Origin of the sequence: Shewanella waksmanii (genome assembly GCF_043643685.1) — a bacterium.
GTDB classification, from domain to species: domain Bacteria; phylum Pseudomonadota; class Gammaproteobacteria; order Enterobacterales; family Shewanellaceae; genus Shewanella; species Shewanella waksmanii_A.
The window spans coordinates 129,916-245,258 of the sequence record NZ_JBHZSN010000004.1 but is presented as its reverse complement, the minus strand read 5'-3'; the positions used below and the strand labels follow the sequence as shown (position 1 = coordinate 245,258).

95 protein-coding genes, 2 tRNA genes, 2 pseudogenes and 1 other annotated feature (2 of these 100 only partly in view) are annotated in these 115,343 nt (G+C 44.0%); of the genes and pseudogenes, 53 read left to right on the top strand and 46 right to left on the bottom strand.

Annotated features, from left to right (window positions below):
- Together hisD and hisG are read right to left on the bottom strand one after the other, a co-directional pair.
- Positions 1–448 carry the start of a histidinol dehydrogenase gene (gene hisD, locus ACHUFW_RS07985; RefSeq protein WP_394202267.1) on the bottom strand. It extends 854 nt beyond the left edge of the window, so 448 of the gene's 1,302 nt are visible here — the first part of the coding sequence; the start codon lies at positions 446–448; the stop codon falls past the left edge of the window.
- A 19-nt stretch (positions 449–467) separates the two neighbouring features.
- Positions 468–1,367 (bottom strand): ATP phosphoribosyltransferase, encoded by a 900-nt coding sequence (gene hisG / locus ACHUFW_RS07980; RefSeq protein WP_394202031.1) that lies wholly within the window; start codon positions 1,365–1,367, stop codon positions 468–470.
- Positions 1,368–1,436: 69 nt separating this feature from the next.
- Positions 1,437–1,556: a sequence feature (His leader region), on the bottom strand.
- Between the two features lie 280 nt (positions 1,557–1,836).
- Here hisG and ACHUFW_RS07975 point away from each other — a divergent pair.
- The gene (locus ACHUFW_RS07975; protein ID WP_394202030.1) at positions 1,837–3,762 is read left to right on the top strand and encodes an ATP-dependent DNA helicase; all 1,926 of its coding nucleotides are present in this window, start codon (positions 1,837–1,839) and stop codon (positions 3,760–3,762) included.
- 169 nt (positions 3,763–3,931) lie between these two features.
- Here the strand turns inward: ACHUFW_RS07975 and ACHUFW_RS07970 are convergent, their stop codons facing one another.
- A complete protein-coding gene (locus tag ACHUFW_RS07970; RefSeq protein WP_394202029.1) occupies positions 3,932–5,275 on the bottom strand; it encodes an NAD(P)/FAD-dependent oxidoreductase in 1,344 nt (447 codons plus the stop codon).
- A gap of 473 nt (positions 5,276–5,748) precedes the next feature.
- Here ACHUFW_RS07970 and tsaB point away from each other — a divergent pair, with 473 nt between their 5' ends.
- The 7 genes from tsaB to rnd all read left to right on the top strand — a co-directional run bounded on the left by tsaB (position 5,749) and on the right by rnd (position 12,588).
- Complete coding sequence (tsaB, locus tag ACHUFW_RS07965; protein ID WP_394202028.1) at positions 5,749–6,468, top strand: tRNA (adenosine(37)-N6)-threonylcarbamoyltransferase complex dimerization subunit type 1 TsaB; 720 nt, start codon at positions 5,749–5,751, stop codon at positions 6,466–6,468.
- A 223-nt stretch (positions 6,469–6,691) separates the two neighbouring features.
- The gene (locus tag ACHUFW_RS07960; protein WP_394202027.1) at positions 6,692–7,006 is read left to right on the top strand and encodes a hypothetical protein; all 315 of its coding nucleotides are present in this window, start codon (positions 6,692–6,694) and stop codon (positions 7,004–7,006) included.
- Positions 6,999–7,721 carry a M50 family metallopeptidase gene (locus ACHUFW_RS07955; protein WP_394202026.1) on the top strand — a complete coding sequence of 241 codons (723 nt, stop codon included), beginning with the start codon at positions 6,999–7,001 and terminating at the stop codon, positions 7,719–7,721. The genes ACHUFW_RS07960 and ACHUFW_RS07955 overlap by 8 nt, the downstream gene beginning before the upstream one ends.
- 77 nt (positions 7,722–7,798) lie before the next feature.
- Complete coding sequence (locus ACHUFW_RS07950) at positions 7,799–8,602, top strand: class I SAM-dependent methyltransferase (protein WP_394202025.1); 804 nt, start codon at positions 7,799–7,801, stop codon at positions 8,600–8,602.
- 28 nt (positions 8,603–8,630) lie between these two features.
- The gene (locus ACHUFW_RS07945) at positions 8,631–9,500 is read left to right on the top strand and encodes an alpha/beta fold hydrolase (RefSeq protein ID WP_394202023.1); all 870 of its coding nucleotides are present in this window, start codon (positions 8,631–8,633) and stop codon (positions 9,498–9,500) included.
- Positions 9,501–9,695: 195 nt separating this feature from the next.
- Positions 9,696–11,369 (top strand): long-chain-fatty-acid--CoA ligase FadD, encoded by a 1,674-nt coding sequence (fadD, locus tag ACHUFW_RS07940; protein WP_394202021.1) that lies wholly within the window; start codon positions 9,696–9,698, stop codon positions 11,367–11,369.
- A gap of 106 nt (positions 11,370–11,475) precedes the next feature.
- A complete protein-coding gene (gene rnd, locus ACHUFW_RS07935) occupies positions 11,476–12,588 on the top strand; it encodes a ribonuclease D (RefSeq protein WP_394202019.1) in 1,113 nt (370 codons plus the stop codon).
- A 50-nt stretch (positions 12,589–12,638) separates the two neighbouring features.
- Here rnd and minE read toward each other — a convergent pair whose 3' ends face one another.
- The 3 genes from minE to minC are packed head-to-tail and all read right to left on the bottom strand — an operon-like array spanning position 12,639 to position 14,406.
- Positions 12,639–12,899: a cell division topological specificity factor MinE gene (minE, locus tag ACHUFW_RS07930; RefSeq protein WP_028774242.1), complete on the bottom strand. Its 261-nt coding sequence runs from the start codon at positions 12,897–12,899 to the stop codon at positions 12,639–12,641.
- Between the two features lie 2 nt (positions 12,900–12,901).
- Positions 12,902–13,711, bottom strand: coding sequence for a septum site-determining protein MinD (gene minD, locus ACHUFW_RS07925; protein ID WP_394202017.1), 810 nt, complete (start codon positions 13,709–13,711; stop codon positions 12,902–12,904).
- 29 nt (positions 13,712–13,740) lie between these two features.
- Positions 13,741–14,406: a septum site-determining protein MinC gene (gene minC / locus ACHUFW_RS07920; protein ID WP_394202016.1), complete on the bottom strand. Its 666-nt coding sequence runs from the start codon at positions 14,404–14,406 to the stop codon at positions 13,741–13,743.
- 136 nt (positions 14,407–14,542) lie between these two features.
- Between minC and ACHUFW_RS07915 the strand changes: the two genes are divergently transcribed.
- The 3 genes from ACHUFW_RS07915 (at position 14,543) to ACHUFW_RS07905 (ending at position 16,351) form a co-directional block, all read left to right on the top strand.
- Entirely contained in the window at positions 14,543–14,824 is a 282-nt protein-coding gene (locus ACHUFW_RS07915) for a YcgL domain-containing protein (protein WP_394202266.1), read from the top strand.
- A 21-nt stretch (positions 14,825–14,845) separates the two neighbouring features.
- On the top strand, positions 14,846–15,844 hold the full coding sequence (locus ACHUFW_RS07910; RefSeq protein ID WP_394202015.1) for a lytic murein transglycosylase: 999 nt from the start codon (positions 14,846–14,848) through the stop codon (positions 15,842–15,844).
- A gap of 66 nt (positions 15,845–15,910) precedes the next feature.
- Positions 15,911–16,351 (top strand): YcgN family cysteine cluster protein, encoded by a 441-nt coding sequence (locus tag ACHUFW_RS07905; protein WP_394202013.1) that lies wholly within the window; start codon positions 15,911–15,913, stop codon positions 16,349–16,351.
- Positions 16,352–16,440: 89 nt separating this feature from the next.
- Here ACHUFW_RS07905 and dsbB read toward each other — a convergent pair whose 3' ends face one another.
- Both dsbB and nhaB read right to left on the bottom strand, forming a co-directional pair.
- Positions 16,441–16,959, bottom strand: a complete 519-nt coding sequence (dsbB, locus tag ACHUFW_RS07900; protein WP_394202011.1) for a disulfide bond formation protein DsbB — start codon at positions 16,957–16,959, stop codon at positions 16,441–16,443.
- 101 nt (positions 16,960–17,060) lie between these two features.
- Positions 17,061–18,656, bottom strand: coding sequence for a sodium/proton antiporter NhaB (nhaB, locus tag ACHUFW_RS07895; protein WP_394202009.1), 1,596 nt, complete (start codon positions 18,654–18,656; stop codon positions 17,061–17,063).
- Positions 18,657–18,957: 301 nt separating this feature from the next.
- Between nhaB and fadR the strand changes: the two genes are divergently transcribed.
- Positions 18,958–19,704 (top strand): fatty acid metabolism transcriptional regulator FadR, encoded by a 747-nt coding sequence (fadR, locus tag ACHUFW_RS07890; RefSeq protein WP_394202007.1) that lies wholly within the window; start codon positions 18,958–18,960, stop codon positions 19,702–19,704.
- 100 nt (positions 19,705–19,804) lie between these two features.
- Here the strand turns inward: fadR and ACHUFW_RS07885 are convergent, their stop codons facing one another.
- Both ACHUFW_RS07885 and ACHUFW_RS07880 read right to left on the bottom strand, forming a co-directional pair.
- Positions 19,805–23,908, bottom strand: a complete 4,104-nt coding sequence (locus ACHUFW_RS07885; protein WP_394202005.1) for a translocation/assembly module TamB domain-containing protein — start codon at positions 23,906–23,908, stop codon at positions 19,805–19,807.
- Positions 23,905–25,749, bottom strand: coding sequence for an autotransporter assembly complex protein TamA (locus tag ACHUFW_RS07880; protein ID WP_463602307.1), 1,845 nt, complete (start codon positions 25,747–25,749; stop codon positions 23,905–23,907). Before ACHUFW_RS07880 ends, ACHUFW_RS07885 begins: the two co-directional genes overlap by 4 nt.
- Before the next feature lie 179 nt (positions 25,750–25,928).
- On the opposite strand from ACHUFW_RS07880, the gene ACHUFW_RS07875 reads away from it, so the two are divergent.
- Positions 25,929–26,921 (top strand): isoaspartyl peptidase/L-asparaginase family protein, encoded by a 993-nt coding sequence (locus ACHUFW_RS07875; protein WP_394202262.1) that lies wholly within the window; start codon positions 25,929–25,931, stop codon positions 26,919–26,921.
- 71 nt (positions 26,922–26,992) lie between these two features.
- On the opposite strand, the gene ACHUFW_RS07870 is transcribed toward ACHUFW_RS07875, so the two are convergent.
- The 12 genes from ACHUFW_RS07870 to hyaA form a co-directional block, all read right to left on the bottom strand.
- Positions 26,993–28,078 (bottom strand): acyltransferase family protein, encoded by a 1,086-nt coding sequence (locus ACHUFW_RS07870; protein ID WP_394202004.1) that lies wholly within the window; start codon positions 28,076–28,078, stop codon positions 26,993–26,995.
- A gap of 328 nt (positions 28,079–28,406) precedes the next feature.
- Positions 28,407–28,571 carry a hypothetical protein gene (locus ACHUFW_RS07865; RefSeq protein WP_394202002.1) on the bottom strand — a complete coding sequence of 55 codons (165 nt, stop codon included), beginning with the start codon at positions 28,569–28,571 and terminating at the stop codon, positions 28,407–28,409.
- A gap of 57 nt (positions 28,572–28,628) precedes the next feature.
- Positions 28,629–28,976: a hydrogenase maturation nickel metallochaperone HypA gene (gene hypA, locus ACHUFW_RS07860; protein ID WP_394202001.1), complete on the bottom strand. Its 348-nt coding sequence runs from the start codon at positions 28,974–28,976 to the stop codon at positions 28,629–28,631.
- The gene (gene hypE, locus ACHUFW_RS07855) at positions 28,976–29,986 is read right to left on the bottom strand and encodes a hydrogenase expression/formation protein HypE (protein ID WP_394201999.1); all 1,011 of its coding nucleotides are present in this window, start codon (positions 29,984–29,986) and stop codon (positions 28,976–28,978) included. The genes hypA and hypE overlap by 1 nt, the downstream gene beginning before the upstream one ends.
- A gap of 2 nt (positions 29,987–29,988) precedes the next feature.
- Positions 29,989–31,104, bottom strand: a complete 1,116-nt coding sequence (gene hypD / locus ACHUFW_RS07850; RefSeq protein WP_394201998.1) for a hydrogenase formation protein HypD — start codon at positions 31,102–31,104, stop codon at positions 29,989–29,991.
- Positions 31,091–31,351 (bottom strand): HypC/HybG/HupF family hydrogenase formation chaperone, encoded by a 261-nt coding sequence (locus ACHUFW_RS07845; protein WP_394201997.1) that lies wholly within the window; start codon positions 31,349–31,351, stop codon positions 31,091–31,093. Before ACHUFW_RS07845 ends, hypD begins: the two co-directional genes overlap by 14 nt.
- 2 nt (positions 31,352–31,353) lie before the next feature.
- On the bottom strand, positions 31,354–32,148 hold the full coding sequence (gene hypB, locus ACHUFW_RS07840; protein WP_394201995.1) for a hydrogenase nickel incorporation protein HypB: 795 nt from the start codon (positions 32,146–32,148) through the stop codon (positions 31,354–31,356).
- Between the two features lie 108 nt (positions 32,149–32,256).
- Positions 32,257–34,011 carry a Kae1-like domain-containing protein gene (locus ACHUFW_RS07835; RefSeq protein ID WP_394201994.1) on the bottom strand — a complete coding sequence of 585 codons (1,755 nt, stop codon included), beginning with the start codon at positions 34,009–34,011 and terminating at the stop codon, positions 32,257–32,259.
- The gene (locus ACHUFW_RS07830; RefSeq protein WP_394201992.1) at positions 33,998–34,555 is read right to left on the bottom strand and encodes a HyaD/HybD family hydrogenase maturation endopeptidase; all 558 of its coding nucleotides are present in this window, start codon (positions 34,553–34,555) and stop codon (positions 33,998–34,000) included. Before ACHUFW_RS07830 ends, ACHUFW_RS07835 begins: the two co-directional genes overlap by 14 nt.
- 12 nt (positions 34,556–34,567) lie before the next feature.
- On the bottom strand, positions 34,568–35,239 hold the full coding sequence (gene cybH / locus ACHUFW_RS07825; protein ID WP_394201991.1) for a Ni/Fe-hydrogenase, b-type cytochrome subunit: 672 nt from the start codon (positions 35,237–35,239) through the stop codon (positions 34,568–34,570).
- A 10-nt stretch (positions 35,240–35,249) separates the two neighbouring features.
- The gene (hyaB, locus tag ACHUFW_RS07820; RefSeq protein ID WP_394201989.1) at positions 35,250–36,956 is read right to left on the bottom strand and encodes a nickel-dependent hydrogenase large subunit; all 1,707 of its coding nucleotides are present in this window, start codon (positions 36,954–36,956) and stop codon (positions 35,250–35,252) included.
- A 4-nt stretch (positions 36,957–36,960) separates the two neighbouring features.
- Positions 36,961–38,097 carry a nickel-dependent hydrogenase small subunit gene (gene hyaA, locus ACHUFW_RS07815; RefSeq protein WP_394201988.1) on the bottom strand — a complete coding sequence of 379 codons (1,137 nt, stop codon included), beginning with the start codon at positions 38,095–38,097 and terminating at the stop codon, positions 36,961–36,963.
- 359 nt (positions 38,098–38,456) lie between these two features.
- On the opposite strand from hyaA, the gene ACHUFW_RS07810 reads away from it, so the two are divergent.
- From ACHUFW_RS07810 to ACHUFW_RS07770, 9 genes are all read left to right on the top strand, one after another.
- Positions 38,457–38,873, top strand: coding sequence for a CBS domain-containing protein (locus ACHUFW_RS07810; protein ID WP_394201986.1), 417 nt, complete (start codon positions 38,457–38,459; stop codon positions 38,871–38,873).
- Between the two features lie 141 nt (positions 38,874–39,014).
- A complete protein-coding gene (gene hrpA / locus ACHUFW_RS07805; protein ID WP_394201984.1) occupies positions 39,015–42,896 on the top strand; it encodes an ATP-dependent RNA helicase HrpA in 3,882 nt (1,293 codons plus the stop codon).
- 410 nt (positions 42,897–43,306) lie between these two features.
- The gene (locus tag ACHUFW_RS07800) at positions 43,307–43,465 is read left to right on the top strand and encodes a periplasmic nitrate reductase, NapE protein (protein ID WP_394201982.1); all 159 of its coding nucleotides are present in this window, start codon (positions 43,307–43,309) and stop codon (positions 43,463–43,465) included.
- A gap of 36 nt (positions 43,466–43,501) precedes the next feature.
- Positions 43,502–43,759, top strand: coding sequence for a chaperone NapD (locus ACHUFW_RS07795; RefSeq protein WP_394201980.1), 258 nt, complete (start codon positions 43,502–43,504; stop codon positions 43,757–43,759).
- Between the two features lie 2 nt (positions 43,760–43,761).
- Positions 43,762–46,251, top strand: coding sequence for a nitrate reductase catalytic subunit NapA (napA, locus tag ACHUFW_RS07790; protein WP_394202261.1), 2,490 nt, complete (start codon positions 43,762–43,764; stop codon positions 46,249–46,251).
- 11 nt (positions 46,252–46,262) lie between these two features.
- Complete coding sequence (locus ACHUFW_RS07785) at positions 46,263–46,742, top strand: nitrate reductase cytochrome c-type subunit (RefSeq protein WP_394201979.1); 480 nt, start codon at positions 46,263–46,265, stop codon at positions 46,740–46,742.
- Positions 46,743–46,752: 10 nt separating this feature from the next.
- Positions 46,753–47,340, top strand: coding sequence for a cytochrome c3 family protein (locus tag ACHUFW_RS07780; protein WP_394201977.1), 588 nt, complete (start codon positions 46,753–46,755; stop codon positions 47,338–47,340).
- Between the two features lie 353 nt (positions 47,341–47,693).
- Positions 47,694–49,397 carry an ABC transporter substrate-binding protein gene (locus tag ACHUFW_RS07775; protein ID WP_394201975.1) on the top strand — a complete coding sequence of 568 codons (1,704 nt, stop codon included), beginning with the start codon at positions 47,694–47,696 and terminating at the stop codon, positions 49,395–49,397.
- Positions 49,384–50,127 carry a substrate-binding periplasmic protein gene (locus ACHUFW_RS07770; protein ID WP_394201974.1) on the top strand — a complete coding sequence of 248 codons (744 nt, stop codon included), beginning with the start codon at positions 49,384–49,386 and terminating at the stop codon, positions 50,125–50,127. The genes ACHUFW_RS07775 and ACHUFW_RS07770 overlap by 14 nt, the downstream gene beginning before the upstream one ends.
- Positions 50,128–50,222: 95 nt before the next feature.
- Here the strand turns inward: ACHUFW_RS07770 and ACHUFW_RS07765 are convergent, their stop codons facing one another.
- The 3 genes from ACHUFW_RS07765 to ACHUFW_RS07755 form a co-directional block, all read right to left on the bottom strand.
- Positions 50,223–51,314, bottom strand: a complete 1,092-nt coding sequence (locus ACHUFW_RS07765; protein WP_394201972.1) for a PQQ-dependent sugar dehydrogenase — start codon at positions 51,312–51,314, stop codon at positions 50,223–50,225.
- A 16-nt stretch (positions 51,315–51,330) separates the two neighbouring features.
- The gene (locus ACHUFW_RS07760; protein ID WP_394201971.1) at positions 51,331–53,466 is read right to left on the bottom strand and encodes a TonB-dependent receptor family protein; all 2,136 of its coding nucleotides are present in this window, start codon (positions 53,464–53,466) and stop codon (positions 51,331–51,333) included.
- Between the two features lie 337 nt (positions 53,467–53,803).
- Entirely contained in the window at positions 53,804–54,817 is a 1,014-nt protein-coding gene (locus ACHUFW_RS07755) for a D-alanine--D-alanine ligase (RefSeq protein ID WP_394201969.1), read from the bottom strand.
- Positions 54,818–55,401: 584 nt separating this feature from the next.
- On the opposite strand from ACHUFW_RS07755, the gene ACHUFW_RS07750 reads away from it, so the two are divergent.
- The 10 genes from ACHUFW_RS07750 to ACHUFW_RS07705 all read left to right on the top strand — a co-directional run bounded on the left by ACHUFW_RS07750 (position 55,402) and on the right by ACHUFW_RS07705 (position 63,682).
- Entirely contained in the window at positions 55,402–56,541 is a 1,140-nt protein-coding gene (locus tag ACHUFW_RS07750) for a Shedu immune nuclease family protein (RefSeq protein WP_394201968.1), read from the top strand.
- A gap of 108 nt (positions 56,542–56,649) precedes the next feature.
- Complete coding sequence (locus ACHUFW_RS07745) at positions 56,650–57,480, top strand: DUF2971 domain-containing protein (protein WP_394201967.1); 831 nt, start codon at positions 56,650–56,652, stop codon at positions 57,478–57,480.
- 93 nt (positions 57,481–57,573) lie between these two features.
- Positions 57,574–58,107 (top strand): hypothetical protein, encoded by a 534-nt coding sequence (locus ACHUFW_RS07740; RefSeq protein WP_394201965.1) that lies wholly within the window; start codon positions 57,574–57,576, stop codon positions 58,105–58,107.
- A 420-nt stretch (positions 58,108–58,527) separates the two neighbouring features.
- Entirely contained in the window at positions 58,528–59,109 is a 582-nt protein-coding gene (locus tag ACHUFW_RS07735) for a DUF7010 family protein (protein ID WP_394201963.1), read from the top strand.
- Between the two features lie 239 nt (positions 59,110–59,348).
- Entirely contained in the window at positions 59,349–59,585 is a 237-nt protein-coding gene (locus ACHUFW_RS07730) for a hypothetical protein (protein ID WP_394201961.1), read from the top strand.
- A gap of 346 nt (positions 59,586–59,931) precedes the next feature.
- Entirely contained in the window at positions 59,932–60,357 is a 426-nt protein-coding gene (locus tag ACHUFW_RS07725; RefSeq protein ID WP_394201959.1) for a hypothetical protein, read from the top strand.
- A gap of 217 nt (positions 60,358–60,574) precedes the next feature.
- Positions 60,575–61,033 carry a GNAT family N-acetyltransferase gene (locus ACHUFW_RS07720; protein WP_394201958.1) on the top strand — a complete coding sequence of 153 codons (459 nt, stop codon included), beginning with the start codon at positions 60,575–60,577 and terminating at the stop codon, positions 61,031–61,033.
- A gap of 132 nt (positions 61,034–61,165) precedes the next feature.
- Positions 61,166–61,645, top strand: a complete 480-nt coding sequence (locus tag ACHUFW_RS07715) for a hypothetical protein (protein WP_394201957.1) — start codon at positions 61,166–61,168, stop codon at positions 61,643–61,645.
- Between the two features lie 61 nt (positions 61,646–61,706).
- A complete protein-coding gene (locus tag ACHUFW_RS07710; RefSeq protein ID WP_394201955.1) occupies positions 61,707–62,402 on the top strand; it encodes an aspartate/glutamate racemase family protein in 696 nt (231 codons plus the stop codon).
- A gap of 215 nt (positions 62,403–62,617) precedes the next feature.
- Positions 62,618–63,682: a bifunctional transcriptional activator/DNA repair enzyme AdaA gene (locus ACHUFW_RS07705; RefSeq protein ID WP_394201954.1), complete on the top strand. Its 1,065-nt coding sequence runs from the start codon at positions 62,618–62,620 to the stop codon at positions 63,680–63,682.
- 255 nt (positions 63,683–63,937) lie between these two features.
- Here ACHUFW_RS07705 and recD read toward each other — a convergent pair whose 3' ends face one another.
- The 9 genes from recD to rmuC all read right to left on the bottom strand — a co-directional run bounded on the left by recD (position 63,938) and on the right by rmuC (position 81,954).
- Complete coding sequence (gene recD / locus ACHUFW_RS07700; protein ID WP_394201952.1) at positions 63,938–65,896, bottom strand: exodeoxyribonuclease V subunit alpha; 1,959 nt, start codon at positions 65,894–65,896, stop codon at positions 63,938–63,940.
- Positions 65,893–69,603, bottom strand: a complete 3,711-nt coding sequence (recB, locus tag ACHUFW_RS07695; protein WP_394201951.1) for an exodeoxyribonuclease V subunit beta — start codon at positions 69,601–69,603, stop codon at positions 65,893–65,895. Before recB ends, recD begins: the two co-directional genes overlap by 4 nt.
- The gene (recC, locus tag ACHUFW_RS07690) at positions 69,600–73,217 is read right to left on the bottom strand and encodes an exodeoxyribonuclease V subunit gamma (protein ID WP_394201950.1); all 3,618 of its coding nucleotides are present in this window, start codon (positions 73,215–73,217) and stop codon (positions 69,600–69,602) included. Before recC ends, recB begins: the two co-directional genes overlap by 4 nt.
- A gap of 167 nt (positions 73,218–73,384) precedes the next feature.
- Positions 73,385–75,409, bottom strand: coding sequence for a transglutaminase TgpA family protein (locus tag ACHUFW_RS07685; protein ID WP_394201949.1), 2,025 nt, complete (start codon positions 75,407–75,409; stop codon positions 73,385–73,387).
- Positions 75,406–76,398, bottom strand: coding sequence for a DUF58 domain-containing protein (locus tag ACHUFW_RS07680; RefSeq protein ID WP_394201947.1), 993 nt, complete (start codon positions 76,396–76,398; stop codon positions 75,406–75,408). The genes ACHUFW_RS07685 and ACHUFW_RS07680 overlap by 4 nt, the downstream gene beginning before the upstream one ends.
- A gap of 8 nt (positions 76,399–76,406) precedes the next feature.
- Positions 76,407–77,318, bottom strand: a complete 912-nt coding sequence (locus ACHUFW_RS07675; RefSeq protein ID WP_394201946.1) for an AAA family ATPase — start codon at positions 77,316–77,318, stop codon at positions 76,407–76,409.
- A 178-nt stretch (positions 77,319–77,496) separates the two neighbouring features.
- A complete protein-coding gene (locus tag ACHUFW_RS07670; protein WP_394201944.1) occupies positions 77,497–78,252 on the bottom strand; it encodes an EAL domain-containing protein in 756 nt (251 codons plus the stop codon).
- Positions 78,253–78,451: 199 nt separating this feature from the next.
- A complete protein-coding gene (locus ACHUFW_RS07665) occupies positions 78,452–80,362 on the bottom strand; it encodes a transglycosylase SLT domain-containing protein (RefSeq protein WP_394201942.1) in 1,911 nt (636 codons plus the stop codon).
- A gap of 77 nt (positions 80,363–80,439) precedes the next feature.
- Complete coding sequence (rmuC, locus tag ACHUFW_RS07660) at positions 80,440–81,954, bottom strand: DNA recombination protein RmuC (RefSeq protein WP_394202259.1); 1,515 nt, start codon at positions 81,952–81,954, stop codon at positions 80,440–80,442.
- A gap of 174 nt (positions 81,955–82,128) precedes the next feature.
- Here rmuC and msrP point away from each other — a divergent pair, with 174 nt between their 5' ends.
- Positions 82,129–83,163, top strand: coding sequence for a protein-methionine-sulfoxide reductase catalytic subunit MsrP (msrP, locus tag ACHUFW_RS07655; protein WP_394201940.1), 1,035 nt, complete (start codon positions 82,129–82,131; stop codon positions 83,161–83,163).
- 11 nt (positions 83,164–83,174) lie between these two features.
- The gene (gene msrQ / locus ACHUFW_RS07650; protein ID WP_394202258.1) at positions 83,175–83,804 is read left to right on the top strand and encodes a protein-methionine-sulfoxide reductase heme-binding subunit MsrQ; all 630 of its coding nucleotides are present in this window, start codon (positions 83,175–83,177) and stop codon (positions 83,802–83,804) included.
- On the opposite strand, the gene ACHUFW_RS07645 is transcribed toward msrQ, so the two are convergent.
- Both ACHUFW_RS07645 and ACHUFW_RS07640 read right to left on the bottom strand, forming a co-directional pair.
- The gene (locus ACHUFW_RS07645) at positions 83,801–85,222 is read right to left on the bottom strand and encodes a diguanylate cyclase (RefSeq protein ID WP_394201938.1); all 1,422 of its coding nucleotides are present in this window, start codon (positions 85,220–85,222) and stop codon (positions 83,801–83,803) included. The two genes, msrQ and ACHUFW_RS07645, sit on opposite strands and share 4 nt — an antisense overlap.
- Before the next feature lie 3 nt (positions 85,223–85,225).
- The gene (locus ACHUFW_RS07640) at positions 85,226–86,224 is read right to left on the bottom strand and encodes an ABC transporter substrate-binding protein (protein WP_394201936.1); all 999 of its coding nucleotides are present in this window, start codon (positions 86,222–86,224) and stop codon (positions 85,226–85,228) included.
- A 184-nt stretch (positions 86,225–86,408) separates the two neighbouring features.
- Between ACHUFW_RS07640 and ACHUFW_RS07635 the strand changes: the two genes are divergently transcribed.
- A complete protein-coding gene (locus tag ACHUFW_RS07635; RefSeq protein WP_394201934.1) occupies positions 86,409–88,055 on the top strand; it encodes a methyl-accepting chemotaxis protein in 1,647 nt (548 codons plus the stop codon).
- A gap of 22 nt (positions 88,056–88,077) precedes the next feature.
- Here ACHUFW_RS07635 and ACHUFW_RS07630 read toward each other — a convergent pair whose 3' ends face one another.
- Entirely contained in the window at positions 88,078–88,398 is a 321-nt protein-coding gene (locus tag ACHUFW_RS07630; RefSeq protein ID WP_394201932.1) for a hypothetical protein, read from the bottom strand.
- A 443-nt stretch (positions 88,399–88,841) separates the two neighbouring features.
- Here ACHUFW_RS07630 and ACHUFW_RS07625 point away from each other — a divergent pair, with 443 nt between their 5' ends.
- Positions 88,842–90,674, top strand: a complete 1,833-nt coding sequence (locus tag ACHUFW_RS07625; RefSeq protein WP_394201931.1) for an AsmA family protein — start codon at positions 88,842–88,844, stop codon at positions 90,672–90,674.
- A 162-nt stretch (positions 90,675–90,836) separates the two neighbouring features.
- Here ACHUFW_RS07625 and ACHUFW_RS07620 read toward each other — a convergent pair whose 3' ends face one another.
- Positions 90,837–92,375, bottom strand: coding sequence for a lytic transglycosylase (locus ACHUFW_RS07620; protein ID WP_394201930.1), 1,539 nt, complete (start codon positions 92,373–92,375; stop codon positions 90,837–90,839).
- An 87-nt stretch (positions 92,376–92,462) separates the two neighbouring features.
- On the bottom strand, positions 92,463–93,239 hold the full coding sequence (gene gloB, locus ACHUFW_RS07615) for a hydroxyacylglutathione hydrolase (protein ID WP_394201928.1): 777 nt from the start codon (positions 93,237–93,239) through the stop codon (positions 92,463–92,465).
- A 133-nt stretch (positions 93,240–93,372) separates the two neighbouring features.
- On the opposite strand from gloB, the gene ACHUFW_RS07610 reads away from it, so the two are divergent.
- Both ACHUFW_RS07610 and ACHUFW_RS07605 read left to right on the top strand, forming a co-directional pair.
- Positions 93,373–94,101, top strand: coding sequence for a class I SAM-dependent methyltransferase (locus ACHUFW_RS07610; protein WP_394201926.1), 729 nt, complete (start codon positions 93,373–93,375; stop codon positions 94,099–94,101).
- Positions 94,102–94,109: 8 nt separating this feature from the next.
- Entirely contained in the window at positions 94,110–95,012 is a 903-nt protein-coding gene (locus ACHUFW_RS07605) for a LysR substrate-binding domain-containing protein (protein ID WP_394201924.1), read from the top strand.
- Here the strand turns inward: ACHUFW_RS07605 and rnhA are convergent.
- The gene (rnhA, locus tag ACHUFW_RS07600; protein WP_394201922.1) at positions 95,009–95,485 is read right to left on the bottom strand and encodes a ribonuclease HI; all 477 of its coding nucleotides are present in this window, start codon (positions 95,483–95,485) and stop codon (positions 95,009–95,011) included. The two genes, ACHUFW_RS07605 and rnhA, sit on opposite strands and share 4 nt — an antisense overlap.
- Before the next feature lie 66 nt (positions 95,486–95,551).
- Between rnhA and dnaQ the strand changes: the two genes are divergently transcribed.
- From dnaQ to ACHUFW_RS07575, 5 genes are all read left to right on the top strand, one after another.
- Positions 95,552–96,280: a DNA polymerase III subunit epsilon gene (gene dnaQ / locus ACHUFW_RS07595; RefSeq protein WP_394201921.1), complete on the top strand. Its 729-nt coding sequence runs from the start codon at positions 95,552–95,554 to the stop codon at positions 96,278–96,280.
- A gap of 11 nt (positions 96,281–96,291) precedes the next feature.
- Positions 96,292–97,608 carry a TIGR03503 family protein gene (locus tag ACHUFW_RS07590; RefSeq protein WP_394201919.1) on the top strand — a complete coding sequence of 439 codons (1,317 nt, stop codon included), beginning with the start codon at positions 96,292–96,294 and terminating at the stop codon, positions 97,606–97,608.
- A gap of 219 nt (positions 97,609–97,827) precedes the next feature.
- Positions 97,828–97,904 (top strand) — tRNA-Asp (locus tag ACHUFW_RS07585).
- 57 nt (positions 97,905–97,961) lie between these two features.
- Positions 97,962–98,038 (top strand) — tRNA-Asp (locus ACHUFW_RS07580).
- A gap of 448 nt (positions 98,039–98,486) precedes the next feature.
- A complete protein-coding gene (locus ACHUFW_RS07575; protein WP_394201918.1) occupies positions 98,487–100,328 on the top strand; it encodes a cation:proton antiporter in 1,842 nt (613 codons plus the stop codon).
- 150 nt (positions 100,329–100,478) lie between these two features.
- On the opposite strand, the gene fadE is transcribed toward ACHUFW_RS07575, so the two are convergent.
- Positions 100,479–102,926, bottom strand: coding sequence for an acyl-CoA dehydrogenase FadE (gene fadE, locus ACHUFW_RS07570; protein ID WP_394201916.1), 2,448 nt, complete (start codon positions 102,924–102,926; stop codon positions 100,479–100,481).
- A 247-nt stretch (positions 102,927–103,173) separates the two neighbouring features.
- On the opposite strand from fadE, the gene ACHUFW_RS07565 reads away from it, so the two are divergent.
- A complete protein-coding gene (locus ACHUFW_RS07565; RefSeq protein WP_394201915.1) occupies positions 103,174–103,992 on the top strand; it encodes a class II glutamine amidotransferase in 819 nt (272 codons plus the stop codon).
- Here ACHUFW_RS07565 and ACHUFW_RS07560 read toward each other — a convergent pair.
- Together ACHUFW_RS07560 and ACHUFW_RS07555 are read right to left on the bottom strand one after the other, a co-directional pair.
- Positions 103,958–104,866: a LysR family transcriptional regulator gene (locus ACHUFW_RS07560; RefSeq protein ID WP_394201913.1), complete on the bottom strand. Its 909-nt coding sequence runs from the start codon at positions 104,864–104,866 to the stop codon at positions 103,958–103,960. The genes ACHUFW_RS07565 and ACHUFW_RS07560 overlap by 35 nt on opposite strands.
- 190 nt (positions 104,867–105,056) lie before the next feature.
- Positions 105,057–105,956 carry a LysR family transcriptional regulator gene (locus ACHUFW_RS07555; RefSeq protein ID WP_394201911.1) on the bottom strand — a complete coding sequence of 300 codons (900 nt, stop codon included), beginning with the start codon at positions 105,954–105,956 and terminating at the stop codon, positions 105,057–105,059.
- A gap of 142 nt (positions 105,957–106,098) precedes the next feature.
- On the opposite strand from ACHUFW_RS07555, the gene ACHUFW_RS07550 reads away from it, so the two are divergent.
- A complete protein-coding gene (locus ACHUFW_RS07550) occupies positions 106,099–107,493 on the top strand; it encodes a serine hydrolase domain-containing protein (RefSeq protein ID WP_394201909.1) in 1,395 nt (464 codons plus the stop codon).
- Between the two features lie 259 nt (positions 107,494–107,752).
- Here ACHUFW_RS07550 and ACHUFW_RS07545 read toward each other — a convergent pair.
- Positions 107,753–107,888, bottom strand: a pseudogene (locus ACHUFW_RS07545) (glyoxalase); the annotation flags it as partial.
- Positions 107,889–108,050: 162 nt separating this feature from the next.
- Complete coding sequence (locus tag ACHUFW_RS07540; protein WP_394201908.1) at positions 108,051–108,788, bottom strand: phospholipase A; 738 nt, start codon at positions 108,786–108,788, stop codon at positions 108,051–108,053.
- Between the two features lie 269 nt (positions 108,789–109,057).
- Here ACHUFW_RS07540 and ACHUFW_RS07535 point away from each other — a divergent pair.
- The 8 genes and pseudogenes from ACHUFW_RS07535 to ACHUFW_RS07500 form a co-directional block, all read left to right on the top strand.
- A pseudogene (locus tag ACHUFW_RS07535) lies at positions 109,058–109,318 on the top strand (transposase); the annotation flags it as partial.
- 110 nt (positions 109,319–109,428) lie between these two features.
- A complete protein-coding gene (locus tag ACHUFW_RS07530) occupies positions 109,429–110,406 on the top strand; it encodes a transposase (RefSeq protein ID WP_394201907.1) in 978 nt (325 codons plus the stop codon).
- 464 nt (positions 110,407–110,870) lie between these two features.
- Positions 110,871–112,754 (top strand): hypothetical protein, encoded by a 1,884-nt coding sequence (locus tag ACHUFW_RS07525; protein WP_394201906.1) that lies wholly within the window; start codon positions 110,871–110,873, stop codon positions 112,752–112,754.
- Between the two features lie 28 nt (positions 112,755–112,782).
- Positions 112,783–113,064: a hypothetical protein gene (locus ACHUFW_RS07520; RefSeq protein WP_394201905.1), complete on the top strand. Its 282-nt coding sequence runs from the start codon at positions 112,783–112,785 to the stop codon at positions 113,062–113,064.
- Positions 113,065–113,227: 163 nt separating this feature from the next.
- Positions 113,228–113,788 carry a hypothetical protein gene (locus tag ACHUFW_RS07515; protein WP_394201904.1) on the top strand — a complete coding sequence of 187 codons (561 nt, stop codon included), beginning with the start codon at positions 113,228–113,230 and terminating at the stop codon, positions 113,786–113,788.
- 187 nt (positions 113,789–113,975) lie between these two features.
- Positions 113,976–114,110: a hypothetical protein gene (locus ACHUFW_RS07510; RefSeq protein WP_394201902.1), complete on the top strand. Its 135-nt coding sequence runs from the start codon at positions 113,976–113,978 to the stop codon at positions 114,108–114,110.
- Between the two features lie 343 nt (positions 114,111–114,453).
- A complete protein-coding gene (locus ACHUFW_RS07505; protein WP_394201900.1) occupies positions 114,454–114,729 on the top strand; it encodes a hypothetical protein in 276 nt (91 codons plus the stop codon).
- Between the two features lie 50 nt (positions 114,730–114,779).
- Positions 114,780–115,193, top strand: coding sequence for a GNAT family N-acetyltransferase (locus ACHUFW_RS07500; RefSeq protein WP_394201898.1), 414 nt, complete (start codon positions 114,780–114,782; stop codon positions 115,191–115,193).
- A 130-nt stretch (positions 115,194–115,323) separates the two neighbouring features.
- Here the strand turns inward: ACHUFW_RS07500 and ACHUFW_RS07495 are convergent, their stop codons facing one another.
- Positions 115,324–115,343, bottom strand: the end of a protein-coding gene (locus ACHUFW_RS07495; RefSeq protein WP_394201896.1) for a DUF3108 domain-containing protein. The gene runs 820 nt beyond the window's last position; 20 of the gene's 840 nt are visible here — the last part of the coding sequence; its start codon lies beyond the right edge, outside the window — the gene reads right to left on this strand; its stop codon occupies positions 115,324–115,326.

Genomic DNA, 115,343 nt, shown 5'->3' with positions numbered 1-115,343 from the left:
CAGCAATTTTTGCTGGCAGCGCTAACATTAACACGGTTGATATTAGCGGCGCTGTGCCACCTGGGATATATAACCCTACTTTTTCAATCGCTTCGCTACGTAGCTCACAACGAATACCTGGCTGAGTCTGCACGTCAACCCCACGGAACTGTTGCGCGCTGTGGAAGCGTTCTATATTGTCCATTGCCTGGCTAATTGCTTGCTTGATTTCAGCGCTAACCCGTTCACATGCAGTATCTATTTCATCATTAGAAAGGGCTATGTCATCAAGCGTTATGCCATCAAATTGCGCTGAATATTGCTTTAGCGCCTCATCACCTTGATCTGCTACTGTGTTGATAATCTGTTTAACACTTTGTTCAAGTCCCGCATCGCCAACAAGAGGAGAGCGCCTTAATGCTTGTGCTTGCTGCTTAGGGTCTAACTGAGACCAAATAAGCTGAGTGATTGTTGATTGCGCCATAGTGTTAACCCATCATCTTTTCTATTGGCATAACCAAGATGGAGCTCGCACCCAGCTTCGTGAGCTCTTCCATGGTGTCCCAAAATAGATCTTCAGTACTGACGGCGTGGATGGCAACGCGATTAGTGTCATCATTGAGCGGCAATACGGTAGGGTTTTCAGCACCTGGTAGCAAGGCGACGATTTGATCTAAGGTCTCAGTGGGTGCGTGGAGCAAAATGTACTTACTCTCTTTGGCGCGTACAACACCATTGATACGAGACAGGATTTTATTGATGAGGGCTTGTTTATCATCTGTTTGTTGCTGTACTGACTGAATAATACAAGCCGTTGAGCGGTAGATGACTTCTGTTTCATATAAGCCATTGGCTTCTAACGTTGCACCGGTCGAGACCAGATCACAAATGCCATCGGCAAGGCCCGCACGAGGCGCAACTTCGACGGAGCCTTTTAACATGCAATCGCGATATGTAATGCCTTTTTCCTGCATATAACGACGCAGTAAGTTTGGATAGGATGTGGCGATACGCAACCCTTCCAAGGAGCTGGCATCTTGATAACTAAATTCATTGGGTACAGCTAATGATAACCGGCATGCACCGAAATCAAGGTCGCGCAGTTTTACACATTCGGCTGGCTTACCTAATGTTTGGCGTTCAATTTGTTCCTCTTCAAGAACATTCTCACCGATGATACCAAGGTCAACAACACCATCCATAACTAGACCCGGAATATCATCATCTCTGACTCTTAATAGGTCGATAGGCATATTGTCAGCGTGAGCGATAAGGCGTTGCTCGTTAACATTAAATTTCACTCCGCAGCTTTTGAGTAGTTTCTGCGATTCCTTTGAAAGGCGACCAGATTTCTGAATGGCGATACGTAATCTGTTTGACTCTGACATAGCTATTTCCTTAATGATTGATTCAATAAACTTAAAATTTTTCTTTAAAAACAATTCTTTAAGCCGGAAACTAAAAAACCCCTGGAATTCCTTCCAAGGGTTTTATGATATTCTTGAATCAACCACCGGAAGGAAATAGTCCTCCGGCAGTAAGCTTCCGAAGGCTACCGCATATGGTGATGATGATGGATAGTATTCGTAAGCTTTAGCATATTCTGTATCTCTATAAATTGAGTTGGGCGCCATCTTGAGCGCGATTGACATTTAAATTAATCAACTTAGCCAATGATTGCAAGTGTTAAATTTCTTGAATGAATAAACTTCATCAAAATGTCACTTTGTTCATTAAATGAAACAATCTACATTCCAAGTCAAATGATGTTATTTTGCTTGCTATCCCTAGATCAACACTTGTGGATATGGCTATGACAGGCATAATGCTGTCATTAGCCACCATCGTCCAACCATAGTGACCAGTCGTTTAACCAAAGAAGTTCATCGTGTATTTGCCGAAGATGGCACGCTTGCTCGCCAGGTTAAGGGTTATAGCCCAAGGCCGCAACAGCTTCAAATGGCAACACGTGTCAGTGAACACTTAGATAAAAAGGGCGCCTTAGTCGTTGAGGCTGGTACCGGTGTGGGTAAAACCTATGCTTATTTGATCCCGGCGCTGTTAAGTGGCAAGCAGGTGATAGTGAGCACGGGCAGTAAAAACTTGCAGGAGCAGTTGTTTTACAAAGACCTGCCAGCGCTGCTATCAATGTTAGACATTGAACCTAAAATTGCACTGCTTAAAGGGCGAAATAACTATCTTTGTCAGCATCACATGGCACAGCAGGTGCAAGGTGCGACCTCGATGGATAGCCAAGTACTTGATGATCTATTGCGGATTAACCATTGGGCAGGGCAAAGCTTAGATGGTGATATCGGTGGACTTACATCGGTTTCAGAGCAATCGCCGGCTTTGCCTTATGTGGTGAGCACTAAAGAAACTTGTTTAGGTAAGCGCTGTGATTTTTATGATGAGTGTTTTACCCGTAAGGCGCGGATCCGTGCGATGGATGCCAAGATAATAGTGGTTAATCACCATCTATTTTTTGCCGATCGAATTTTAAAAGAAACCGGCTTTGCTGAGTTACTTCCAGATAGTGACGCAGTGGTATTTGATGAGGCGCACTTATTGCCCGATATTGCGGTGACTTATTTTGGCCAGCAATTAAATCTTGGTACTTTGGCAAAAGCGCTTGCGGCTATGGAGAAGCTGTACCGCCAACAGTTAGCAGACTCGCCCCAAATTGGCGTGTTAAGTAGTCGCTGTTTATCACAATTGCTTGACTGGCAAGATAAACTTTACTCCACAGATCAAAGCGATTGGCGTCGGCTACTTGCTGATAAAACCTTGATGCAAGGTGCATGGCAATTACTTGAAGAGTTCACATCGCTTGCCAATGTACTGTTGGGGTATATCGGCAGATTACCGGCTTTAGATGATTTAATCGAAAAGTGGCAAAGCTTGATTGATAAGCTGAAGGTATTTTTCCAATGTGACGATCAGCACGCTGCCTACAGCATTGATTTTGGCGAACGTTATGCGACGTTGCGCATTTCTCCTATTGATGTCGCCAAACAGTGCCGGGAATTGTTTGCAGACAATATTAGTTGGTTATTTACTTCGGCAACTTTACAGATTGATCGCGATCTAAGTTTATTTCAGTCAGCACTTGGCTTAAAACAAAGTGAAAGCTTGCTGCTTGATAGTCCGTTTAACTACCCAAAACAAGCGCTGTTTTGCGTGCCGCGACATTTGGGCAGAGTGAGTCAGCAAACCTCGGCTGCAAATCAATTGGCAGATGTGGCTGTTAAAGCCATTAATGCTGCCAAAGGTCGGACGTTTATCTTGTTTACTAGCCACTACATGATGAATCAAGTTGCACAAAGGCTGAGTGGCAGAGTTAGCTACCCTTTATTAATTCAAGGCCAAGCGAGTAAACAAGTATTGTTAAAAAAATACCGACAACTCGGCAATGCCGTTTTACTCGGTACTGGTGCGTTTTGGGAAGGGGTTGATGTGCGAGGTCGGCTGCTAAGCTGCGTGATTATTGATAAGCTGCCGTTTATGTCGCCCGATGATCATCTTTACAAAGCCCGTGCCGAAGGCATAACACGTAGCGGTCAAGATCCGTTTGCGGCGCTATCATTACCGCAAGCAGTGATTGCGTTAAATCAGGGAGTAGGGCGATTAATTCGCGATGAAAAAGATCGCGGCGTATTAATATTATGCGATAACCGCATCGTTAATCGCCCCTATGGGCAGGCATTTCTCAACTCTTTACCGCCCATGTCTAGAACCAGAGCTCTAGATAAGGCGCTGCAATTTCTCAAACAGATTGATTAGGGCGTGTTGCTCTTTCACGGTCAATTTTTGTTCGAGATATAAGCGTTTTAATCGCGACGAGCAGTTTGCCGTCTAGCATGCTAAGCAAAATACTGCTCAACAAACAGTAAAACGCTTGCAGCCGAACCCACAAACTGCTGCAAAAATCATTTTGAAAGGTCAACATGCCCTAGTGCAGCTTCATTCGCGGCCGCACTACGCGCATCATTTTCTCAGTGAGCCACAACCCAAAGGTTTTCAAACCACCATGAATTGATTTTTGATGCATACGGTATAGTGATATGTACATGAAACGGGCAATTTTACCCTCCACAAACATACTACTTTTGGTTAAATTCCCCATCAAACTGCCGACCGTGCTAAAGCGGGACAGGTTAACTAGCGAACCATAGTCCACATATTGATAATCTTGCAGTGGTTGCCCATCGAGCAGTTTTATTAAATTCTGCTCAACACATTCAGCCATCTGATGCGCAGATTGAGCACGAGGAGGCACTAATTTACCGTCAGCTTGGGTACAGGCACAGCAGTCACCAATCACAAAAATATTGTCGTCAACACTACTTTGTAGGCTGGGTTTTACCACGATTTGATTATTGCGGTTAAGTTCGAACCCACCGAGGTTAGCGATAAAATCTGGGGCTTTAACGCCCGCTGCCCATAACATTAAATTGGCAGCGATCAGTTCGCCTTTATCGGTCACAAATCCTTGGCTAGTCGCTTCAGCAATACGGGTATTTTCGCGTACATTAACACCGAGTTTGCTAAGCTCTCTGCGCGCAGATGCACTGATGCGCTCGGGCAGTGCCGGTAAGATTCGCGGGCCAGCTTCAATTAAATCAATGCTCAATTTGTCTGCGGTCATTTTACTTAAGCCATAGACTTTAAGCATTTCGGTGACATGGTACAGTTCTGCGGAAAGCTCAACTCCAGTTGCCCCGGCCCCGACAATGGCAATATTTAACTGTTGTTGCTGACCATCATCTTGTTGAATGGGTTGCTCATGGGCTTGATGCACTCGGGTAAAGCTGTCTAGTAGATGGTCGTGAAAGCGATTAGCTTGCTCATGGGAGTCGAGAAAGAAGCAGTGATCTTTGACGCCTGGAGTACCAAAGTCATTGCTTACGCTGCCAATCGCGATGACGAGCTTATCGTAACTGAGTTGGCGTTGTGGCAGTAGCACTTTGCCCTTGGCATCAGTGATAGCCGCTAATGTTACTTGTTTGGCCGCAGAATCAAGCTGCTCAAATGTACCTAACTGAAAGTGATATCCATGCTTGACGGCGTGGGCAGAATAGACAACGCCATCGAGATCTGCATCTAACGAGCCGGTTGCAACTTCATGTAATAATGGCTTCCATATATGGGTACGATTTTTATCGACAAGAATAATTTCAGCGCGCTGGCGTCGTCCCAATTTATGTCCGAGTTGCGTCGCTAAACCAAGACCGCCGGCCCCCCCTCCAATAATAACGATTCTTGGTATTGAAGATGTAGACGAATGTGCTGCCATAAGGACTCCCGGCTCGATTGCTTGCCTATTACAAATTGATTGATACCGCTTTGATTCGGCGCAAGTTTAACGTGATAGTGACCCGATGATTTGTGATCTATGTCTCGTTATTGGGATGTTTGCTCTAAGGGTCACTTAGCCTTGTTGGCCATTTGTGCTGATTATTTGGGCGTCTTGCTGGTTGTTAAAGTAAGGCATTGCTTTAGATAGGCGGTGCTTTAGATAGGTAGTGATTTAATATGAGAGCTAACATTAACGACGTAGCCAACTTTGTTGGCATATCACCAATCTTATGATGACCGTGCCCAGCTTTGCTGCGTTTAAAAAATGACCAGTTGTTGCACTGTTGGTAAGTTTTTAAACGGCGGTGCATAGGGTTAAGGTGAATTTACGTTATAATCGCTACAGTTTTACATGAAGCTCTTGCATTGTAGAGCTTTAAATTAACCGGTAATAAAAGATAGAGAACTTACATGCTTGAAAAGCTAATGGCAGATACAGACGCTCGAATTTTGGCACTTGATACCTGCACTGAGTCGTGCTCGGTTGCCTTATTTCATCAAGGACAAGTGATTGCGGAGCAAGCTGACGCGCCAAGAGAACATAGTCAACGTTTATTACCTATGGTTGACAGCGTATTGTCACAAGCTTGTTTGTCATTAGCTGATATCGATTTTATTGCATATGGTCGTGGCCCCGGCAGTTTTACTGGCATTCGCATTTGTACCTCGATGACCCAAGGGTTGGCATTGGGTCAAGATATTAAGGTCGTTGGCGTGTCAACGCTGCAGGCCATGGCACAAGCCGCCATTACTGAGCATGGTGCCAAGCACGTGCTCACAGCCATTGATGCTCGCATGGGTGAAGTGTATTGGGCACAGTTTGTTAATCAACAAGGCTTCGCAGTATTAGAGGGTAAAGAGGCGGTGTGCGCGCCGGAGGCTGTGAGTTATCAACTCGCACCTGAAGATGAGGTTTATCTTTGCGGTACTGGGTTTGAAGCATATCCTCAACTCCAAAACGCGTTTGCCCGAGGTGTTATCACTGATTCGGCCAAGTTGCCGGAAGCGAAATATATGCTGCCTTTGGCGTTAACAGATATAGCAAAAGGGCTTGCAACCGATGTTGATGATTTGGCACCGGTTTATTTGCGCGATACCGTAACATGGAAAAAATTACCCGGTCGTGAGTAAAATAGGGTAATCTGACGGTAATGTGACAAAGTATTTTGATAAGCCTGCTTGATTCAATTTAAGCTGGGCTTATTAGATTAGAAAACATTAGATTCGAAAACATTAGATTCGAAAACAGTAGACTCAAAAACATTAGACCGCTTTTTTGTAGCTTATTGATAATAGATTATTGAGACACCAATAAATGATCACGCCTTTACAACCTAGCCATCAAGGACCCACGGTGACTCGCATTCAAAATGCGAATACCACACCTATGGTCGATAGCCTGTCTCAAGTGGTAACCGGCAATGATGTGGTTGAAGGCATTGATAATCGTGCTCCGCTCAAGCAAACCAATACCTTTGAGCACGAGCCGCAGCAACAATCACAGTCAGATCTTGTCCCCGCTGAGCTAGAAGCAAAACAGCAAGCGCATATTGAATATGATCAAAATGCTTCATCTCACCAAGGTGCTATCGGTATTTATCTCGCCAATCAACATGCTGAGCAACGAGAGTCGATATCACAAATGGTAGGTATTGATACCTATGCCTAATGCACCATTAGGCAACCCCAAAATTTCCAGTTCAAATGCACATTTTGCGATGCCAAGTAAAAGCCGTTTTGTCATCGAGCTGCTTGTCGCCATCATTGTTATCCGTATCCCAATTATTAGCGTGCCATTTAAGTGGCTAGAAAGCTATTTCCATGAAGTTTCTCACGGCTTTGCGACCGTGCTTACCGCAGGTTCGGTGAGTCATATTCAACTGTTTCCTAATGGCGCCGGCCTATGTTATAGCCAAGGCGGTTGGCCCATTATTATCGCTTTTTGTGGCTATTTTGGTGCGGCATTGTGGGGATTTCTCATTTTTAACTTAGCCACTTGGCAGCGGGGCATTAAAGTCAGTTTTGCTTGTCTCGCGGCGTTGGTGATGGCCACGACTTTATTGTGGGCACGGGATTTATTGACTTTTGCAATACTGTGTTCGCTGACCATTTTATTACTCTTGCCGCTAAAATTGACCCATATCACCGTATTAGCCAGTGGTTTGAGAGTCATAGCGTTAATGATTATGCTCAATGCCTTGGCAAGTCCTATGGTGTTGCTTGGTTTAAGCGGCCGCGGTGATGCGGTGGCATTAGCGCAGATGACTTGGATTCCTGCGTGGATTTGGGTCATGGTCTGGCTCGCCTTTTCATTGTGGATGCTGTATTTGTCATGGCAAAGAGTGGTAAATCATGCGCGAAAAACAACATCGCCAAAATTGTAAGCTAGTGTTTGTTTTGTTGAATGTTTAATACAACTGCTGTTAGGTTAATCCTGATTTAATTACTCAGGAATACAATAATGACAAAACGTACCCTAGTGTCGGCAATCCTCGCTGGCATGTTACTGAGCCCGCTAGCAAATGCTGGTGATTTAGACAGCGCAGTCAGCAACGAGCTTCGTACCGAGAAAAATGTTCAACGTGATGATGCTCGTCATCCTAAAGAAACCTTAGCGTTTTTTGGTATTCAACCTAACCATACTGTTATCGAGCTTTGGCCAGGCGGGCGCTGGTATGCAGAGATTTTAGCACCTTATTTAGCCAAAGAAGGCCATTACATTGGGGCAAATTTTGATGCTAACCCACCTGCAGACGTTAAGTCGCCAGGTTATCGAATCCGCTTGGGTAAAGCGCTAGATGAGTGGATTAGTACCCATCAATCTGATCTAGGTAAAGCGAGCAGTTTCGCATTCGAGCCGCCTCGTTTATCTTCTCTTGGTGAAGACAATAGTGCTGATATGGTACTGACATTCAGAAATTTACATAACTGGGCGATGAATGATCAGTTAGAAACTGTGTTTGAATCGGCTTATAAAGTGCTAAAACCCGGTGGTGTTTTTGGTGTTGTTGAACACCGCGGCAAGCCTGGTATGGATGCAAAATCAGGCTACATGGAACAACAAGCAACCATTGATTTGGCGAAGAAAGTCGGCTTTATTTTAGCTGCCAGCTCTGAAGTTAATGCCAACCCGAAAGATACAAAAGATCACCCTAAAGGGGTGTGGACGCTACCTCCGCGTTTAGCATTAGGTGATCAAGATAAGGCGAAATATCAAGCGATAGGTGAGAGTGATCGCATGACGCTTAAATTTATTAAAAACTAACGTAATTTTCACTGACAGTAGAGGTTATATGTGGCAATCTTGCCCCGCAAATAATGAGGTAGTCATAACACTGCCGCATATTGAACTCACAGGTAGGGTTTGGGGAGCAGATGATAAACCTCTGCTGTTAGCGTTACACGGTTGGTTAGACAATGCCAATAGCTTTGAGCCATTGGTGGAGCATCTAACTGGTGACTATCAAGTTCTGGCTATTGATTGGCCTGGACATGGTGGGTCACAGCATCGCTCTGGTGGTTATGCTTTGCATTGGATCGATTATTTGTTTGATCTTGATGGGTTGATAACGCATATAACCGCCGAACGTCCGCTATTTGCAATTATTGGTCACTCTTTAGGTGGGTTGATTGCATCTACTTATGCGGCAAATTTCCCTGATCGTGTTGCAAAACTGGTGCTGATTGAAGCACTTGTCCCCCTTAGTGAACCTGCTGATAAAGCGCGTGGTCGTTTGATTAAAAGTATTGAGCAGCATCGGCAACCAACGACCAAGTTAGCAAAACCTGTTTGTATAGATGCAGCGGTAAAAGCGCGCGTGACATTAACTGGATTAGCTGCGCCATGGAGTCAGCTAATTTTGTCACGTAATTTGCGTTTTGACGGAGAAAGCGCTTATTGGCGCAGTGATCCGCGCTTAAAGTTGGACTCAGCAACACGATTATCATCGCAGCAGGTTGAAGGCTTGATAAATCGTCATACCTGTCCAACGTTACTGATAGTCGGCGACAAAGGCTATCGGCCTATGACAAGACTGCAGCAAGATATACAGCATTGGTTTGAATCTTTGACCTTAGTGGAGTTACCTGGCGATCACCATCTTCATATGGGGAATGCTGTTGATGTAGCTCAACATGTTCTTGACTACTTAATGCCAGAATAGGCTTTTAACGATAGTTGAAAATTGGGACTAGGATTTTTACTCTATTTGTGTGATGATGATCAAAATTAAAACGCTTGTATGATTTTTTTAAAGCGTTACTAAGAATAATTAATTCAGTGATTTTAGCCTATTATTTCAGGCTTTTAAGCAGAATAAAGCTTATAACCACTGTTTGTGGGGATTCAGGAGATACTCGTGGAACAACTTTGGATTAACAATTTACCAGAAGATGTGCCAGCCGAAATTGATGCTGAGCAATATAGCTCGCTCGTCGATTTATTTGAAAGTTCAGTGAGCAAATACGCTGACCAACCAGCATTTGTCAATATGGGTGCGACGCTGACCTATCGTAAACTAGAAGAGCGTAGTCGTGCATTTGCCGCTTACTTGCAAAATGAACTTAAGTTGGAAAAGGGCGATCGTGTAGCGATTATGATGCCCAACTTATTGCAGTATCCCATTGCATTATTTGGTGTTTTGCGTGCCGGCATGGTGGTTGTTAATGTTAACCCTTTATACACTCCACGAGAGTTAAAACATCAGCTAAATGATTCTGGCGCTAAAGCCATTGTGGTAGTGTCAAACTTCGCCCATACGTTAGAAGAAGTTGTCGATCAAACACCGGTAGAAAGTGTTATTTTGACTGGTCTTGGTGACTTATTGAGTGCGCCTAAACGTACTTTAGTTAACTTTGTAGTGAAATATATCAAGAAGATGGTGCCTAAATATCATCTTCCCCAAGCAATTTCGATGCGACGTGCGTTATCTAAAGGGCGCAGAATGCAGTACGTCAAACCTGTATTGACCAATGATGATCTGTCATTTTTACAATATACAGGGGGTACAACTGGGGTATCGAAAGGTGCAATGCTTACCCATGGCAATATTGTCAGCAACCTTTTACAAGCCGACGCGGCTTATTCACCGTTGTTGAGTAACGGCAAAGAGTTTGTGGTTACTGCCTTGCCCCTGTACCACATTTTTGCGCTTACCGTGAATTGCTTGCTGTTTTTGCACAAAGGCGCGAACAACCTATTGATCACCAATCCTCGTGATATTCCTGCTTTTATTGCGGAGTTGCGCAAACATCCTTTTACGGCATTAACCGGCGTCAACACCTTGTTCAATGCGCTAATTAATTCGGATGAGTTTGCTTCACTTGATTTTAGTCAGCTCAAGTTATCCATCGGTGGCGGCATGGCTGTGCAGCGCGGCGTTGCCGATAAATGGCAATCGATCACCCAAACTCGATTACTAGAAGGCTACGGCTTAACCGAGGCTTCACCGCTAGTTACCTGCTGTCCTTATAATCTAGATGGTTACAATGGCTCCATCGGTTTCCCTGTTGCTAATACCGATATGCAGGTACGTGATGAAGACGGCAAAGTGTTAGCGCAAGGTGAGACAGGTGAGCTTTATGCCAAAGGCCCGCAAGTCATGAAAGGCTATTGGCAACGACCTGAAGAAACAGGTAAAGTAATTGATAAAGACGGATATCTTGCTACTGGGGATATCGGTTATATGGATGAACAAGGCTTCTTTTTTATTGTTGACCGTAAAAAAGACATGATCTTGGTCAGCGGGTTTAACGTGTTCCCTAACGAAATTGAAGAAGTGGTGGCGTTGCATCCTAAAGTGGTCGAAGTGGCTGCGGTGGGGGTGCCTCATGAGGTTTCAGGCGAACTGGTTAAGGTTTTTGTAGTAGCCGCTGATAGATCTTTAACCGAAGAACAAGTGATTAGTCATTGCCGACATCATTTGACGGGATATAAAGTTCCGAAACTGGTAGAATTTAGGGACGAGTTGCCAAAAACCAACGTAGGTAAAATCCTACGTCGTGAATTGCGCGATGAGGCGAAATCGGCGTAATTGACCCAGGTTGATTGATTTATACCTAAATCGAGGAAAGCCGGCTGATATGCTGGCTTTTTTTATGGCTTTATGCCGATTGGTATTATGTTCAAGGGAGAAGAGTTTGTTAACGTTTGACTATATTGAAGACGATGCCAGTTTGGCTAAGTTGGTACAGCAATACCAAAGTGCAGATTTATTGGTGTTAGATACTGAGTTTGTTCGTACTCGCACCTATTACGCCCGTCTAGGACTGATTCAGGTTTATGATGGCACTACTTTGGCGTTGATTGACCCAGTCGCGGTAACAGATTTAAGTGAGTTTTGGGCGCTATTGACTGACACCAATCGTTTGGTGGTATTGCATTCTTGCAGTGAAGATCTAGAGGTGATTGCACGCTACGGGCAATGTCAACCCGCTAACTTGTTCGACAGCCAAATAGCGGCGTCTTTGTGTGGGATGGGGCACGGTGTAGGCTACGCTAAGTTGGTCGAGCAATGCCTAGAAGTCAATTTAGATAAAGGTGAGTCACGTACTGACTGGTTAAAGCGCCCTTTAACACAAGCTCAGTTAAATTACGCAGCTAATGATGTCTACTATCTGTATAATTTGTTGCCGCAGTTGCAGCAGAAATTGGCTGAGTTAGGCCGTACTGAGTGGTTAGCAGAAGAAAGCCAGCGTATGACAGAAGGGCGGTTAACTGCGCCCGATCCTGAAAGCGCTTACCTTAAAGTGAAAAATGCATTTCAATTAAGCCCCAGGCAGTTAGCTCATTTAAAAGTGCTTGCCAGCTGGCGCTTAACTCGCGCGCTAGAAAAAGATCTGGCTTTAGGCTTTGTGCTTAAAGATCATGCCATGATTGGTCTAGCGAAGAAGCAGCCGAAAAGCGTGGCTGATATTTATAAAATGGTTGAGCTCACTGAGCAAGAGAAGCGCATCAATGCCAAAGCGATTATCAGTGTCATGGCGCAAGCAGATTTGGACAACCCACCTCAGCCAATTGATGTTATTGCGCTTAAACCTGGTTATAAATCTGCGTTTAAAGCATTAAAAAATTGCCTTGTTGCTTTAGCCGAGCAGCATGATGTAGCCATTGAACTATTGGGATCAAAACGTCATATTCATGAATATTTACAGTGGCGCTGGCAGGGGAAATCGCAAACAAAGCAGCCGTTATTGATGCAGGGCTGGCGTGCAGAGATTGTCGCAGACAGTTTGACTGCCATTGACGTTTAGTAACAATAAAAAAGCCAATGCAATGCATTGGCTTTTTTTGATGGGGCTGATTATGGCTTTTCCGGCAAAGTCACATTCAGCTCTAGTACCGATAAATGGTCATCTTTTTGATCTAACTGTACCGATACTTGGTCATTTTCTACTTGCACGTATTTGCGGATAACCTCAAGAATTTCCTGCTTCATGGCAGGAAAATAGTCCGGTGCATCACGTTCACCGCGTTGGTGAGCAACAATAATTTGCAACCGTTCTTTGGCCGTCGCAGCGGTGCTAGGTTTTTTCTTAGTTTTAAAATAATCGAGTAAAGACATAATTAGCTACCAAATATCCGTTTTAGGAATCCTTTTTTCTCCTCAGTGACGAAGCGCAAAGGCAGTTCCTCACCCGTTAGTCGTGCTACTGCGTCGCTATAGGCTTGGCCTGCATCACTTTCTTGGTCAATGATAACAGGTACACCAGAGTTAGACGCTTTAAGTACTGCTTGTGATTCTGGAATCACGCCAATTAAAGGAATCGCGAGGATCTCTTCAACATCAGCGACACTGAGCATTTCGCCTGTGGTGACGCGAGCAGGGGAGTAACGTGTCAGCAGCAGGTATTCTTTAACCGGCTCTAAGCCTTCTTCCGCACGCTTTGATTTACTTTGTAGCATACCAAGAATACGATCAGAGTCGCGTACTGAACTCACTTCCGGGTTGGTCGTCACGATGGCAATATCTGCAAAATACAAAGACATCATCGCGCCCGTCTCGATGCCAGCAGGTGAGTCACAAATGATATATTCAAAATCCTTTGCCAGATCTTCAAGCACGCGGCCCACACCTTCTTTGGTTAACGCGTCTTTATCTCTTGTCTGTGAGGCAGGTAAAACGAATAACTTGTCACAACGTTTATCTTTAATTAACGCTTGGTTCAAATTGGCTTCGCCATTAATGACGTTAACGAAATCATAAACAACGCGGCGCTCACAACCCATGATAAGATCTAAGTTTCGTAGACCGATATCAAAATCAACCACAACCGTCTTATGACCTTTAAGCGCTAAACCCGTTGCAATCGCTGCACTGGATGTGGTTTTACCTACGCCGCCTTTTCCTGATGTGACAACAATAATTTGTGCCATGATGTTCTGTATCCTTTTTAATACTTATTTTAAAGTGCTAACGGTTCAACGCTTAATGAATCGCCATCAAGCCTAATGCAGCCACTTTGAGTTGTACTGTGCTCAGTTAAATTTTCGGTTAACCAATACTGTCCAGCAATTGAAACCAGTTCAGCATCCAATGATTTAGCAATAATTACCGCATTTTTATCACCCGACGCACCAGCCATGGCTTTACCCCTAAGGCTACCATATATGTGGATGCTGCCATCGGCAATCACTTCTGCACCATTCCCTACGGCACCAATGACAATCAAATCGCCATTCTTGGCATAGATTTGCTGCCCAGAGCGCACATTTTGTTTCACTATTTTGGTGGTTTTGGGAAGCTGAGGTTGGTTGTCTGACTGCTTACCTGATTTAATGATGGCTAAACCGAGGTCTTTTGCTTGAGCTGCAATAGCCGATGGGGCTGCGGTAATACCGACGATGACCAACTGGCGTGATACTAACAGATCTTTTAGACCGGCTAGGCTGTAGTCACCATTGGTTATTGCGCTAAGGTTAACAACCAATGGCGCACCCAGAAAAAACTGGGGAGCGATAGCAAGTTTGCTATCAAGTTCTTGGGCAACCTTTTCTAAATCTTGGTGCTTAATATGAAGCACAGAAAGTGTAAATGATGAGCCTTTTAACTCTAGGCTAGGTGTCTGCATTCCTGTATTTGCTCTTGTTATAATAAACTGCGTAAAAACGAGGCTTTCGTCGTTACCATTATAATAATCCTGAGTTGCCATGTTATAGTGTGGGCAATAAGCTGGCAAGTTGAATAGTTTGGAAATTGAGTTAGATATGATCTGTGCTGTATACAAGAGTCTTCGTAAGCTAGACACTTATTTGTTTGTAGAAAAACGTGATCAGTTTGAGCGTGTGCCTGAGCCGCTTTTAGAAATGTTCGGCGCACCACAATTGGTGATGATGTTACCACTTGAAAAGCGAAGCCATTTAGCATTTGCTGACATAGATAAAGTAAAAGTTGAACTTAAAGAGAAGGGGTATTATCTTCAATTACCACCACCTAAAGTGAATCTGCTTGAAGAGTATAAAATTGCTAACGGAATTGTCACCGACTAGTTATGATAAAAGGGAGCGGCTATGCATAACAGATTAACTGGTTTTTGTATTGCCGTTTCACTCGGGTTCGCCATCGTCGCTACCCCTAGTATTGCTGACGATTTTGGCAATTACTTATCCACCTTGAAAGACAAAGCCACCAATAGCGGCGTCTCTTCCCAATCTCTTGATGCACATTTTAGCAAAATAAAGCCATTTCACCGTGCCAAAGTAAACACAGACAAAACGGCTGCAGCGCTTAACACCTCAAGTGAGTTAAATCTTGAAACCTATTTACCTGCCACAGTGCCTGAGTCTCTGGTTCAGCAGGCAAGAGCATTGGTTAAAATTCATGGTGCATTATTAGAAGAAATCGGTCAGCGTTACCAGGTACAGCCAAGGTTTATCGTCGCGCTGTGGGGCATCAACAGTCATTTTAGTGAGCGTCAAGGTGGACTGCCTGCGTTGAGTGTCTTGGCAACGAAAGCCTATGAACAAACCAGTGCCGACAGCGAGCAGCTGGTATTTGATGGCTTTAAAGTCATCAAGCAGTTCGGATTACAATATAGTCAATTATTGAGCAACGCTGAAGGCAAGCTCGGTGGTCCCGGTTTCACTACTTCGCAGTATTTGCAGTATGGCAAGGATGGGGACAAAGATGGTCAAGTGGATATCTGGCACACACAGGCAGATGTATTTGCTTCTATTGCGTACTTTTTACAGCAACATGGTTGGAAAGAGGCTGAGACTTGGGGGCGACAGGTTAAAGCGCCAGCAGATATCGATGTGACCCAAACTGGGATTGATAGCCGCCGTAGTTTTGAGCAGTGGCAAGGAATGGGAGTCCGTCGATTTGATGGCAGTGATTTACCTAAACGCGCAGATATGCAAATCAGTTTAATTATGCCCGAGGGCGTCACAGGCCGTCATTACCTCATCTATGACAATTACCGAGCACTGCTTAACTGGCATAACGATGATTACTTTGCGCTAGCCGTGGCCTATTTGTCTGAACGTATCAAATACCCCGCAATTAAATGATCCTTGCGCGATAAAACTGGTGTAAAATATTGCCCCAGAAATAATAGCAGTAGATTCAGTGTTAGTATGGCGTTTTGGAAGCAAAAATCATTAGAGCAGCTCACGACGGTTGAGTGGGAGCAACTTTGCGACGGTTGTGGCAAGTGTTGCTTGAACAAGTTAATCGATGATGAAACCGAAGAGCTTTACTATACCAACGCCGCATGTAAATTGCTCGATAGCGATTCCTGTGGCTGTGTCCACTATATTCAACGTTTTGATTTTGTTCCTACCTGCACTAAGGTCACTATTGACAATATTGCTGAATTAACCTGGTTACCCGAAAGTTGTGCCTACCGCCGACTTTACATGGGCCGTGACTTACCCTCGTGGCATCCACTGATTGTTGGCGATAAGCAACAGATGCACGCTAAGGGGATGTCGGTAAAAGGCAAGGTGGTCAATGAAACTAAGGTGAGAGATATAGAAGATCACATCGTTCTGTGGCCATTACGAGATTGTGACTAAATCTTGAGTGTGTAAACGGTTTAGATATATTAACGCCAGAGCCTATCAGCGCTGGCGTTGTTGTATCTGGTTGCGGTTAACGTTTGTATCTAGTTGCGGCTAACGGTCTTTGCTAAGGCTGGGATAATAAATACCAGTAGTGCTAACAAGTACACACTAAATGCTAGAATCATCCACTGTCCCATGGTGACACCAAACATTTCCCAAGGAATATCTGAGCACATACCAGTCGGCATAAAGACCGACGGCAACCATTCATGCAGTGGCATCCAGCTTGGAAACTCCGGCAAAAATGAGCAGGTAGAGAAGGGTGATGGATTGGTTTGCATGTCGACTAACTCAATCGCGATCTTCAAGCCCCAGCTGGCACTCGCGCCCCAGAGCAATACCGCAATAAAACGTACAAAGCGATTACTGTGTCCAATGACGCCGATAATGGCAGCAAGTAATATGCCGACTAAGGCTACACGCTGGTAGATGCACATCACACAAGGGTCAAGCAGCATGACATACTGGAAAAAGAGCGCACATGCTTCTAGGCCTAACGCGGTGATTAATAGAATTGACCAGGCCAAACGAGATTGGGCAAATTGGGTTAACGCATTCAAGTGTAAAACTCCCTTAGAAAAAAAGCGCCCCTACCTAGGGGCGCTTTTTAAGACTGTATTAAACCATGAAAGTTCAGTCAATGCTGATATGTAACCATTAATTAATGGCTAGCAGCGCCGACAGCTTTCATTGCTTCTGCAGCACTGTGATGGATCAATAGATGTGAGTCATAAAATGATTGCGTCATATCAACTAAGAACCCACTTTCAATGGCTACCACACCAATGATTGATAATACGATGGTATAAGGCAGTGCCATCCACACCATACGGCCATAAGACAGGCGAATTAACGGCGCGATAGCAGAAGTAAGTAAGAACAAGAAAGCCGCTTGTCCATTAGGTGTTGCAACAGAAGGCAAGTTAGTACCGGTATTAATCGCCACAGCCAATAAATCAAATTGATCGCGAGTAATCTGCCCATCTAACAGTGCAGCTTTGACTTCGTTAATGTACACAGTACCGACGAATACGTTATCACTTACCATAGACAACAAGCCATTAGCAATATAGAAAATCACTAATTGCGTGTTGCCTTCATAGCTTAGTGCCCAGTGGATCACTGGAGCAAACAAATGCTGGTCGATGATGACGCCCACAATGGCAAAGAAAACTGCCAGCAGGGCAGTGAAAGGCAGGGCCTCTTCAAATGCTTTACCTAGCGCATGCTCATTGGTCACACCGTTAAATGCGGTAGTTAGGATGATAACCGATAGACCGATCAGGCCTACAGACGCTAAATGGAAAGCGAGACCGATAATCAGCCAGATCCCGACAAGCGCTTGAATGACCAATTTCACTTTATCGTGCTTGGTGCGGCGCGCATCTTCATGGGCGGCATAGTCTGATAGAATTTTATGTACAGCATCGGGTAACTGTTGTCCGTATCCAAACCAGCGGAATTTCTCAACGATAAAACAAGTTGCGATACCGGCGATAAATACAGGCACAGTCACTGGTGACATACGAATCGCAAATTCAGCAAACTGCCAATTTGCTTGAGCGGCAATAATAAGGTTTTGAGGTTCACCTACCATGGTACATACACCGCCTAATGCAGTACCAACACCGGCATGCATAAGTAGGTTACGCAAAAAGCCACGGAACGCTTCGAGCTCTTCTTCACAAAGTTGTTGGCCACTGGCACCGTCTGAGGTGTGGTCATGGTCGTCAGCAAAATTCTTTCCTGATGCGACTTTATGATAAATCGAGTAGAAGCCGACTGCGACCGCGATAATGACCGCGATAACCGTCAGAGCGTCTAAGAATGCGGATAAGAAAGCAGACGCACCACAAAACATTAAGGAGACGACTACTTTAGAGCGCACTTTAGTGATCATCTTGGTGAATACAAACAGTAAAAGCTGCTTCATAAAGTAGATACCCGCTACCATAAAGATCAGTAGCAGCAGTACCTCAAGGTTAGCTTCTATTTCATGGAGTACCTGACTGGGGGAGGTCATACCGATTATCACGGCTTCGATTGCCAGTAGGCCACCCGGTTGTAGCGGATAGCACTTCAGTGCCATTGCTAAAGTAAAGATAAATTCAACCACTAATAACCAACCCGCAACAAACGGATTGAGATAAAAGATAATTGGATTTAGTACTAGAAAGCTTAATATTGCGATCTTGAACCACTTAGGAGAATTTCCTAAGAAGTTATCAATAAACGCCCGACTCATAGTCACAGGCATGGTACCCTCTCAAATGTATAATTGCTTTTAATAAATGATTTACATCACACTTGCTTGATCGGCGTAAGTTTATCTTAATGAATGTTAGAATTTAATACTCCAAAGCGCTCTAACGTTCAAAATTTCGGCGTTTTTGGTATTTTTTAAGATAAATTTAATGTTCAGCGGGTAATTTTTACCAGTTTGCCTGAGTGAAACATTGATCTTAACCAGTAATATTGTAGATAAGGTTTTCATTTCGCCACGCTCTGGTATGATCAGTTCCCAAAATAACTCGAACTAAATCTGGAAAAGTGGCCTGATGACAACTGCCCCCAAATCACCAGCAATGCCAAAAGATAAAGACATCATTGAAGCAAAAGGCCCTGCAAGCTTTGCTGAGAAATATATCGTACGTTCAATTTGGGAAGAGAAATTCCCACCCGGCTCAATTTTGCCTGCAGAGCGTGAGCTTTCTGAACTTATCGGGGTCACCCGTACAACCTTACGCGAAGTACTGCAACGTCTCGCTCGCGATGGCTGGTTAACCATTCAACATGGTAAGCCGACGCGAGTGAACGATATTTGGGAGACATCCGGTCTAAACGTACTTGAAACGATTGCCGACCTTAACCCTGACGGTGAGCCAGTATTGCTAGAGCAGTTGCTGTCAGCCCGTACCAATATTAGTGCTATTTATTTTAAGGGAGCGGTACGCCATAACCCAGATAAAGTACTGGAAGCCTTAGCTCAGCTCGATACCTTAGAAGACTGTGCTAAAACCTATGTTGAGTTTGATTACCATCTACATCATACCTTGGCGTACAACTCTGGTAATCCACTGTATGTTTTGATTCTAAATGGCTTTAAAGGGCTTTATAGTCGCGTGGGTGAAGAGTATTTTGAAATCGATAAAGCTCGCGAATTAGCGTTAGATTTTTATCAAGCCCTTGCGGCACTCGCCAAGCAAGGCAATCATCATGATATCCCATCATTGATGCGCAGTTACGGTATTAATAGCGGTAAAGTGTGGCAGCGCTATCGTAACAGTTTAAAATCTGCAAACTAAAATCTTTAGACTAACCCATAAAAAACGGTGCGAAGTACCGTTTTTTATGGGTTCATGCTAACAGCTTGTCATTGGGTGCGGTCCCTTATTCAGTAGGCTGCTAATCAATATCAAAGTTGTAGTATACGTCTAAGGTTTGTTCTACATTACCAGATACCGTTTCAAGGTAGAGCTGTGACATTAGGTAGTAACGTACTGTCATCTCGTAGCCAGTATTAAATACCCCAATGCCGTATTTCACCATTAAGTTGTCACCTATATAGCCACTTATCGCGACTTTACCATCATCATTGGCATCAAGTTGTACATTGGAAAAACCAATTTTTTCAATGATACCGGTGGCATTGCTGCCAACATTATTGACTGCACCGTTACCAAATTGATTACCTAATGTCAGCGCGACGCTCATCATCAAGGCGTTGTTTTGTCCTTCGCTGTTATTGCCCATGCCTGTGCCTTTGAGGATATAAGATAGGATTTCAGCTTGTTCTTTAGCCGGTGTTGAAAATAAGGTGACAATGGGTTGCCGTGGGGTACCGGTGATCCGCACGCCCGCCGTAACGTCTTCATCTTTAATTTCCCTTAGCGCTTCGATATTAAGGTTTGGCAGCGTCATTGGACCGATAAATTGCACTTCACCAGCACGGATTTGCAGGGTTTGCCCCATAAAGCGGTAGTTACCATTAACCACTTTAATGTCGCCATAAATCAGCGGTGGTCTGTCTGGCTCCTGACGAAAATCTAGGGTACCAACCAATTTTCCTCTCAGGCCCATGCCTTTAATATTGAGCTGATCGCCGACGTTAACTTTAACATCGGTCGAGATAGCGTAGGGAGATTGTGCCCGTTGTTGCTGGGCGATACTGTCGTTAAAGACCACATCACTGGACTCTGCCACGCCACCTTCAGGCAGTTGCACAATGGTGATATCGCCCGAAGGAATAGAGACTTCGCCTTTAATATCTAAGCTATCGTTGTCAAATACCAGCTGCAAGTCAGGTGATAGATCCACCAACGCCAATGGCGGCTGAATAATCGATAACTTCTCGCCTTTGACTTTAATGTCCCCTTTAATTCCTTTGTTACGCCAATCAAGCTCGCCGCTGAGGTTGGCTTCGCCATCTCCCATTTTCCATGTGCCGGCGACGAGTGCTTGTTGCTGATCTAACATGAGTTCAACGTTGATATCTTCAATTAACGTCGGATTGGCTGCGGCCATGAATTGGCCTTGCTTCAAGCTGATCACGCCTTCTACATCAGGATCATTTAAGCTACCGCCAATCGTGAGTGCTGTGGAGATATGGCCCCGTAGGGTCTCTAACTGCGGGGCAAGCTCAGAAAGTGCATCAAGATTGACCTCATTAATATTCAGGTAGCCATCGAGCGCGCGGTCGGGATCGACGCCAATACTGAGTCGACTATTAATAGTGGCTATATCTTGAGAGTCAAAACTCAACTGACTGGCAAGAGTTTGTTCATCAAGCACGACCGACAAATCGAGAGCTTTGTAGAGAATATCGACATTACGACCATTTTGATTGTGCAGTATCAGCTCGCCTGGGGTTAAGTTTAATGCCAGTTTTCCTTGAGGTTTTACATCTTCTGCCCAAGATAGTGAGGCTTGCGCGTTTGCTGGACCTTGCCAGTTGAGTGTCGTCGGCATTATTGGGTCAATGAGCGCGCCAATATCCCCGTCAAAGGCGACATTGAGTTCACCTTGGTTTGCCAATTGTGTTGGTGAGGTTAAGCATAACTTTGCATCTTGGTGCTGCCAACAAAATGGTGAAATCTCGCCTTGCTGCTGGATGTTATTCCATTTGATAGCTACGGCTTTATCGAGGCGCCAAAGACCAAGCTTAGAGTCCAGATTAGCTCTTAAAAGTTGCACATCTATGGTTTGCTTGTCTAAATCAGAAGTTGATTTTGCAGTGATATCTAGCTTGAGATCACCAAAGCTTTGTAAGGTCGCCTTTTGTTTAGCTTGGTCGCCTTTGGTGCCAAAAGTTAATGAGCTGAGCTTGATATCGCCATATTTAATGGCGGACGACTTTAGTGATAGGGCATAACGGTGGTCGTCAAAAGGACTATAAAATCCTTTTAGTTTTGATTTTTCGATGTAGAGCGTATCAACATTAACATCGACAACATCTGCATTGACGGCAATATCGGGATTGTCGTTATCACCAGAAACAAAAATATCGGCAGAAATAGCGCCGCCAGCATTGGCATGCCACATGCTCATATCTGGTACATCTAGGTGAGCGTTAAGCGTCCAGTTATCATCGACCTTGCCAGAAATATGCAAAGTGGATTGCAAGGCATTAAGGTTAAGATCATTGGCGTTAATGTGCCAGTTATCATTAATGCTCACATCTCCATTTAGGGTAAATGGATAGCCATCAATATCGCCTTGAAGGTCAGATTGTTCTATGGCGACTTGCCAATGTTTATCCTCAATGCCGCCACGGCTGCGTAGGGTTCCGGTGATCTGTGATTGAGGCAGGTTAGTTTCCGGATTTAAAGTCAGCTGCGATAAATCCAATGATTGAGTAGATAACTCGCTCTGCCAGCGCCAATCTTGACCATAGTTAACGCTTCCCACCCCGTTTAGTGAGCCTATGTCGCCGCGTATCATTAAGTGGCTAACATCGATATTTTTTTCATTACCGTCGTGGGTAAATTGGCTAACAATATCAACCGGTGAGTGGTAAGGGCTGATAACGTGTCCCGCGATATCAACCTGTTGTTTACTGAGGCTACCTTGACTCATTAAACTGGTTTTATTCGCTTGGTATAGCGGTTGTTGTAGTGGCCAAAACAACGTATTGCTTTTTAAGTCCAGTTGATAGTCTAGGCTGGGTTTTGCAAGCTTAATACTGCCTGATAGTTGAAAATCTAACTGGTTTTTCGCATTGAGGTCGACGGTTAATTGATTAAAGCCGCCGGTTAAGGTGAGTTCAACGTGTTGATCTTTTAGTCCCGGCACTTCGGTAACCTGAGCCAGTTGACTGGTTAGGTTTACTTCCATGGGGTAGTCATCTTTAAGTGCAATATTACCGATAACATTGGCATTGCCGTAGTCGTGGCGAACATCTAATTTGGTAACATTAATCAAATAACTATGGTAACTACCACTGAGCTTTACTTGCTGAAAGTTATCTTGTCGCTGGCCGAGCTTTAACAGGCTATCAGTCAGGGTAGAGCGCTCAACAAAAACAGGGATTGGCATAAATACCGCTGGTAGATTTGCCATCGCCCATTGCTCGAGTTCCTCAGAATCAGCCTTATTGGTTGAATTCGTCTTGTTGGTTGAGTCCGTTTTATTGGTTGAGTCCGTTTTGTTGGTTAAGTCAGTACTATCCTTTGGCGCAACATCAGTGTTGCTTGCAGCTTGGTGGCTTTTGCCTGTGTTAGCTGTTGGTGCTGTTTGTGCCTCATCACTGCCCAATGGGATATCGACATACAGACCTTGGCTGGTTAGTTCATTGACGCGTATGCCAGTCTGTTGCCATTGTGCAGCTAACGTGAGGTTATCTGCATTGAAATGCATGTCATTAACACGAACTGTAACCTGGCTTAAATCGCCATCAAGTAGCACTATGCCAAATGGCAGGGTAATTTCTGTTTCGTCATCGGCTAAACCGTCAGCCGGTTTGTCGGTTGCTGAATTGTTTGCTAGCGCGTTATCAATCGCCGAGTCGTTGTCGTTGCTAGTGGCATCACTACGACTATTAACGGGGCGGTGGCTAACGGGATGACTAATGTCGTCAATGGGCTCATCTTCAAATGCTGCGGTATCTACTTCGACATTAACCTTACCCGTATGTAATGAGTTAACACATAGCTGCTTTTGCAAAAGACACACAGGTCGCCACTCAAGCAGTAACTGGTCAACCTCGACAATTACCCCATCCATTTGCCAAGCTGCATAATTGAGTTTGAGCCGCTTGTTTAACATGCCCGATTCGTACTCAAGCTGCAGATCGGGTACAAACTGGTTAGCGAGCATCACCCCAATTCGAGTGCCAAACGGGGTGCCGATAACCAGTGCGATAATCACGAGCAACGCGATGGGCAGATACAGTAAAATCCGCACAAGATTTTTACAGGTGGTAATAATTGGGCGCCTTTTACGTGACACCGCTGTTGTGTTTGCAGCATCACCGTCTGCAGCTGTTTGTTGTATATCAGAGGGACTATTCATATCTCAGCCCCCATGGTGACATGTATGCGCCATGAACGATCGACCGTATCGGTTTCTTTTAGACCGACCCCTAAATCTAGCTTAATGGGGCCAATGGGGGAGATCCAGTGGATGCCGCCACCCACAGAGACAATAGGCTCTATTTGATCCACATCGAAGGCATTACCGGCATCGATGAAGGTGCCAACTCGCCAGGTGGGCGTGAGATAATATTGATATTCTAAGCTGCCGACCAGTAAATAGCGGCCACCGACCACTTCACGAGCCAGTTGGCCTTCATCATTGATGTATTCAATGTAAGGGCCCAGTTCTTGGTAACTGTAACCCCTGATACTTTGGTCACCGCCGGCAAAGTAGCGTAAAGAGGGTGGCACGAATGGCAGGTCTTCTTCAGCAACGATATTGGCTGCCATGTCGAGGCGGCTAACAATGCGGTGTTTTTCAAAAAATGTTTCAACCACTTTAAAATTGGCGGCTAGTCGCGTTAGCCTGACAGAAGAAGACACGGCTGGATCGGCGTATTCAATGCTGTATTGTTGGAAAAAGCCTGATTTGGGGTCTAAGGTATTATCGCCACGTTTGGTCTTTGACAAGCTAGTGCCAATCAGTAAAAAACGTGGATCGTATTTAGTGTCAGATTGGGTGTAGCTTTCATTAATTGCTTCTAACGAGTAACTCCACAGCCAATTACTTGCTAAACGCTGTTGGCGAATAACCCCTAAGGTTCCTTTTGTCGACTCTAACTCTCCGGTTTTGGTGTAATCACGTTTATCAGGGTCGTAAACTTGAGTGACACCGTATTTGTCTCGTAATAAGCCCACTCGCAGTTTTAACTGATCATCTAGTGGATGAGTCAGCGGGATGGTGTAGGTGGTGAGGAATTTTGGCCTATCTGGTGACCACTCGATACTGGATTCTTGTGAGTGACCATAACGATTGATTTGTGGTGTGCGTAAATTGACTTTAACCCGTGGCTCAATGCCATCATCAGATGTATTACCAATTTCAGCACCTAAACCTAATTCCAGTGAGTGACTGGGACGATTTTGAAGCTCAACTTTTACCGGTACATCGACGCCATTTATTTTATCTAGTTGTGGTAATACCTTGATACTTGAAAAGTAGTTGGTATCAAGTAGCTCGCGGTTTAGCTCCCCAAGTTTGGCGGTACTGTAGGCCGTTTGACTTTCAAACGGGATCAGCGCTTCTAAAATATTGTCATTCAGGGTGTGTCCCTCAAACGAAACAGCACCGATATGGTAGCGAATCCCTGAATTATAATGCAGAGAAATTTGCGCCACTTTGCGGTCTCTATTAATCACGATATTGGACTGACTGTATTCACCATCAAAGTAGCCACGGGCTAGCGCCAATGTTACTAGTTGTGATTTGATGTTTTCGTAAGTGCCGTGGTTGAGTACATCGCCAGGTTTAATACTCAGTTGATTTAGCCAGTTATTGGCAAATTCATCGTTAAGAATTTCCCCTCTTAACTGGATATCGATCCATTCAATGACGGTGGGATCGCCTGGGTCAATTTCCAGTGTTAACTGCCACGGGCCTTTGTCTGGACGCGCAATATCTTGTTTAACTTTAGCGTGGTAATAACCCATTGAATGCAGCGCTGAGCGGATATTGTCTTCGGCATTAAAGATAAAAGCACGACGTTGATTATTGGAATTGGGTAATTCGCCCAAATGGGCATTGATATTTCGAGTTAACGCACTATTGGCACCGGTGATCGATACTTTGAGATAGTCATTTGCGAGTGCTGGCAAAGAGACTAGCATGATGCTTACTAGTAAAAAGGCCAACATGATAATGCGTAAAAACGAGTTCAAAAATAATGCTCTATCTTATTATATTTTCTGGGCTTGGTTATTGTCGCAGATAATCAATCACGTGCAAGAAGATGATTGTAATTATAGGTGAAAATGGTTACAAAGAGAGCAAGTGCTAGCATTAAGGATTGAATGTGAATCTAAACTTTACAAAATTAGCTTATCTTCTCGCAACCAGCATGTTGTTTTCTTCAACAGTACAGGCCAACGACAAACCGTTTAGCATCGCGATTCATGGTGGTGCAGGTACCATATCTAAAGCCAAATTGACCGATGAGCAACAGCAAGCTTATCGCGATAAACTTAAGCAAGCGGTGGATGCCGGCTATAAAGTATTAAAGCAAGGCGGTGACAGCATTGCCGCAGTGACCACTGCTATTAATATTCTAGAAGACAGCCCGCTATTTAACGCGGGTAAAGGTGCGGTATATACCTTTGATGGTGGCCATGAGCTTGATGCATCGATCATGGATGGTAAAACCATGAATGCCGGTGCGGTTAGTGGGGTTAAGCACATCAAGAACCCCATTGATTTAGCCCGAGCTGTGATGGACAAGTCTGTGCATGTGATGTTGTCAGGTTCTGGTGCAGAAGAGTTTGCATTAAATCAAGGGTTTACTCTGGTACCAAATCAATATTTTGATACCAATGCACGTTACCAGCAACTGCTCGACGCTAAAGCTAAAATTCACAGTCAGCAGCAAAAAGGCTTGGACTATCAGGCCTCTCATCAACAGCTCGATGCCAACTATAAGTTTGGTACCGTCGGCGCGGTGGCACTGGATAAGTCCGGCAACCTAGCAGCGGGAACATCAACCGGTGGAATGACGGCGAAGCGTTTTGGTCGCATAGGCGACTCACCAGTGATAGGTGCTGGTAATTATGCAGAAAACGGTGTGTGCGCTGTTTCTGCAACAGGACATGGCGAGTACTTTATTCGCTATCATGTTGCTGGCGATATTTGTGCTAGGGCCAAGTATGGCCAAAAATCGTTATTACAAGCAGCCGATGAAGTCATCAATCAACGACTTATCACCGCTGGCGGCACAGGTGGGGTGATTGCCGTTGATCATTTGGGTAATATCGCCACGCCGTTTAATACCGGTGGTATGTATCGAGCAACACGTAAAAGTGGCGAAGAAGCGCAGGTAATGATTTGGCGCGATAACTAACAGAGTATAATTTTAAGCAGATAAAAGGCAGCGATTTCGCTGCCTTTTTTGTGCCAGATGTGAGGTATTTACTAGCGATCTCTTAACTGTTTTGCTCGCTGAATATAGCTAGCGCTATCAGTTAAAAGTTGTAGGCATGATTGTTTAAATAATGGTGCTAAATTCTTTTCAATGAGCCGATGGATAGCATAAGCAATAACTAGCATCAGCAGTATTGTGCCGCAGACTACCAAGCCGATATTTTCTGGGGTGCCGATGAAATTAAACATCATATAGCCGATGTGTTGATGAATAAGGTAAAGCGGGTAAGTCAGAATACCTAAGTAATAACAGATGCGCAGACGCAGTGGGTGCTGAGCGCAAAGTGCAGTAATACAAAAACTGAAGAAAAATACGCTGTTAAGCACAGCAAGCACGACGTCGCTAAACGCTATGTTAAACCACTGCGCCATGAGTGAGCCAAACAGTGTTGATTGTTTAATAACAAATACATAGCCGAGTAACAGTAAACCTGCGGTGAATCGATTAATGCCATCACGTTTAATCATAAAAAATAAACAGCCAAGGGCAAAATAGCCGCTCCAATGGGGGAAGATTAATTGCCACATGTTGACGTTAGCGGCCCATTGGCTGAACAGCGATGCCGTTGATGTGATTAGGGTGATGGCAATAATGGCCAGAAAATATCGGCTCAACTTTAATTGTATGATTAATAGCACTAAACAATAAAATTGCAGTTCGATAAACAGTGTCCAATAGGCACTATCGATAGGGTTTTGGCCGAAGAGTGGGTTAACCATGGTGATATTGGCAAAAAATTGGGTCACCGTTACCGAGAAGGTGTCTGCGCCTATTAATAAAGTCACTAGCGTAGTTAGCCAAAGTGCAAACCAATAGGCTGGGAATAATCGGCTAAAGCGTGAGGCGATGAATCGTTTAGGGTTATTGTCGGCAATGGTCATGAAGATTACAAAGCCACTAATAATAAAGAAAAAATTAATCCCTACATAAGCGTACTTTGTCAGCTCTCTTAGTTGTGGAAAATCGGCTACAGGGGCAAATCCTTCCATAAAGCCTGTGTAGGTATAGTGAAAAATAACCACGGCCAATGCAGACAAAAACCGTAAAATATCTATTTCGTAAAACCGTGTATCCATACCCTAAAAAATCCATATTTATCAAACTAAATCAATGCAATATGTTTTAACATGGCGCAGTTTTGTTATCTATGCGACTAATGACCGAGTTTATTTATGAAAGTTTCAATTTGAAATATTGAGTTTAAAAATCGAAATTTACTAGGTAAAACTGATGGTTTTTACAATGTGACCAGTTAAATATCATGGTAATGAAAGGCAGAAAAATGTGTTTGCTATTTGGAACTGTTAGCAAGGTAAGTTATTGAAAGCAGGTTTATAACTAAATTTAAGCCTAGACCTAACAAGTAGGCCTAGACGTGTTAAATCGGCAGGTGTTACCTATCGATTAATGATACTTTTTCCACAACATATAACCGCCGACAATGATCACCGCCAGTACGATAGGCAGAATATCTTGCATGTGATGAAACAGTCCGACACCGTCGTGGCCTGGGTGCGCCACAGCAGCACTAGAAAACATCGCGGCAACAATAAGGGATAACTTCTTCATTATTAACTCCATTTTTATCAATTATTTTCAATTAAACTTGCTTGTTTGTTGGTTAATTCAATCTTGTTCCATTTCTAACTGCATCAATAACATCTCTTCGCCAGCAATAATGTGGGTATTAAAGCTGTTACAGTGTGGGCATTTCACTGACCGCTCGGCAACTTGCTGCTCTTGATGGCACTGAACGCAGCGAACAATAATCGGTTGCTGCTCTATCACCAGCTCAGCATCATAGGTGCAACCTTCGAGTTTGAATGTCTCGAATGCGGTAGCAAATAAGCTGGTTTCAACGCCACTGAGCACACCAATTTTTACCACCACTTTGGTAATTTTGGTGGCTTGATTCTCAACAGCATGTTGGTGGCACTGTTCAAGTAGCGCCGACACGATAGAGTATTCGTGCATCAGCAAATCCTCGGCAGCAGCTCACCCTGTGGCAGATCGATAAACCGAGCGCTGCCCCAAGGCGTTTTAAGGACGACTTTGCCGGGATGGCTATCATTGACGTAACCGATAATCGCGGCTTGTTCACAATGGCCATAGCGTTGAATGATTTCTAAAATTCCGGCAGCTTGAGCTTGTGGAACCGCTAACACAAAGGTGCCTTCATTGGCTAAATCGTGGGGCTCAAACCCATATAATTCACATAAACCTTTAACTTCATCACTAATCGGCACAGCTTGTTCTTCAATTTCAATACTGACGTTAGATGCACTGGCCCATTCATTTAATACCGCTGCTAGCCCTCCGCGAGTAGCATCGCGCATGGCATGAATTGGGACATTAGAGGCAATAAGCTGCTCGACCACAGGCCATAAATTGGCGCAATCACTGACTAAATCAGACTCTAGGGTTAACCCCTCTCTCGCCATTAAAATTGCTGCGCCATGGCGGCCGATGTCCCCTGAAACGATAATCGCGTCACCCGATTTGATATTTTTAACTGAAATGTCAGGGTAGAGGATGCGTCCAACTCCGGTGGTGTTGATAAACACACCATCTGCACACCCTTTAGGAACGACTTTAGTGTCGCCACACACTATACGGGTGGCGCTTTTGTGTAGCTCGTCAGCCATGGTGGTGGCAATGCGCTTTAAATCATCCAGCGGGTAGCCTTCCTCAATAATAAAGCTGCAGCTTAAATATTGCGGTTCTGCCCCCATCATCGCCAAGTCATTAACGGTGCCGGCAATGGCCAATTTGCCAATATTGCCGCCTGCGAAAAAATGTGGCGCCACAGTAAAGGAGTCTGTGGTAAAGGCACAGTTGCCAGATAAGTTTATTGCTGCGGCATCTTCTTCTTGGCGTAAAATGGGATTATCAAAGGCTCGGTAAAATACCTCTTTGATTAAACGGTTCATCTCTTTGCCGCCACCGCCGTGGGCTAATTGCACCGTGTTATTTAATTTTGCCATCGTTAAACTCCGTTGTAGCGGTAATAGGCATTGCAGGCGCCTTCTGAACTCACCATACAGCTCCCCAAAGGGGTTTCAGGTGAGCAGCCTCGACCAAAGACTTTGCAATCTTTCGGCTTGGCTAAACCGCGTAGAATATCACCGCACTGACAGGCCTTATGATCGTCAATATCGGCAACAGCAAGTAGGTCTTGGTAAACGACTTCTGCGTCTAAGTGGGCATATTCAGGTTTTAGTTGCAGTGCTGAGTCGGTTAGTGGCCCTAAGCCTCGCCAGCGGAAACTCGGACGTACTTGCATGAATTTGTTGACCAAGTTTTGGGCGCTCAGGTTACCTTGCTCTGTAACCGCTCGGCTGTATTGCACATCAACCTCAGCTATGCCGTCGGCCCGTTGCTGTACTATGCGTAAAATTGATTCCATGACATCAACGGGTTCGAAGCCCGATACCACTACTGGCGTATGATATTGCTCTGCAGCCGGGCGATAAATTTTAGCGCCACTGATCACACTGACATGAGCTGGGCCGATAAACGCATTGACCTTGGTTTGCTTGTCAGCCATGACCGCATCTATGGCTGGCGGTACCAGCACATGGTTAACATGAAAAAGTAAGTTGTCGAGCCCTTGGACAATGGATTGCTCAATGAGTACGGCCGTCATCGGTGTCGAGGTTTCAAAGCCAATGGCAAAGAAAATGACCTGCTTGTCAGGGTTTTGTTTCGCGATATTTAAGGTGTCTAGCGGATCATATATTGGCCTGATATCACAGCCTTGGGACCGAAACTGCGCCAAGCTACCTTTTGACCCTGGCACACGTATCATATCGCCTAATGTTACGAGAATGACATTAGGCTGCTGGGCGAGTAACGCAGCATGATCAATACGCTCCTTAGGCATAATGCATACCGGACAGCCCGGGCCATGAACAAACTCGATATTGTCCGGAAGCAATTGATTTAAGCCATACTTCATGATGGTATGAGTATGACCACCACAGACTTCCATGACATAGATTTTTTCGTTAAGGCGTTTAGCGGTTGTTGCAATCTGCTGTGCAAGGTTAGCTATGGTTTCTGGGTCTCTAAACCCTTGATATAAGTCTTTAAGTTTTAGCATGATCAACTGATTCCGTTTGATTCATCTTGTCGACTATCTCTTGGTATAGCGCTAAGCTTTGTTCGGCATCTTTTGGATCAATTTTATTCATCACAAACCCGATATGGATTAAGACATAGTCACCAATAGCTAAAGGTTCAGCCATTAGGTGGCTGCTGACTTTACGTCTAACCCCCATGGTTTCCACTGTGACGGCTTGCTCTTGCTCATGTAATTCAACAATTTGCGATGGAATAGACAGGCACATAGCTAGCTCCTACAGTGGTTATTCAACCAGTTTGCAAACTCGCGCATGCTGTGACTATCTTTCACAGATAGAGTAAGAACTTGCGCATCTGGGTTGAGCTTCTTCACCTGTTGTTTAGCTTCTTCAACACTAAAATCAAAATGCGGTAAAAGATCGGCTTTGGTGATCAGTACCACATCAGCTTTTCTGAACATGACCGGATACTTTTCAATTTTGTCATCACCCTCAGGGACTGATACCAATACAATGTTGAGGTGAGTGCCGACATCATAGGAAGCGGGACAGACAAGATTACCGACATTTTCCACAAAACAGATATCAAGGGGTTTTAAATCAACATGATGCAGGGCGCTGTGTACCATGAATGCATCTAAATGACAGGCTGAGCCAGTTTGAATTTGGTAAGCAGCAATGCCTTTTGCCTTTAATCGGTCAGCATCACGGGAAGTTTCTAGATCGCCTTCAATCACCGCATAGTTCAGTTCAGTGTACTCTTTCAAGTGTTCCAGTAGGGTGGTTTTGCCGCTGCCTGGACTACTCATAAGATTAAAGGCGGTAACATTTTCACTTTCAAAATGTTGGCGGTTATGGGCGGCTTCATGATCGTTTTTATCGAGGATCTTGTGGATCACTGATAAGGTTTTCTTATCGTTTAGCTGGGGATTAGCATGAAGGTTGTCATGGCTGTGATCATGACTATGCCCGTGGCTGTGACCATGGTTGTGCTCATGGCTGTGACTGTGCTCATGACCTATGCTGTGAGGCCGAGGAATAGAGCAACCGCAATCTTTACACATAGTAAAACTCCGTTTTGCTATCAGTTATGTCTAATATGACCTAGCAGTGAATAACGCGTATTGATACGGGTCATTTTTAAGGCAATTGATAGCAATTAATTGATGATGTTACAGACGTCTTTTGTTCAACCTAAGGGCACCGATGGCATAATTGTTACCATCAATATCGAGTCGTTGGTTGGTGATGATCTTGAAGTTCTTACCGACCCTAAGTTGTACCCGCTGCGTTAAGGCGCTGTTTTGCCATTCATCGCCAAGTAGGGCAACGGCTTTAACCCCCACATTCTGATCTAAATGTTCAATCCAATTTGCCAAATAATCTGCGAAGGAGTCATGGATGCCAAAGGCCAATCTTTGCTGACAATTAGGGGTATCATCGGCAAGGCGAAAACTCATTAAGCTGCCTAGCATACGGCACCAATTCAAACTGCGGTGAGCTTCGCCTCGGGTTAAGGTAAAGTCCACCCGTGGCGCATTACTGCCGCGGTGGGCGAGGGCATTGGCAACCAGTGCATCACTGAGTTGGTCCACAGACAGCTGGGGCGTTTCTATGCCAAGAATAAGGGCGGCAACAGCGTGTAAACAGCGTAAGTTTTGGCGATTATCTGGCAGTTTTAAGTCAAGCAAACGCAAATAATCGTGGGGAAACTGCTGTTTAAATTTTAATAGCACTGTTTGTTGTGGGCTTTGCTCTAGTTGATGAAAAATCTCATACCCTGACTGTGGAAGTTTGGGCAAGGTGAAAAACAGTTGCTGCTGCTTTTTGCCATCTAGCGTCTGTATTTGTCCACCATGGTGCTCGCTAAAAAACACCATTGCTGCATGCTTCTCTATCTGATGTTCAATTAGCACGCTATTAAACGCGCAGCGTCCCATTTCGATATCACCTAAATTTTGTGTCTCCAGCGGCTTAGGTTGCTGCTCAACACTGACTTGATAGCGCTGTTGATGATGTTGACCTCGGTAAACGTAGCCACCGTGGCTGATAAGGCTGTTTTCATGTAATGCATCTAGTGAACTGGTGATGCTTAACGGGCTAAGATCAGAGTTAGGGTTACCTTGATTAACCGAGACCCATGCACCATTGATATAGGCCATGGGAGCCGGGCGCTGAGGTTCTATAATGTATACCCAGTCAATGCCTTGCTGCCTTAATAATTCAGCGATGATCACCAGTATGCGACTATTGGCAAAGCAAAGGTCATACAGGGGGAGATCAAGGCTAGGGTGGCGCTCAATGGCTCTGGCGGTAATATAAGGTTTCTCTATGCTTGATAGCGCCAAAACCTGCCTATCGTTCAGATGGAACTGGGCATTGATGGTATTGGGGTTGCACACCAGCAAGCTTGGCCGTGCGGTGACAGAGCTGGGTTTGAGTGACAAAACGATATCTTTGCCAAGGGTCAACTTGCCATGGGTGATTAGATGCTTAGCCATTGCCCTAAGATCGCTGGCACTGGCTGCAAGCGTGTCGCTATTAAGTCGCTTTTCGCCTTGGCAATGGGGACAGGGTAACGCTATGTTAGCAAAATCTGCATGTTGATTATCACCAAAGCGTGGCATGCACTCTTGGCAAAAAGCCAGCGCCATTGGCTCTACAGGTAACGGTGTTTTACTGCCTAGGCGCTGCTCAATCAGAGTGATACTTGAATCAACCAGCCAGGCCGATACTAAAAAGCGCTCAGCAATGTCGTCTGCCAGTTGCTCTAATTGTGCTTGCTCACCACTGGCTTCAATGAGGTAGCAGTTGTCGGTAAAAGAAACGGTGATGTCGACTTGTTTGGAGGTTAAATAGTGATTGCACAAATGTGCGTAAAGCGGCACTGGCCGCGAACAAACAAATTCAAACTTAACGATATTCATCAGCGGTGACTCCGCGCTTATAAGAACTTGGAATTAATGAATCAATGCTGATTTGATTCACGCGCTTATTATCAAAACCTAACGATGCAAGGTGGTTTAACAGTGTCTGCTCCATCAGAGGTACAGCTTTGGATACCCGCTCTGTTAAACCCAGTGTCATCGGTTCTAACACTGTTGGCGTACAACCAAGTACAAAAGTTTGTGGCCGATCGCCAACCAGTTCCATCATCATCAAGGTTTGCAGCATCTCCACTTCGTGGGCGCTACCTTGCCAATCGATTTCACTTGGGGCTTTGTCAAAATCAAAAAAATAAACTTCTCCTGGCTCAACGCCATGGGCGTTAACTGTGTCGACAACGATTAAATAGTCATATTGGCAAATAATAGGGATAAGCCCTTGGGCAAGGGTACCGCCATCCATCATGGTAAGCTGATGCTCTGGATGGCTAAAACGATAATTTTCATTGAGGTAATTAACAAAATGTACGCCGATACCTTCATCGGCGTACAAAACATTACCAATACCTAGTAACAGTATCTTCATGTGGACCTTTTATTAGTGCTTTTTTGGGTGGTAATCGTAGCCAGACACAATCGAATCAACCGAATTGTGCTTGAAGCGAATACCCGTCCAAACCGCCATATACACGTGGATAACCACGAAAATGATAAACACCCAAGTAAAGTAGTGGTGCCAAAGTCTAACTTGCGCCAAGCCACCCATTTGTGCGGTTATCCATGCCGCGCTGTTCCACAGCATGCCGCCAAGACCTTCGTGATATACATTGGCATAAAGCACTAAGCCTGTAATGCAGATTAGTGCAGCAATGACTGAAATCGCAAAGTAAGTCACGAACTGCAGTGGTCCATAGACGCCTTTTTTGTCTAAATGTCCCATCCACATGTAAGACTTAAGCTGAGTGATCCAGCTATTTATGTTGGTGACATCTTGAAAAGAGCGGCGTTCAATGTCGCTTTTGCTAAAAAAGAACAGGTAAGCTCTGGCTAAAGTAATGGCGCAGAGCAAGAAACCAAATACTTGATGAGCAAAGCGAATCCAACCCTGGACCAGCACATCTGAATTGCTAGGTGCCACTAAAAACGGCCAAGCAATGTAGAAGCCAGTCACCACTAATACCAATATGGCCAGTGCCCTTAGCCAATGGAAAATCCGGATCGCAGCACTGAAAATAAAGGCTCTCTCATAGGGTACATGTTGAGTATCCATGAGTTACTCCTTAACTGTTGCCGTTAGGGTCAATCTTAAATTCACTCAAAGACGCTCCTTTGTAATCCATCACATGTACCGAGCAGGCCATACAAGGATCAAATGAGTGAATGATACGAATGACTTCAAGCGGTTTAGTGGGATCTTCGAGCTTCAAACCCACTAATGAGGCTTCATAGGGCCCGACCTTGCCAGCATTGTCTACTGGACCGGCGTTCCAAGTGGTTGGTACCACGGCTTGGTAGTTCTCTACTTTACCGTTTTTGATACGGATCCAATGGCTTAGCATGCCTCGCGGTGCTTCAATCATCGCGTGGCCTACGTATTCGCGGTCAGGATCTAAATTGGGCGTGATATAAGTGCTGTCATCGACTTGGATGTTAGCAATCAAGGCGTCAAAGGTTTTTAGTCCTTCTTCTGCCACAATCACAGTTTGCAACATCCGCGCAGCGGTTCTGCCTAAGGTTGTGAATAGGGCTGCGACAGGTAAGCCAGTGACTGATAATAGCTCGTTAACCGCGTCAACCACCACCTTGTTACCTCTTGCGTAGCTAACAAGCAGACTAGACAGCGGGCCCACTTCAACGGGTTCACCGTTATAACGCGGGGATTTCACCCATGAGTACTTACCATCACCGTCTAAGGTTGGTAATTTGCCGTACACTGTATCGCGCTCAACAAAGCCGGTGTAGTTAGGTACTGTTGTACCATCATAGGGGTGTTGTGGGCCTTCGGCGTCATACCATGCATGGCTGACATCTTCTTTGATAAACTCCGGATTAAGATCAGCCACCTTGCTAAGATCGCCATCCATAATCACACCTTGGTCAAACATGTACTGACCGTCAGCTAGCACGAAATCATTGGTCGCTAGGAAGTTTTTAACGTTGACACCGCCTAAGACACTAGGCTCATTGCCATAGGCTTCAGCAGCCATAATAATGTCGGCTTTGTACGCTCGGTGAATAAAGTCGGTGACGATAGCGTGTTTTTGTTTCCACTCTTGCAACCTAGCCGGACTTAACATGTCACGTACTGATGTCACCCCGCCAACAACGAGCGATTGTGGATGGGGTTGTTTGCCACCAAAAATGGCTAACATTTCCGCTGCAACACGTTGTACTTCAAGGGCTTTAAGGTAGTGCGATAAAGCGATTAAGTTTTGCTCTGGTGTGAATTTGTAGGTACCGTTGCCCCAATATGCATTGGCAAATGGGCCTAATTTACCGGTTTCAACAAAGCCTTTAACGCGCTCTTGTACGGCTCTAAGTTCACCTTCGCCAGCGGCGATAGGGGTATCGCTATAACGCATAGCAACTTGTGCGGCCGCTGCTGGGTCAGCACTTAATGCTGATACTACATCTACCCAATCTAGGCCATGTAGATGATAGAAATGCACAATATGGTCATGCATGTACAGCGAAGTTTGCATCAGCGATCTGAGGTATTTGGCATTAAGTGGAATATCTATACCTAGGGCATTTTCCACCGCCTCTGTACCACAACGGTAATGGGAATAAGTACAAACACCACAAATACGTTGCACGATAAGGCCAACATCCATGGGCGTTCTGCCTTTTAGGATCACCTCGATACCACGCCAAAGCGTTGAAGAGGACCAAGCTTTTTGAATAACATTGTTATCATCAACTTCGACTTCAACACGCAAATGGCCTTCAATTCGGGTGATAGGATCGATTACGACACGTTTGCTCATTGACTTAGTTCTCCTCTGATTTAGCAAATACGCTAGCGACAGCATGGGCACCAATACCAATGGCGGTAGCCCCTAAAATGACAGCACCTATGGTGTCTGCCGTGGCATCAAGTCCATGAAGCAGCTGTCTGCCCAAAGGTTTTTCAAAGTCAGCCATATCATCCCAGAAGTTAGGCTCAGAGCAGCCCATACAGCCGTGACCGGCTAATACTGGCCAACTGGTGTGGTGATTAAAGCGTTCGGTTGGACAATTGTTGTAGGTATAAGGGCCTTTACAGCCCACTTTATAAAGGCAATAGCCTTCTTTGGCGCCATGGTCGCCAAAGGTTTCGACAAATTCGCCCGCATCAAAGCGACCACGACGTTCACAGTTGTCATGAACTCGTGCGCCATAAGCCCACTTAGGACGATTGAACATATCAAGGGCAGGTAATTTGCCAAACATAATGTAGTACATCAGGGTACCGACGATATTTTTCTCGCTTGGAGGGCAGCCACCAAGGTTAATCACGGTTTTGTTGACGACTTCAGCAACGCCTTTGGCCTCGGTTGGGTTAGGTGCTGCAGCTTGTACACCACCAAAAGAGGCGCAAGTACCAACGGAAATAATTGCAGCAGCACCATCAGCGGCGTGCTTGACGATTTCAAGTCCGGTGTGGCCTTTACAGCCCACGGTTAAAAAGGCGCCGTTGTTTGCGGTTGGAATCGCACCTTCTACCGCAAGCAAATAATTACCTTTGTAAGCTTCTAGTGCGTGCTCAAGGTTTTCTTCTGCCTGCCAACCGGAAGCGGCCATCAAGGTTTCGTGGTATTCCAGCGACACATGATCAAAGATCAGTGTGTCTAGATTAGGCGTATCCGCCCGTACTAATGATTCAGAACACCCAGTACACTCAGCCATATGTAGCCAGATGAGCGGAACTCGGTCGGCTAGCTCAGCAGCTTCGGCAACTAAGGTGCTAAAAGGGAGGGGGAGCGCAAGCATCGATGTGACGGCGGCGCTCCATTTCATAAAGTCACGACGTGAAATGCCATGTTGTTCCATTTTATCTTTAAGCGAATCAACATGACGTGGTTTCAAGCTACGCAGTTTCGCCAGGCGTGCTTGTCCCTGTTGGTATAGGGCTGCATGTGTGTCCATGGTTAAGCCTTTGTTATTTTATTGTTCAGAATTTGTTTTACTGCTCCACGTTTTAAAGTTTAAGCTCCAACTTCTGCGAGATTATTGACGTATATCAAGCTTTACAGCGCTTGTTATTTCGTACGGAATCTAACCACTATCAACATGAGCTAGATCATATTTTTTGAGCCAACTGAGACAAAATGTCGCAAATGCCACAAAAATGTTGCGCCAGATCACGTTAATGCGAGGGGCTAACTGGCTTAGACGATTAAAGTAATCGGATAAACTCTGTAGCAAATGTTAAAACTTGGTTTACACTCAAATAACAGAGGTTAAAAAATTAAACCTTTATAGAAGGTTATTGGGGAGGGTTTGCCATGGAATCGATTAAAGTAGTTGAACATATGGATCGTCATCCAGTGTTACTTGAAGCGAATATGAGCCTAGCGACAGCGGTAGATAAGTTGCTGCAAAACAAAAAACTCGGTGCACCAGTGATTGATAGCAGCGGGGCATTAGTTGGCTTTTTATCTCAGCAAGATTGCTTAGCCGTAATGCTAAAAAGTAGTTACCACTGTGATTTAGTGGCAACCGTCAGTGATTGTATGAAAACCGAAGTACTGACGGTGACCGTCGATGAAAGTGTGCTGCAATTAGCTGAGCAGATGTTGCAGAACAAGCCGAAGATTTATCCGGTATTAGACGGTCAAAAAGTGGTGGGCACTATCGACCGCACTGCAGTGCTGCAAGCCATTAATGTCTCGATGCAAGAGTGCTATTTAGCGCCAGTCTAGTTTCGACACTAGCCTAGCGATGAGGTAAGCGGTGTTGTATGTCGCTGGCGCTATACAGTTTGGCTGGCATTTGCTCAATTTGTCGTATCAAAAAACGCTGTTCCTTGGTAGGATCGGCGTTTTCGTTTTATTACCTGGGAAATGGATTTGAGTTCGCAACAGCATCCCCTCTCTAGAGCTTTCTTACACCAATGTTTTCAAGCCGATGCCTCTAGAATTCGCAGGCGTTTATATCGACTAAATAAACAGCCTGATAGTGAAGAAAAAACAGCGGCATTAGCAAAGCTGGCAGAGCAAGCCGTGCAATCGAAACAAAAGGTTGCGTTGCGGCATCAAAACCGTCCTCAAATTAGCTATCCTGAAGCATTACCTATTTCACAAAAGCGTGACGAAATCGCTGCAGCAATTGCCGCCAATCAGGTCGTGATTGTGGCTGGTGAAACCGGCTCAGGTAAAACCACTCAGTTACCTAAGATCTGTTTAGAGTTGGGCTTAGGTACACGTGGACTGATTGGTCATACACAACCAAGACGACTTGCCGCGAGAAGTGTGGCAACACGGGTGGCCGAAGAGCTTAATTCACCACTGGGTGAGGCGGTGGGCTTTAAAGTTCGTTTCGCCGATGCCATCAAACCTGAGTCATACATCAAGTTGATGACTGACGGGATCCTGTTGGCAGAGCTGACCTCAGATAAATTTCTCGACCAATATGACACCATTATTATCGATGAGGCCCACGAGCGTAGCCTAAACATCGATTTCATATTGGGTTATTTAAAAAATGTACTGAAAAAACGACCTGATTTAAAAGTCATTATTACCTCTGCGACCATCGATTTAGCCCGTTTCTCGAAGCATTTTAATGATGCACCGGTCATCGAGGTCAGTGGCCGTACCTATCCGGTTGAAACCCGCTATCGCCCATTAATGCGCGAAGAAGATGAAGACCTAGATCTAACCGAAGGTATCTTTGCCGCGGTTGAAGAGCTGATGGCGGAAGGCCCAGGCGACATTCTTATTTTCATGAATGGTGAGCGGGAAATTCGTGATGTGGCCGAGCAACTCAATAGACAACAATATCGTGATACCGAGGTATTACCTTTGTATGCGCGCCTGTCTTATGGTGAGCAGTCTAAGGTATTTAAATCCCATCGTGGTCGGCGGATTGTGTTGGCAACTAACGTTGCAGAAACCTCATTAACCGTGCCCGGCATTCGCTATGTGATTGATCCCGGTACCGCTAGGATCAGCCGATATAGTTACCGCACTAAGGTGCAACGCTTGCCGATAGAGCCAGTTTCTCAGGCCAGTGCTAATCAGCGTCAAGGACGTTGTGGCCGTGTGGGTCCGGGGATCTGTATTCGCCTGTACGCAGAAGATGATTTTAATAGCCGTCCAGAATTTACCGATCCTGAGATCCTGCGTACAAACTTAGCCTCAGTCATTTTGCAGATGTTATCGATTGGGCTGGGTGATATTGCTGCGTTTCCGTTTATCCAGCCACCCGATCAGCGTTATATCAAAGATGGTTTTTTACTGCTCGAAGAGCTGCAATCGGTACAAAAAAATAAGGGCCGCTTGCAGCTAACTCCTATGGGGCGACAGCTCGCCAGTATCCCAGTGGATCCGCGATTGGCGCGAATGGTGATTCAAGCCCACGAATATGGCTGCTTGCATGAAGTGCTAGTTATTGTGGCTGGTTTATCTATTCAAGATCCCCGCGAACGTCCGATGGACAAGAAGCAGGCCAGTGATGAAGCCCATAAGCGCTTTGTCGATAAGCACTCTGACTTTTTGTCGTGGGTTAACTTGTGGGAGCACATCAAAGCCAGTCAAAAGCAGCATAGTGCCAGCCAGTTTAGAAAGTTGTGTAAAAAAGAGTTCCTTGCTTATTTACGAGTAAGAGAGTGGCAAGATTTATATATGCAGCTCAAGCAAGCAGTGCACGATCTAAAATGGAAGCTTAACAGTGAACCCGCTGACTATGAATTGTTACATAAGTCATTGTTAACTGGATTGTTAAGCCATATTGGTTTTAAAGATAAAGACAATGAGTATTTAGGTGCAAGAAACCGCCGTTTTTACGTGTTTCCAGGCTCACCGTTAGCTAAAAAAGGCCCTAAGTGGATCATGGCGGCGGAGCTAACCGAAACCTCACGCTTGTTTGCGCGCTATTGTGCCAAAATCCAGCCTGAATGGATTGAGCCCATGGCACAACACTTGGTGAAACGCAGCTACGCTGAGCCTCATTTTGAAGCAAAACAGGGCAGTGTTGTGGCGTTGGAAAATCAAGTGCTTTATGGCCTTACTGTGGTGAATCGTCGCCGAGTGCAATATGGCCCTATTGATGCGCAAGAAGCGCGTAGTATCTTTATTCGCAGCGCACTCGCTGTGGGTGAATTACGCACCAATGAAGCCTTTTTTGTAAACAATCGAAAACTGGTTGAAGATATTGAAGCGCTAGAGCACAAATCCCGCCGCCGCGATATTCTGGTTGATGAACAAGCGCTGGTGGATTTTTATGAACCACGCATTCCCGAGGGGATTTATAACGCGCCCAAGTTGATGAGTTGGTGGAAAAAGACCAAACGCAAGCAACCCAACTTATTAGATTTTGATCGCGAGACCTTGATGCAGCGCGGGGATGAGCACATCTCGGCGTTGGATTTTCCTGATAATTGGCACCAAGGAAATTTGGTGTTGCCGGTAAGCTATCATTTTGAGCCGGGCAGTGATGATGACGGGGTGTCGGTGCATTTACCGGTCGCTTTGTTAAATCAGGTTGATAATCAAGGTTTCGATTGGTTAGTGCCGGGGCTACGGGAAGAAAAATGCATCGCGTTAATTAAATCATTGCCGAAAACGTTACGACGTAACTTTGTCCCAGCGCCAGATTACGCTAAAGCCTGTTTACAAGCGATGAACGATCAAAGTGTGCCGATGCTTGATGCGATGTGTAAGCAGCTATTACGCATGAGTGGAGTGCGGATCAGTAGTGAAGATTTTGATACCAGCCAACTGACACAACATTTAAAGATTAATTTTAAAGTTGAGAACGACAAAGGCAAGCTACTTGGGCAATCGCGAGATCTTGATTACTTGAAAGATACCCTACAAGGCCAAGTGACCCAAGCGATTCGTAATGTTGCCAAGACCGGTATTGAGCAAGAGCAAATTACCGAATGGAGTTTTGGCGATTTACCAAGCCAATATGAGCAACGTAAAGGCCAATTTGAAGTCAAAGCATTCCCTGCCTTGGTGGACAATAAAACCAGCGTGGCGATTAAGCTGTTTGATGATCAAAATGAAGCAAAACGGGTGCACCGTGCCGGATTACAACGATTATTACTGATTAATATTCCCTCGCCAGTGAAGCATTTGCAGCAATCGTTGCCCAACAAAGCAAAGTTGGCGATGTACTTTAACCCGTTTGGACAAATCAACGTACTTATCGATGATATTCTGTCCGCAGCGGTGCAACAGCTACTTGATGAGAAACAGTTGGATGTGAGAAACGAAGCGCAGTTTATTGAAGCTAAAGACTGGGTGCGTCAGGAGTTGAACCCGACAGCTGCAAACATAGCGCTTAAAGTTGAAGCTATATTGACCTTATACCAAAAGGTGAAAAAGCGCCTTAAGGGTAAGATCAGTTTAGATATCGCTTTTGCCATGAGCGATATTCAAACGCAATTAGATAACTTGGTATTTAAAGGCTTCGTTGAAGCCTGTGGCTGGCAACGACTGGATGATCTTAAACGTTATCTAACGGCGATTGACACCCGTTTAGATAAATTACCTATCGATCCTAATCGCGATAGGTTGCACATGCACAGCATCAATAACGTGCAAACTTTGCTGGATAATCAGTTAGCTAAAATACCTCGAACTGCGACGATTCCAACGGCACTGTTAGATGCGCGCTGGATGATAGAAGAGTATCGGGTATCTTGCTTTGCCCAAGTACTAGGGACTGCTTATCCTATCTCAGAAAAACGCATTATTAATCGTATGCAAGAAGCCTAAATGGATTGATGATGTTATTTGCATACCTCTTTTTAGGAGGTATGCAAATTTTGCCCTCTACCTCTAACGGTATATTTTACCCATCCCTGCTTGTCTGTTGTTCAAAAATCCACCTATATTTGACAGTAATTTAGTTAATCATGAATAGCTAAATTATTAATCTTGTTTAGTTCTTAATCGTCTATTATGGTTTATATGGGTGATCTAGATATAAATCGTTGAAAAAGCATGATCTGGATCAACCGAATATTAGGATTACCGATTTTGGGGTATACATAATGTTAACAGTCCGTTGATATCATATTGTCAAAGGATAAGCCTTGGCTAATTTAGTGCGCATTTCTTAGCTGAGGTTCTCACGGGATTTATCACAACACATTGAAACTATTGCTCGACTCGCTGGAGGATGCATGAGTTCAACATCAAACGAAGAGAAAAGTCTGGAGTTAAAAATTTTCATATTTTTAACGGTTTTTCTTGCGCCATTGCTGTCGGCACTTTTGGTATCAGGTTTAGGGTTTGCTATTTGGTTTAGCCAAATCTTAACTGGACCACCAGGTGCCGGATAATACAGATAAATAACTAATAATTAGAGTAAATAAATAATGAGCAATGAACTTCACGTAACCAGTCTAGTGGTGCAAGTCCAGCCTGAGCAGATGGCTCAAGTGCGACAGGCAATCATGAAAATGGAAAAAGCAGACTTATCAGTGAATAACGAAGTCAAATTGGTGGTGGTGTTAGAGGGAAGCAGCCAAAAAGAGTTAATGGATGGAATTGAAACCATTAATCGTCTGCCGGGTGTGCTTTCAGCAGCCATGGTTTACCACCAAAGTGAAGTGCTTGAAGAGGGTGAAATATGAAGATGAACAGACGTGAGTTTATGAAAGCCAATGCTGCGATGACAGCAGCATCGGTTGCTGGCCTAGCGCTTCCAGCGACAGCAAGCAATCTAATCACAAGCTCTGAAGAAACAAAACTTGAGTGGAACAAAGCGCCTTGTCGATTCTGTGGTACTGGTTGTTCAGTCATTGTGGCCACCCGTGATGGCAAAGTGGTCGCAACTCACGGCGATGCTGAAAGTGAAGTTAACAAAGGTCTTAACTGTATTAAGGGCTACTTCCTTTCAAAAATTATGTACGGTAAAGACCGTCTGCAAACACCTATGCTGCGTATGACCAATGGTAAATATGACAAGCACGGTGAATTCACCCCCATTAGCTGGGATCAAGCTTTTGATACCATGGCTGAAAAATGGAAAAAAACCATTAAGGCGAAAGGGCCTACCGCTATCGGTATGTTTGGTTCAGGGCAATGGACCGTGTGGGAAGGTTACGCTGCATCAAAATTAATGAAAGCTGGTTTTGGTTCAAACAACATTGACCCTAACGCACGTCACTGTATGGCGTCCGCCGTGGGTGGCTTTATGCGTACCTTTGGTATTGATGAGCCAATGGGTTGTTATGACGATATGGAAGCCGCTGATGCATTTGTGCTTTGGGGCTCAAACATGGCCGAGATGCATCCAATTCTGTGGACCCGTGTTACTGACCGTCGTCTTAGTGCACCGCATGTTCGCGTTAACGTATTATCGACCTTCGAACATCGCTCATTTGACCTTGCTGATTCGGGCATGATTTTCACGCCAAATACCGATTTAGCCATTCTAAACTTCATCGCCAATTACATTATTGCCAATGACAAAGTGAATTGGGATTTCGTTAACAAGCATGTCAATTTCCGCCGTGGTGAGACCGATATCGGTTATGGTTTGCGTCCAAGCCATCCATTGCAAAAGAAAGCCAAACACGTCGATACTGCCGGCAAGTCTTATCCGATGGAGTTTGAAGAGTTTAAGAAGTTTGTGGCTGATTATGATGTTGAATCGGTCAGTAAGCTTTCAGGTGTGCCAGAAGATAAGCTAATTGCTCTGGCTGAAACCTATGCTAACCCAGAAACAAAAGTGACTTCTTTCTGGACCATGGGGGTTAACCAGCATACCCGTGGTGTGTGGTGTAACAACCTGATTTATAACATCCATCTACTAACTGGTAAGATTTCAACACCGGGTAACAGTCCATTCTCGCTAACGGGTCAGCCATCAGCATGTGGTACGGCACGTGAGGTAGGGACTTTTGCACACCGACTACCGGCAGATATGGTGGTGGCTAATCCGAAGCATCGTGCTAAAGCTGAGAAAATCTGGAAGATTCCTGCAGGTGTGATCCCGCCAAAGCCTGGTTACCATGCTGTTGAACAAAACCGTCGTTTGAAAGATGGTGATATTAACGCCTATTGGGTGCAGGTGAATAACAACATGCAAGCTGCGCCAAACATGAACGAAGAAGGATTACCAGGTTACCGTAACCCCGATAACTTCATTGTGGTGTCAGATGCTTACCCAACAGTGACCACTCAAGCCGCTGACTTGATTCTGCCAACAGCAATGTGGGTAGAAAAAGAGGGCGCTTACGGTAATGCTGAGCGACGTACTCAGTTCTGGCACCAGATGGTCAAAGCGCCAGGTGAGTCAAAATCTGACTTATGGCAGTTGATGGAATTCTCTAAGCGTTTCACCACCGATGAGGTTTGGCCAAAAGAAGTGCTTGCGGCTAACCCACAGTATAAGGGTAAGACCTTGTTTGAAGTGCTGTATGAAAATGGCAACGTTAATCAATTCCCATTATCTGACATGGATGAGCAATACATGAATGACGAGGCCAACCATTATGGCTTCTATATTCAGAAGGGCTTATTTGAAGAGTATGCGGCATTTGGTCGAGGTAAAGCGCATGATTTAGCGCCGTTTGATACCTATCATGAAGTGCACGGTCTGCGCTGGCCTGTCGTAGACGGTAAAGAAACCAAGTGGCGTTACCGTGAAGGTGCTGACCCGTATGTGAAACCAGGTAAAGGTTTCGAGTTTTACGGTAAGCCAGATGGCCGTGCAATTATCTTTGCCTTGCCTTATGAAGCACCACCTGAGTCGCCAGATGAAGAATACGATATGTGGCTATCAACGGGCCGCGTCCTTGAGCATTGGCATTCAGGTTCAATGACTCAACGTGTGCCAGAGCTTTATAAGGCCTTCCCAGATGCGGTGTGTTTTATGCACCCAGAAGATGCCAAGAAGCGTGGCTTACGCCGTGGTGATGAAGTGAAAGTGATTTCTCGCCGTGGTGAAATTAAAACCCGTGTAGAAACCCGTGGTCGTAATAAACCACCGGTGGGTCTAGTCTTTGTGCCTTGGTTTGACGCGAGTCAGTTAATTAACAAAGTGACACTGGATGCAACTGATCCATTGTCAAAGCAAACTGACTTTAAGAAGTGCGCCATCAAAGTGGTTAAGGCATAAGGGGAATGACTATGAATATCGCTAAACTCGTTTCACTGGCTGCTGTGTTAGGTCTAAGCCTAGTTACTACATTAACCGCCCAAGCCGAGCCTGTGTCAGATGTGAAGATCGCGACGTTAAGGGAAGCGCCACTTAACGTGGAGCCGACGCCGCCTGTGATGCAAAAGGTAATGAATACTGACATCAAAGAGGTACGTAATTACCCAATGCAGCCACCGATTATTCCACACAAAATTGATGGCTATCAGGTTGATTTAAAAGTTAATAAGTGTATGTCTTGTCACGCTCGTAAGCGTACTGGTGACTCACAAGCACCTATGGTCAGTGTGACCCATTATATGGATAGAGAAAATAACTTCTTGGCCGATCTTTCGCCTCGTCGTTACTTCTGTACTCAATGTCATGTGCCACAGTTGGACGCAAAGATTTTGGTTGAAAATGACTTCGTTGATATCGACCATTTAATCAAAGTTAAGTCTGAACAGCACTAGGAGTTAACCTATGTTAGATAAGTTAAAAAAGATCTGGCAGGTCCTAAGAAAGCCCAGTGTTCATTTTAGTTTAGGCTTTCTGACGTTAGGTGGGTTTGTGGCTGGGGTTATCTTCTGGGGTGGATTTAACACCGCCCTAGAAGTGACCAACCAAGAGGCGTTTTGTATTGGTTGCCATGAAATGGAAAACAACGTTTATGAAGAAATGAAGTCTACCATTCACTTTACTAACCGCAGTGGCGTGCGTGCAACCTGTCCAGATTGTCACGTACCGCACAACTGGACCGATAAGATTGCCCGTAAAATGCAGGCATCTAAAGAGGTTTGGGGGAAAGTATTTGGCACGATTAACACCCGTGAGAAGTTTGAAGCTAAACGTCGTGAGTTAGCGGAGCATGAATGGGCACGGCTTAAAGCCAATGACTCATTAGAGTGCCGCAACTGCCACAACTTTGACTACATGGACTTTACTCGCCAGTCTACTCGCGCAGCGAAAATGCACTCAACCTCGCTCGCAAGTGGTGAAAAAACGTGTATTGATTGTCATAAAGGGATTGCTCACCAATTACCTGATATGGCCGGAGTTGAAGGCTTCTAACCTTACACTCTAATTTGGCTGGCCGCTGGTCTGCCACATCTCCACCCGGCGCCGATGCTCTCCACATCGGCGCTTTTTATTGGCTAACTTTACGGGGTTTTGATTGGCTTGTGTGCACAGCGCTACCCAAAAGTTACCCTTGGATAACCGTGGTAAATCATCGCAGTTATCGGCAACGGTCATTGCAATGTTCTAGCAGGTCTGCTCTGTGGCGATAAAGCCTTAATTGTTACCACTATCATTGCTATTAGCTGTGGTAAATGCTATTGATACTAACTGGCGTAAGCCGTTGTTTTATACCATAGTTAGCTGTAGTCCATTATCTTTGCTGTTGTCATGTTCGAGGGAGCGAATTGCGAACAACTAGTTTGGGCAAAAGCGCCCTTATCATACTCGTATCTGCCGCATTATCTAAAACTTGCGTTAGCGAAACCGCAAGCGCTCAGTGGTGGTTGAAAAATGAGTTAACGCCTTCCACCTTAAGCTACCAGCAACAGCTCGAAGAGATGCAGTGGTTCATCAACGCCGCGACGCCTTATAAAGGGATGGAGATCAGGGTGGTGTCGGAGCGCATTGCTACCCATCAATATGAAGCGACCGTATTAGCTAAAGCGTTTTATGAGATAACCGGAATTCATGTCGTTCATGAGCTGACCGGCGAAGATGACGTCATCAAAAAGCTTTCAGCGCAGATCATGACCGGGCAAAACCTTTATGATGCCTATATTAATGACAGCGACTTAATAGGTACCCATTTTCGTTCTGGTGATGTGGTGGCCTTGTCGGACTTTATGCAAAAGCAGGGTAAGGATGTCACGTTACCTAGCCTAGATTTAGCTGATTTTATTGGCATAAAGTTCACTACCGCGCCCGACGGCAAGTTATATCAACTGCCGGATCAGCAATTTGCAAATTTGTATTGGTATCGCCACGACTGGTTCTCAACCCCCAAGTATCAACAAGACTTTAAGCGCTTGTATGGATATGAACTTGCCGTACCGCAAAATTGGCAAGCCTATGAGGATATTGCTGAGTTTTTCTCTGAGCACGTAAAACGTATTGATGGCCAACGAATCTATGGCCATATGGATTACGCAAAAACCGACCCTTCATTAGGCTGGCGAATGTCCGATGCATGGTTATCGATGGCTGGCGTGGGCGATAAAGGCTTGCCCAATGGATTACCCGTTGATGAATGGGGCATACGCGTCGAGGAATGTCGCCCAGTTGGTGCGTCGGTCAGCCGCGGTGGTGCGTTAAACGGACCCGCTGCAGTGTATGCGATTGATAAATACGTTGAGTGGTTAAATCGTTTCGCGCCGCCTGAGTCAAAACAGCTTAACTTTACCCAAGCGGGAGAGTGGCCTGGAAAAGGGGTCATCGCCCAGCAAATATTTTGGTACACCGCCTTTGTTGCTGATTTAACCAAACCTAACCTGTCAGTTATGAATAGCGACGGCACGCCAAAGTGGCGTATTGCGCCATCACCCGTAGGCAAGTATTGGCAAGTCGGAATGAAGTCTGGTTATCAAGATACTGGAGCTTGGACACTGCTACACAACACGCCCATCGACCGCCAAAAAGCGGCTTGGTTATATGCTCAATTTGTAGTGTCTAAAACCGTGTCATTGAAAAAGACCTTAGTTGGGCTAACCCCCATAAGAAAGTCAGATATCGACTCCCAAGCAATGACCCAAAGGGCACCTTATCTAGGTGGTTTGGTAGAGTTTTATCGAAGCCGAGGCCGCGATGTGTGGACACCAACCGGTACCAATGTACCTGACTATCCGCATCTTGCTAAATACTGGTGGCAGCATATTTCCCGTATTGTTGAAGGACAAATATCTACCCAGCAGGGACTGGATGAATTTGCTGAAAAAGTAGATCAACACTTAATGCGGTTAAGTGCCAATAATCACCCTTGTAGTCCGCGCTTAAATGCGCAAAAGCCTGATGAGTATTGGCTTAATCAAGCGGGCGCGCCTAAGCCGAGTAATACTGCGCCGGTGTCTGGGCGAACGTTGCCCTATGATGAGGCTATCAATGTTTGGCGTTAATCAGTGGCTTAAGCTGCTGAAACCGGCGCGAGCGATGGTGCTTTGGGCGATGCTTGTTGTGCCAAGCCACGCCATTGATATTGAGCTTTACACCTATGAGGTGGCGCCGTTTGCTATGTATGAGCAAGGCCAAGCCACTGGCTTGCTTGTTGAAGTGTTAGATGAACTGTTTGAACGGGCAAACTTAAGTTATCAATTGCAATTTGTACCGCTCAAGCGGGCGCTAATTACCGTTAAACGTCAACCCAACAAATGTGTGTTGCCAGTGACTCGTAGTCAGGAGCGCGAAGCGCAATTTCAATGGGTTAGTCCGGTAGCTATTTATCGATTCGGCTTTTTCAGTAAGCCGTCACAATCCTATGATTTAACAACGCTTATCGATGCTAAACCTTATCGTATCGGCAGTTTTTTGGGCAGTGGTATAGGTGAGTATTTGCAAAGCTTAGGGTTTACGGTTGAGCTCAGTAGTACCACCCAGCAGAATTTTGCCAAGTTAAACCGCGATCGCATTGATTTGTGGGCTGCAGAACTCATTAGCGCTAAACATATCGCCAGTGCCAATGGTGTGGCAATGGAGCCACAAATGGTGTTTTACACCGCATTAGGTGCCATGGCCTGTAATGATAAGCTCAATCCTGCGCATTTATCGTTATTGCAATCAACGTTAAATGGTATGTATCAAGATGGCTTTATGGGGCGCATTTATCATCGCTATGGTGTGGATATTTAGACGATAGCAAAAATACTCAGCTACAACAGTGCTCGGCTGCAATAATGCTCGGGGGAATAGTGCCCGGCAGCAATCTAGCTACCGGGCATAACAGGCTATTTGTGGACGATTTTAAACACGCCGCGGCCGTCGATACCAATGTACAAATAGTTATCTCGGCCTTGATGTAAGCTTCGTACTCGCCCAAGGTTTTCCATTAGATCGACTTCTTTGCTAATGGTTTCACCGTCTAAACTTAGGCTGACTAATTTAGCAAATTTAAGTGAGCCAATGAGCAATTGCTTTTCAAGCTCTGGATAGCGGGGACTGGTGACAAACACCATGGCTGATGGCGCGATGGAAGGCACCCAATAAGTGATCGGCTGGGTCATGCCTTGTTTTTCAGTTAAATCGGTAAAACTGGTGCCACTGTAGTTCACCCCATAGCTAATCACTGGCCAGCCATAGTTATCGCCTTTTTTAATGATATTTAACTCATCACCGCCTTTAGGGCCATGCTCATGGGCCCAGATCTGCTTGGTGTGTGGGTTAAAAGCCATACCTTGGGGGTTACGATGGCCATAACTGTATATGGCAGTTTTGGCGCCTTTGGTGTCGACAAACGGGTTGTCTTTGGGGATTGAACCGTCATCGTTAAGGCGATAAATTTTACCAGAATCGCGACTGAGATCTTGCGGATTGACATCACGCATGCCTCTATCGCCAATTGAGAAGAACATCATGCCGTTGTCATCAAACGCGATACGGCTGCCATAGTGGACAGCGCCGCTGGCATAGGCGTCAGCCATATACAGAATATCGGTATGGCTTAGGCGCAGGGTATCGCCTTGTTTATCCAATTTTGCCCGCATGATTGCCGTGTTTGATGCATCTTCACTACCCGCGCTGTAGCTAAGGTAGATCCAACCGTTTTTTTCATAGTCTGGGTGCAGCACCACATCAAGTAATCCCCCTTGACGCTGCACAACGATATTCGGCAATCCACTGACTTGGGTCGATTTACCGCTGCTATCGATATGGTGCAGGCTACCTTGTCTGTCCGTCACTAACAGGGCATTGTCTGGCAGCTGGGTGATCCCCCAAGGAATAGTGATTTGGTCATTAACCTGTACCAATTCATAGGTCGCGGCCTGCAGTGGCAAGCTGACCGTTAAATAGGTTAGGGCACCAATGAGTACTCTCAACATAATTATCGTTCCTTATTTAAAGTGTGGCGGCAAGGGTAAACATAAACAGCCTTTCAGGGCCTGGCTCATAATAGCGACCACCAAAAGCGTTAATTCTAATATTGTCATCATAGTATTGATTGAACAGATTGTTGACTGTTAACGATAACGACAAATCGATGGGTTCAAATTGGATAGCCTGACTGATCCCAGCGTTGGTCAACCAATAACTGTCGGCAGACTCGGTATTACTATTATTGGTGTAGCGATCGCCTACATAGATCAGTCCGAGGTTTACCGATAAATCATTGTTGTTTTGATAAACCAACTGGCTAGCGCCTTTGTGTTTGGCAATACCCGGTTGGGTTTTACCGCTAAAGTCACCTTGAGGCGTATCGAATTCATCATAAGTAAAGTCAGAATAACTGTATTGATTTTTCCAGCTGAGATTGTCGAGCAATTGATGCATGGTCGTGGCTTCGATACCGCGGCGACTCGCTTTGCCTGCATTACGATAATAGGTGATTTCATCATCACTGCCGGGCTTTTCATAAGGGCTGATGGCATCGGTAATATCGATATAAAACAGCGCTAAATCAAAACGGTGTTGTGGGTTAAACTCGCCGCGATAACCCAGCTCATAGTTAATGGCAGTTTCAGGATCTAAATCAGGATTAAAACCACCTGCCAGTTGACCAGCAAGGTTGTTGCTAGGATTGGCCAACTCTGTGGTGGTCGGGATTTGAAAAGATTGGCTAATCGTGCCGTACAAGATATGTGCATCAGTAAACTGGTAACTGGTGCCGATATTGACGCTACTGTTATGCCAGTTTGATTGGCCCGATTGGTCACCATCAATTAAGAAGTTATCGTTAACCTCTACCTGATTATGTTCATAGCGCAAGCCCACATCCACAAGCCATTGGTTGCTCAGCTCGGCAGATAGCTGTCCATAAAGGGCTGCGGAGTCGATAAGCTCTTGTTGCGCGAGTGCGAGATCGCCTCGGGTGCCGCTAAGGTTGTCATAACGGCGTCGATTGTCATCCTGTTGTTGCCAATTGGCCCCTAAGATAAGTTGGCCTTGATAATCTGATAAAAAGTGCGCGGTCGCATACTGCAAGTTGGCACCATAAAACTTGCGTGCTAATTCAACTTGGCCGCCAGCTTCAAAAGGTAAGCGGTTGTTAAAGTCCTTATCGAAGTAATATAGCTGCGCGTTTAGCTGACTTAAGTCATCAACTTGATAGCGACTGGCGAGGGTATGTTTATGCTGGCTTACGGCTTCACCGGCGTTAAAGCTGACATTTCTGTCTCTGGCGGAGCTGGGATCGGTTTGAGCTTGAATGCGAGTTAGCCCGCCAGCGTCATTGGCAACTGGGCTGTCGATGTATTGGCTATTGACGCGTAACAACCAATTGGGCAACACTTGCCAGTCAACATGGCCATTAAAGGCGCTTTTCTCGTATTCACTGTGGTCGCGATAACCTTGTTTGTCCAAGTGGCTGATGCTGACACCGACATTGACGTTATCAAGGTGCTTGTTGGCATACAAGTAGGCTTGCTCGGTGTCATAGCTACCTTTGGTCAGTTTTACGGCAACTTGATCGGTATTGGGGACCTTAGTGCTGATTTTAATGACGCCGCCAGCACTGTTGCCGTACAAGGCTGATTGCGGGCCCCTTAGCACCTCAATACTGGCTATATTTTGTAGCGAAAGTCCATCAAGCTGGCTTTGACCATCTGGTAGGGTATGGGGCACATCATCAACCAAGATTTGAATGCCACGAATACCAAAACTGGATTGCGCACCAAAACCCCGAATAGCAATACGCTCATCCTGTGAGAAATTTTGGCTAGCTTGCACATAAACACTTGGCAGCTGGTTTAGGTATTCACTGAGGGTTAACGGCGCTGCAATGAGTTGTAGTTGTTGCTCATCAAGGTAACTATGGGCGCTAGGTCGCCGATTAGCGGCATAAGGTAAGACTTGTCCAAATACACTAATGCGCTCAATAGCTTGGCTATCGTTGCTTAAAGTGCTTGCAGTGCTATCAATACTGTTTGTTTCAGCCAATGCCAAGCTTGGCGCCATGGCGATAGCTATCCAGTAACTATGATCTAATAACGATTTTGACCGCTCCTTTTTGACCTCAAAACCAATGCTTCTCAACACTAAACCAACCCTTTGATAACAGTTACGTTGGCTAAGCATTATGCCGAGCCATAGATTAAGTGCAATTGCTAATACGTTAATGGCTTAAGTAACACCTTTACGTTACCGCGAAAGACCACCTAGAAATAGCAGCAAAAAATAGGGTATGGCGCTGCAAAGTCGTGCTGGCACGCTTGTTTATAGGGGGATTGGGTCGGGATTTAGATAATTTGACGAGATCCTCGAAGAGCCAGTGCTCCTCGAGAATTTAGTAACAGTTTATGACTGCTTATTTATAACTGCTTATCTATGTCTGCTTATTTACGTCTGCTTATTATGATTGGCAGTTGATGAAGTGCTATTTAGATGTGTGTTTTAACCCGTCTTGGATCGCTTGGTCAAGATACTCTGCAAAACTGTCGCCGTGGTTTGCCAACATCTTAGGGAACATAGATATCGGTGTTAAGCCTGGAAACGTATTAATTTCATTGAGTAATATTTCGCCATCATCGGTAAGGAAGAAGTCAATGCGCGACAAATGACGCAGCTTCATACCATCAAACACTTTGATCGCATACTCACGAATACTCTCACTAACGGCTAGTGACACATCGGCTACCACCTCTGTGGTGGCTTGGCTGTCAGCGGCATATTTTTCATCAAAAGTGTAAAAATTGTTTGATGAACAAATGACCTCACCGGGCACAGTGGCCACTGTCTTACCATTAAACTGATATACCGCCACTTCCAGTTCACGGGCGCGAATGGTCTTTTCTACCACTACATAGGGTGAGTACTGAAATGCTTGCTTGAGTATGTCGGCTACTTCATCGGCGCTGTCGACACGATAACAGCCTACCGATGAGCCTTGAGAAGCGGCTTTCACAAATACTGAGCCCCAGTTTTGCAGTGCTTGCTGGGTTCTCTCGATGGCGTCTTGATTTAGCTCACTTAAAAACAGGTAAGGGGTATTGGGGATCCCAAGTGCAGTAAACCACATTTTAGCGGTGATCTTATTAAAACAATTGCTAGAGCTTTCAGAATCGCAGCCGAAATAGGGCAGGTTAATCAGTTCAAACATTGACTGAATATCGCCAGTTTCACCGGGATAACCGTGGATGCAAGGGATGGCATAATCTACTGGCCAGTTTTCACGGCTGCTATCGTTAAAGCGGATCTCGCGCTGATTGGTTAGCTCACAACGTACTCCGTCTTGGGTGTGATATTGACCATTGGCATCAAGTTCTACTTTTAGCACATTAAGGTGCGGTAAGGTTTGTAACGTAGACTCAAAGTACTTAGCCGACATCAGTGAAATGTCGTGTTCATCGGCGCCACCACCACAAATCAACAGTAGATTAGTTTGGCTCATTATTACTCCATTTAAACTGGGTGTTTCTGCATGCGTCTCCACTATGCCTTACCGATGAGATTATGCAACTGCATAATGGTGAGATTATGACGAGATCATGGCTAACTGCAGATTTTATCTCCAGTGTTAAGGGCTTGGGGCTTGGAGCTGTTAGAGGCAACGACTGCTGTTTATGAACGAGGTTTAGTGCTTGGGTTTACGACTGTGGTTTAGTGGCTGGGTTTAGGGTTGTGGTTTAGTGCAGGTATAACAAATCAAATGTGCTTGTTTGGTTTTGTGGCAGATTTATCGCTGCATAAATTCTAAGAAATGGCATCGATAAATTTGAGAGCTCTTAAATAAGTTCAACTTTTCAATAAGTTGACATTTTTAGTTTGACTTTCATTGGACCTGATAAATGTGCTTGTTCAGTTTTGCGGTTGGTATAAAAGTAAAAATTACAGTGATTGAAAAATTAGTCGCTTTACATCAATAAGTTACATTGATATGTTGAGCGTAAATTAACATTAAAGCAGGGATTTATCCGAGACGCAGGATAATAAGCTGTTAGCTTCTTAAGCGTTTCATCATAGAGTGGAGTCAATATGAACGATTTTACCCCGCCCCCATTAACTGATGAGGACGTGATTTTTAATTCTAAATTAGAACACTTGTATAATCATGAGTTTGGCGACGGTCGCTTTTTTCAAGTTATCTTTTCTGATGAAAATGAGACCCACATTAAGTTAGCTGCAAGAACTTGTCTTAAGGTCGTTTACCTCAAAGAAAAAGATGATATTGAGGGATTTGAAATAATAAAAGTTGTTTCAAATAAAGAAAAAGAGCGAGTGAAATTATCTAAATTCAATTTAGAGCAACTAACTTGTTTTTTAGAGTTTATCAAAGAGTTAGATTTCAAAGATGTAACTAAGCGGCGTATTTCTTTAGCAGATGATGAATTGAGTGTTCTAGATTCTGAAACCAAAGCTAAAATAGCGACTCTATTATCTGGCGATGATGGAAGTGACGTGGTTTATGAGTTGCTGGATAAAGGATTAATCACGAACCAAGACCTCGTCAATACTGGTTATAGAAAACACCAATTAGAATTATTCGAAACACTATTATACAAAGGTGGCCTGCCAAATTATAAAACTCAAATAGGCTATCCAAACACAAAGGACGAGACTGCTTGGCAGCATTTTTTCCAATCTAATGAATGGATATTTGGTTACGGCCTGGATTATAGATTTCAAGGAATTCTCCAAAAGGAGTTTCATGCATCAGCATCTAATGCTGCTGGCAAAGAGGAAGTCATTGCCGACTTCTTATTAGGCGACAAAAAATTTACTACATTTGTTGAGCTAAAGTTACCAACAACTGAGCTTTTTAATAAATCGAAGAACAGGTCAAACTGTTGGAGTTTATCAAACAGCCTTATCGATGCCTTTTCTCAAATATTAGAGCAAAAGGCTAGTGGTCAAATAAAAATTGAAACAACCAAAGATCTAATAGACGATAACTATGAAGCGATAAATCAACGCTCTTATGATTCTAAAACAATTCTAATTATGGGTAGTTGGGATCAGATTAATAATGATCCTATTGGTATTAAACGAATTAAAGAGAAAACGTTAGAATTGTTCCGCAGAGATTCTAGAAATGTAGAATTGGTCACTTATGATGAACTTTATGAAAGAGCTAGATTTATCGTACATAATGAGAAACATTCAAAACGAAGCTAACAAGTCAATTCAACAGGACAAAAAACAGTTGGTTTTGCTCCTGCGTCGCTAATTATAACCAACTATTTTTTGCCTCTGATTGAGGCGTTGTATTTTTTCTGGATCTGCATGTCGAATTTTAAAAATATTTATAAATTTAGATCAATGAATATAAACTCATTGTCTACGCTTGCGAACAATACTATTTGGTTTTCTAGTAAGGAAAAGCTAAATGATCCGTTTGAGGGAATTGTGAAAATTAATGAGCCTCATTCACAAACAGATAAAGTAAGTAAATATCTAGAGTTTGGTAAGAAAATAGTTCAAAAAAAGTCTGGCTTATCAACAGAGCAATCACACGATGTAGTAAATAGCAGGTATTTGGAAAACCCCAATGACTTTTTAAATTTTGTCGATACCTGCTTGAGTAATTACAAGTCAGATTTAAGTGCACAAGCGGAAAGTCTTGGTGTTTTTTCTACTGCATCAGATATTCCTAATGACCCACGGATTCAAGTTTCGAACATGCTACTTTGGGCTCACTACGCTGATGAGTTTAAAGGATTTTGTGTAAAGTATGATCTAGATATTCTAAAAAAATCATTAGTGAAACTAAACCCTGATGTTAACTTTGCTTGGACCGCAGTTAATTATGTTAATGAACCACACACTATAAATTTATTAGACGATGTAAATAAAAGTGCATTAGAGTACTTTAAGAGTATTCAATGTAAGCATGAACAATGGAGTTATGAGTGTGAAATTAGATTTGTTGCAACTAAAACAGGGATAATGTCGTTTTCACCCGAGGCTATAAAGGCGGTTTATATTGGTGAAAAAATGAGTCAAGATCAGCAGGCATTATTGATTGGTGTTATCAAATATAATTTACCTAAAGCTGATATTTATAAAGTATCAACTAATAAAGACCAATACGAAATTGTAACCCAAAAAATATAACAAGTTGCTCAAACGGACACAAACAGCTGGCTGTGCTCGCTCCTCGCTATCATAATCAGCCATTTTTAGCCGCTTAGAAAGGCGTTACATGCTATGAAAGTATCTGAGCTTCAAGAAAAGTTTATAGGTGAGTTAGACAAGCTGCTTCCCGAGTGGAAATTTGTGAAGAGAGAGCGTCACTTCAAGCTAAAACGTGAAGATGTTGTGTGGTTTTTCCATATTTCATTCATCAACCACGAATCAGATTTCGATGCAGTTGGTAATGTGGCTGTAGAATATCTCTCGGGTAAAGAACGAGTGTGTATTATCGGTGCCGAACTTGGAAATATTGAGGGTTCCGGCCAAACAAGGTTCCCAGTTTCATCTCTAAATGAGGCCACTAGCTCTTCAAGGTGCATTTATGACCTCTTCGTTAAAGTTGGCCAGCCGTTCTTACTCAAGTTTAGTAATCCAAATGAGGTTGTATCAACACTTAAGCGCGGTGGCAAAGAGGCTATGCAAATAAGCCCATTAATCAACCAGCATGAAACACAAATTAATCGCTTGTGCCAAGAATACAGCATCGGCATGCAACAAGCGGCTACACCGGAAAAATTTCAGGAAAAACATATAGACACCCATAATTAATGGCGTAAATGACAACCTCCTTTCTGGAAACCTTAAATCATATACCGTGTTCCACATGCCACTGTTGTTTCCCGAATTCCTCCCATCACAAACACTCCATAACGAATAACTCGCAATTCGCTTTGGACAATTGCCTATTGCGCGCCAACAATGACAACCTAACCCTGATTATTCGCTTGAGTTTTGTGGTTGAGTGTTTTCGCTTAAGTTTTCCCTATTGAGTTTACACGCTTGTTTTTCCTATTGAATTTTCCCGTTTCAGATCAGTGAGTTTAGTACTGAAAAATTAGCTAAGTGACAATTGTCATAGGCTATTGATGACTTTTGTCTCTGACGTTTATTTGCCTTTACATCAATAATATCTCCACACATTAAACACTAGACACTAAACATCAGGCATTAAACAAGGGACAAATGGACATGGCCAAATCACTAGAGCAGTATCGCGAAGAGTATAAACAAAAGAAGTTAATCACTATGCCCATTGCAGGGGCGATTGTTTGGTTACTATTAGGGATAACCGCGTTAGTGGTACCAGCTAAGAATATGGTGTTACCTGTGTATATCGGCACGGGTTGTATCTTTTATCTAGCACTTTTTATTTCTCGTTTTACCGGTGAAAAATTACTGGTTAAAAAAGCGCAGCGCAATCCATTTGATACGTTATTTTTGTATACCCTTGGTATGTCATGGTGCGCGTTTGCAGTCGCTATACCATTTGGGTTAGAGAACTATACGGCAGTGCCAATGGCCATTGGTATTGTGTCAGGGCTGATGTGGTTACCCATTTCTTGGTCGTTAGAGCACAACGTTGGCATTATTCATACTGTGCTGCGTACCGTACTTATCGTCATCGCCTGGTATGTGTTTCCTGAGCAGCGATTTATAGTGATTCCATTTGTTATCGTGTTTGTTTACGCCATTAGCTTGTATCAACTGCTCAGCCGTTATCAGCAAGTCAAGGTGCAGTCTATATCTACTATGCGGGCCCAAAGTGTCTAGTGCTGACAACTAAATTCATTATGTATAGAGCACTTAGCACTTAGCACTTAGCACTTAGCACTTAGCACTTAGAATCTAACATCTAGCATCTAGTACAAGCTTTTCACTATTGAGATGAAATTTGTTCAATTAACCCATTTCATCTCGATGTTACTTTCAAATACCGTTAATCTGGTTATTGCTTGATAGAGCCCGCTAAAGTAGGGAAGTAAAAAGGGCGAGAGAAAGGGAAAGAAAAAGTGAAAGAAAAGGAAAGCGAAGCAATCATGGATGATAAATATAGACAACCACTTTGGTATGCTAAGTTTGTACTGGCAACACTACTGTATACCCATATAATACTGTTTTTACTTGGTATATTATCAACGTCAATAATAGGAACTAGCCTCTCAAACCTCATTTTTGCAAACTATGAATTACAATTGATTATTGGTAGTTTTTGCACTGCACCTTATGTGTTCAAACGTTTGGCGTGATCGATTGGCGCTGGTGCTATTATAGCCACTATTCATGTACACCAGTGGATGCTGAGCGAAATCACCGTTATTTTGATAACTAAATAAGTAAAGCTTTTACTAGCATTAGCGCTGGTTGTTTTTAGCTCTACTGTGATGATGTTCTCATCGCTATTCCATTTTATTACTTTTAAATCAATATTATAGTGGTGATCGGTTTACACGGATTTTTTTAAAGATCAATTACTTTTAGTAATAGTGATTATTCACTAAAAGGCAAGCATTTTGGTTGACTGAGTTTATGCTGTAGATGATAAGATCTACGCTAACGTATTATGGTTAACATTTAAGCATGAGGAGAACGACTTTGAGAACATTGATAGTATTGGTCTGTAGTCTATTACTGCTGTTGCCTCAAGCGGTGGTAGCCAAAGAAGATTGGATTAAATTGGCTGAAAAGACGGTCGATTATAAAGCTGAAGTGGATACTGTTCAGCCACGATTTGCAGAAAAGAACATTACCAGCATCAAGCTCAAATGTATTCAGGGCTCAGTCAATCTGAAGCAGATTGTGATCACCATGGGAGATGGTGAGGTTAAAACCGTTGATAACCTAGGGATATTAACTAAAGGTTTGTCATCGCGGTCAATTTCAATACCGAAAGGCGACAGTAAGATTAAGACCATTGAGCTGAGCTATGACAGCATTGGTAATCAAACCCTCGGCCTTGCAGGCTTATCTAAAAAGGGTAAGGTTGAGGTCTTAGGCCGAAAAAGCAAGCAATCTGAATAACATCAATAAAAGCGCCTAAGGCGCTTTTTTTATGTTTCTGTGGCTGTCAATGATGAACTATCGGTCAAGAGGTTTGTTGGCGTTTTCTTCAAGGCTTCTATGCTAACTGATGAATCTGGTTGCTTATCTATGAAACACATAGCAACTGTGCATCGCCCTTCATAGTTGATCTAGCTGATAACGTATTATCACTTAGATATTTCATTAGGAGTGGCTTTTGCGTAAATCAATTCAGTTTCGGCACTTTCACTGCCAAGATAAGCCCGCCTGTTTGCAGATTTTCGATTTAAACTGTCCAACCTATTTTGCGCCTAACGAGCGCAATGATTTTAATGCATTCTTTGATAGCCACGTCAGCACTAACCAAGGGTATGAAGTTTGCCTAGTCAATAATCATATCGTTGGTGCATGTGGCTTACTGGGGGATTCATTAAAGGTTAAATCGATTAATTGGATTTTGATTGCACCAGAGCAGCAAGGCCTCGGTATTGGCGCTCCGATGATGGAAGGCGCGTTAATGCTTAGCAAGCAGCAACAGCTTTCACACATTAATATTGCCGCCAGTCATTTATCAGCGCCATTTTTTGCCAAGTATGGAGCACAAGTCGTCAGTGAAACCACAGATGGCTGGGGCGCGGGGATGCACCGAGTCGACATGGTGCTGGCTTGTCAATAATAGTGAGTGACTCACGGAAAATCAGTATGTTATCTTTTCCCTATAAGGTTTGTTAAACAGGTAATTAAACAAACTTTTGTTTTCTGTGTATTAATGAGGCCAAAGTGCAATGCTACGTAAAAGGAGTTTAATGTGGCTTTTAAAATGATGGAACCTTATGTTCCACAAGATCAGCAATTATTAGCTAATTTGGGTGAGCTTATTCTTCGCGCTGAGCATTTGAATTATATGAAAACGATGCTTTTAAAGACGTTGCATGAAGTTTCTCCGAAAGAGGCGATGGAAATGAGTCGCAAAAAAGGTGCAGCTCAATTACGAAAAGAAGTAAAAAAATCATCGCGAGAATTGCAATGCCAGCAAGCAATCACAAAGATAAATAGTTTTATGGAAAGAGCTGAAACCCTTACCAATGAGAGAAATCAGCTTACTCATGGTGTATGGGCACAAGTAGAAGGAAGTCAGCCTAGTATCCAAGTCAAAGACCAAGGTTCTCAACCCATTCCTAGTGTAGCGGAACTTAGAAGGATTTCTGACGCAATTGACTCTTTATATAAAGAGATTAATCATGAGCGACTACACGGTTGTATAAAGCAAGCGATGGAGAACAACTAAGAAAAGTTACCCTTGAGGTGGTAGAGTAACTAAAACACCACGCTAAACTGTAGGAGTCTTGATGCGCACCATTGGCCTTATCGGGGGGATGAGTTGGGAATCAACACAGCTATATTATCGAATTATCAACCAACAGGTTAAGCAGCGTTTGGGCGGCTTACACAGTGCAAAGGTGAATCTTGTCAGCGTTGATTTTGCCACTATTGCGCAGCTGCAACATGATAACGATTGGGACGGTGCGGCAGCAGAGCTAAGTAAAGCTGCTATTGCACTAGAGTCTAGCGGTGCTGAAGCGCTAATGATTTGTACTAATACCATGCACAAAGTGGCAGATACCGTGACCCAACAGGTATCGATTCCTTTATTGCACATTGCCGATGCGACAGCAAAGCAGTTATTGGCGGATGGTGTTAAGCAAGTGGGGTTATTGGGTACCCGCTTCACCATGGAGCAAGATTTCTATAAAGCTAGACTGACAGACCACCACGGCATTGATGTGATAATCCCTAGTTCTGCGCAGCGAGAGCTTGTCCATAGCGTGATATACGATTCATTGTGTCAGGGGCAGGTTAAGCAACAAGATCGTGAGCAATACCTAGAGGTCATTAATGACTTGGCGAGCCAGGGGGCGCAAGCGATTATTTTAGGTTGTACTGAAATTGGCATGCTAATCACGCCAAAAGATACCGATATTCCTTTGTATGACACTACAGAAATACATGCTAAAAGCGCGGTAGATTGGGCGTTAAGTGGCTAGATTAAACAGCTAACTTAAATGGCGTTGGCTAAATTGTGGAATTGATTTACACATTAAGAATCAAGCAAGGCTACATACCGAGTCGAATAGCTTGAATTGAGTATGGTTAATTCATTGAAATTAAACAATAAAAAATACTTGTTCAGTTTTCGGTTGGCAGTATCTTTAGCTTCAATATACCGTAATGAAGAGTCACAACTTTAACGGCAAAATCTATGCTCATTACAGAACAGCAAACTATAGCAACCTATTATAACGCCCTTGTTAATCGTGAGCCCAGTTACGTGGGCACATTCTATGTTGGGGTGAAAACCACCTCGATCTTTTGTATCGCGACTTGTCGTGCACGTAAGCCAAAGCGTGAGAATGTCGAGTTTTACAGCGAATTTAAAGATGCCTTAGATGCTGGTTATCGACCATGCAAAATTTGTAAGCCAACTGAAAATGCTCAAGCAGCGCCTAAGCAGGTTGAACAGGCGATTGAATTAGTTAAGGCAGACTTAAAACAAAAGGTGACCGATCAGCATTTACGCGAGCAAGGAATTGCGCCCGAATTTGTTAGGCGTTGGTTTAAACAGCACTACGGCATGACCTTTCAGACTTATCAGCGCATGTTTCGGATTAATAGCGCTTTTGAGGAGTTAAAGAAGGGCAACACTGCCACCGATACTGCATTTAATGCCGGTTTTAACTCGTTAAGTGGCTTTGGTTATACCTATAAACAGGTGGTGGGCCATTCACCCAAAACTCAAGCGGATAAACAGATCATTTTGATCAGCCGCCTAACCACGCCAATCGGGCCGATGTTTGTGTGTGCCACGGAAAAAGGTATCTGCTTACTGGAGTTTGTTGATCGGCGTATGTTGGAAACTGAATTTAAAGACCTGCAAAAACGACTTAAGGCACAAATTTTGATGGGAGAAAATGCCCACATTAAAGCGTTAAAGCAGCAACTTGAAAGTTATTTCAACGGAAATTTAACGCACTTTACGGTGCCGCTTGATACACCAGGCACCGACTTTCAGCAGCAAGTTTGGCAATGTTTGCAAACCATAGATTATGGCGAAACGGCATCTTATCAGCAGCAAGCCCAAAAGATTAATAACCCTAAAGCGGTGAGGGCAGTGGCCTCAGCTAATGGTTTTAATCGGGTAGCCATCGTGATCCCCTGTCATCGTGTGATTGGCAAAGATGGCTCGCTTACTGGCTATGGAGGTGGGCTTGCACGTAAGAAGTGGCTACTGGAGCATGAGCAGCGTCACCGAGTGGCAAATCAGTAGACTTATGCCGATTGGTATTAGCTAAGTTGGTTTAGCCGTTAGCGGGAAAATTTGGATTAAACAGTGAATAAAGGTCGCCACTTAATATGCATGAGGTGGCGACTTTTTGTTACTGATAGTGAATCAGTTTTTATTAAAACAATGAATCAAAGTAATGAATTAACTCAATGAATTAACGCAATGAATCAAAGTAATAAACCAAAGCTGTAAACCAAAGTAGCTAGCGATTGTTGTCAGTCAACATAGCTAATCCTATCACCACAGACGCATGGCTAGCCCGGAAGCACGCTTAGTGGCCTGCAAACATGCACGTTCAAACACCGCTTGACTGCCTAAACAACTAAAGTGCTGTTTTGCACGAGTGATAGCGGTGTAGATAAGCTCTTTTGACAGCAAAGTTTGCTGTGCCACACTGGGTTTAGGTGGTAGTACTAGGGCAACTTGCTCAAATTCACTGCCTTGGCTTTTATGCACTGTCATAGCAAAGCAAGTATCGTGTTTGGGTAACCGTGCAGGCAGTACTTTTAACAAACTGCCATCGGCTTGAACAAAGTGTGCCATTAACCGCTGTTGCTGATGATCTCTGTCGGCGAGTATTAAGCCAATGTCGCCGTTAAATAAACCAAGGTTGTAATCGTTGCTTTGGATGATAACCGGCCTGCCAGCATAGAACTCTTGGCTTGGTTCAATTAGCCCTGCTTGCTTTAGGGCGTTGCTGATGGTTTGGTTAATGCCTTCAACGCCATACTCTCCCACGCGCATGGCGCACAGTAGTCGGTAACGGTTATAACTGTCGATAATATCGGCCACTGAAATACTGATATCATCCATAGCGGCAGCCATTTGCTTGAGGTACTGCCCATATTGGGTGACCGCTTGAGTTTTAATGTCATTTAGGCCGGTATTAGTATCTTGGTTAAAGGTGTGCTCGAACCACTGCAACTCGTCATAGCCACGTTGCCATACGGCCAATATTGAGGCTAAGTCAGATTGATTCACCGCGCCGGCCAATTGACCAATGCCCGCATCGCCTTTAAAACGATGGCTGTGCATAAGCATACATAAGCTGTCACCCAGTTTAGGCTGCGGGTGGGTAAAATGGGTTAGCTGAGTTTCGGTCACGGTTGATAAATACTGGGCCTGCTGCTCGCTGTAACGCATTTGCCAATAGGTCGAAGCTTGGCCTTGTTGGTCGAATTGTTGATGTTTAAGTCCGGCACAAATATCGGCTAATACTGCGCCAGCTTCAACCGAGGCAAGCTGATCCTGATCGCCCAGTAATATCAGTCTGGCGTGTTCAGGTAGCGCTTGTAAAATCTTGTGCATCATCGGTAAATCAACCATTGACGCTTCATCTATCACCAGCAAATCGAGCCGTAATGGATTATCTTTGTGGTGGCGGTAGCGATGAGAGTTGGGGATCACCCCCAACAAGCGATGTAAAGTCGATGCATCTTCTGGTACCGCACTGATATTGTCTAACTCAAATAGGTGCCCAAAGCTGGCGAGCTCGGTCATCAGTCGCGCTTTTGATGCCTTAATTGACTCACTGAGTCTGGCGGCTGCTTTACCCGTAGGCGCAACCAATTTGATATTGATTTGCTGGTGCTGAGCCAACAGAAATAGCAACTTAGTCACTGTTGTGGTTTTACCGGTACCAGGCCCGCCAGTGATCACCGCCAATTGACGGTTAAAAGCAGTTGCTGTAGCAATTTTTTGCCAATCGTATTGTTGCTGATTGTCAGGGAATAACAATGCCAATTGAGTGCGTAATTGCGACGGGTTTTCCACCGCGACCGGTGTTAACGCCAGCCGGTTCAATGTATGACTCACATCGAGCTCAAATTGGTAATAGCGCTGCAGATAGAGAAACTCACCATCCAGTATTAACGGGGTTTTGGTGTTGTCTTGCGCTCGGCTGATCGCTTGGTAATTGGCTAAATGGGCACTTAACTCACTAATATCAGCAGTGATCTGGCATTGACTCCGTTGTTCTGCAAACGGATTTAATCGGTCTATGTGTGCTAGCGGTAGACAGGTATGTTGTTGTGATAACTGACGACTAAGCAAGGCACAGATTATTTCAAATAATGGGTCACTATCTTGATGTAGTGCGCGCATCTGTAGGGCAAAATGACGATCGAGTGGGGTGATTAATCGCTCTGATTGCCACTGGATTAATAACTCCTCGACAGGAGCTTGTAACTGGATCATAGTGGTAGCTCCATTTGTGGTAACCCGGGTTCGTCAACATCTGGCGCTGGTTGAGATTGCGAGCTACCCAGTTCAAACAGTTTATCAATCGCATCAATTAGGCCAAATTCGGGTTTATCGAAGAAAACACCAGCCTCAGGTTGATTAACAGACATGCCGCGTAAAAACAGATAGTAACAGCCACCGATATGTTGCTCATACTGGTAGTTGGGTATACGCAACTTCAGCCAGCGATGTAGCGCGACGGTATAGATAATGTATTGTAAATCATATCGATGCGATCTAATCGCTGCGTCAAGGTTAGGCGAATAATAATGGCCAAAGTGATTGCCTAAATGGTTAGACTTATAGTCGGCAATAAAGAACTGGCCATTATATTCAAAGGTTAAATCGATAAAGCCTTTTAACATGCCACGTAAATCGTCAAAATTGAGCTGTTCACTATAACCGTATTGTTGCAGCAATTGGTTTAGGGCTGGTGCGGTAAGCTGGGTTAGAGGTAGATAAAACTCCATCTCAACAATACGCTGTTGCTCACCAATATCAGCCAGCCTCGGGCTAACAGCGGATTTAGGGCTAATGAGCGGCGTCGCGATGATATCGTGATACCACTCAAGCAATACGGTTGACCATTGCTCGTCGATACCATAGCGCTGCATGGCAATGGGTAGCTGCTCGGCAAGTTGGCTATCTGCTTGCGTAAAATCAATCAGTTCAAGCACTAGATGCATAAAGCTACCGGCATTGGCGCCACGCTCAAAACTAAACCTGTCCAGTTGATCTGATGGTTGATCTTCAATTTGTTCAGCCTCTGGGAACTGCTCATCACCCGCGCCCACACTAATATGTTCATGGGGCAGGTGTTTGACTAAACCAGAATAGCTGCCAACTCGCCAGGGCATATCGGTTTGGTAGGTTACAGGCAAGGGGACAAATTGACTGGTTGCTACCTGAGCAGTTGCTAACACCGTGGGGGATGCAAAGGCATCACCCATGCTGAGTTCATTGACGCTGATATCTGCGCTAGCGAGTGCTTTTGCTGCTGTACTCATTTGTAGACCATCACAGCTTTTATCAACCACACCTAAAAGATAACCGATTGCGGTTTCATGCAGTTGGCTATTGATACCTGAGCGTTTGGTCATGCGGCTATGGTTGGCAATGTACAGGTAGCAGGCCAATACCGGGCGAGTTAGCGCCACATATAGCAAGCGCAGATCTTCAGCGAGGTTTTCTTGTTTATTTAGCGCCCAGCCATCATCACTTTGTTCAATGTCCCAAATCAGCTGATTATCACGGTGATACAACATCGGAGCAGGCTTTTTGCGGTTGTCTCGACTGAGGCTGACAAATGGCACAAAGCACACTGGGTATTCAAGGCCCTTACTTTTATGAATGGTGACGATTTGCACTAGGTTTTGTTCGCTTTCCAAGCGCAGTTGTGCTTCTTCGCTGCCATTGTTTTCTAGCAGTGCTTGTTCATACCAGTTGACTAAGGCGCTGATGCCATCTATTTCGGTGGACTTTTGCTGCAATAACTCGCCTAAATGGCGAAAATCGGTCAGACGTCGTTCGCCATCGGTTGTCGGCAAAATTCGTTCAATTAACTTGGTGATGTTGGCCATGCTTAATAGCGCGGGCATGACACCGCGTTTTAACCATAATTGGTGCAGTTCGTTAAATTGGGTGAGTAGGGTCTGACGAACTTCTTCATCTTGATTGAAATGATGAATGGCTTCAGCATCGTATCCCAGTAATGAGGTTGCTAAAGCACTGCGCAGTGCGCGCTCATCTTTCGGATTAGCGATAGCCACTAAAATCAACGCTAGTTCTCTGGCTTCAAGGGTGTCAAACACGCTGTCACGACTTAAAAATACTGAGCCGATATTACGCTGGCGCAGGGCATCGCCTATGACCTTGGCTTCATGACGATCGCGTACTAATACCGCAATATCTTTGGCAACTAATGGCCGCGGCTCGGCTGTTGAAGCTTGTCCATGGTAGCAATCGCCATCTTGTGCTTCATTGAGCAAGCGGGTGATCTCATCGGCAGCATCATTGGCGATATGGGCTCTTGCGGTAGTTTTGTTAAGTCCAAGTTCTTCATCTTCATGAAGAAGCCTGACTCTGAGCGCACTGGTATCACCGCTGCTGTCGGTTAAGCATTTTTTATCGGCATTGGGTGCCGATTTCACTGCATCAAAGGGGATAGATTGGCTGATAAATGGGTCTTGGTGATGGCCAAACAACTGATTTACCGCTTGCACCATCGCAGCACTTGAACGGTAGTTAGTGTCTAAGCTGTAGCGCGCCGGTGTTTGCTCGCGCGCATTGATATAGGTATGAATGTCGGCACCACGAAAAGCGTAAATAGCTTGCTTTGGATCGCCAATCATCAACAAACTCAACGCATGCGTAGCCGCTGACTCACTTGGGTGCTCAGAATCGCAACCGGCGCTATAAATGCGACTAAATATATTAAATTGCAGTGGATCGGTATCTTGGAATTCATCAATCAAGGCGACGGGAAAACGCTTGGCAATACTGGTTGCGAGACGATTTTCGCCTTGTTGGCTATCTAATGCCTCAGATAAAGTCAGCAACAAGTCATCGGGCGACATGAGATTGCGTAGTTGCTTTTCAGCATAGAAACGTTGGCTGATCCCTTGGCGAGCCGCGTACAAAAAACTTGGAATAAGCGTGTTGATATGGCCAAGTAGTGTTTCAATGTGTGCGAGTAATGGCGCATCTTGCGCGCTTGGGATCTCGCCACCTTTGTTAAGCTTGAGCTCAGATAAAGCCAGTGCTTCAAGGGTTTTACTTGGTGGCATACTCAGCTCGCCACTTCGTTGGCTATTGGCTACCCAGTTGTCCATGGAGTCCAACATGGCAGCCAGTTTAGGGTAGTTGTCGGCTTTTTTACCAAAGCGAGTGCCGTTAAGGGGCAGGGTATGCAGCAAGGCTTTTGTGCGCTCTTTTTCTCTAGGCCAGATTAACTGTAACCGACTTAAACATTGGCTTAGTTGGCTACTGGCTGTTTCAAAGCTCGCGGGCTCTGGTTTCACGCAGGCTTGATTGGCGCCAATTAACGCGCGCAGTTGTTTTCCAAGGGCATCGGGATCAGCAAAATGCTTTTGAATGACCGCGGCAATAAATTTAGGCAGTGGATAACAGGCTTCACGCCAAAAATCTCGTACCGCATGATGTAGATATTCGCCATCGTCCAAAACAAACTCTGACTCAAACAATAATGACGATTCAAAGGCCATGTCAGCCAATATACGTTGGCAAAACCCATGGATGGTATAGATGGCGGCTTCATCAAGGGATTTTAATGCTAAATCCAAACGTCTTAAGCTGTCGGCTCGTAGCTCTACATCGGTAGCATCATAAAGCTGATTGATCAGCGCATCATCCACTGGCAGGCCAATGAATCGGCGATAAGCCAGCTGTATTTTGCTGCGAATACGGTCACGTAGTTCACCGGTGGCGGCGTTGGTAAAGGTCACTACTAGAATTTGCTCACAACTGAGTGGACTTTGCAGTTGATGACCTAATAAAAGCCGTAAATAAAGCCCTGAAATAGTATAGGTTTTACCGGTTCCTGCGCTGGCTTCAATCAGGCGATTACCGCCAAAAGGTAGCGTGAGAGTGTCTAGGGTTTGCACTGATTGTTCAGTCTCTTGTGTTGAGGTTGGCTGGCTCATCCTTGCACCTCCTGCTCGCTAGCGGCTGGCGCTTCAACAAAGTCAGCCAACTCACCGAGTTTTCCTTTGTAGTACAAGCTTAGTAATGGCTGCAATAGCTGCTGCGCTGTGTCGCCAAAGCCTGATTCGTCAAAATCATCAGGAAAATGAAATAAGCGTTGTAAGTGTGGCTCGAACCCTTCACCTAAGCCGGTTTGTTCATCTTGCCACTGAAGGCTGGCTGCTTGTAATTTCTGTAGATGATCGCCTTCAGCTTCGACATAGGCAAGCGCAGTTCGGGGGGCAAATAATAGCGGCTGTGCTTGGCCGTCGATAAAGTATTGCCCCCAAACACTCAGCTGGTTGCGCGCTTGCTCGGCACTGATAGGTGCAAAGGCATGAAAGTGACCAATATCTAATAAGAAACTGTGTTTAAAGACACTTTTATTCGCAGAGCTTATATCCTCACAGCTTGGGTCATCAGTTTGGTCTGCCATTGCGCAAACACATAAGTGACGTAAGTAAACACGGATTATGTCGCGGCCATTGGCGGTTCCTGGGCGATAATTTACCAAGCCTTTTTGACTTAAATCGTCGATGCGACCGACTAAAGACATGGCGGGTGTGGTTTGTAAGGCCAAGTCGACGCTGAGGCTTTGGCAGTGCTCACCTTTTAAATAAAGCGTGCGGTCTATAAGCGGCGTTATATCATGCAGATAGCGCGCAAGTAACAGATCATCAAATGGCATTAATGGCAGATGGCCTGCTTTTTTAAGTTGCGCCAGTAAACTCGGTTCGGGGCTTAGCTCACCCCGTTCAATGGCGTTATCGATTAGGATGGACTGGATTTTATAGCGTCCTAGCGGGTTGAGCGCGAACGGCTCGTCATTATCATCTTGCTGAATCGCTAGGTTTAAATCCAATTTAAGCGCACGATTGAAAAAATACTGTGCGGGATTACGGTAAAAACGAATAAAGGCCGACAGCTCTACTTCGATTGTTTGCTGATCATCTTCACTGCCTAGTGGACCTTGTTGTTGCTGCCACACTAATGGTGTGGTGATAAACTTTGCCTTGGTGTTGGTGGCTAAATCGGTGGCAGTATCTGTAGGCAAAGTCGGGCACCACTGGGAAGAATGACTCAGTTGTACCGATGAATGAGCACCTTGCGGCGCTTGAACATCTTCTGCGGTTATATATAAACGCTCATCAAACGGTTGTAGCGGTTGGTGTTTAATCAGCCGAGTTTTTATTGCAGCTTCTATGGCATCGATATCGCTCGGGGCAACGCTATCATCATCTAGGTGAAGATATTCTGTGGGTAGATAACAAAGCTGGCAATATTCCACTAACTCAGATACCAGCATGGAGGCGATACGCTCGCTATTATCTCGTTCGCTGTGACCAATATAGCTGATATAAAGCTGTTGACGGGCGCTCAGTAGCGCTTCAAGAAACAGGTATCTGTCATCTAAACGTCGAGAACGGTCTCCTTTGCGGGGACCATGTTGAGCCACCAGATCAAAACCAACAGGATGCTGAGTACGAGGGTAAATGCCATCGTTCATCCCCAATAAACACACCAGCCTAAATGGGATAGAACGCATCGGCATCAGGGTACAAAAGTTAACGCTACCTGCAAGATAACGCTGACCAACTCGGGATTCACTTAAGGTGCGTTTAAACCAGTTTTGTACGATTTCAATCGGTAACGGACTGGTGTGGCCGGCATCATCGATCTCTTGCTCTAGTTTGGTGATAGCTTCACGAATGGTTTGTAGTTGCAGCAGTTCTTGTTCGTCGACATCGTAAAACGCCTCAAGTAAGCTCATCAGCTGCTCAACACGCTCGCCTATCATGCATTGCTGCGCCAATGCTTGCTTAACCCTGTCGATTGCTTCAATAAAATTGAGTAACTTTCCTAAAGCTTGGGCTGATTGCCCCTCAATGCCATCAAATGGCAAATTATGTTGATATATATCGCTACCATCACTAAAGCTGTAGCCTAAAATGAGGCGTTTAATGCCAAAGGCCCAAGAGTTTTGCTCAAATTCGGGTAGGGTATAGTCCACCCGGCTTTGGCCGTCTCGCCCCCAACGTACGCCTGCTTCTTCAAGCCAGCGCCGCAGTAGATCAAGCTCATCGATATCAAGGTCAAAGCGGCGCAATACGGCCGGTACTTCTAATACGCCCAATAATTCGCTGAGCGAAAAGCGGCTCTGGTTAATATTGAGTAGATGCAAAAAGCTGTTGATCAAGGGGGATTCTTGTGCGGCGCCGCGGTCGGCAATGGCATAAGGAATATAATGCTGGCCTTGTTTAGCTCCAAATACCGCATCGATGTAAGGCGCATAGCTGGCTACATCAGGCATCATGATCACGATATCTTTTGGGCGCAGTGGATCGGCATCATCACTATGGCGTGACAGCATATCGAGTAGGTGATCATGTAGGGTTTCAACTTCTCGTAACGGACTATGGCAGCTGCGCAGCGTAAATGAATCATCATCTGCTGCAAGTTCGCGCCTACCGTTAATGCTCAAGTAGAGTTTGCTGTCAGGCCCTAATGTTTCTCCGCGTGTGCTCAGCTGTAAAATATCGTCTTGTATGCCTGCCAATACACTATTGTCGCTTGGCGAGTGATAGCTTTCGAAATTGAAGTTGGTGTGCTCTTCGGGTAATTGCAGGATAAGATCCAACAATTCACGGCCCATCTTACCGTTATTGGCTAATATCGGATTACCCACTTCCAATTTTTCTTCCCAGCGTTCACTTAGCTGATATTTGTCTGCAAACGTGATGGCCATTCTGGCTCTCACTTTAGGGTCAACAATATCACCCCAATAGTGCTCACAGGGACTGAGATTAAACATCACCACATCAATGTGCTTAGCTAAGTAATAAAGTACTTCTAGGGTTTGTGGCGCCATGGAGGAGATCCCAAACACAAATAAGCGTTTAGGTAATCCTTCAAGTGACTGCTGTGGGTCGTCCAATGCTGCAAATAATGCTTGATGCAGGTTGGCTCGATGGTACTGACTTTGCCCTAGGGTGTCGCGGTTAAAGGCTATCAGTGCGCGCCAGAGAATGGGCTGCCATGATTGTGATGCAGCAAGTTTAATCACTTGGTCGTCACCTTGCTCCCAAGCGGCGATCCAATCGGGTCGGTAAACCAAATATTGGTCAAAAATATCGGCAATTTGACCGCACAGTTGATAGGATTTCAGCGCAGCTAATTGTTGGGCGCGATTTTTCTCAGCGACGCTAAGCGGATTTGTCGTGCTGGCTAAATAGTCAGCTAAAGGCGCAAATTCAGGTTTATCAATGAGCTGTGGCAGTAATTCCATCAGCTTCCATGTCATTGCGGGTTTAGTGAACGCATTTTCCTTGGGCACATCATCAAGCAATTGATGGCACAGTTGCCAAATGAAGCTTGATGGCAGAGGAAACTCAATACCAGCTGCTATACCATTGTGGGCGGCGATTTGTAATCGCAACCATGTCGACATCCCTGGACTTTGCACCAACACTTGCTCTTGCATTAATGTGGGCATCTGCGGATGCCGAGACTGCAGTGCAGCGGATAATTGTTCTGCAAGGCGTTCCATTTGGTTGGATTGGACAAGGTATAGCATGGTTTTCCTTAATGGAATGGGCGACGTTCTTTGCCCTCAGTATTATGATAATCGTGCTTTAACCTATTGTATGGGTTTAGGTTATGAAGTCTATTGCCAAACTAATAATTCTTATGTTGATACTGGTGCTTTAATACTCGAATAAACCGACTATGGCGCTTTTAGCATCAGCTACTAATGGTTTTGTGTTTCACAATGGCCACCTTCAGTAGCCGATGTTGTTTTTTAAGCCGCTGGCTTAACCGACGGTGCGCGTTTACCGATAGTGGTTTGTACTTCAGCGCGGTGTAGGTTTCATTAAACTGACTAATTGGCTCTGCAAGTCCTGGCATCACGGTGGCGATACGTTGTAAGTAATGGCTGGGTGCTTCACCTGTTTGCCGAGCAAACCCATACTTTTCGAGCATTTTACAGGTTTGCAAGTAACGCTGGCTGATAGGGTCTTGGCTGCGTTTTAGGTTAATTAGGCCAATATTATAGGCAATGATAAGGCCGGTTATGGCGGTCACAGCAAGAATGAACAGCGCTAATTTCAATGGGGTGATATTACCAAGTAAATCCTTTAGCAGTTGTTGCTGCTTTGTATTATCAAAGCCAAGCACCCATTTACTCCAGTAGTAATCAATACTGGCAAGCGACATTCTTAGGTTATCTAATAACGGGAATGCGCGAAGCCTTAGTGGTGTGAAAGGGCTATCTAACAAATAACTTTCTTGTGGATTAAAAAAGGCATCAAATCCATCTTCTACTCGCTCTGGGGCGATCATTGCCGTGGGATCAACGCGCACCCAGCCCTTATCTTCAAACCAGACTTCAACCCAAGCATGGGCCATATATTGATAGACACTCACATAACCGGCACTGCGGTTGTATTCGCCGCCTTGATAGCCGGTGACCATACGGGCTGGAATTCCGCTTGTGCGAGCCATAAAGGTCAGCGCACTGGCATAGTGAACGCAAAACCCTGCTTTGTTTTCCAGTAGAAAGTCATCGATTTGCTGCGGCCCCACTGGCGGTGGAGTCAAGGTGTAGAAATATTGCTGCTGATTGAACATGGTCATCATGGCATCAATACGTTCAATCGGATCTGGGTAATCAGCTTTAAACGTTAATGCCAGTTGTTTGGTTCTAGGGTTGCTGTCCTCGGGTAAGGTTAGGTTACTGCGTCTCACGGGTTTTGGCAGTAGTGGGTCCATTATCGCATTAGCATAACTGCGCACCGTATACTGAAATCTTTGATCCACCGATTGGAAATTATATAAGCGATAATCTGGCATGTTGATGATTTGGCTATTGTCGCTATAGGCCACATCTAAGCCATAAAGCCAATGCTGTTTGCTGGGCTCAGCAATAATATCGTAGCTTATGTAATCTCCCTCAGGGACTTGACGAAAGTTGCTGCCCAAAATTGGCGCGCTTTGTAATGACTGAATACTGCTATCTTGAGTCCAAGTTTTGCCATCATAGTTTTCCAGTACAATGGCTCGCCAGTATAGTTCAGCGTTGACAGGTCTTGAGCCAGTAAATGTGGCTCGAAATGCCAGTTTAGCAGAGCGGGTGAGGGACTCAATATTGCCAAAGGACACTTCATCAGACAGTCCAGTGGTTGCGCTGTTGATTTTAGGCACCATCCAAATGGGGGGCAGCCGCGGCAACACGATAAATAGCAATATTGCCACCGGTATACTTTGTAAAATGATTTTAAAGCCAAGGGCTGTGGCTGGTTTAACCGATTCACTGCTGCGATAGAGGCTAACTAATACAGCGGTGTTTATCGCAGTCACAAAGGTTAAATGCAGGGCAAACCATAAGCTTTGTTTTTCAACAAAGGTCATCGCAATTAAAAAGTAACCGGCTAACACCACAGTCCTGACATCTCGCCGCTGTCGCATTTCAATAAACTTTAATGCATAGCCTAAGGTGAGTAGATTAATCAGTGTGTCTAACATACCAATCTGGCTACTGACTAAGATTAATGTTGATGCAGAGCCTAACGCTAACACTGTGACTAAGTATTTAGGAGGTTTAGCAACTCGGCCTAAATAGATCCCTAATTGCCATAAAAAACAGATGGTGCATATCCCCAAGCTCCATGGTGTCATTTCGCCATACAATGGACTTAATACTGCGATATTGACGATGAGCAGTAATAATTGGCTATTACGTGTGATCAGCTCCTGTTGCTGCTTCATAGCGGCTCCCTTGCACTTGCTTGTCCATAAAGCGCTATGGCCGTTAGGCATTGGAGACGATGCTGCTCACCATTATTGGGTGAAATTATCTGCTGGTTTAACTTGATACCAAATGTTTGCTGTTTGCGGCTGAGTTGATCAACACACCAGGTCAGTTCACTTAACTGCGTTTCCAGATCTATCGGGCTGTTAATTGCTAATGTCAGCCACAGCGGTGCCCCCTGAGGTTGCTGAAACTCTTTAGTTAACATTCCTTTGCCTTGGGCCCATTGTTTCCATGCAACTTGGCGAAGAGACTCTCCCACCACGTATTCTCTAAGGCCGTGGTATTCATCGACGCCGATGACTGATTTACCTTGGTGATGATGGCTTTCATCGTTGGCATCATCCAGTGCTTGTAGGGCTGCGGTAGAGGTTTTGGGTTGAGCAAATACCACTTGCTGGTTATCTAAATCTAAATGGGACCAAGTGCGACATAGCCCGAGGGGGTAGCGAGAGCTGACTTTTAAGCGTCCTGGGTGCACATAACCTCGTTTAGTATTGGCTAGCGGCACTAAAGTCTGGCTTGGGGTGTGATTGACTTCGGCTAAAGTTACTGTGGCGTTGTTGGGGAAATTAATTTGCACATCACACTGTTGATATTTAGCTGATACTTCAATGGCATATAGCAAGGTATCACCTGCATAATGTTGTGGACTGGGTTTAGCCACAAATTGAATTCCAGCCAAATTACGGTAGCTGTAAATGATGCAGGTATTAAATACACTCAATAATAAAAACGCTAAAGCAATAATAAGGTTGTTTTGATAGTTAGTACCGAAAACAAACAGCAGTACTACCAGCATTAACCAAATTACCCCAAAACCCGTAGGCAAGATAAAGATACTTTTATGGGCGAGGGTAATTGATTTTGACGGTGGTAAGCGCCGTGCTAACCACTGGCTAAACCACTGGCGAGTGCGCTGATGTTGACCCAATGATATTGCCATATCAATGACTACAAAATAGGATTGACGTTGTCGAGCAAGGTTTGCGACAAAGCTTGTCCTTGCTGCTGGCTGGTATGGCGAATTCGGTGCTCAGCAACCGCGGCAAATACCGCCTGTACATCTTCGGGTACCGCATAGGTGCGCCCCTCAATGTAGGCCCACGCTTTGGTGGCTTGTAATAGCGCTTTACTGGCTCGTGGTGAGAGCCCGTATCCTTCATCTAAATTTCTTGATGCTTCGATTAACGCCAAAATGTAATTGAGTAAGGCGTCGGATACAGAAATGTCATCAACCTGCTGCTGCATCTCTTTTAAGGCAAGCGGAGTGACACATTGGGGTAAGTCTTGGCTTGATTGGCTGGCGGCATTGGCCCTTAACATGGCAAATTCCGCTTCCTTACTGGGGTAGCCAATGGAGATCCGCATCATAAAGCGATCGAGTTGTGACTCTGGAAGTGGGAAGGTGCCTGATTGTTCAACCGGGTTTTGGGTTGCAATCACAAAAAAAGGCGTGGGTAAATAATGGGTAATGCCATCTACGGTGATCTGCTGCTCAGCCATGGCTTCAAGTAAGGCTGATTGGGTTTTCGGGCTGGCGCGATTGATTTCATCACTGAGCACCATTTGTTTGAATATTGGCCCTGGATGGAACACAAACTCTGATTGTGTCTTGTCAAAAATAGATACGCCTAAAATATCGGCAGGCAACATATCACTGGTAAATTGGATCCGTTGATAACTTAAGCCAAAGCTTTGGGCTAAGCCATGGGACAGACTGGTTTTACCCATGCCGGGAAGGTCTTCAATCAGTAAATGGCCTTTGGCGAGAATGCAACTGACAGCGAGCTTTATTTGCTCTGGTTTGCCGATAAGCACAGTGGCGAGTTGGTTAAAAAGCGTGGTTAATGCTGATTGAGTCATCCATGTTCCTATAGTTAACTAGCGAAAAAGCTAAATTCATGTTGGCGAGTGCGCTTATGGGTATTACAAAGGCGTGGGTGTCTGCAACCCAATATAGTGTGTCCTAGGTAATAGGCAGGCTCGCTAAAACTAGTATTTTTACTATGCGACAGATTATCTAAATGATCCAGAGAATAATTTAGGTTACCGAGCACAGGGGCAAATGGTGTGCTGGTGATAAGTTTTGCGTCAGGATCTGTTTAAGCGACACCGTTTTATGCGGTTTGATAAACCAAGATTTAAATAGAAAACCTTGCACTAAATCAACACCTAAATCGTGAGCAATATTAAGCTGGCTCTTAGTTTCTACACCTTCTAACACGGCGAGTTTATTACACGCTTTAGCATAATTTAGTAAGGCGATAAACAGTTGTTTTTGTTCCGCTTGGTCTAGCAGTTGCAGCCAGCTAATATCGAATTTTAAACAGTCAACAGAACTGAGCAACTGCAAAGATAACATGGAGTGGGGCGCACCTATGTCGTCCAGTGCCACCTTAATGTGATGTTTTTTTAATTGCTTAACCAATTTTTCAGAGCGCTGGGCGTCGCTAATACAGGTGTTTTCGATGATCTCCACGGTAATATTGTCACGGCAATTAAGTAGATCTAGCATGGCTCCGGTTTTATCAGCATCTAACGCGTGGGGGTCAATGTTAAGAAACAGCGGAAGTTGATGATTGCTTTGATCTATTTGCAGTAGTTTGGCGTGGTATTCGACCACCGCGAGTTGTTCATCTTGGCTATGTAACTGTTCAAATACTTGATTGGGGGGCGTGGGTACAGCTTGGTGGGTGTAAAATCGTGATAAAGCTTCATATCCGGCTACTTGTTGAGTTGTCGCATTTACCAGTGGCTGGTATTCACATCCCATGTTTAGTGACAAAAGATTTAGCATTGAGTCGGTATTATCTAAATGTTATTGAGAACTATTAACATTTATAGCAGGTTATCCCTGATTATGACACTTTTCTTTTAAATTATTGTTTAACCGAACAAAATCTGACCTCGTTAAGAGAGTAATGTCATAAGATATATCGCAATACGCGGCCTTTTTAGGCCGCAGTACAGAATATCTCCACGCCAGGCAGACCTAATTAATATTTCATCTGCCACTCTTCATCAGTGAATAACTGCGCAGGTTTTCCCTGTTTTAACTGGTAGATCACCCGATAACTCAATAGTGCCTGCACATATTCTCGGGTTTCAGTGAAAGGAATTGATTCAATAAAGCTCATTACATCCAACTGGCCATCGGATTTTTTGAGCCAAGATTTAACGCGGTGTGGACCGGCATTATAAGCGGCGGCAGCCAAGATTCGATTACCATCAAACTGTTTTAACAGTTGGGCGTAATAGGCGCTACCTAGCGGAATATTGATCTTTGCTTGATATAAACTGCGCTGGCCCTTGTAGGTTAACTTATGGCGCTTAGCTGTATCTTTCGCCGTTGCGGGCATCAATTGCATAAGCCCACGTGCTCCTACACCTGAAGTTGCATAGGGGTAATAGGCACTTTCTCGGCGTGCAATTGCACGTAAATCATCAACATCGACTCGGCGCTTATCGGCATTTTGCTCAAATAAGCGTGTCTCTACCATAGGGAAGCGCATGGTCATATCGTTCCATGCCTTAGCTTTAATGCTGGCTTGTACAGCAAGATCATGCCATTGCTGGTTAACCGCTAGCAATCCATATTGCGCCTGAGTAGCTTGGTCATGCCGCCCTAGCAGCATTAGCCATTCGGCTCTAGCGTCTATGGTTTTGTCGATTGCCATTAATTCTGTGACTCGACTAAGCCCAGCATCATCACTCAGTGTTGCTTGGATAGCAGCGTTAGCTTGGGTTTCATTATGAGCCATATTAAAGGCTTGCTGGTTAATATGCGCTGCAGTAAAGCCATAAAAGTTACGCTGTTGCTGCAATTGACTCAGGCTATTTGGCTGCTTGGATAGCCGGTGCGACCAATATTGCCAGCGCGCTTTTTGTTGAGTCTCTGGGCTAAGTAGGTCGATAAAGTCGGCGACTTGATTTAGTTGGTTTTGTCTTAACGCCCAACGAATTCTAAGTATGACAAGGTCATCAGAATCGAGTAGTGGCAGCATCTCATCAACTAAGCTTTGCAAGCCATCTTCTTGTTTGATGATCGCCCGTCTTATTAAGTAGCGACCTAATTGACGGCCTTGATAATCGGTAAAACGGTCAGCTTTTTGGTATGCGACAAACAAGGTCACCGCTTGTGCGACATCTTTTTTAGCTAAGCGTCTTAGTCCCGCATCGACAATATCGGCGTTAATTTTCGCTTGTTTCATAAAACGGCTTTTATGGCGCAAGCTACGGGAATCTTTGTATACCGCTAACAGCCGCTTGGCTGGCTCTTTATGGCGGGTGATTTTACGGCTGAGGTACTTTAATAAACTTGTTTGTCCGGCATTGAACGCCAATAACATGCGTGACCACACTAGCTCTTGGGTACGTAATCCCGCTTTTTCCCATTGGTGAAACAAAGGATCGCACTCTTTGGGTTGCGAGCGGCCATGTAGCCATAGTTTCTCGGCTCCTTCAAAAGCAATGTCTGGATTTGGTTTGACTTGGGCGCGGTAGTAATAACATTGCAGCACTTTATTGCGCGGTGTTTGTGGGCTGACGGCGAGAAAATCTTGCCAGCGACGTTGACTACCAGCACGTTGTAAATAGCGATAACGCGCGCTGTTATACAGCGGGGTGCCGCTAAAGGCTTCTATGGCGCTAGCAGCTTGCTTGCCCTTCATTTTAAGGATGCTGTCAATATTGGCGTGAAAATCTAAATAGGGCACTAGTGGATAGTCATCCAATTGTGCCCGCAGCTTTCGGTAGGTACTGAGTTGGCGTTCGTCTAATGCGCTGCGGGCATCAAGATACCGCTGCTGCTCAACTGAGAGGTTGTCATTTGCTGCCTTGCTGGTAAAACTCGCCATACTCAAACAGAGCACCAGTGGGCAGAGATAAGCAAACAACAACTTACGCATTACAACCTCTCATTGCTTCAAAGACTTTAGGCGTCAAGGTTAGCCTGATTTAAGGCTAAATCGGCATAGATAAAATATTAAGAAATTATTTCACCCTCGGGTTTAGCTTGAGCTTCATCTTGAGTTTCATCTAGCGCACTATCTAGCATAGATGGGTCAATCTGTTTGCTGGTGGCAACGCCTAATTGCTGCATTTGGTGGGCTTGCCTCACCAAGTTACCTTTACCACTTGCGAGCTTTTTCATGGCATTTTGATAACTTTTGTCAGCGGTATCTAATGCGCGGCCCACTTTTTCCATATCTTCGATGTAGCCACAAAGTTTATCGTATATTTTTCCTGCCTGCTTAGCGATATGTTGTGCATTCTGATTTTGATATTCATAACGCCAGATATTGTTAATGGTACGCAGCGCTACTAATAAGTTAGTTGGGCTAACTAGCATAATGTTTTTTTCAAGGGCAAAACTGACCAGACTCGGGTCGTGCTCTATGGCGAGCAGAAATGCCGGCTCCAGTGGAATAAACATGAGCACATAGTCTAAGCTATTTAATCCGTGAAGTTGCTGATAGTCCTTTACGCTTAAGCCTTTGATGTGATTGCGTATTGATTGGCAATGCTCATTAATGGCTGCTTGTTTTTCAGTGTCATCGTCACTGTTAAAATATCGCTCATAAGCCACCAGAGACATTTTTGCATCAATGACCACATCTTTATTCTCGGGAAGATGGACAATAACATCAGGCTTGAATTTTTTGCCGCTGTCGGCTTTTAAATCCGCTTGAGTACGGTACTCATGGCCTTCACGCAGGCCACTTTCTTGTAACACTCGCTCTAATATGACTTCGCCCCAGTTGCCTTGTTGTTTGTTATCACCTTTAAGTGCTTTAGTGAGGTTGTTGGCATCCTGGCTCATTTGCAGATTTAACGCTTTAAGTGATTCAAGCTGGTGGGTAAACGCACTTCGCTGGCTTTGCTCCACTTGATAAGACTCTTGAACTTGTTTTCTAAAGCCTTCTATTTGTTGTTTAAAAGGGCCAAGCACTTTATCTAACTGGGTTTGACTTTGGATAGAGAGCTTTTCGCTTTTATCATCAAAGATGCGGTTTGCCAGATTTTCAAATTGGGTGGTTAAGCGCTGCTCAGATTCTTTTAAATGGGCAATTTTATCTTCTAGTGCTTGTTGTTCTACTGCAAAGGTTGCTTGCTGAGTTTGAGCCATCGCATGGGATTTAGACAGTGCTAACTGGGTTTCAATTTGTTTGCGTTGGGTATCACTTAATTGCTGCTCTAACGTTTCTGCTCTTTTGGCCTGTTGTTGGCTCATACCCAGCAGGGTTAGCTGTTGCTCTAGTTTGTCACTGAGGATGTGCTTTTCATCTTCGAGTGTGGCAATTTGGGTATGGGTTTGACTGAGCTGTTGCTCAAATTCGCCAACTGCTTCTGCGTGCTGAGATTCTAGTTGCTGTTGCACTTGTTGCCAGCGATGGCGAGTGAGTTTTTGGTTGAGAAGGGCACCGATAAGTAATCCAAGAAATGCGATGCCGCAAAATGCAGCAATTTGTGGTGCGGTTAATGCGAGGTCAAAAGGCATGAATACGGACTCTCTAGAAAAAGGTGCAGTAAGATTGGCATGCAAGGCGGTGATCTTCAAGTGTTTAGACCCCGTATGAATAACCTTTAAGCATTTGATGAAAAAACTTGAAATAAAATTGGGTTAAGTCCGATCTTATCAATTAGTAATGACAAAATAACGAGGGCATTAGCCATGGCAGCATCGAAATTTACTCGCGGAATATTACACAAGCCCCGTTGGCGCATCAGTGAAAACCAAGTCACCCCAGAAGCAGTCTTTAATGACAGAAGAGCGATTATTAAAGCATTAGGGCTAGGTGCGGTAGGCGCTTCGCTACCTGGCCATGTTCAGGCGGGATTGTTTGATCTGTTTGGTCAATCTGAAGCTCAAGATCCGTTTGTCACTAAGAAACTAGATTTTAGTCAGAATCAAGCATTTAAGGCAGATGACATTTTAACACCAGAAAGTAAGGTCATCAGCCACAATAATTTTTATGAATTTGGCACCAGTAAAACCGATCCGATAGAGAATGCCCAAGCATTTAAAGTTGAACCATGGCAGCTCAAAATCGATGGTTTGGTGGACAAGCCACTGACATTGGATTTGCAGGATTTAACCACTAGTTTGCCGCTCGAAGAACGTATTTACCGCCTTCGGTGTGTCGAAGCTTGGTCAATGGTGATTCCCTGGGTGGGTTATAGTTTGGGGTCGTTACTCAAACAAGTGGGGATTAAAGCGGGCGCGACTCATGTTGCCTTTGAAACTTTGTATGACCCTGAGCAGATGCCGGGTCAAAAGAGTCGGTTAATGGGTGGCGGTATTCACTATCCTTATGTGGAAGGGCTCACTATTGAAGAAGCGATGAACGAGTTGAGTTTCTTAGCTGTGGGCTTGTACGGAAAAACCTTACCGCCGCAAAACGGTGCACCAATTCGACTAGTTGTACCTTGGAAATACGGTTTTAAGAGTATTAAATCTATTGTCAGAATTCGTGTTATGGATAAGCAACCACCCACCAGTTGGAATCAATTGGCGCCACAGGAATACGGCTTTTATGCCAATGTAAATCCCGAGGTGGACCACCCAAGATGGTCGCAGGCAACTGAGAGGCGCATTGGTGAAGGCGGATTGTTTTCAGCCAAACGTATCGCGACGTTACCGTTTAATGGTTATCAAGAGGAAGTGGCCGGACTTTATAACAATCTTGATTTACGTCGTAACTATTAAATTTGGAGTCGATATTGAGATTAAATTCGCGCCAATTACTTGGGTTAAAAACGCTGTTTCATTTGGCAGCATTGTTACCCATAGTTTATCTGACTTTATTAGTGATGACCGACAATGCCGGTGGCGATCCTGCCCAGTATATTATTCACTTTACGGGTATGGGAGCGCTAAACTGTTTGCTAGCGGTGCTGTTGGTCAGTCCCATTGCCAAAGCATGGCGGTTTAGCGCACTGATGCAAACCCGCCGTTTGCTTGGGCTTTATGTGTTCTTTTATGCTTGTTTACATCTGTTTTCGTTTTTTGCTTTTGATCTGCTATTTGCGTGGGACTTGCTGTTTCAAGAGGTAGTCAAACGCCCCTATATCTTGTTAGGTGCGTTCTGTTTCTTGGTGCTATTTTTATTGGCAATAACTTCCTTTAATGCGCTTAGGCGCAAGATGGGCAAGCGATGGCAGCAACTGCATAACAGTATATATCTGTTGGCCTTAGCCATACCTATCCATTTTTATTGGTCAGTTAAATCAGAGATCATTGAGCCGATTATTTACATATTACTGTTTATTGGGTTACTGGTTTGGCGACGATTAAAATCAGCGCCCAAAAAAGCTAAACCGTTTAGGCAAACCAGTCGCCGTGTTTAAGACGACAAATGTTTGTTCTTTGAGTCGACTAAGTTGCTAGCAACAAAGTGGGGATCGCTCTGCGCTGCTTGGTATTGATTGCCTGCATGCTGTTTTGCACAATACATGGCTTGGTCGGCTTGTTTGATTAGCGCCGCTAAATTATCACCGTTTTGCGGGTAACAACTGACACCAACACTGATTTGAAGTTGCAACTCAGGACGGTGGCAGACTTTCTCAGCTAAGCTTTTGTTCGATTTTGGTGGGGTTTGCATGCAGGTGTATTTTTCTGCAAGCTTTTGACTCGCAATATTGATTTGCTCAAATAGTTTACCTAACACCACTTGGTAATCTTGTGCCGTGTTGATAGGCTCTAAGCAGATGATAAACTCATCGCCGCCAAGGCGGCAGCAGGTATCTGATTTACGGGTTACTTGAGTAATACATTCAGCAAGTTGCTGCAGTATTAGATCGCCAATATCGTGGCCGTAGTGATCATTAGTGAGTTTAAATTTATCGATATCAATAAATAGCAGGGCTAAGCCTTGGTGTTGTCGTTGGCATCGGCAAATACTCTTGTTGACGATACTTTCAAATGCACGGCGGTTATACAGGCCGGTGAGTTCATCATGCTCTGCAATATGTTGTAGTTGTTGATGTTGAGACTGTAGAGCTTTGGCTTGCTGCGCAACTTCGTTCGTTAATGCTTCTTTACGGCGAGTAATATTGGCCAGTGAGGATTTCATTATATTGTAGTAGTTGCCCAAAGTTTTAAATTCGTTGTTATGGGGAACAACGACCTTGCTGTCTAAATTTCCCTTGGCCATTTTACGAAATTCAACAGCGAATATGGCTAGCCCTGCTCGCATACGGCTTAAGGTAAACCCATTAATTGAGATAACTAGCAAGGCGATAATGATGAGGGTCGCAGCAACAATAAACAGCAGTTTTTGTTGGGCAGATTCAGCATTGTCGATAACGAGATGTTGTAGCTGTGTCAGCTCTTCCCCCATGGAAAGCATGGTTGTATTGAGTCGAGCGGTTAGCATGCCTGTTGGAGTCAGTATGCTGGTATCTTGTGTGTGAGTCGGTGCATTTTGAGCAAGGTGCAACAAGTTGTTTAGGCTGGTATTAAGGCGCTTAATGTTGTTGATCAGCATTTGCTCTTGGGGATGTTCAAGAGAAATAGATTGTAATAGCTGACCTAATTGGTGCCGTGCTTGTTCTGCTTGTATTTTTGCTTCATTGTCTTGATATTTTTGAAGCAGCCATAGTTTACCGGTTAAGCTGGCGATGCTATGTTCAATTGCTAGTACCTGTTGAAGTTTATTATAGCTGTAGCTTTGTACCTCTTTTAGCCCTAATAAATTAATGCCAATCATAACCAACATAAAAATAGCGAGTATGAGTTGGATAATTAGCTGGCTTTTAATATTCATTGGTTAATTTTTCACCGCGCTACTAGTGAGTAATACTTGATTCAAATATCTATCGTCAATAAAAGCACGATAATCAGGCAGCGGTTTATCGTTAACAAGGTTTGCTGCCTTTGCCCATCTTGCTTGGGTTTGTAAATTTGAAATCAAGGCGCTATTGAGGGATAAACGAAATATATAATCATTCCATCCCCAGTCTAGTTGTTGCTGTGAAATATTGAGGTATTGGCTAATCACCTCCTTAGCTTCTTCGGGCTTAGTAGCGATATATTGGCTAGCCTTTTGTAAAGCGAGCAATATATTTTTCATCTGCTGATTACTTAGGCGATGTTGTTTTTTAGCGATTAAATTAAAACTCAAATTATAGCTGCCTTTGGTATTTAAGGTACTGATCTGATCCTGATGTGTTTTGTGTAGGCGATAGCCGTAAGGCTCCCAAATTGAGATAGCATCAACGTCACCGGCTAGCAACGCAGAGGGTAGATCCTGTGGCGACATATAGATTGGAGTGAACGGCGTATTAGCGTTGCCGGTCATGATGAGATACGCGTGCAAAAAAAACTCGCTAGCGCTGGATTTCACTATGCCGATCCGTTTCTGGCTTAGCTGTTTGGCTGAAGTAAGTTGGCTAGTGCTGAGGGACAACAGCTTTATATCGTTATCGGATTCAACAAAACTGGTGATGATACTAAAGTCACTGCGTTTAAAACTGTTGAACATCACCACAGACTCTGAACTGGTCGCTAAATCTACTTCGTCATTTATGAGCATTTCAAAACATAGGTGTCCACCTCTAATAGGTTGTAGCTCTACGTACACATCGAGCTCGTTAAAGAAGTCAAGCTGCTGAGCGATGATGATTGGCGCAGATAATGGTGTAGTCGATAGGGCTATTTTCACTGGGGTACGCTGAGGGGAAGTTGGTAAAACATCCGGTTTTAACAACACGATAGTGATAAATATGACAGCAATTAACAGTACGCCTTTTACTAAGGTTGAATTCATCAGTGTTTTTGTATGCGTTATGGTTAACCTTATAAATATAGTGGATATAGGAGGAGCTGCCTGACTTGTGGGGGAAAATTACCATTAAAGCAAGTCATTTTATTGTCTGTTACTTTGACAAAAACCGCTTTGTGAACAAGGTTTATAACATCAACGATAAAAACTCTGTTAAAAGAGGCTGGCCATGGATTCTATTAACGAATTGTTTCGCAAGATAAAAATATCTAGTCGTCTGTTTTTGATGCTGGGCTTATCTATTTTAGCTACCGCCATCATGTTTGTTTTTGCATTAATTTCGATTGAACAGTTATTGATGCAAGAAAAAGAAGCAAAATTATCCTCTTTGGCCGATGTGGGTGAAAAGGTGATTGCAGGATTTTATGAGCAAGCTCAGCAGGGGGTGATGACTGAAGAGCAAGCTAAAGCGGGTGCGATTGCGGCATTGGATAAACTTCGATACGCAGGTAAAGAGTATTATTGGACGATCGATCGCCAAGGCATGATGGTACAACACGCTTTTGCGAAAAAGTTGGTCAATACCAATGTACTGGGTATGAAAGATCCAAACGGGGTCCGATTGTTTCAAGAGATGGTTACCGGTACCGCTAACAGTGAGCGAGCTAAAGTCGAGTATATGTGGAATCGTCCTGACGCCACTGAGCCTAGTCCGAAAATGAGTGTGGTAAAACGTTTTGAGCCTTGGGGCTGGATCACCGGTACGGGTATCTATGTTGATGATATTGAAGAGCAAAAATATGCTTTTACTTGGCAATACTTGCTAGTAGGCGCCTTAGTATGGCTACCTGTGGTATTGATTCTGTTTGTGATTATTCAGAGCATTTCGCGGCCCATGCAGCAAACCATACAAGCTTTTGAAAATATCGCCCGCGGCGAAGGCGATTTGACGTTAAGGCTAAAAGAAAATGGCGCCGATGAGCTCAAAGACGTCGCCGAACGCTTCAATGCTTTTATTAGTAAAATCCAGTCAGTAGTGGCATCGGTCGCGGATTCTGTTGGCCATAGTCGAAGCTTAGCTGTCGGCCTTGCTGATATTTCAGCGCAAGCAAACCGTGTCACTGACAGTATGCAAACCGAAACTGAAAGTGTCGCAACAGCAATTAATGAGATGTCCATGGCCGCGTCTGAAGTTGCTTCTAATGCGCAGTTGGCTGCGGACAGTGCATCAAGTGCTGATACGGAAGCGGACAGAACCACACAAGTGGTTGACGGTGCGGTGTCTAAAATCAATGTGTTATCTGAAGAGTTGGAAACCACATCTGTGGTAGCCCAGGAGCTGCAAGTTAACTCAGCCAAAATTGGTCAAATCCTTGATGTGATAGTCGGTATTGCTGAGCAAACTAATTTGCTGGCGCTTAATGCCGCCATTGAAGCTGCAAGAGCCGGCGAGGCGGGTCGCGGCTTTGCTGTGGTTGCCGATGAGGTGCGTACACTGGCTAGTCGTACTCAAGAGTCGACCCAAGAAATTAACGGTATTATCGATGCGATTAGAGACTCCATTGATAATGTTAATAATTCAGTGGAGCGGGCTAAGGTGCAGTCGAGTGAAACGGTCAGCGAAACCTCAGAAGTTGTAGAGGCGCTGCATGTGATTAAATCATCGATTAAACAGATCTCTGATATGAATATTCAAATAGCTGCTGCCACTGAAGAGCAAAGTGCGGTCATTGCCGAATTGAATATGAATGTGACCAGAATTAATGATATTTCGCTCGAAAACCAGCAAAAAAGTGTGCAGATAGGCGACTCTAGTGAGCAGATCCAGCAGGGGTCTTCTCAGCTTGAACAGTTAGTTTCTAGCTTTAAGGTATAAACTTGGTGGCCAAACCCGTCAATTATTTATGGCGGGTTTGGTCTTGCATGACTTCTAACACGTCATCATATTTTATATTGTACTGACGAGATAGGTTGATAATCTTAGTCTTAAACGTTTGTACATTTTCTTGTTTGATTATGTATTGCTTTTTTTCATCAATAAGCTGATTAATACTCTCTTGCAGTATTAACATTCTTCTTAAACTAAAATCTTGATCACGTAAATAACTAATCACTTGCTCTTTATTTCGGGCATTTGATAATGAGCTGGTATTCTTTTTGTTTAAGCCGTAACTGTCTAATGCAGCTAATGCATGTTCTACGTCATAATTTCTATTCATATTTAGAAAGGCTCAGTGTTCTCGCGGATATAATAATTTAAACGTCCGTTGACAATGTATATCAATAAATTAACCAGGTTGTAAATAGAAAATATAGCATAGAATTTATATTTTTATATAAATAGCAAATTTAAATTCGGTTTGGCTATTTAAGCGTTAACCAAGTTAAATGCCGCCTAGAGTTTGTCGTTTAAGTCACCCAGTTGTCATCAACACTCGCTATGATCTAGCGGCTTGCTAATGGTGGTCATAGGAGAAGAGCAATCTTTTAAACGGCAAAAGGCTGGTAGGTGTTAAATCATCAAACTTACCTAGTAGGTCTGTATCAACCAAAATTTACTTGTGAAAGCTCAATTGACCCTAGGCAGGCATAACCTCAACGGCTATGCTTATGTTAAAGCTAACATTGTTTACCCTCGTCAATCTTTTGGATGGATTCAAGTATGAAAGTAGTAAAGTGGATTTTAATATCAGTGCTGCTGGTATTTGTGGCCTTAGCGGCTTATTTAACGCTGATTTTTGACCCTAATGATTTTAAACCGCAAATCGTAAATGCAGTCAAAGAGCAAACCGGTCGCACCTTGACGATTAAAGATGATTTAGATTGGACATTCTTCCCCTCGGTTGGCATTAAGCTTGGCGCAATTACCTTGTCGAATCCATCTGGCTTTAGCGAAGATATGTTGTCGGTCAATGAAATTATCGCCGAAGTTGCGCTGATGCCATTGCTGAGTAAGCAAGTTGAGATTGAACAGATCAGTTTAGATGGTTTAACAGTCAATTTAGAGACCTATAAAGACGGCCGCGGTAGCTTTGATGGCTTAGCGGGTGAAGGCAAAACCACTGATAAGCCGGCTGACACGGGAGAAGTTAAACAATCTGGTGGGGTAGCACTAGCCTCATTAGATATCGGTGGCATCAATATTACTAATACAACAGTGAAAACCTTTGATGAAGTCACTGGTGTACGTCAAATATTTGAGCTAGCAAGTTTACGTTTAAGCCAATTTACCCTTAATGAGTTTGCTGACTTAACCTATGAATTTAAAGGTGAGTTACCAGATATGCTGGTAACAAGCCAAGGTGAAGGTAAAGTGAAAATAACCAATGACTTTACTGAGTATGAGCTTGTTGGCCTGAACATTAAAAACACGGTCGATGGTAAATCGATACCCGCAGGCAAAATGAATATAGACCTTACTACCGATATGAAGGTCAATGTGACGCAGCAAAAAGCCAGTGTTGAGCTTAAGTCCTTCAAGGCGGATGATATTGAAGCTAGTGGTAAACTTGAAGTTGCCTATGGCGGTAAGGTGCCGCAGGTTGATGCTAAATTGGATGTCGGTGCAATGGATGTTGATCGTATTTTGGCTAGCATGCCCGATAATCAAGCTGATAGCCAAGCCGATAAAAAACAAACAACACAAATTAATACCGCGCAAGTCGAGCCCGATTTAAGTGGCCTTAAGGCGGTGAATGGCACGTTTGAGATGACGATTAAGTCAATTAAGGTGAGCAATTTAACCACAGAAAATTGGCTAATGGACGTGTCATTAAACAACGGCGTGCTTGGGTTAGATAAACTAAGCGCTGATTTATATCAGGGTAAGCTTCAAGCGTCAGCGAAACTTGATGGTAGAGGTAAAGTGGCAAAATATCAGTTTAATAAGCAAATCAAAGGGGTACAAATTAGGCCATTATTAGTTGATGCCGCTGAAATCGATATGCTCGCTGGTGTCACTAATTTTGAATTAACTGGTAGTGGCAAAAGTTTAATCGCTGATAACATCAAGCGAAACTTAAATGCCAAAGGTCGGTTTGCGGCTGAAGATGGTGCACTTTACGGTGTGAATATTCCGCAAATGATCCGTGAAGCACAGGCAAAAATGTCAGGTGACTTTGCCAGCCAAAATAATGAAGAAAAGAAAACCGATTTCACCAGCTTAACTGGCAGCTTTACAATGGCTAATGGCCAGTTGAACAACCCAGATCTCGAGATGGCATCACCGTTAATTCGTTTAGCGGGTAAAGGTGGTGCGAATATTTTAAATGAATCGATTAATTATTCGTTAACTACTTCTGTCGTCGGTTCCCTTGAAGGCCAAGGTGGCGGAGAGCGTGATGCTCTCTATGGTGTGGAAATTCCATTTGCTATTACTGGTAGCTTTACTGAGCCAAAATTTGCTTTAGATACCGCAGCATTGCTAGATTCTAAAATTAAGCAGGAAACTGATAAGCTCAAAGACAGCTTATTTAAAAAGCTAGGTGGATTTTAGCGCTAGCTTTATGCTGATTGGTAGTAGAATAAAACGATAGCGTAAAGTCACTTAAATGACCAAAACCAAAGACAAAAAAGGTTGCCATGGGCAACCTTTTTTATTACGAGCTTTAAGGGGTTAAGGTGCGTGAGTTAACCCGTAATAGGCGTCAGTTAGCGGTTAAACGCGATTACCGGTGACATTCACGTATAACGTTAACTTTTGTCCTGGCTGCAGGTATTTTTGTTGATCTAAGCTGTTCCAACGAACAAGATCGCCCACTCTGACTTTAAACTTAGAGGCAATACGTGCTAACGAGTCGCCAGAACGCACCGTATAATTAACGGTTCTAGTGACACCTTGGCTATTTGCTGCACCTTGGGTCCAAATTACCATTTTCTGGCCAACCCGTAGCGGATCGGAAGGGGCCATATTATTCCAGCTTGCCAGTTGGCTTACCTTGACTTTGTGGTCCTTAGCAATTTTCCACAGCGAATCGCCTGAGCTAACGTGGTAGTCAATTTTAACCCCTTTACGCTGGCGATTTTGTTGACTAGTTAGTCGTTGATCCGCGCTAAGGTCATATTCGCTAAGATCCTGCGAAGCGACTGGTATCAATAAATGTCTACCGGCAATAATGGTATTACCATTGAGGTTATTGACTGCTTTTAACGCTGATGGCGTGGTATGGAATTTTTGGGCAATAACGCCCAAACTGTCACCTGATTTAATTTGGTAACGTTGCCATTTTAGGCGAGATTTAGCGTCGGTTTTGGCCAGTTCGGTTTTGAATGCCGCAGCTTTCTCAATCGGTAACACCAGCTTGTGTGGCCCATCTGGCGCTGTGGCCCAACGGTTATAACCTGGGTTGAGCTGATGTAATTCGGTAGTTGTTAACCCGGCAATATCAGCGGCAAGAGCTAGGTCTATTTGGCTACCAATATCGACCACTTCCAATTGCGGTTCATTGGCAATAGGGGCAAGTTCAATACCATATTTATCCGCATGTTGAATCACGTCAGCAAGAGCCAGCAGTTGCGGTACGTAGCGACGGGTTTCAGTAGGTAATCTTAGTGACCAAAAGTCATGGGATTTACCTTTACGCTTGTTGTTGCGTACCGCATTGTTCACTCGACCTTCGCCGGTATTGTAAGCCGCGATAGCATACAGCCAGTTTTCACCGGTGCGACCATACAGATATTCCATCATGTCCATTGCAGCCACTGTGGCAGCGGGGACATCACGGCGTCCGTCATACCACCAGTTCATTTCTAAGCCAAAGTGTCTGGCCATTGGCGAGGTAAACTGCCAAAGACCTGATGCAGCACCATGGGAGTAGGCGAACGGATCGAATGCACTTTCAACAATCGGCAATAACGCAAGCTCAATGGGTAGGTTACGCTTTTCAACTTCTTCAACAATCAGGTACATGAAAGGCTTGGCGCGCTCAGATACCCGGGCAAGATGTTGTGGATTCTTGATATACCAATCACGATATTGATTGACCAGCTTTTGATCTGGCACTGGCATGGTTAAACCAAGACGAATACGCTGCCAGACGTCAGTTACGGCGATAGGTTGTTCGATTTCAACGGTTGGGGTGACTTTAGGTGGCGTAACAACCACAGGAGCTTGGGGTTCAGCTGGCAGCTCAGGTGATGTTTGACAACCACTTAGCAGCAGGACTCCTCCTGTGATAAACAAGATAGGTAAGCGCATCTAAATATTTTCCTCAATGGTGTCCCTCTCTGTCGCGTTTATGTACACGCGGGGGACTTAGTTTAGCCGAGCATTGTAAAGCATTTCTTAGGCTGTGTCCTTCCATTGCCGTAATAACGCGAAAGCCTGCACGGGATCCGAGATTTCTGTCTGAAAATGCTGTGATAGTGAGGCTTGGATCTTATCGTCATCACAACGAAGAAATGGGTTAATTGCTAATTGATCTGGCAAGCTAGTCGGTAAAGTAGGGCGTTGTTGTTGCCTTAGCTGTTGGCACCTGGCCTGAAAGCGTTGTAATGCTTGGTTACTTGGGTCAACTTGGACTGCAAACGCTAGATTGCTGAGGGTGTACTCGTGGGCGGGGTAGAACAGGGTATCGCCCGCAAGGCCGGCCAGTTGACTTAATGAGGCATGCATTTGTGCTGCTGTACCTTCAAATAAACGCCCGCAGCCGCCACTAAACAAGGTGTCACCGCAAAATACGTGATTAGCCAGTTTATAAGCGATGTGACCTAATGTATGACCAGGCAAGTGCATGACCTGCACCTTAAGGTCCTCCCCAAGATCAATTTGTGTGGTATTGACATCAATAGGCTCGGTTATACCACTGATTTTTTCGCTGCTAGGGCCATATACTGGAAGCTCAGTGGCACTGTAAGCTTGCAGTTTAGCGATGCCTCCGGTGTGGTCTTGGTGATGGTGGGTGATTAAGATACCGTCTAGCTGGATCTGTTGCTGGCTGAGGTAGTTAATGACCGAATCGCTACAGCCAGGATCGACAACATAATATCGATTAGACTTGGTGATGTTAATTAACCAAATATAGTTGTCATTGAAGGCCGGAATGGGAGTCACTTGAAGCATTGTTCACCTTTGTCACGCTTTTTAGCTGATGAAGATCAGTTTACTGAGCAAAGCGGTTGCTTGTATAGCTTTTTAGCTATTTAATAAAAGCAGTCATGGCAAGGTTATTGGATATGTTAAACAGGAGGCAGGATTGACAATAAGCAACGCGCATCCCGCCATCTGTTGGCAGGATTTACCTAATGGCATTGTCATCCAAGAATCGATTGAAGAGCGGTTAGCGCCTTGGTGGCCGAAAGTGTTTGGTTATCATATGTTGAGTATAGGCCCGCTAAGCCAACAAATAGAAAAGCCACAATTACCGATTGGCAAAGAGTTTTCCTTAGCGCCGAAATCTTTGGTGTCTGTCGTTGGTGACTATCATCATTTACCGATTCAATCTTCAAGTATCGATGCGATTGTCAGCAGTTTTTTGCTTGAATTTGATAGTGACCCATATCAATTACTGCGCGAGTCAGACCGAGTATTAATCGCGGGCGGCTATCTGTTTATTATTGGTTTTAACCCTTTAAGCCCGGTATTTACTGGCAAACTCTTTCCCGCTTATCAAACCAAAGTACCTTGGTGTGGCCACTTTTTTCGCCCATCACGGGTAAAAGATTGGTTGGGGTTATTAGGCTATCAAGTCTTGGCCGATGAGCGATTGCTGTATCACCATTTAATGACTGAGGTTCATGTTGGCAGTATTTGGCAACATGCCCTTGAAGCTTGGCTGCCAAGTAGCGGCTCAGTGTACATCATTGTGGCGCGTAAGTTAGAAAGTCCATTGACCCCGATTCAGGAAAAGCAGAAAGTGCGCCAGCCTAACTGGGCGACGGCACCAACAGCGGGTCGAAATACACATGCAAAAGTAGATAACTGATCTCATTTATGCGAATTACGTTAAAGCAGTTGGCGATATTTGAAGCCATCGCGCGGACAGGCCAAGTGGCAAAAGCCGCGCAACAAATGAATTTATCAGCACCGGCCACCTCGATGGCATTGGCAGAGCTAGAAAAGCAGATAGATGCACGCTTATTTGAGCGCATTGGCAATAAGCTACGCTTAAATTCTCAAGGCAGTTTGTTACTGCCGTTAGCGACCGAAGCCATTCAAAAAGTAGAGCAGATAGAACATCTATTTAATGCTCCTGAGCAGAGTTTGCATGGCACTTTAAATGTGGCCGCTAGCTCCACCATAGGTAACTTCTTATTAGCCAAAAAGTCGGTGGCATTTTGTCAGCAACATACTGGGGTAAAGGTAGATTTAGATATCGACAATACCCATGCAGTCATTGATGCGGTATTGGAGTTTCGCAGCGAAATAGGGTTTATTGAGGGCGATTGCGTCGATAGTCGCTTGAAGGTGCAGCCTTGGCATCGCGATAAGCTCGTGGTGTTTTGTCATCCAGCGCACCCGTTAGCGGGTAAAACGGTACAACCTGAGCAGTTAAATGATCAATTTTGGGTGATGCGAGAGGCCGGCTCTGGCACCCGAGATTACTTTATTCGTAACGCCAATGCGCTCAATATTCGCGTGCAAGAACGCTTTAGTTTTTCTACTCCTGAAGCCATTAAACAAGCGGTGAAACAGGGCGCTGGGCTTGCCGTTTTGTCAGAACTAACGGTGCAAAAAGAGGTTAATCGTAAAGAGCTTGCCGTGATTAATGTTGAAGGGTTAGCCCTAAGTCGGCAGTTTTATTTGATTCGTCACAAAAGTCGACAACGCACGACATTATCTGATGCGTTTGTCGAGTTTTGCGAGAAATCGGGTATGGGATCAGAGGTAGACTAGATCTGCTGTAGATAGCCGACATCATCTTGTTGCGGTTTTGCTTCAGCAGCTTGGCGGGCTAAGGTGTCGCAACGCTCATTTTCAGCATGACCAGAGTGGCCTTTAACCCATTGCCAGTCGATTTGATGTGGTTGAATCGCCGCATCAAGCCGTTGCCATAAGTCGACATTTTTGACTGGTTGTTTGGTTGAGGTGAGCCAATTATTGCGTTTCCAACCATGTATCCACTGAGTGATACCTTGGCGCATATATTGGCTATCGCTGGTCAGGGTAATGTTGCACGGCTCATGCAGCGCTTCAAGGGCGATGATGGGGGCTAGCAGCTCCATGCGGTTGTTGGTGGTAAGTTTAAATCCATCGGCGAGCTCTTTAACGTGGTGTTTGTAGCGCATGACTACACCATAGCCGCCGGGACCTGGGTTACCTAGGCAAGAACCATCGGTATAAATAGAGAGTTGTTTCAGTCCGCTCATCAAGTTGTTACCATAGCGTCATGTTGGCAATAACGTCATATTTTCACTTAATCGTATAGTAAAGTCATGAATTTAATCTCTAATGCAAAGCGACAGGTTATTTTAGATACAGAAACCACAGGTATGAACCAAGGGGCTGGACCGGTTTTTGTTGGCCACAGGATCATTGAAATTGGTTGTGTTGAAGTCATTAACCGTAAACTCACTGGCCGCCATTATCATGAATACATTAATCCGATGCAGTTGATTGATGAAGAGGCGATTGAGGTTCATGGTATTACTAACGAATTTGTCGCCACTAAACCACGATTTCATGAGATTGCTCAGTCGTTTCTTGAATTTATTGATGGTGCTGAAATTGTCGCACATAACGCGCCGTTCGATATCGCGTTTATGGACCACGAATTTTCGCTATTAAATCCCACCGGCCCGAAAACCGACAGCATTTGTCAAATTCTCGATTCCCTCGATATTGCTAAGTTTTTACATCCAGGGCAAAAGAACAACCTAGATGCGCTATGTAAGCGATATGGTATTGATAACTCTCGACGTGACCTTCACGGCGCATTACTCGATGCCGAGATCTTAGCTGACGTCTATTTGGTCATGACAGGGGGGCAAACCAAGTTTGACCTCAGCAGTGATAAGCCTGGGCAAGAAGCGGGTGGCATCCAACGATTAGATGCTAATCGAGCGCCACTTAAAGTGATCGCTGCTTCTGCCGATGAACTAGTAAGGCATGAAGAAAGATTAGACCTAGTTGCCAAATCAGGACAGTGCATCTGGCGGGGATAAACGTAAACTCTATGAAAAAATGGATAACTAACATCGCGTTGATATGGGCATTGCTGCTTTCCCCTGTTTTTGCAGACACGGTTGTGCCTTCTCATCAAGCGAGTGAGTTAAAGAATCGTTTTCGTATCGATCACATGGTTGAGAGTGTGACGCTATTTATTCAGCGCCAATACGGCAGTGCGCCAGTGGTGATAGTGTTACCTGATGGCAGTAAATGGTATGCCAATCGCCACCCACAAGAGGTGAAATGGGTTGATGGCTTAACTGGCGATATTGTTACCATAGAAAACCCTATGCCTGGTCCATGGCAGTTACTTGGTCGCGTTGTAGAAGGCTCTGAAATCCAAAAGGTCTCGGCGCTCGCCATTGATGTTGAGGATATTCCACAACCTTTATATCAAGGTGAGCGAATTAAACTCACCGCTCAGTTAATGGCCGATGAGCAGCGCATGCGCATGCCTGGGCTCGATTATTTAGTGGATTGGACGGCTAAGTTTGTCAGTCAGCATCAGCCTGGCGAAGAGAACTTTGCCGCCGGTACCATCGTTGTTGGCAGTTATAACGACAATGGTGAAAAGCTAGATGAAGCGCCAGATGATGGCATCTTCACCGGCGATATTAATCTTAATCAACCTTGGGGACATTACACCCTAGAGGTCAAAGCGGCGAACAATTTATTTGAAAGAGTAGCCAAGCAAGAGTTTGAGCTTAAGCCGATGCCTGTTGAGATTGAGGTGATAGAGCCTGAAGATCCGTTAACAGGCCGCTGGGCATTAGCAATCAATATTGATGACAGCCAGTTACAGCTAAAAGATACCTTATTTGAGTTTGATTTAGTTGGACCTGCTGGGCTGCAACTTACCCTTGACCATCGAGATATCGAGCAGAATCAAAGCCAATTTCTGTTACCGCAAGTCTCAGCTTTTGGTAGTTATCGAATAAAGTCTATTGCCGCCAGTACCACGCTGACAGGCCGAGAAATCTACCTTAAATTACCTGAGCAGTTCTTTAATTTAGTGCGTCCACCCGATCCGCCACCAACCGAAGAAGAGCTTGCAGCGATTGCAGCAAAAAAAGCGGCGGCTGAAGAGCAAAAAGCAAAAGATGATGCTTTGTTCTGGATTATTACCATCAATACCATTTTGGTGATTCTAGGAACCATTATTTTGCTGATTTGGCGTAAGCGCCAGAATCTTAAAGAAGCGTTAGCAGTGACGGCTGCGCGCTTAGAAAAAGAACGAGCTAAAGAAATAGGCCCTGCATTGGACGAAATTGATTTGACCATGCCGGAAGACCTGCCTGATCAAAAGCCGAAAAAATCGGCATAACTGTTTATAAGGTTATTTACAGGGCTTTTAACTCGAGCACTAACACGAGTATTAACACGACCGTTAGTGCTCTTTTAGGATAACCATTAGTGCAAAAATGTAGCACTAATATGAGCCTAACTGCGATTATTGATGATTTTTTGGCTGATTGAACAAATTCGTGAAAAAAGTTATTGACGACACTAGGCGGCCTACGTATTATTCACCGCAACTTGATGTGGAGCGGTAGTTCAGTTGGTTAGAATACCGGCCTGTCACGCCGGGGGTCGCGGGTTCGAGTCCCGTCCGCTCCGCCACTCAAGTCAACAAATTTAGTTAGCTGGTTAAGACGTTAATCGGGTAACAAAAGTTTTGGAGCGGTAGTTCAGTTGGTTAGAATACCGGCCTGTCACGCCGGGGGTCGCGGGTTCGAGTCCCGTCCGCTCCGCCAAACATCAAAGCCTTAGCATCTGCTAAGGCTTTTTTGTATCTGCAGCTTTTATCCTAGTCAATCTCCAACTTACCAGCCGCTGAGGCTCGATGACTTAGTTAAGTGTGCATTATCGTTTTGCCGTATCGGTTAATCGCCTTTGCTTAAGGGTTTTAGTTACCCGATCATCGCCATCTTTAGTTCGAGACGAATAATTTAAGTAATAGTGGTTCTATTGGGAAGTTAACAAGCCCTATTGCATCTATTTTTGTTGTGACAGCGAGTAGATGGTTGAGTATTGATTGAAATACTTAATAAAAATAACCAATTTGTCGCAATAATTGGCTCACAAAATCCTTATCTCAACTACAGTTATAAAAGTGTTTAGCGAACTTAATCACACAGCTTAAATTCAGTGATGAACATATCAAAGCAAAACGGTAGTGGCATAATTTAGGGATAGCGGAATATGGTTGAACATCTGTCAGCAATGCTGGGATTGTTAGGGGTTTTATCTTTGTTATGCCAATGGTTGGGGTGGAAGTTACGCTTACCGGCCATTTTACCACTGTTGCTATGTGGCCTTATTCTTGGGCCAATGCTTGGGGTGCTTAATCCTGACGCCATTTTTGGCGATCTACTTTTTCCGATTATCTCTTTGGGCGTAGCGGTTATTTTGTTTGAAGGGGCGTTAACCCTCAACTTTAAAGAGATACAAGAACATGGCCGTATGGTGATCAACTTGGTAACCTTTGGCACGCTGATCACCTGGATCATTATCAGTACTGCAACTTATTGGATTATTGGTTTTAACTGGGAGCTTTCCATGCTGTTTGGCTCCTTAGTGGTAGTGACTGGCCCAACCGTGATTGTGCCGATGCTGCGCAGTATTCGGCCTAATGCGCGTATTGCCAATATTTTGCGTTGGGAAGGCATAGTGATTGACCCGATTGGCGCTTTACTAGCGGTACTGGTGTTTGAATATATTGCTGTGGCAGCCGATCCCACTCAGCATGTCTTACATGCACTAGGTTATATGTTAGGAGCAGGTCTCGGGATTGGGGCGCTTTCAGGTTATCTGGTAGGGCAAATTTTAAAGCGTGAGTTATTACCCCACTATTTAAAAAATACCGCGGTGTTGACCATTATGCTGGGGGTCTTTGTCGGTTCCAATATCATCCAAGAAGAGTCGGGACTGCTGACAGTGACTGTGATGGGGATTTGGCTGGCTAATATGAAGGGTGTCTATGTTGATGACATTATTGAGTTTAAAGAAACACTCACCGTATTGCTGATCTCGGCATTGTTCATTCTATTAGCGGCAAGACTGAATTCCGATGCACTATTTAGTTTAGGTTGGGAAGGCTTATTGCTATTGGCTGTTGTGATGTTCATCGCGAGACCTGTGAGTGTTTGGTTATGTAGTCTTGGCAGTAATCTTGCTAATCCAGACCGCTGGTTTTTAAGCTGGTTGGCCCCGCGAGGGATTGTGGCGGCGGCAGTATCATCTTTATTTGCGATTAAGCTTGAACGCCTTGGTACCCCTAATGCTGAGCTAATTGTTCCCCTAGTATTTTTGATCATTATTGGCACCGTGGTGAGCCAAAGTTTGACGGCTGGCGCTTGGGCACGGTTTTTAGGCGTCGCTTCGGTATCACCCCAAGGTTTTTTAATTTTTGGTGGCTCAAAATTTGCCCGTGAAATCGCCAAAGTGCTGATGCAGAGAAAAGTGAATGTGATCATCTCAGACAATAACTGGGACAATATTCGCCTGGCTAGAATGGATAATATTCCGGTGTATTTCGGTAATCCTACTTCAGAGCATGCGCAAAACCACATGGACATGGCAGGTATAGGGCGGTTGTTGGTGTTGTCTCCCTATCGGCAGTTTAATCCGCTAGTGTCTTATCATTTTCAAGACTACTTTGGTAAAGATCGGGTATTTGGTTTGAACAACAATGACGTCAGTAGTGCCCGCCATCAGCTATCTGAAGATTACCTCAAACGGCTATGTTTATTTGGTGATAGCGTCTCCTACGCGCGTTTAGCATCGACCATGGCTAAAGGTGGGCTGATTAAAGTCACCAACATCACCGACAGCTTTAGTGGTGATGACTTAAAACAGCGATATGGGGAAGGGGTGTTGCCGTTAATGTACATTCAAAATAAGAAAGTGCATGTGATCACCAACCAAGAACAACCCTTGCCTGCGGGCATTGAGCTGATTTATTTGATCACTGCAGAGCAAGCCTCGAGTAGCCAACCCAATAGTGAAACAAGCAGTGACACTGCCAGTGATGCCAGTAGTTAAAGTTTACTCGCTGATAGCAATAGCAGAATATGCTGTGATTATTTGATAATAAAAAAGGAGGCGATTGCCTCCTTTTTGGTAGTTGCTTTATTTAGCAGACTCGCTTAAGTACATACTCGTTTAAGCATATAGTCGCTTAAACACATAGTGCTATGCTGCTTGATGTTGTGAGTCAGTGCTGCTGATTTCAGGTCTAAGCGCTTCAGGCGCAAAGTCATCAACGTTGATCGATTTCATACGGCCAATTTCAGCACGTTTAAGTAGCTCAATCTCTTCTTGGCTTAGTACGCCCAAGGCTTCACCTTGCTCAGCGACTTTATCTAGCCACATAAAGGGTAGGCGTTTGCCCGCAGCCTTGCAGACTTTGTCATACAGTGGCTCACTCGCCAAAATGTCTTTAAAGGTCTCTTCTTGAATACCTACAGCATTATTTGGGCAAGCGGTAAGGAACTGGCCTTTACCTAAGCGATCACGACTAGCACACGGCGTTTGCATGATTTTAGCGACTTTATGATCCAATACATCACTAGGACGTTTGATTGGGCGACCAAATGGGAACATGATAACTCGTAGTACTTTGCCAAGACCCATAGGGAAGTTGTTTAGCAGATCATCCAGTGAGTCCTGTAGTTTATATAGCGCGTCTTCTACAGCCCATTGCACTAGCACTAAATCTTCAGTTTGACGACCTTCATCTTGGTAGCGCTTTAGGGTAGCTGATGCCAAGTAAAGCTGACTTAATAGGTCGCCTAAACGGGCAGAAATACGCTCTTTACGCTTTAAGCTACCACCAAGGGTACCCATAGCTAAGTCTGACAGCAGCGCCAAATTAGCACTAAAACGATTCATATGTTGATAATAACGCTTGGTTTTATCGCTATATGGGCTGTTTGAAAAACGTGACGAGGTTAGACCAAGCCAGAAACTCTTTACAAAGTTACTGATGGCAAAGCCGATGTGACCGAATATGGCCGCATCAAAGTCATTGAGTGCTTTACGCTGATCGGGATCGAACGCTGATTCCATTTCCGCTAACACGTATGGATGACAACGAATTGCACCTTGACCATAGATGATCATCGAACGAGTTAGAATGTTAGCGCCCTCAACCGTAATCGCGATAGGGGCAGCTTGATAACCTCGGCCTAAATAGTTGTTCTCACCTAGACAGACGCCTTTACCACCGTGAATGTCCATGGCATCGATGACGCACTTTTGCATTCTGTCAGTGAGGTGATATTTAACGATGGCTGAAATGACTGAAGGCTTTTCACCTAAATCGATACCTGTTGTGGTTAAGGTATTTACCGCCTGCATTAAATAAGCGTTACCGCCGATGCGTGCCATTGGCTCTTCAATACCTTCAAGCTTACCAATAGGCAGTTTAAATTGACGACGAATACGTGAGTAGGCGCCAGTAGCCAATGCCGCAGTTTTAATGCCACCAGCCGAGTTAGACGGTAGGGTAATACCGCGACCCACAGATAAACATTCCACCAGCATGCGCCAGCCTTGGCCCGCCATTTCTGGACCACCAATGATAAAGCTCAATGGTACGAAAACTTCGTTACCGCGAGTTGGACCATTTTGGAACATGCAGTTCAGTGGGAAGTGACGACGACCTGTTTCAACGCCTTCTAAATCTGTTGGAATTAACGCACAAGTAATACCTAAATCTTCGGTGTCACCCAGTAGTTTGTCAGGATCTTGTAGTTTAAATGCAAGACCTAATACAGTCGCAACCGGAGCAAGGGTAATGTAGCGCTTGTTCCAGGTTAGTTTCATACCAAGCACTTCTTCGCCTTGCCATTGACCTTTACAGACCACACCAAAATCTGGAATAGCACCCGCATCACTGCCGGCTTCTGGGCTGGTTAAGGCAAAACAAGGGACTTCTAGACCTTTTGCTAGGCGAGGTAAATAGTGATCTTGCTGCTCTGGCGTACCGTAGTGCTGCAATAGCTCGCCAGGGCCTAATGAGTTAGGTACCCCCACTGTTGATGCCAGTTCACTACTTAGGCCAGCTAGCTTTTGTAGCACTTGAGATTGCGCATAGGCAGAAAACTCTAGGCCGCCATATTTTTTCTTAATGATCATGGCAAAGAAACCGTGATCTTTTAAATACTGCCAGACTTCTTGGGGCAGATCGGCAAGTTCGTGTGACACTTGGTGTTGGTTGACCATTTTGCACACTTCTTCAACCGGACCATCTAAAAAGGCTTGTTCTTCTGCACTGAGACGTGCTTGTGGGTAGTTGTGTAGTTTTTTCCAGTTAGGGTTGCCCGCAAACAGATCCGCTTCCCACCAAGTCGTGCCCGCTTCAATGGCTTCTTTTTCAGTAGAAGACATTTCAGGCATGATGCCTTTGTACATTTTAAGCAGCGGTCGGGTAATAAAGTTCTTACGCACATTGCTTAGATTTAAAGGAACCGCTACAGCCAAGAAGATTAACCACAACCATGCTGACACAGTATCGGTTAATGTGCCTGCCGCTAGCACCAGAGCTGTGATAACGCTTGAAGTAAGTAAAGATACCCTTAGATAGGCGAGTGCACCTAACGTAAAGATAATGACAAGTGTCCAAAGTAGGGTAGTCACGTTAATTCTCCTTTAATTGCAACCTTCACAGTACAAGCCATAAGACGTTTTTTTTGTTGACCCGTATCACGATTATAGTATGTGGTCTGACCTGTGTCGCATAAAATCTAACCCTATGATGATTTTTATACAAGTCTTTTTTCAAACAATTGTTTAAATAATTTATTCGGTAGTTGGTTTCACTCTATGGGGCAACTAGGTAGAATAGCCCTATAAATAAGAGGTTTACTTTGAGGTTGCGTTAACTATGTGTGAGCTACTCGCTATGAGTGCCAATGTGCCAACGGATATTGTTTTTAGCTTTACTGGCCTAGCCGAGCGAGGAGGGGTCACCGGACCTCATGTTGATGGATGGGGGATCACCTTTTACGAAGGTAAAGGCAGCCGTACTTTTAAAGATGCGCGTCCCAGTAGTGAATCCCATGTCGCCAGTCTGATTAAGTCTTACCCGATTAAAAGTGAAGTGGTGGTCAGCCATATTCGCCAAGCTAATCGCGGTGGGGTCAGTTTAGAAAATACTCACCCATTTACCCGGGAATTGTGGGGCCGCTATTGGACCTATGCGCACAATGGCCAGTTAAGTGATTATGAGCAAAAGTTTCGCGTATCCCGTTACCAGCCAGTAGGCGATACCGATAGTGAATTGGCATTTTGTTGGATATTGCAACAAATCGTCGATCGCTTTGGCGATACTGAGCCTGAAGACATTACCGACGTATATCGATTTGTCGCGACATTAGCCGATGAGATCCGTCAGTTAGGCGTGTTCAATATGATCTTAAGTGATGGCGATCATTTGATGAGTTATTGCAGTAATAATCTGTGTTATATCACTCGCCGTGCGCCTTTTGGTAAAGCAAAATTGATTGATACCGATGTAGTGATTGATTTTGATAAAGAAACCACCCCCAATGATATCGTTACCGTCATCGCCACTCGGCCGCTGACTGATAACGAAGATTGGCATATTCTCGCCCCCGGTGACTGGAAACTATTTGAGAAAGGTGAGCGCTTAATTGACTATGTTGCCCCTATCGCTGAGGCTGACACAGTTTCTCCAGAATAAGGGTTTGGATAGTATTGTAACGCTTAGGCAGTTGACGGTACCGTTGTGAGATAAGGTACAAAGGTTCGGTCACCGCCTGAGCAGTATTATGTACATGCAGTTTATCGTTTTGCGGAAAATAAGCCACAGCACTGTAGGGCAACACGGTAAAACCAATGCCATGGGCGATGGGCAGCAAGATTTGACTAAGTTGATTGATATAACTTGCTGCGGGGATCTGATTAATGGGGATTTGATCCCAACCTGGCTCGTTACATTGCGCCAAATATAACGATAAGTAGTGCTCCGCGTCTGGGTGTTTAACCATACCCAGTTCCATCAAAGTATCAGCATTAATGGTTTGCTGCTGGTAGCTCGCTGGTAGCACTAAACATAAGGGCTCTTCGCCAATCACCTGGCTGCGATATAAATGGCTGTTAGGCAGATGTGTTACCACACCAAAGTCGATGCGTCCTTGTTGAACATCCGAGAGAATACGCTCATTGGGCGCCACTTCTATATGAAACGACATTGCAGGATGCTGCTGTTGCAACTCAATCAGCTTTGGGTAAGCGCTCATGGCTAATGAGCCAGAGCAGGCTAAAGAGCACAGCCCCGCATAAGCATCATCAAAGCCTAAGCTTTCAATCAATTGTTTTTGGTCGCTGGCCACTTTAACAGCGTATTGATAAACCTGCTGACCTTGCTCAGTTAAGTGGAACTGTTTATTACTGCGTTTTAGCAAATCGTAACCACAGGCTTGCTCAAGTTTTTTCACATGTTGGCTGACACCTGGTTGGGTCATATAAAGCGCTTCGGCGGTTTTAGTAAAGTGGCCTATGTCGACTAAGGTTTTAAAGGTATGTAACCAAGCAGGATTCATTGGCAGTGGCACGGTAGTTATCGATTACTGTCGATAATAACGAAAATTTATCTTTAATGGTATTTGTAATAACTAGCCGTCGAAGTTAATCGTCTAACCATTATTTACGCGACCAATCCTTTTAACCCCTAAAAAACCGATAAACCTTTATCAAGGCGCTAACTTAGATTCGTTAATGCTTGGATTCGGCATAAACTTAGCTTTAGGCATAGCTGCTATTTGCAAATGCTGTGGCTGTTTCTCTTGCAATGGCGATGATTCTGCTGCGGGTTTTATCGATTTCTGCATGCAGCGGGTAAAACAACACCATCTCTTGTCTTAGATTACCAATGGTTTCTTTAATGTGGATTTTTCTTAGCTTGCCAGCTTCAACAAACTCTTGTGCATTGGCGGTGCTTAACAAGGTCCAGCCTTTTTTGTGAATCTTATGCAGTAACATGTCATTGTTAGAGACTAAATGCTTGCGATTGCTAATGTTGGCATAGCGCATTTCATTTAATACCGAGTTTTCGGTAAGCAGGAAATCTTCAGTAGTAAGCTCATTAAGATCAATCTCTTGATGAGAAATCCCTGAGTTGACTGATGTGTAAGGCGCATATTGATAGGTGCCTAAGTTAACCACACCCACTTTTGTATTGGGAAAGATTTTGCCAACTGTTGGCATGATAGAAAACAGCGCATCACCCGATTCGATATCTTTTAAACTGGCTGCGCGATCCCGCTGTAACCAGTTTATCGATATCTTGGGAAACTCTCGTTCAATGGCATCATCAATGTCAGACAATAGGCACAGCGGAATGAGATCGTCATGGTGTAACACAATAGAAGTGATATCCGTGGAAAAAGTAGACAAGGCCACGTGATAAAACTCTTTTGATTGGCGAGTTAAATTGTCGGCTCTTGGGTACAGGTGCTCGCCATATCGAGTTGGCATCACAGCTTTGCCTTGGGTTTCAAACAGCTCAAACCCCAAGGTGTCTTCTAGGGCTTTGACTCTTTCGCGAACAGTCGCTCTGGTTTTATTGGTCGCTCTGGCGGCTTTGCTGTAGCTATTAAGCTCGTATACCGCTTTAAAACATGACAGCTGCTCCAAAGTTATCATCGCTTGCCCTTATTTATATGTACGTGTTTTCCATACATTATGTATTCGTGTGTATCTGTTATCAAATCTATTATGGGCGCAAATCGGTTAACGCGGCCCTGTAATTCGCTATTTAGCAGGCACAACACTTAAGGATTCAAACATGAAACTAACTTCGCTCGCATTGGTTGTCTCACTATCAACATGCTCAGCATTGGCGGTATCGGCAAATGCCAATACTCAGGACAATTCTCAGGACAACTCTCACGAGAATACGAAAGCTAATGCAAAGGCCATGTACTCAACTTCAACGGCAGCTAAAGATCAGGTGACACTCACTAATTGGGCGGATGCGAATTTTAATCATTGGTCATTTCAGAACATGGGGATCCACCCTAACTTGATGGTACCCCGTGATGGCAAGGTATCAATGCTAGCTGAAAACTTAGATCCAAGTATTGCAGCACTCAAGTTTGACTATGCTGGCCAGCAATTTACGGTTAATCAAGCCATGATAAATGATCGAACTGATGGTTACGTGATTATTAAAGATGGCCAAGTGGTACATGAACAGTACTTTGGTACCTTTGGCCCAAAAGATCATCACATGTGGGCTTCAAGTACAAAATCATTGGTAGGTCAGGCGGTTGGCTTGCTGGTAGAACAGGGTAAACTTGATCCTAATAAAACGGTAGATAGCTATATTGAAGAATTAAAGGGGTCTCATTTTGGTGAGCAGACGGTAAGAACCGTACTGAACATGACATCGGCATTAGATTACAGCGAAGATTATGCCAATATCAGCCCCGGCACCATGCACTATGAGTATTTTCGCCGTTTAGGCTTAGTGCCAGCCTATGACTTAATGAAGTTAGACCCCACCAAAGATGACACGCCAAGAGGCTTACTGGAATTTGCGCCGCAGTTTAAGCAAAATCCAGATCTCGCTGTTAATCACAAATATGAATACCATTCGCCCAATGTGGATGTGGCGGGTTGGTTAATTGCGCGAGTGTCAGGCCAGCCGTTACACCAGTTTATTGCTGAAAATATTTGGTACAAGCTGGGTGTTGAACACGATGCTACCTTTATGACTGACATGACTTACACACCTGTCGCCACAGGCGGCTTTACCTCAACCTTACGCGACTTTGCCAGAGTAGGGATCGCGATGGCAAACCACGGTAATTACAATGGCCAGCAAGTATTTTCAAAAGCTTGGTTAGCTGACACTTTCGCACTCACCGATGATGAAAAAGAGCATATGCAGCGCAGCATCTACAAAAGCAAAGAGGCTGGTGTGTATGACGAATGGCTAGAAGGGTACAAAAACTACTTATGGGTGCATGATAGTAAAAAAGGCATCGCCACATTCCGCGGCGTGTTTGGCCAGCATCTGTATATTAACCAAGAACAAAATTTAGTTATCGCCACGTTCTCATCTGCAAAGTCAGCATCAAATGCAGCAAGGGCAACCAATAAACCGAGATTAGCTGCGTTTGAAGCTATTGCAAACCACTACCAGCAGGAAAGCTCTCTTGCAAATCTAGACAAGTAATAAAGCAAATCAAGGTTAATAATTAATCTAAGTAACCTAAATAATGTAAGTGCAGTAAGCGATGTAAGAGATGTGAGAGGTGTGAGAGTTGTAAGCTAGCTGCAAATCAACTTGCCTACTTTTATCAGTAGGCAAGTTTGAGCACAGCGCTAATAGGTTTTTCTAAGCTTGGTAAACATAAGCTCAAATAAGCTAAGCATTCGCTAATAAGCCACTATCAAATACTAAACGGCCAATGATTAAGATGCCCAACTTAACGTTAATAAGCACCTGCTGAGTAGTGTAGCTCATAACTATGGCTGTAAATCTCTAAAATATTGCCAAAGGGATTTTTTAAATCATGTGATAGTTTTTTCGCTTGGGTAGTAATATCGGGGGCATGGTTTTTTACCTTTGTGTAGGAGATGGATGTTAAAGATTAGACTGTTGTAAGTGCAAACTACCTTAATGTTATTTAAACCAAACTCCAAAGCGTTAGATATCGCCTTATTCGGCGATATCATTTAACGTTAGAAAGTCAATGAGTCAACGCTAAGACTCTTCCGTTAGAACTAACCTTAATTCAACGAGAAGCCAACACCATATGAATCTGATTTGAAGTCGTAGTTAGAGATGGTCGACCCATATCCACTTTCGTACATAATGTACCCTTTTAATCTACCAAAAATAGGAAATGTAAAGCTAGTTTCGTAGTAATTCTTCTCAAATGGATTTCTTACTAACATCCGTAATGTAGTATTTTCAGTGATGTTGTACAATGCTTCCATTTCAAAGTTGCCAAGAAAATCTTCTATATCTGGGTTGTAATCCGTCTTATCACTAAACCTTACCCAAGGTTTGACTCTTACATATCCATGCTCCCCTTCATACTTAATATCCAAGAACCCTCTGTTCCAGCTTACTTCATTAGTACCACCCGCACCATTTGATTGATGTTCCACCCCTAGAGATAAGTTTAGTGAATCCAACATAGTGTACGAGTAAAAAAGTGCAGGGTTGAAATCGTTATCTCTGAAATAAGCGCTCTTTTCATACGCTTCCCAGTTTGAACGCTGTGTGTAAGCCAAAAATAGGCCATTTGAATCATTTCCATAGATTGAATACTTAAGGCTAAACTGAAATTGAATTAGGGTGTCATTAACATCACCGCCGTTAGGGTTCATTGGTGCAAAACGTTTCTGATTCACATTTTTTTCATGATAGTGAGGTAAAAAGTAATTATCTTTATACTTCTCTATTGCAAAAGCATCTATAGAAAAAAATGATATTATTACAATGGGAATATACCTTTTCATATTTAACTTTACTCCTTTTATTAGTTTATATCTTTTGCGTTTAGTTTAGTGTTGTTTAAGTTTCTTGCCTATATGATGTTATTTCGCGGCATAGTGTATGATGTCAGTTTGTTTAGTAGGCTATTAATTCAATCAACTGATTTTATATTTTATTTACAGCTCGCCTGTAATACGTTTGTTCAGCGCCTAAATCTAGTAGATGTTTTCGTGGAGTTTAAGTGAATTTATATTACAAATAACGATTGTCGCGTTCTCCATACACCAAACTATTGAAAGAATACCTCGTATTAGTGGACGAAACAGGCTGAGCAATTCGAAATGATAAGCGTGGTGCTGTTGATTCACAGGCTTGTGACATACTGAGTAGGTTAAACATACCCTCAGCTAATTGGGTTAAAATCGTCACGGAATTTGGCCAACTTTTCCATGGTCCTGTGGGGACATTGGAAGAGTTTAGCCATTACTGTGAACATCTAAATAAACGAAGGCGACATTTCTCAAATAGTTGCCAGTTTATGCCTGCAAACTAAATTCAAAGGAGAAATATAAAGACAAGGAGAAATATAAAGACAGCCATTGTTTATGGCGAAAATAACAACCTCCGACTATGCTTGATTTGCGCATATAACAAGGAGGTTACATGCCAAGGCCTAGACGAACCCTCATTAGTCTCGAAGACACTGCTTACTATCATTGTTGTAGTCGCGTTGTTCGGCGCGCTTTCTTATGTGGTGATGATAAGTACACCGGCAAAAACTATGACCACCGCCGTGGTTGGATAGAAGCTCAAATCTTGAAACTTACCGAAGTGTTTGCCATTGACGTGGCGGCCTATGCAGTGATGAGCAACCATCTTCATGTCGTCCTTCATATTGATGTTGACCAAGTTAATGCCTGGTCAGATAGGGACGTAGTATTGCAATGGCATAAACTGTTTAAAGGAACTGTCTTAACGCAGAAATTTGCCAAAGGTGAAGTTGTTGAAGAGTACGCAGTTGGGCAGCTTAAACATCTGATAGCAACGTATCGCTCGCGCCTTTGCGATATTAGCTGGTTTATGAGGTGTCTAAATGAGCCTATTGCAAGACAAGCTAATCTAGAAGATAACTGCACAGGGCATTTCTGGGAAGGGCGATTTAAATCACAAGCGCTTCTAGATGAAGCCGCCGTGTTGGCCTGTATGGCCTATGTAGAGCTTAATCCGATACGGGCTAAAATGGCGACTAAACCTGAGCAATCGGACTTCACGAGTATCAAACTCAGAGTAAAAGCAGCACTTACAGGTGAGCAACCTAAACCTCTTTTACCTTTTATTGGTAATGAACGTGCTAACCAACCCAAAGGTATTGCTTTCTCTCTTCAAGACTACCTTGTACTGGTCGATGAAACAGGCAGGGTGATTCGAGACGATAAGCGTGGTGTTATTGATTCACAGGCTTGTGACATACTGAGCCGGTTAAACATACCCTCCGCGAATTGGCTTAAAATCGTCACGGAATTTGGACAACTTTTCCATGGCCCTGTGGGGACATTAGAAGAGTTTAGCCATTACTGTGAACATCTAAACAAGCGAAGGCGACATTTCTCAAGTAGTTGCCAGTTTATGCCAACTAACTAAGTTCAAACGTTCATATCGCTCCTAATTCCTCAGCTTCTTTAACTGAGTTAACATCCCTTGTGCTAAATACAGCCATTAATGCTGAATTTCCTCATATTTGGCTGAATTCTCGTATGAATTTTTTCTGAGGGCGGCATTTAAAGGTACAAATCAATTTAGTCCTTGAGAAGTGCGTGTTAATCCTGCTATGTTTTTGATTAATAATGGCTGGCTTATGTGCATATGGGTTTAAAAATAGGTTATATTTTTCAATTGGTTAGCCATTTAATTCTTACTTTCAATGGACCCGATAAATGTGCTTGTTCTGTTTTGCGGTTGGTATAAAAGTAAAAATCAGAGTGATTGAAAAATTAGTCGCTTTACATCAATAGGTTACATTGATATGTTGAGCGTAAATTAACATTAAAGCAGGGATTTATCCGAGACGCAGGATAATAAGCTGTTAATCGAAAAGGAAATTTTAGTTGGAAGAATCAAAGCTCCTTTCATCTGCATCTGTTTTCAGAGCTATGTATGATGAGAAAAAAGATATTTACGATGTTTTAAGCGAATTTATTAGAGCTATTATAAGCTTTAAATCTTTGTCAATATTTAACTCATTAGAATGTGCAAGCCATATCGAAGAAGAATTTGGATTTCACATTCCAGAAGCAATTATAAATAGCTGCCTTAGAAACAGGCTAGTGAAATCAGGTGACCTTATTCTGCAAGGTGGGTCTTATTCGGTATCAGAAAAATTCAGATTAAATATTAATATCGAATCTGACTTCAGTAGTTCTCGTGATGAATATCTAGAAATAATTAATAGACTATACGAATATTGTTCAAATAAAGGTTTGTTGAGTGTCGACAAAAATGACCTAGAATCTGATTTAGAAGAGTATTTGATACGACCTGACAAAAATAATAAGCATACGAATGATATTGCTAGATATGTTGTACTCCACGAGAATGAGCCAGGTTTCACTGAAAAACTAAATAGAATTGAGGAAGGATTAATTCTGTATACAGGAATTAAATATTCACCAGATCTCTCTACGTTAGGAGTTTGGAGAGGTAATCTCACGATCTTTTTAGATTCTGAGCACCTTTTTAGTGCAGCAGGTTTGAATGGTGAATTATATGAAACTTTGTTTAACGATTTCTATAGTTTAATACAAGAGGCAAACCGAAATAAAAAAGGTGGAAGAATTTCACTAAGGTATTTAGAAGAAACAGATTCGGAAGTTGATAGATTCTTTTACGCTGCTCAAAAAATTGTTGAAAGAAAGGGAACCATAGACCCGTCAAAGACGGCAATGAAAAATATTTGCAATGGCTGTAAGTATGGAAGTGATGTAGTCACAAAGAAAGCCGAATTTTTATCTAGGATCAAAGGACTGAAAATTGAACCAGAAGATAGTGTAGATTATTACTCAAAACCAGAATTTAATGTTGAGAGTGAAGGTGTTTTGGCATCATTGGAGAGTGAGCTGTCTGATAGGAGTGTTAATAGAACGCTTATATCATCTATTTTAAAGATTTTTACAAAAATTAACTATCTAAGAAAAGGGGAAAGTTCTACTGGAATAGATAGAGTGAACTCAATTTTCCTTACAGAAAGTTGGCTACCTCAACGAATGGCTTTTAGTGAAAGTGTATTTGAGGGTAATGGGGCAATACCATTCGCCACAAATATAGAGTTCTTAACTGAAAAATTTTGGTTTAAATTGAATAAAGGTTTTGGTGGTAAATCGAAAAAACCAATTTCATTCGACCCTATCATTAAAGCGAAGTTAATTATTTCATCGCAAGTAAGCCGTTCGGTTTCTGAAATATATAGAGATCTATCGGACAAGCTAAAATCTGGTGATATTAGCAGGGAAACTGTAGCAAGAATACATCATGATATATACCAAGCCCCATCTTTGCCTGAAGATGTAACTATAGATTCTATTGCCATGACCCAGGACGTTTTAGATGAAAACTACATCGAAAAAGTTATAAAAGAAAAGTCACTACTTGAAAAAAGTGCTACTGAAGGGAAGCAAGCTATCGAAGAGCTGAGAAGCATGAAGCATCAGCAAAAGCTAAATAGATATAAACCTATAAAGGTTACTGCTAGAAGGCAGTATTTGATTCTCCGAGTATCAACCTACATCATTCTTCCATTGTTAAGTATCGCATTACTAATATCGATGCACTCATCGTCTGACTCAGCTTTATCAGTAGTCTTTGGTTTGGCTAGTTTGATAAGTTTAGTTGTTTCGATTGTTAGGCCAAAAAGAATTGATAACTATTACTGGAGTTTATCGAAATCGTGGTATCGAAAGTCGATTAATAAAGCATTGCAGCGGACTGGCCGCTGAATGCGGCGTTATTCAAATGGAGATAGCTATGAGTAAACATAAAGAAAATATTCACAATCATATAAACGAGATAGCTAACGAGGTTTATGAGTTTATCCTTGCGAAAGAGCCGGGGTATCCTGACAGGTGGGTGTCAGCGATTGACATTAAAAATGAGTTATCTTTGAACTTCGTAGCTGTCCCAGTTAACAATAAACAGTACGGACCTAAAGGTTGGTTGTTTGCGATAGTTGCTCGCATTTTAGAAGATGAAAAACGCGTAGAACACCGCAAAGTTGGTTCTCGCTCCTTTTATAGAACTTTTGCGTAGAGTGTGAAACTTTTACCTAACAAGTGCTTCAAGTCGATTCGTAACGTTTGGCACTTTTGGTGTAAATACTGGCGTTTGTTTTTACGGTGGTTAGCTTAAGTTTTGTGGATGCGCTACACAATTTAAGCAGGCGTTATGCTGTTAGCGGACAAAGGAGACAATCATGGAAGAAACAAAACCAACATCTTCTACTGTGAGAAGTGTTCCTTCTCTTCTCGAAAGTGTTGTTGATGTAAGGTTCTTAGTGTTGCTGATGTGCTTTATTTGCTACTTGGATCTATGGTTAATCTCAGCGAAAATAGATCCAACTAGTTTGGCAATTTCATCTGCGTATGGACTCTTATTAAAAGCCCCTATTTTCAAACTAATGCTATTTGTTGGCTCATACTCGTTGTTGATGGTTGGTCTTTTCCCTGCACTTAGAGGGTTGCTGTCTGTGGCTCGTCTGGAAATATCTGGTAAACTGATAATTTCAAATATATCAAAAGAAAATAAACAGCTTTCGGACTGGGCTGCAGGTTTTGTTTGCTTCTCAGGTTATGGTGCGGTAAATAGTATTTTTCTTGGTTCGGAAAGCTATAAAGGGATAGTGCACTATATTTTAACGTTTTCATTAATTAATGGCTTTGTAGAGCTCTTATTTAAAATAGGTGTTGTCCTTTTTTGGCTGTATTGTGTTTCTGTTGCTTTACGTGCTGATGATTGGGAATCTTATCCATCTTGAGTACTAGTCTAACAAAGCATTTAAGATGGATTCTTAACGCTCTATAGTTTTGGTTGTTTCCTATTAATTTTTAACAGCACAATACGTTAAGTGTAGTGGTATATGTTGTTAATCACGTAAACTATGATGGACTCAAGATAATGCATTATTTCTAGCCTTCAGCCAATAGAGTTTATAAGGTGGCGTTATGAGCATTAAAATGAATCGATTATTTGGCTATGACACATTAAAAATTGAAGCGCCTCAAAATAGGGGCGAATTGCTGTTTGTTGTTTCAAATAGTGATACTGATTTTGAATCTACCAATGTACGCTATTTTTAATAGCGATGGTTCCAAAATAGAAATTGATTTCTCTGATCTTTCTATTTATATGGTTTTTGATCCTGATACCGAATCAACCACATTAGGAGAATTTGAGTACGTTAAACCCATTGAAGGTGGTTTTGAGATATTCGGTGATTTTGGAATCATTTGGGTATACTGCGATTCTAGTTCACCTAAGCTTTAAGTACTCATAACAAGTTAATTTAGCATGGACGCAGCCGCATGAGTTATGCTCTTTCGTCGCTTAGTTTAGCCAAGCATTAACAGTCCCTTTTAGAACGTATAGATACTTGAATACCACTGCAACTCGCCCCATATGTTTTATAACGGGGGGAGTTAAATGGACTTTAATGACTTTACTACTTTATTAGATCTCGCTTTTTTCTTTGCACTAGCGGTAGTTGCTGTACTTATGATTCGCGGGTTGTACCGGCTAGTTGTGTGGAGCAAGAAAATGCCAAGAGGTGCATTTATATTTCTAGCGGTTTTTCCGGTATTTTCACTATTTCCCATTCCTCCTCAGGAAATCAAGAAGCTTGAAAGAATCAAGCAAGAGCAATTAAAGCAAGAAGATGAAAGTGGTGAACCCAAAGATCAAGAAAACCATGAGAGCTAGCTAAGCAAGTTACTCAGTCGGGCACAAAACGCTATCAATATGGAACAGATATGAATATCGAAATACTAGACAATCCAGACCAAGCCTTAATTGATTACCTTGATAAGAAGATAGACGATTTCAATTGGGCAAACTGGGAGGTGAGCAAACGAACCCCAATAGCAGCGCAGATTAAAAACGAGCAGGGCGAGGTGATTGCTGGTGCTGCAGCGCGAACATTTGGTGATTGGTTGTTGTTGGATACTTTATGGGTATCAGATCAATTGCGCGGACAAAACGTTGGTAGTCAGTTACTTGCCGCAATTGAGGATGCTGGTAAACAGCGTGGTTGTGTGAAATGTTTATTAGATACGCTGAACTTTCAAGCTATGCCATTTTATGAAAAACAGGGTTATCAGACTCAGTGGATTCAACAAGGCTACCCAAAAACTGGCTGTAAGTACTTTATGCAAAAAGAGTTGTAAAACCTTTTATAGGCTCTCCAGGCAAAATGAGGCAGTGTTGAGTGATGTTATTTTTACTACAAGTACTGTAAGTCCCCCTATGTGCATTTTTAGCTCATAGGGGATTGGCAGGATCACTAAGATAAACGCCTTAAGGTTGGTTCTCCTCAG

Coding starts and splice junctions, on each gene's coding strand:
- rnhA (WP_394201922.1), bottom strand. CDS start 95,485: ATGAGCGGACTGAAACAACTCTCTATTTATACCGATGGTTCTTGCCTA.
- ACHUFW_RS07625 (WP_394201931.1), top strand. CDS start 88,842: ATGAAAGTAGTAAAGTGGATTTTAATATCAGTGCTGCTGGTATTTGTG.
- ACHUFW_RS07590 (WP_394201919.1), top strand. CDS start 96,292: ATGAAAAAATGGATAACTAACATCGCGTTGATATGGGCATTGCTGCTT.
- ACHUFW_RS07780 (WP_394201977.1), top strand. CDS start 46,753: ATGTTAGATAAGTTAAAAAAGATCTGGCAGGTCCTAAGAAAGCCCAGT.
- fadR (WP_394202007.1), top strand. CDS start 18,958: ATGACAACTGCCCCCAAATCACCAGCAATGCCAAAAGATAAAGACATC.
- napA (WP_394202261.1), top strand. CDS start 43,762: ATGAACAGACGTGAGTTTATGAAAGCCAATGCTGCGATGACAGCAGCA.
- hypD (WP_394201998.1), bottom strand. CDS start 31,104: ATGCTAAAACTTAAAGACTTATATCAAGGGTTTAGAGACCCAGAAACC.
- minE (WP_028774242.1), bottom strand. CDS start 12,899: ATGTCTTTACTCGATTATTTTAAAACTAAGAAAAAACCTAGCACCGCT.
- ACHUFW_RS07505 (WP_394201900.1), top strand. CDS start 114,454: ATGGACTTTAATGACTTTACTACTTTATTAGATCTCGCTTTTTTCTTT.
- minD (WP_394202017.1), bottom strand. CDS start 13,711: ATGGCACAAATTATTGTTGTCACATCAGGAAAAGGCGGCGTAGGTAAA.
- hyaA (WP_394201988.1), bottom strand. CDS start 38,097: ATGGACACACATGCAGCCCTATACCAACAGGGACAAGCACGCCTGGCG.
- recD (WP_394201952.1), bottom strand. CDS start 65,896: ATGATCCAGTTACAAGCTCCTGTCGAGGAGTTATTAATCCAGTGGCAA.
- ACHUFW_RS07565 (WP_394201915.1), top strand. CDS start 103,174: ATGTGTGAGCTACTCGCTATGAGTGCCAATGTGCCAACGGATATTGTT.
- gloB (WP_394201928.1), bottom strand. CDS start 93,239: ATGCTTCAAGTGACTCCCATTCCGGCCTTCAATGACAACTATATTTGG.
- ACHUFW_RS07845 (WP_394201997.1), bottom strand. CDS start 31,351: ATGTGCCTGTCTATTCCATCGCAAATTGTTGAATTACATGAGCAAGAG.
- ACHUFW_RS07575 (WP_394201918.1), top strand. CDS start 98,487: ATGGTTGAACATCTGTCAGCAATGCTGGGATTGTTAGGGGTTTTATCT.
- ACHUFW_RS07555 (WP_394201911.1), bottom strand. CDS start 105,956: ATGATAACTTTGGAGCAGCTGTCATGTTTTAAAGCGGTATACGAGCTT.
- ACHUFW_RS07635 (WP_394201934.1), top strand. CDS start 86,409: ATGGATTCTATTAACGAATTGTTTCGCAAGATAAAAATATCTAGTCGT.
- ACHUFW_RS07670 (WP_394201944.1), bottom strand. CDS start 78,252: ATGCTAAATCTTTTGTCACTAAACATGGGATGTGAATACCAGCCACTG.
- ACHUFW_RS07830 (WP_394201992.1), bottom strand. CDS start 34,555: ATGAAGATACTGTTACTAGGTATTGGTAATGTTTTGTACGCCGATGAA.
- ACHUFW_RS07550 (WP_394201909.1), top strand. CDS start 106,099: ATGAAACTAACTTCGCTCGCATTGGTTGTCTCACTATCAACATGCTCA.
- ACHUFW_RS07800 (WP_394201982.1), top strand. CDS start 43,307: ATGAGTTCAACATCAAACGAAGAGAAAAGTCTGGAGTTAAAAATTTTC.
- hyaB (WP_394201989.1), bottom strand. CDS start 36,956: ATGAGCAAACGTGTCGTAATCGATCCTATCACCCGAATTGAAGGCCAT.
- ACHUFW_RS07770 (WP_394201974.1), top strand. CDS start 49,384: ATGTTTGGCGTTAATCAGTGGCTTAAGCTGCTGAAACCGGCGCGAGCG.
- ACHUFW_RS07675 (WP_394201946.1), bottom strand. CDS start 77,318: ATGACTCAATCAGCATTAACCACGCTTTTTAACCAACTCGCCACTGTG.
- nhaB (WP_394202009.1), bottom strand. CDS start 18,656: ATGCCTGTGACTATGAGTCGGGCGTTTATTGATAACTTCTTAGGAAAT.
- ACHUFW_RS07765 (WP_394201972.1), bottom strand. CDS start 51,314: ATGTTGAGAGTACTCATTGGTGCCCTAACCTATTTAACGGTCAGCTTG.
- ACHUFW_RS07530 (WP_394201907.1), top strand. CDS start 109,429: ATGCCAAGGCCTAGACGAACCCTCATTAGTCTCGAAGACACTGCTTAC.
- rmuC (WP_394202259.1), bottom strand. CDS start 81,954: ATGCCTTTTGACCTCGCATTAACCGCACCACAAATTGCTGCATTTTGC.
- ACHUFW_RS07915 (WP_394202266.1), top strand. CDS start 14,543: ATGATCTGTGCTGTATACAAGAGTCTTCGTAAGCTAGACACTTATTTG.
- ACHUFW_RS07685 (WP_394201949.1), bottom strand. CDS start 75,409: ATGAAGCAGCAACAGGAGCTGATCACACGTAATAGCCAATTATTACTG.
- ACHUFW_RS07835 (WP_394201994.1), bottom strand. CDS start 34,011: ATGAATATCGTTAAGTTTGAATTTGTTTGTTCGCGGCCAGTGCCGCTT.
- ACHUFW_RS07520 (WP_394201905.1), top strand. CDS start 112,783: ATGAGTAAACATAAAGAAAATATTCACAATCATATAAACGAGATAGCT.
- ACHUFW_RS07705 (WP_394201954.1), top strand. CDS start 62,618: ATGCTCATTACAGAACAGCAAACTATAGCAACCTATTATAACGCCCTT.
- ACHUFW_RS07810 (WP_394201986.1), top strand. CDS start 38,457: ATGGAATCGATTAAAGTAGTTGAACATATGGATCGTCATCCAGTGTTA.
- ACHUFW_RS07945 (WP_394202023.1), top strand. CDS start 8,631: ATGTGGCAATCTTGCCCCGCAAATAATGAGGTAGTCATAACACTGCCG.
- hypE (WP_394201999.1), bottom strand. CDS start 29,986: ATGGCAAAATTAAATAACACGGTGCAATTAGCCCACGGCGGTGGCGGC.
- ACHUFW_RS07865 (WP_394202002.1), bottom strand. CDS start 28,571: ATGAAGAAGTTATCCCTTATTGTTGCCGCGATGTTTTCTAGTGCTGCT.
- ACHUFW_RS07710 (WP_394201955.1), top strand. CDS start 61,707: ATGCGCACCATTGGCCTTATCGGGGGGATGAGTTGGGAATCAACACAG.
- ACHUFW_RS07605 (WP_394201924.1), top strand. CDS start 94,110: ATGCGAATTACGTTAAAGCAGTTGGCGATATTTGAAGCCATCGCGCGG.
- ACHUFW_RS07875 (WP_394202262.1), top strand. CDS start 25,929: ATGTTGTTTTCTTCAACAGTACAGGCCAACGACAAACCGTTTAGCATC.
- ACHUFW_RS07970 (WP_394202029.1), bottom strand. CDS start 5,275: ATGGCAGCACATTCGTCTACATCTTCAATACCAAGAATCGTTATTATT.
- ACHUFW_RS07620 (WP_394201930.1), bottom strand. CDS start 92,375: ATGCGCTTACCTATCTTGTTTATCACAGGAGGAGTCCTGCTGCTAAGT.
- hypB (WP_394201995.1), bottom strand. CDS start 32,148: ATGTGTAAAGATTGCGGTTGCTCTATTCCTCGGCCTCACAGCATAGGT.
- ACHUFW_RS07750 (WP_394201968.1), top strand. CDS start 55,402: ATGAACGATTTTACCCCGCCCCCATTAACTGATGAGGACGTGATTTTT.
- ACHUFW_RS07665 (WP_394201942.1), bottom strand. CDS start 80,362: ATGCGTAAGTTGTTGTTTGCTTATCTCTGCCCACTGGTGCTCTGTTTG.
- dnaQ (WP_394201921.1), top strand. CDS start 95,552: ATGAATTTAATCTCTAATGCAAAGCGACAGGTTATTTTAGATACAGAA.
- ACHUFW_RS07510 (WP_394201902.1), top strand. CDS start 113,976: ATGAGCATTAAAATGAATCGATTATTTGGCTATGACACATTAAAAATT.
- ACHUFW_RS07680 (WP_394201947.1), bottom strand. CDS start 76,398: ATGGCAATATCATTGGGTCAACATCAGCGCACTCGCCAGTGGTTTAGC.
- ACHUFW_RS07640 (WP_394201936.1), bottom strand. CDS start 86,224: ATGAATTCAACCTTAGTAAAAGGCGTACTGTTAATTGCTGTCATATTT.
- ACHUFW_RS07735 (WP_394201963.1), top strand. CDS start 58,528: ATGGCCAAATCACTAGAGCAGTATCGCGAAGAGTATAAACAAAAGAAG.
- ACHUFW_RS07885 (WP_394202005.1), bottom strand. CDS start 23,908: ATGAATAGTCCCTCTGATATACAACAAACAGCTGCAGACGGTGATGCT.
- recB (WP_394201951.1), bottom strand. CDS start 69,603: ATGAGCCAGCCAACCTCAACACAAGAGACTGAACAATCAGTGCAAACC.
- ACHUFW_RS07500 (WP_394201898.1), top strand. CDS start 114,780: ATGAATATCGAAATACTAGACAATCCAGACCAAGCCTTAATTGATTAC.
- tsaB (WP_394202028.1), top strand. CDS start 5,749: ATGCTTGAAAAGCTAATGGCAGATACAGACGCTCGAATTTTGGCACTT.
- ACHUFW_RS07645 (WP_394201938.1), bottom strand. CDS start 85,222: ATGAATATTAAAAGCCAGCTAATTATCCAACTCATACTCGCTATTTTT.
- ACHUFW_RS07795 (WP_394201980.1), top strand. CDS start 43,502: ATGAGCAATGAACTTCACGTAACCAGTCTAGTGGTGCAAGTCCAGCCT.
- recC (WP_394201950.1), bottom strand. CDS start 73,217: ATGCTATACCTTGTCCAATCCAACCAAATGGAACGCCTTGCAGAACAA.
- ACHUFW_RS07515 (WP_394201904.1), top strand. CDS start 113,228: ATGGAAGAAACAAAACCAACATCTTCTACTGTGAGAAGTGTTCCTTCT.
- ACHUFW_RS07540 (WP_394201908.1), bottom strand. CDS start 108,788: ATGAAAAGGTATATTCCCATTGTAATAATATCATTTTTTTCTATAGAT.
- ACHUFW_RS07950 (WP_394202025.1), top strand. CDS start 7,799: ATGACAAAACGTACCCTAGTGTCGGCAATCCTCGCTGGCATGTTACTG.
- ACHUFW_RS07630 (WP_394201932.1), bottom strand. CDS start 88,398: ATGAATAGAAATTATGACGTAGAACATGCATTAGCTGCATTAGACAGT.
- hisG (WP_394202031.1), bottom strand. CDS start 1,367: ATGTCAGAGTCAAACAGATTACGTATCGCCATTCAGAAATCTGGTCGC.
- ACHUFW_RS07905 (WP_394202013.1), top strand. CDS start 15,911: ATGGCGTTTTGGAAGCAAAAATCATTAGAGCAGCTCACGACGGTTGAG.
- ACHUFW_RS07785 (WP_394201979.1), top strand. CDS start 46,263: ATGAATATCGCTAAACTCGTTTCACTGGCTGCTGTGTTAGGTCTAAGC.
- ACHUFW_RS07955 (WP_394202026.1), top strand. CDS start 6,999: ATGCCTAATGCACCATTAGGCAACCCCAAAATTTCCAGTTCAAATGCA.
- ACHUFW_RS07745 (WP_394201967.1), top strand. CDS start 56,650: ATGTCGAATTTTAAAAATATTTATAAATTTAGATCAATGAATATAAAC.
- ACHUFW_RS07870 (WP_394202004.1), bottom strand. CDS start 28,078: ATGGATACACGGTTTTACGAAATAGATATTTTACGGTTTTTGTCTGCA.
- hrpA (WP_394201984.1), top strand. CDS start 39,015: ATGGATTTGAGTTCGCAACAGCATCCCCTCTCTAGAGCTTTCTTACAC.
- ACHUFW_RS07910 (WP_394202015.1), top strand. CDS start 14,846: ATGCATAACAGATTAACTGGTTTTTGTATTGCCGTTTCACTCGGGTTC.
- cybH (WP_394201991.1), bottom strand. CDS start 35,239: ATGGATACTCAACATGTACCCTATGAGAGAGCCTTTATTTTCAGTGCT.
- hypA (WP_394202001.1), bottom strand. CDS start 28,976: ATGCACGAATACTCTATCGTGTCGGCGCTACTTGAACAGTGCCACCAA.
- msrP (WP_394201940.1), top strand. CDS start 82,129: ATGGCAGCATCGAAATTTACTCGCGGAATATTACACAAGCCCCGTTGG.
- ACHUFW_RS07740 (WP_394201965.1), top strand. CDS start 57,574: ATGAAAGTATCTGAGCTTCAAGAAAAGTTTATAGGTGAGTTAGACAAG.
- ACHUFW_RS07755 (WP_394201969.1), bottom strand. CDS start 54,817: ATGAGCCAAACTAATCTACTGTTGATTTGTGGTGGTGGCGCCGATGAA.
- minC (WP_394202016.1), bottom strand. CDS start 14,406: ATGCAGACACCTAGCCTAGAGTTAAAAGGCTCATCATTTACACTTTCT.